The following is a 112738-nucleotide window of genomic DNA, read 5'->3' as shown; positions in this document are numbered from 1 at the left end:
GCAGATCGCCATCCTGGCGACCCCGATCCCGACGCACGCGGACCTGACGCTGGCGGCTCTGGCGGCCGGCGCGCACGTGCTGGTGGAGAAGCCGACGGCGGCCACGCTCGCCGACTTCGAGCGCATGGAGCAGGCCGCCGCCGAGGCCGGTCTCGCCTGCCAGGTGGGCTTCCAGAGCCTCGCGTCCGCGGCCCTGCCGGAGGTGCGCCGGCTGATCGCCGAGGACACGATCGGCCGCGTGACCGGCATCGGGGTGGCGGGGGCGTGGCCGCGGCCCGCCTCCTACTTCACCCGCAGCTCCTGGTCGGGGCGGCGCCGGCTCGACGGCGTGGACATCGTGGACGGCGCGCTGACCAACCCGTTCGCGCACGCCGTCGCCACCGCCCTCGCCGTGGCGGGCGCCGAGGAGCGCGGCGCGGTCACGTCGGTCGAGGCGGAGCTGTTCCACGCCAACGCCATCGAGTCGGACGACACTTCCGCCATCCGCGTCCACCTGGCGGACGGGCCGCCGATCGTGGCCGCCGTGACGCTCTGCGCCACCGGGCGCGACGAGCCGTACGTGGTCGTTCATGGCGAACGGGGCACGATCACGTTCACGTACACGGTGGACGAGGTCCGCGTCGGCGACGGCCCCGTGCGCCGCTTCCCCCGGGCCGACCTGCTGGAGAACCTCGCCGAGCACGTACGCTCCGGAGCCGAGCTGATCGTGCCGATCCACCGGACCGGGGCGTTCATGGAGGTTCTGGAGGCCATCAGGGTCGCGCCCGATCCGCTGCCGATCTCCCGGGACCACCAGGACCTGTCCGGTGAGGGGCCGGTGCTGCCCGGCATCGCCCAGGTGGTCGAGTCCTGCGCCGAGCGGCTGGAGCTCTTCTCCGAGCTGGGCGTGAGCTGGGCCGTGCCGCTGATGGTGGCCGACCAGGTGGTGGCCGAGTACGTCACGCGGCCCGACCTGCCGATCACCGCGGCCCCGCGGCCCTATCTCCACCCGGTCCGCACGCTGGGCGGCACGGTGGTGACCGAGCTGCAGCCGGCCGACCATCCGCACCACCTCGGCGCCGGGGTGGCCGTGACCGATGTCGGCGGGCGCAACTTCTGGGGCGGCCGGACGTTCGTCAGGGACCAGGGGCCTCAGTGGCTGGACGACCACGGGATCCAGCGGCATGTGTCCTTCACCGGGCGCGACTCCTCGGGCTTCGCCGAGACCCTGCTGTGGCAGCGGCCGGGCGAGGAGCCGGTGGTGCGTGAGGAGCGGACCGTGCGGGCCGTCCCGCTGTCGCGGGGCTGGGCGCTGGACTTCGGCTTCACGCTGCGCAACCTCACGGGCGCGCCACTGACGATCCAGAGCTCGGCCACCAAGGGCCGGACCGGGGCGGGCTATGGCGGCTTCTTCTGGCGGGCGCCGGCGGGGTCGCCGGGGTTGCGGGCGTTCACCTCGTCAGAGGACGGCGAGGAGCGGGTCCACGGCTCCCGGGCGCCCTGGCTGGCGCTGGCGGGCGAGGACTGGACGCTGGTGTTCGTCCGGGCGGGGGACGATCCGTGGTTCGTCAGGGTGGCGCAGTATCCCGGTGTGGGCACCGCGCTGGCCTGGGACACGCCGCTGGTCTTCGAGGACGAGCTGACCAGGGGCGTGTCCGTGGTCGTGGCCGACGGGCGCCTGTCCGCCGCCGAGGCGGCCGGGCTAGCCGCCGAGGTGGCGCTCTAGCCAGGTGAAGGCGTGCTCCTGCATGGGGACGTCGAAGGCGTGCGGGGCGTCGAAGAAGACCCCCTCGTAGCCGCCGTCCGGGTGGCGGCGCGCGATGGCCTCGTGCGCCGCGCGCATCCCGGCCGGCGGGAACAGCTGGTCCCGCTCGCCGTACATGACCAGGAGCGGTTCTGGCGCGCGGGCGGCGACCAGCGCCGGCCAGTCGCAGACGCGCGACAGTCCGGGCGGGTAGAACATCCAGGTGTGCCCGGCGACGTAGCCGTCCAGGAGCTCGCGGTAGGTGGAGACCATCGCGGCGACGGCGACCGCGTCGACGCCGGGGTCGAACGCGCCGAGCAGCGCCGCCCGCAGGCCGCCCCCTGACAGCCCCACGCAGCCCATCCGCCCGACGTCGGGGCGCGAGCGCAGGTAGGCCGCGGCGGCCAGGTCCTCGCCCGCCACCACGCCGGCCAGCGAGGTGCCGAGCAGGGTGCAGTACTTCTCCAGCACGTGCTCGTGGTGCCCGGCCGCGACGTCGTAGCGGTCGGCTTCGGACATGACGGGATCGTTCGCGTGGGCGAGCACGCGCTCGGGCATGTCCGCCGGGTCGAAGCGGCGGCTGCCCCAGCCGATCACGTCGGGGACGAGTACGGCGAAGCCCCGCCTGGCCAGCTCGCTCGCGTAGGCCCGGCCGCCGTAGATCTGCTCGCGCAGCCGCAGCACCTCGGGCGTGGCCGGCTCGGGGCCGTCCGCGATCTTCTCCTTGCCCGCCCACTTCATGCCCGCGTGGCAGTGCAGCGCGAGCACGCCGGGCAGCGGTCCTACCGCGTCGCGGGGCTTGAGCAGGTAGGCGTGGGTGCGCGGGCCGAACCCCACCGACCAGGAGAGCTCCTCACCGCTGAGGTCCCTCGTCGTCCAGGAGCGCTCGACCCGCACGTCTTGTACGGCGAGGTCGAGCGTCCCGATGGCCTCGCGGGCGGCCTTCCTGAGCGCGGGGCCGGGCGCGGCCTCGGGAAACAGGCCGTGCCGGCGCTCCGCGAGCTCGGCCAGACCGGAGAACGGCCCGAGGTGGCGCAGCTCAGGCATCGGTCAGCCCAGAGAACGGCCCGGGATGGCGCAGCTCACGCATCGGTCAGGCGCCGAGGAGGCGGGTGCCGTCGGCGGTCAGGCGGACGGGCGTGCCGGTGCTGGCCGAGCGAGTGGCGGCCACGCCGACCAGTACGCTGCGGATGCCGTCGCGGTAACCCGCCGGGCGCCCGAGCGGGTCGTCACCCGGGCCGCGGAAGACGTCGTCGAGCAGCAGCCGGTCGCCGCCGCCGTGACCGCCCTCTCCCTGCTCGATGGCGATCTCCTCCGGCTGCTGCCAGTGCCGGTGCAGGATGAGCTTCTCCCCGGCGCCGGCCATGTGCTCCTTGCCCGCGGCGCTCGGGTCGATCGCGGCGTGCGCCGGGGTCCAGGGCCGCTCAAGGACGTCCAGCTCGATCCGGCCCTCCGTGCCGTTGAAGACGACGCGGTAGCCCTCGTACGGGGCGTGCGCGGTGAGGGAGTACGTGAGCATGGCCCGGTTGGCGTAGCGGACCAGAACCGACATGTTGTCGTCGATCGTCACGCCCGGCCCGAAGACGTCCTGGTCGCGGATGTAGCCGTCCTCGTGCTCGGCGTCCAGGTAGAGGCGCTTGAGCCGCTCGTCGGTGGAGATGTCCAGGATGAACGGGTCGGTGCCGAGGCCGGGCGCGCCCTGGCCGCGGGCGGGACGCGGACCCCGGGGCAGGGCCTGACCGTAGAAGCGCAGGTCGGTCTGGGCGAAGACGAGCTCGGGCGCCGCCGCGAGCCACCAGTTGACCAGGTCGAAGTGGTGGGTGGACTTGTGGACCAGCAGGCTGCCGGAGTTGGCCTTGTCGCGGTGCCAGCGGCGGAAGTAGTCGGCGCCGTGGATGGTGTCCAGTGCCCAGTCGAAGTGGACGGAGGTGACGTCGCCGATCGCGCCTTCGCTGATCAGCTTCTTGACCGCCGAGTTGCGCGGTGAGTAGCGGTAGTTGAAGGTGACCACCAGTTTGCCCGGGTTGCGCTCGGCGGCGGCGGCGATGGCCTCGCAGCCTTCGGCGTCGATGGTGAGCGGCTTCTCCACGATGACATCGAGCCCCGCGTCGAGGGCGGCGACGACATAGCGGGCGTGCGTCACGTCCACCGTGGTCACCACGACCGCGTCGGCCAGCTCCAGCAGCTTGCCGAACTCGTCGGGGGCGAAGCACGGCACCTGCTGGCCGATGCGCTCGACGTAGTAGTTCATGCGCGTCTGGTTGACGTCGCAGAGGCCGACGATCGTACCGGTGTCCCGCCAGTCACCCAGCAGGGCGTCGACGTACATCTGGGCGCGATGGCCGAGTCCGACGAAGGCGTACCTGGTGCTCAACTTCTCTCCCCGAGTCGTGGAGTGGGGCTGGGGGCTGTCGCGCCCCCAGCCTGGATCAGACCTCAGCCGGCGATGGCCGCGTTGGCTTCGGTCAGGAACTTCTGCGCGCCGGCGTCCGGTGTCGTCTTGCCGAAGAGGACCTCTTCGCTGTTGCGCTTGAGGATGTCCTCCATCTGCAGCGCGCCCTTCGGCGGGGCGACGATCGGGCTCAGCTCGCCCTTGACGGCGTCGATGAAGGTCAGCGTCTTCTGGTCGACGGCCGGCAGCTTGCCCTTCACGGCGGCGAGCACCTTGGCGTTGGTCGGCAGGCCGCGGTCACTCAGCAGGATCGAGGCCGCGTCCGGGTCATTGACCAGGAAGTCGATGAACTTGCCGGCTTCCGCGGGGTGGTCGGACTTGGCGGAGGCCGTGTAGAACATCGACGGCTGCAGGAACATGCCGCCGGTGGTCGCGCCCGCGGTCTTGGGCATCCGCATCAGGGTCAGCTCCTGGCCCGACGCCTTGGACAGGGCGTTGAGCTGGTTGCTCCACCACATGCCCATCGCGCCCGCGTTGGTGGCCAGCAGCGACTGCTCGGGGCCCACGGAGATCAGTTCGGCGCTCTTGGCGGCGTCTGCGGAGCCCTTGGTCTGAATGAGCTGCTGGTGGATGCCCCACCACGCCTTGAGCGTTTCGGGCGTAACCCCGATCTTGTTGCCGTCGTAGAACTTCTCGCCGCGCTGGGCCGCGAAGATCTGCAGCCAGGCGGGGTTGTAGTTGTACTCGGCGCCGTTGACCCCGTTACCGGCCGCGGAGATCTGCTTGGCCAGGTTGATCCAGTCGTCCCAGGTCCAGGACTTGTCGTCGGGCAGCTTCTGCTTGGCCTTCTCCAGCGCCGACTTGTTGACGAGCATCGAGAAGGTGTTGACGCCGCTCGGGATGGCGTACTGCTTGCCGTCGACCTGGCCGCTGGTGAGCACCTGCTGGTCGAGGTCGGCGGTGTTGACCTTGCCCGCCAGGTCGGCCAGGGCGTTGCGGCCGGCGTACTCGCTCAGGCCGCGGATCTCGATGCTGATGACGTCGGGCGAGTCGTTGGCCGCCACCTTGGTGGCCAGCTTCTCGTAGTAGCTCTCCCAGTTGGAGAAGTCGCCTTCGACGTCGATGGTCGGGTTCTTCTCCTCGAACTTCTTGATCACCTGTTCGGTGAGCTTCTGCCGCGCGTCGCTGCCCCAGTAGGAGAAGCGGAGATGGATCTTGTCGCCGCTCGCCTTGTCGCCACTACCGCCGCCACAGCCGGCGGCTGCCGTCATGACGGCAGCCGACAGCAGGGCGACGGTCCACATCATCCTAGGCTTCACAGCTCTACCTCCTGGTGAAGAGTTGCGGGGGGGTGTTACTTCAGTCCGGTGGTAGCTACACCACGAATCAGATATTTCTGACCGGCAAGGAAGAAGCCGAAGATCGGCCCCAATGACACGATCGACATCGCGAACATGGGGCCCCACGACGACTCGCCACTGGAGTCTAGGAAGGAGCGGAGTGCAACGGCCACTGTGAGATTGTCCGAGTTTGTCAGGTAAAGGTTCTGACTGAAGAAGTCATTCCACGTCCAGATAAAAGTGAAGATGCCGGTCGTCGCGAGCGCCGGGGTGCAGAGCGGGAGAATCACCTGGAGGAAGACCCTCCAGTAGCCCGCGCCGTCGATGGCCGCGGCCTCGTCCAGCTCCCTCGGCAGGGTCCGGATGAACTGGACCATGAGGAAGATGAAGAACGCGTCCGTGGCCAGGAACTTGGGCACGATCAGCGGCCAGATCGTGTTGATCCAGTCCAGCTTGGAGAACACGATGTACTGCGGCACGACCGTCACGTGGTACGGCAGCATGATCGAGCCGAGCATGACCGCGAACCAGAGCTTCTTCAGCGGGAAGTCCAGCCGGGCGAAGGCGTAGGCGGCCAGCGAGCAGGCGACCAGATTCGCCACCACGGTCAAGCCCGTAAGGACGGCGGAGTTCCACAGGTAGTAGCCGAAGGAGTGCTTGAGCGCGGTCCAGCCCTCGCTGTAGTTCTCCAGCGTGAAGGTGCTCGGCCACAGGCCGGGCTCGCGGAAGATGAGCTCCTCGGGCTTGAGTGAGCTGGACACCATCCAGAGCAGCGGATAGAGCATGACCAGGCCGAAGCCGATCAGCAGGATGTGCTTGAGGACGCGGCTGCCCCGCGGAAGCGGGCGGAACAGCAGCGGCAGCGGCTTACTTCGTGTCGCCATAGAAGACCCAATACTTCGACGCGAGGAAATTCACGCCGGTCAGGCCGGCGATGATGAGCAGGAGGACCCAGGCCATGGCGGCCGCGTAGCCCATCTCGTAGCTCTTGAAGCCCTTCAGATACAGGTAGAGCGTGTAGAAGAGCGTGGAGTCGACCGGACCACCCGTGCCGCTGCTGACGATGAACGACTGGGTGAAGGACTGGAACGACTTGATCACTTCGAGTACGAGGTTGAAGAAGATGATCGGCGTGAGCAGGGGCAGCGTGATCGAGCGGAACTGCCGCAATTTGCTCGCCCCGTCGACCGCCGCCGCCTCGTAGTAGCTCTGCGGGATCTGCCGTAGCCCCGCCAGGAAGATCACCATGGGCGCGCCGAACGTCCACACATGCAGGAGGATCAGCGTCCCCAGCGCGGTGTCGGGGTCAGAGACCCAACCGGCGCCCTGGATGCCGAAGACGTCCAGCACGGCGTTGACCAGGCCGTCACTACCGAAGAGCTTGCGCCAGAGGATGGCGATCGCCACGCTGCCACCGAGCAGGGACGGCAGGTAGTAGATCGAGCGGTAGAACGACAGACCACGCAGCCCGCGGTCGAGCGCCAAGGCCAGGGCCAGCGCGAAGGCCAGCTGCAAGGGCACCGACACGACCACGTAGATCGTGGTCACCTTCAGCGAGGTGAGGAAGCGCGTGTCGACGGTGAAGAGCTTGTGGTAGTTGTCCCACCCGACCCACTTGGCCGCTTCAAGCAGGTTGTAGTCGGTGAACGACAGGTAGAGCGACGCCAGGATCGGGCCTATGGTGATGACGAACAGGCCGATGAACCATGGGGCGAGGAAGACGTAAGCCGTGCGGGCCTCACGCCGTTTGTGAGCGTTAACGGGTGAGGTGCGGCGACGCCCACCGGGCGGTTGCGCGCGTGGTGGCACGGTCGCAACCGCGCTGTCCGGGGTTACAGACATTCATGCACCCCTCGTATCAGGGCTTGCCCGGCTCGGCGGGATGGGATAGCGCCTTCCTATAGGTGTGCCAAAAGTTTCGTCAACCCTTTGCAGACGTTACATAGCTGTTATCGACATATCGTGATCTATGTTCTTCCAGTTCAATCAATGGTCGAGAGCAAAGGGTCGGATGAATGTTGGGTGGTTGAATACAACCGGTTGCACAGCGCCCTATAGGCACGTCACGCTGGCGAAACGTCCTACCACTTGCCTCCGAGGTCCTTCAGCGTGAAGACACCGCCCGCGCGGTCATGCAGCGGCTCGCTCAGATCGGGCTCGCCCTGCTCGGCGATCAGCGCGGCGGCCTGGCCCTCCGAGTCGTCCCGCGAGACGTACCCGATCGATCGGGCCTCCTCCAGCGACCACCAGCGGCGCGCGTTGTCGGAGACGCCCCAGACGACGTGGTAGCCGGGCGCGGTCAGCGCGGCCTCCACCAGGCGGGCGAGGTCGTCAGGGGAGATCCAGGTGGCCAGGCCGCGCGTGTCACCCGAAGCCTCGTTGCAGGTGCCCAGCCGGATCACGGTCACGTTCATGCCGAACCTGTCGTGGTAGAGGCTGCCGAGGGCCTCCATGACGACCTTGCTCACACCGTAGAAGGTGTCGGGCCGGGGGAAGGCGTAGTCGGGCAGCTCCGCGCCATCGGCCGGGCGGGTGTGGAAGCCGGCCGCGTGGTGGCTGCCCATCAGCACGAGGTGCTCGACGCCCTCCCGCCGGGCGGCCTCGAGCAGGACGTGCATGCCGTCCATGTTGGCCCGCACGATGTCGGCCCACGGATGCTCCCGGCTCTGACCGCCCAGATGGATCACCGCGTCGACGCCCTTCATCGCCTCGGCCATGGCCGCCTCGTCGGCGAGATCGGCCGTCACCATCTCCTCGCCAGGCGCGGTCTCCAACGGGTGGAGGTCGGATAGGCGCAGCGTACGCCCGTCACGGGCGAGGCGGGGGCGGAGCAACGTACCGACCTTGCCGGCGGCGCCGGTCATGAGAATGCGCATATGGCTCATTGTTGTACACAACTCTGGTCCAAATTCACATTCCTGAATATTGACCGTGACCTACGTCACTCGTTACGTTCACACGGACAGGCTCCACGTCTGCGACAGGTGTCCATATATGTGAACGGGAGGCGGTCTGATGTCACGCCAGCTGCTCGGGGCCGCGATTGCGACGGCCCTGGCCGTAACGCTGACAGGCTGCGGCTCCGGGGGATCAAGTTCGGACGACGCGTTGGAGATCTGGATCAGGCAGGCGCCCGATTCCGACTCCGCGAAAACGGCTGTGAAACTGGCCGACGCGTTCACGAAGGCCAGCGGTATCAAAACGAAAGTCGTCGCGCTCTTCGACGACTTCGAGACGAAGCTTCAACAGCAGGCAGCTCAGAAGAAGCTACCTGACATCGTCATCAACGACACGGCCCAACTCGGCAACATGCACACGCAGGGCTGGCTGCAGGAGGTCGACAAGGCCAAGCTGGCCGGCGGCGACAAGGTGTCGGAGCAGGCATGGAAGGCCGCTCAGGGGTCCGACGGCAAGTACTACGGCACGCCGTTCTCCGCCCAGGCATTCGCCCTGATCATCCGCAAGGACTGGCGCGAGAAGGTCGGCATGGAGCCGCCCAAGACCTGGGACGACCTGGCTAAGCTGGCCGCGGCCTTCACCGACAAGGACCCGGACGGCAACGGCCAGAAGGACACGGCCGGTTTCGTGATCCCCGCCGGCACCAAGCGCGGCTACGCCTCCTGGTACGCCTCCTCGCTGATCTACGCCAACGGCGGCGACTTCGTGAAGGCCAACGGCGGCGGCAAGTTCAGCCCCGTCGTGAGCGACCCCAAGACCGTGGAGGCGGTCCAGTACCTGCAGGACCAGTTCTGCAAGGCCAAGACCGTCAACCCGGGCGCGGTCAGCAACGACACGACTGTCACCCACGAGGTGTTCGAGAAGGGGCAGGGCGGCATCTACCTGGTCGGCCCGTACGTGCTCGCCAGGTTCGTCAAGAGCATCGGGACCGACAAGATCGAGGTCGTACCGGTGCCCAAGGGCCCGTCGGGCGGCCCCGGCACCCTCGGTGAGGGCGAGAACGTCTACATGATGGCCGGCTCCGACAACGTCGAGGGCCAGAAGAAGTTCGCCGAGTTCGCGGTCTCCCCCGACGGCCAGCGCATCGGCATGAACAAGGACGCCAACGGCGCCATCGTCCGCCTGCCGGTCAACTCCCAGGTCGACATGGCCGCCGAACGCCAGGATCCGCGCTGGAAGGTGTTCCAGGAGGCCTACGCCAACGCGGTCTACGCACCGCCGGTGCCGAACTGGGCGCCGATCCGCCAGGACTCCGCCGACTCCATCAACACGGTGTGGGCCGACTGCTCAGCCAACGTCAAGACGGCGATGGACACCCTGAGCACCAAGCTCACCCAGGAACTGCAGACCCAGAAAGCATCATGACCCCCACGCTCACCCAGGCGCGGAGCCGCACGGAGACCCCCCGCCGCCGTCCCAAGCGGATGCGGCGGCGGGGGACCCTCCTCGCGTGGGCGTTCCTGTCGCCGGCCTTGCTGCTGTTCCTGTTCTTCAAGTTCATCCCCATGTTCGAGGGCCTGCGGATGAGCTTCTTCGAGGTCCGCTACGTCGGTGATCGATGGGTGGGTTTCGCCAACTACGCCACGATCATGACCGACGACGCCTTCGTCTCGGCCATCTGGCACAGCATCGTGCTGGCCCTGGGCACGACCGCGGGCTCGCTCGTCCTCGGCCTGCTGTTCGCACTGCTCATCGAGGGGCCGGCACGCTACCTGTGGTTCATCAGGACCGCTGCGTTCCTGCCGGTGGTGACCACGATGGCGGCGGTGGCCGAGGTCTGGCGGATCATGTACCACCCCGCCGACAGCGGCATGATCAACACCATCCTCGGCTGGATCGCCCTGGACCCGCAGCCCTTCCTGGCCAGCGAGCACTCCTCGCTGCTGTCGATCATGGGCATGAGCATCTGGCGCGGCACGCCGTACGACATGATGATCTTCCTCGCCGGGCTGGTCGGCGTGGACCGCACGCTGTACGAGGCCGCCGCCGTTGACGGCGCCACCACCTGGCACCGGCTGCGGCACATCACGCTGCCCGCGCTGCGCCCGGTGTTCTGGATCCTGTTCACCCTCGCCGCCATCCGCGGCATACGCGTCTTCGTCGAGGTGTACGTGCTGACGAACGGCGGGCCGAACGGATCGACCGAAGTGCTGATGACGTTGATCTACAAGCTCGGGTTCCAGAAGGGTGACCTGGGCACCGCGTCGGCCGGCGGGATCGTGCTGTTCGCGGTGACCCTGCTGCTCACGGTGCTGACCCAGGTCATGCGCAGGAGGCAGAACGCATGATGAGATTCGACAGCGCTCTCGGCCTGGAGTCCAGGCGGGGCCCTCTTGCCACGACCCTGAAGGTGCTGGTCTACGCCTTCATGGTGATCATCTTCACCGGGCCGCTGGTCGGGCTGCTGGTCAGCGCCTTCAGCAAGACGCTCGACCCGACCAGATTCTCGCTCTGGCCCGACGACTTCACCCTGGAGAACTTCGTCCAGGCCAGCAACAAGAACGTCTACCACTACCTGTTCAACTCGTTCGTGGTGGTCGGGTTCGGGCTGCTGCTCCAGATGCTCGTCAGCGTCTTCGCCGCCTACGCGCTCGCCCGCAAGAGGTTCAGGGGCATGGCGTTCGTGATGCTGATCATGCTGGCGACGATGATGCTGCCCGAGGAGATCATCGCAATACCGCTCTCGCTGGTGCTCGCCGACATGCCCATCATCCACGCCGATCTCATCGGCACGTACGCGGGCATGATCCTTCCGGTGGGCGCCTGGGGCTTCTCCATCCTGGTCATGACCGAGTTCATGAAGGAAGTGCCGGTCGAACTGGAGGAGGCCGCGCGCATCGACGGCGCGGGCGAACTGCGCATCTTCTTCGGCATCATCCTGCCGCTGTGTCGGCCCGCGCTCGGCGTCATCGGCGTCTTCGGCTTCACCATGATCTGGGATCAGTATCTGCTCCCGCTGATCGTGGCGCCCGAGTCCAGCATGTGGACCCTGCCCATCGCGCTGCGCTCCCTGCGCTCCGACGAGGAGGTCGGCATCGGCGTACTGCTCGCGGCATCACTGCTCGCGCTGCTGCCGTCGATCATCGCTTTCTTGGCTTTCCAACGGCAGTTCATGCGCGGCCTGACCAGCGGCGCCATCAAGGGTTAGGCGTCCATGTACCTGTCCATGTATCTGGATGGAATCCCATATGCTGACACTCTGAAGCCTCTGTCAAGATGGGATGAGTATGGAGCCCCAGCTAGTCAAGTCCGCCGAGCGGACGGTCCGCATCCTCGAGACTCTGGCCGCCTCCCACGAGACCCTGACACTGTCGGAGCTCCAGCAGCACACGGGCTTTCCACGCAGCTCCCTGCACGCCCTGATGCGCACCCTGGTCGAGCTGAACTGGGTCGAGACCGACTCCGCCAGATCGGCCTTCGGCATCGGGCCGCACGCCCTGCTGACCGGCACCGCGTACCTCGACAAGGACCCCGCCCTGCCCCTGGCCCAGGAGACGCTGGAGGACCTGCGCGCGGAGACCGGCCAGACCGCACATTTCGCCCGCCGCGACGAGGCACACGTCCTCTACCTGGCGACCAGGGAGTCGCGGGAGGCACACCACGTGATCCCCAGGGTGGGCCGGCGGCTGCCCGCCCACGTCACGGCGCTCGGCCAGGTGCTGCTCGCCCAGCTCACCGACGACGAGGTGGCGGCCCTGCTGCCGGACCCGCTGACGGCGATCACCGAGCACACCTTCACCGATCCGGCCAAGCTGATCGGGGAGCTCGACCAGGTACGCACCCGGGGCTGGGCCTACGAACGCGAACAGGGCACCCCGGGCGTGGCCTGCGTGGCGGTGGCGGTCGACTATCGGATCCCGGCCACGGACGCGATCAGCTGCTCGATGCCGGCGGGCCTGGAACCGGCCGAGATCGAGAAGGTCACGGACGCGGTGACCAGACACACGCGGAAGCTGGCTGCCACGCTTCGCCGGGAGGGCATCCGCTGATCGGCTGCGGGTCATCCGCTTCCGCTGATCCGTATCCGCTCCCCCGCTCGTCCACTGCCGCTCCGAGCTCAGCCACTTCAGTTTCGGGCTCACCCGCATCCGCCGCTGACCCGTATCCATGCCCCCGTTCGTCCACTGCCGCTCCGAGCTCAGCCACTTCAGCTTCGCGCTCACCCGCATGCGCTGATCCGCATCCCCTTCCCCGCGTGTCCGCTTCAGTTTCGGGCCCACCTGGATCCGCTGACCCACGTCCACGCCCCTGCGCATCCGCATCTGCTTGGCCCCCAGCCGGATTCACTGATCCGCATCCACCCACCCGCACATCTGCTCGCCCGCACATCCGCTTCGGGCTCACACGCGCATCCGCTTCGGGCTCGCCCGCACATCCGCTTCGGGCTCATCGGCTTCCGCTTATCCGCTCATCCGCTAGGAAGGATTGTTGATGCGGCTAGATGGTGTTCTCTTCTTTCCCGTGACCCCTTATGGCGCTGACGGCGACATAGCCGAGCAGACGATGGCCGAGCACGTCGCCAATGGGGTCGCCGCCGGAGCCGGAGGAGTGTTCACCGCGTGCGGCACAGGCGAGTTCAACGCGCTCGACGTCGCCGACTACACCAAGGTCGTGGCCACGTCGGTGCGGGCCACAGGCGGCCGGGTCCCGGTCTTCTCGGGCGCGGGCGGCCCGCTGCCCACCGCCAAGGCGTTCGCCCGCGCGGCGGCGGACAACGGAGCCGACGGCCTGCTGCTGATGCCCCCCTACCTGGTGACCGCTCCCCCGGACGGCCTGGTCCGCTACGTGCGTGAGGTGGCTTCAGCCGGCGGGCTGCCCGTCATCATCTATCACCGCGCCACCGCCCGCTTCTCCCCCTCAGCGGTGGCCGAGCTGGCCCAACTGCCCGAGATCATCGGCTTCAAGGACGGACTCGGCGACTTCGACCTGCTCCAGCGCATCATCCTGACCGTACGGCGGTCTACGGACCGGGAGTTCACTTTCTTCAACGGCCTGCCCACCGCCGAACTGACCGTCCCCGCCTACCGAGGGCTGGGCGTGACGCTGTACTCCAGCGCCGTCTTCGCCTTCGCACCGGAGATCGCACTGGCCTTCCACAAGGCGGTGAGCGGGGACGACGAGGTACTGGTGCAACGACTGCTCACCGACTTCTACCTGCCGCTGGTGGAGCTACGGGACCGGGTACCGGGATACGCGGTCTCGCTGGTCAAGGCAGGGGTCCGGTTGCGTGGGTTGGCGGTCGGTGGCGTACGGGCTCCCCTGGTCGACCCCTCTGCGGAGGATTTGCGGGAGCTGGAGCGCATCCTGGCCATCGGCTTGGAGATCGCCGGGGCCTGACCGGTCTTTATGAAGGCTTTTCAAGAGTCGCGGCGCTTCCCCCAGCCCCGCGACCGGTCCTGACCTCCACCTCCACCGGCTGCCTTCACCCACCCCACAACCGATCCAGGCCTTCGCCTCACCCCACAACCGATCCAAGCCTTCGCCTCACCCTCCAACCGATCCGCCCCTCCCACCCCCTGCCTTCACCCGCCCCGCGACCAACCAGACCGTCGGCAGCGTGCTACGCCACCACCAGGGGGCGGGCTACGCCTCCATCGGCGATCGGCTTCCCCCACGGTGACCTCGGCGTCGCCGCCGTCTCGAAGCCGTCCCCCGACTGGCTCGACGCGGGCCAGCCGCCCCCGACCGTCCCGCCCACTGACGGACGTGCGCGCCAGCGACCTGCACCCACCGAGCGAACGTGCGCGCCGGCGACCTGCACCACCGATGGGACGGACGCGTTGACTGGCCGGCGGAATGATGGGACGACGGACAGCGGGACAGCGACGGACCCGCGAAAGCACACGTCATCAGCGGCGGCTACGACCCTCTCGCGACGCCGGCGAGCACCTCGCCATTCCCTCCCTGCCTGAGGCGTTCGACGTGCTCGTCCACCTGCACCGCGTGTCTCCGGCGCGGCCGCTACCCCGCAAAGCGCGTTCGCGCACCTCCTGCCGGATGCATCGAGAGGTCGCTCAACCGGTAAGGCAGACACCTTCTAAAAAAATATAGATTGGTGATAGTGTCCTGGCTTCCGGATGAAAGGAAGACGATGATCGTGATGGAGCAGGCGGCCCAGACAATGCGGGCACTGGCCCTTGATGAGGACCTCAAGGACCGAGTCGCCGCAGATCCCGCACTGCGCGAGCTGGCCTGGCGGGTGGCCGAACGGTACGTCGGCGGCCAGACAGTCGGCGAGGCGCTCGCCCGGGCCGCCCTGCTCAACGCGGAGGGCAGCGCCGTCACCCTTGACTACATGGGCGAGAGCTGCCGCGACGCCGACCTGGCCACGGCCGAGACCGAGGTGTTCCTGGACCTGTCACGGCAGGCCGCAGCGCGCGGGGTGAACTGCTCGGTATCCCTCGACCTGTCCCACATCGGCTCCGTGGTGGACCGCGAGCTGGGGTTGGCCAACGCCACCCGGCTGGCCGAGGCCACCGCCGCCGCGGGCCAGGAGATGATGATCTCGATGGAGGGAACCGATCGTACGGACCTCATCCTGTGGACTCACGAACGCCTCTGCGGGCGTTTCGACCATGTCGGCGTCACCATCCAGGCCCGCCTGCACCGCACTGACGAGGACCTGCCCCGCCTGCTGACGCGACCCGGCCGCATCCGCCTGGTGAAGGGCGCCTACCTCGAACCCGAGTCCATCGCCCACCACCGCGACAGCCGCGAGCTGCCGGCGGTCTACCTCGCGTACGCGACCCGCCTGCTGGACAGCGGCCACCTCTGCTCGATCGCCACCCACGACCTCGACCTCCTCGACGAACTGCAGCCGCACATGCGGCAGGACTCCGGCGCCTACGAGGTCGAGATGCTGCTGGGACTCGGCATCGATCAGCTGCGGACGATGCGGGATCGCGGGCATCCGGTCAGGGAGTACGTTGTGTTCGGCACCCAGTGGTGGCTGTACGTCTGCAACCGCATCGCCGAGAACCCGGCCCGCCTGTTCCAGGCTCTGGTAGACGCCACCCAGCGCACATAGACCCTTACCGGAGCAGGGAATGCCAGCCTGGCCCGCACACCGGCCGGGCCCACCTCGGCTACGACCGCGCCCTCGCCCACCTCGGACCACTGACGACGACAATTTCGCCCGCCCGGGCTCCCTATCGCCACTGGCCGTTCACTTGCTGCTCAACCCCTCACATCACCAGACAGCAACACACGCCGCTTACCCCGCCACCAACCCACACCCCCGCCACGCCACCAAGCAGCAACAAGCCGCGCCCCTCTACCCCAACGCCAAAGCCCATCTTCCCCACATCACGAGACAGCAAGACGCGCCCTCCCACCCCAACACCAGGGCGCGTCTCTGCCGCATCCCATCCCTAACTAACGCCCCAGCGCGCCATCCACCCGTCGCGGGACACCCAGCGGGTTGTCGTCCCTGAGCTCCTCCGGAAGCAGCTCACCGGGCCAGTCCTGGTACGCCGTCGGCACCAGCCACCGGTCGATGGCCGTCGCGCCGACCGACGTGTGCGCTGCCGACGTCGAAGCCGGCCACGGACCGCCGTGATGCATCGCCCAGCACACCGCCACCCCGGTGGGCCACCCGTTCCAGATCAGCCGCCCGGCCTTACGCCCGAGCACCTCGGCGACCTCACCGGCCTCGCTGGGGTCGGTGGCATGCACGGTGGCCGTCAGCGACCCTTCCAGCCGCTCCAGCACGGCCCGCAGGTCCGAAATTTCGCGATAAGTCACGACGATCGACGCCGGACCGAAGCACTCTTCGTTGATGCCCGGCAACTTCGCCGCGAACGAGTCGAGATCCGTGGTGAACACCGTGGGCGTGACGGCCAAGCTACCCTCTCCCGCCTTGCCCTCGGCCAGCACCGGCAGCTCACCAAGCCGCTGCAGCCCGCCCAGGTAGCCGTCCCTGATCCGCTCACCCAGCATCGGCCCGCCGGTGGTCCCCTCCACGGCCGCGGCCAGCGCCTTGCGCAGCTCATCGTCCTCGGGCACGAACATCAGCCCGGGATTCGTACAGAACTGCCCGACCCCCATAGTCAACGATGTAGCGAACCCGGTGGCCACCTCCGCCATGGGCGCGGACGGCAGTACGACGACCGGGTTGACGCTGCCCAGCTCCCCGAAGAACGGGATCGGCACCTCTCGCTGGTCGATCAGCCCCTGGATCGCCTTGCCGCCCGGGACCGACCCGGTGAACCCGGCCGCGACCACGCCCGGGTGCTGCACCAGGTCGGCGCCCGCCTGCATGCCCTGCACCAGTCCCAGCAGGTCGGGGTACGGCAGGGCCTTGCGGACGATGCGAGCGACCTGCTCGGAGGTGTTGGGGTGGCCCGGATGCGCCTTCACCACGACCGCGCAACCGGCGGCCAGCGCCGATGCGGTGTCGCCACCCGCCACGGAGAACGCGAACGGGAAGTTGCTCGCCGCGAACACCGCGACCACGCCGGCCAGCGGCTGCTTCATCCGGCGTACGTCGGGCCTGGGCGGGGTTGCCGAGGGGTCGGCGTGGTCGACGATGGCGTCGAGGTAGCCACCATCTCTGATCACCTGGGCGAACAGCCGGAACTGGCCGGCCGTACGAGCGACCTCGCCGCGCAGTCGTACCTCTCCCAGCGCGGTCTCACTGTCGGCGATCTGCCACAGCTCGTCCACCTTCGCGGTGAGAGCGTCGGCGACGGCCTCCAGTGCTTCGGCCCGCTCGGCGGCGGGAGTCGCCCGCCAGGCCGCACCTGCGGCGGCCGCGGCGGAAACAACCATGTCGACCCCGGCGCGGTCGGTTTCAGGCAGGGCGCTGCCCACGGTCTCGCCGGTCCTGGGGTTGTGTCCGTAGATCATCGAATGGCCCTTCGGAGTCTTGACACTTCTTCATATTGATTCTTACAGTTGCGACAACCTGTCCACAAACCTGGCACTTGTTCACATATATGGACGGCGGTCATATGATCATCAGGCAGATCCACGTCACCCCCGTAGCTTTCAAGGATCCGCCACTGTTGAACGCCGCCGGCGTACACGAACCCTGGGCGCTGCGGACGATCGTCGAGGTGGTCACCGACGAGGGGCTGAGCGGCCTCGGCGAGACGTACGGTGACCTGGGGCACCTCACCAAGGTACGCGAATGCGCCGAGGCACTGGTCGGCGTGGATGTGCATGCCACGAACGAGATGTATGTCAGGATCAGCGCGCTCGTCGGCGATGTAGTGACCGATATGCACGGCTTGACCGGGGTCGCGACCCAGGAGAAGAGCATCGATCGGGTGTTCGCGGCCTTCGAGGTGGCTTGTCTGGACATTCGCGGCAAGGCAGCCGGCGTGCCGGTCGTCGATCTGCTGGGCGGCCGGGTACGCGACGCTGTGCCGTACAGCGCCTATCTCTTCTACAAGTGGGCGGGGCATCCGGGCGGCGAGCCCGACAGGTTCGGCGCGGCGCTCGACCCGGCGGGGCTGGTCGAGCAGGCATCGATGCTGATCAAGGAGTACGGTTTCGCGTCGATCAAGCTCAAAGGCGGCGTGTTCGCACCTCAGGAAGAAGTCGAGGCGATCATAGCCCTGCGGGAGGCCTTCCCGGGCGTGCCTCTCCGTCTGGACCCGAACGCTGCTTGGACCGTCGAGACCTCGATCCAGGTAGGCCAGGCGCTCGAAGGCAGCCTGCAGTATCTGGAGGACCCCACGCCCGGAATCCCCGGAATGTCGAAGGTCGCCGGCGAAGTCCCGATGCCGCTGGCCACGAACATGTGCGTGGTGACGCCCGAGCACCTTCCGCCCGCCATCGCCACCCAGGCGATCGGAGTGCTGCTGCTCGACCACCATTACTGGGGCGGACTCGTACGTTCCTCGCATATCGCCGCACTGTGTGACACGTTCGGGCTGGAGCTGTCCATGCACTCCAACTCGCACCTTGGGATCAGCCTGGCCGCGATGACCCACCTGGCCGCCGCCACGCCGAACCTCACCCACGCCTGCGACACCCACACGCCATGGCAGAACGGGCAGGACGTAGTCGCACCGGGCGCATTGCGGTTCGTGGACGGCGCCGTACCCGTGCCGGACGGGCCCGGTCTCGGCATCGAACTGGACCGTGACGCCCTGGCCATGATGCATGAGCAATATCTCGCGTGCGGAATCACCGAGCGCGACGACACCACCTATATGCAGCGCTTCGAGCCTGCTTTCTCTGCGAGGAGACCGCGCTGGTGAACGTGGCCTACGCCTACCCCTGGGACATCGTCGGTGACCCGTCGGCCCCTTCGCGCCTCGCGGAGCTGGGCGTCGAGGCCGTCGCGTTGGCGGCCAGCTATCACTCCACCCGTGCGGCAACGCCGTATCACCCCGCCCACCGAGTGCTGGATGTCCCACAATCGGCTTTCTACCTGCCAGTTCGGCCCTCCTCCTGGGGGCGCCTGACACCGGCCTCCCCAACCTGGACACCCACGGACGCCTACCTGCAAGCCCGGGACGCCCTGAAGGCCGTCGGACTTCAGGTACACGCATGGACGGTGTTGACACACAACTCCTTCCTGGGCGGTCTGCACCCTGAACTGGTAGTACGTAACGCATTCGGTGATCCCTATCCATATGCGCTGTGTCCGGCTTTCAAGGACGTGATCGAGTACTGCGAGCGTCTGGTCAGCGAGATCCTGACCGTCGGCGAACCGGATGGCCTCATCCTCGAGGCGTGCGGCCCCATGGGCTTCGGGCACCAGAGCGTGCACGAGAAGACGGTCGGCGCCGACTGGACGTCCGTACACAGTGACCTGCTGACGCTCTGCTTCTGTACGGCCTGCGCTCCCCGTTACCCAGAGGGCACCAGAGAACACGTACGCGCGGCCATCGACGGCCCTCCCGCTAGGGCCGTAACCTCTCCCGCGACGAGCAGGAACGACCAGGCATCTCCGGCGCCGACCTCTTCCGCACCGTCTGCTTCCTCATCAGCATCTGCATCGCCGTCTGCCGCCGCGCAAGCAGCTGCGTCACGGACTTCTGCCTCATCAGCAGCCGCATCGCCAACTGCTGCCTCACCAGCGACTGCGTCGCCGGCTTCTGGCTCGCCATCATCTCCCGAGACCGTGGAAGCCGCCCTCGGTCCATTCGCCGACGATGTCCGAAACGTACGCGTAGAACTGTCGGCATCATTGCGCACTCGTCTCATCACCGTGGCCCGCAAGACAGCGCCGAACGTACCCATCACCCTGCACGCCAACCCCGACCCTTGGGCCGCCAGCTCGTTCGCCGCCCTCCCCACCGGCGAGCCCGGAGCGGAGGTGCTGGTGGGCAACTGCTGGGGCGACCCGGCCTCGGACGCCGCCCGCCTGGCCAGACTGGGCGAACTCTGCGGCCCCGGCCAGCGAGTGGGCGCATATGTCCTGGCTCTTCCTCCACGCCCCGCCGACGGCCAGGCACTCGCCGAGCAACTCAGAACGTACGCCAAGGCAGGCGCCACGGACTTCCACCTCTACCACGCCGGTCTCGCCTCCCCCCGCCGTCTGGCCGCCATGGCCGAAGCCCTACGCCTCATCCGCTGACCGCCCACCGCTCAGCTCGTCCTGCCGCAACCCTCTTGATCAAGTGAGTGGCCGCCACTCACTTGGTCAAGTCGCGTGGCCGCCACTCACTTGGTCAAGTCGCGTGGCCGCCACCCCTTGGTCAAGTCGCGTGGCCGCCACCCCTTGGTCAAGTCGCGTGGCCGCCGCCCCTTGGTCAAGTCGCGTGGCTGCCACCCTTGATCAAGCCGTGTCACTGCCACCCACTTGATCAAGCCACCTCGAATGCGCACCCCCGAACGGCCCCTGCCGTCCGCCCACTGCGCCCATCAACCACCTGGCCGTCTCCTCGGCCTGGTCGATCATCTGTTGCGGATATCCCAGCAGCACCTGGTGATCGGCGAACTCGTCCTCATCGTCCAGAATCAACCGCCCGTCACGCATCCTGATCACGTCGAGGTCGAGGTCGAGCATGGTCACCTCACCATCACGCCACTCGGGAACGGTAGTGACATCCACATACACCTCAGCCCGATGCGGCGGCGAGTTGAAGGACGCCGTCCACCACCCGTCCCGCGGGAACAACATGATGGCCGCGGTCTCCCACACAATCGGCTGCCCTTCCCCTTTACGAGCAACCGTCCCGCCCGGCACCGCGACCCACACGCCGTGCTCATCCTCGCCGAGCACCTTCGCGGAATGGTTCCAGTGCAACGCCCCGCCGTACTTCCGGAAGACAACCCTCACATCGGTCACTCCAGGGACGCTACCGGACCATCACTCAGATCCTGCGCTCCCCAAACCTCCGACCAACATCCCCCGACGCATCACGTTCCCTAACTCACCGACCAACATCCCGCTCTTTCCTCGCACCCCGACTACAGCCCCCACCCGCACCCCATTCCCTAGCCCACCAACCAACAGCCTTCACCGCACCGACCCCACCGGCCAACAGACCCCCGACCGCTCCGCATCCCAGCGCTCCATCCCCTCAACGACGGCCGAATTCTTCACGCGTCGTCGACATGCCGATCTCGCCCGCGTGCTCCCACCCACCAACGCTCCTGCCCTTCCTTAAGGCTCCGATCACAGCTCACCACTTCACCCGCACTCCCAAACCCCCCAACCACAGCCTTCACCGCACCACAGCACAGCCCTCCATCCCCAACCTCACCCACACTCCCGAACCCCCAAGCAACAGCCTTCACCGGACCGCACCCCAGCGCCCCTCCGCGACCTCACCCGGACTCCATAGCCCGCCGAGCAATACTCCCGAGCCTTCCGCCACAGCTCACCCAGCGATAGCCCCACCCCACGCACTCCCTAGCTCACCGACAACATCCAGCACCCGGCGAACCCTTCTGCGCCGTCCACTCATCGAGGCCCCAACAGCCCGATGCCACCTGTACTCCCTAGCCCGCCAACCAACACCCCCGGCCCCGTCGGCGCCCCTAACCCGCCGACCAACGAACCAACTCTCTGATCAACGAACCGCAGATACGAGCCCACTCTCGTACGCCACGATGACAAGCTGTGCCCGGTCCCGAGCATCGAGCTTGGCCAGGAGCCGCCCGATGTGGGTCTTGACCGTGGCGAGACTGAGATGAAGATGGGCGGCGATCTCGGTGTTGGAGAGACCCCGAGCGATCAGGATGAGAACCTCCCGCTCCCGCTCCGTAACGCCATGCAGCCCCTTGACCTGTAACGACGCAGGCGTGCGGGTGAACTCCTCGATCAGCCTGCGCGTCACCCTCGGAGCCAGCAACGCCTCACCAGCCGCGACCACGCGAATGGCGGCGACCAGATCGGCCGGCGGGGTGTCCTTGAGCAGGAACCCACTGGCTCCAGCACGGAGTGCGTCGTAAACGTAGGCGTCGAGGTCGAACATGGTCACGATCAGGACCCGAGCCACATCTCCTATCCGCCTAGTGGCCTCGATGCCATCCATTTCCGGCATGCGCACGTCCATGAGAACCACATCAGGCCGCTCCTCCAGAGCAACGGCCACCGCCTCGGCTCCCGTCGCGGCCTCACCTACAACGGTCAGATCGGGCTCCGAGTCGACCAATACCTTGAAGCTCCCCCTGAGCAGCGCCTGGTCATCGGCGACAAGAACACGGATCACGAAGTGCCCCCATAAGGCAACCGGGCTGACACCCGAAACCCTCGCCCAGGTAGACGCCCGGCCTCGAACACTCCGTCGTACATCATGACCCGCTCCCGCATTCCGATCAGTCCGTGTCCCGTTCCCTCCACCTGCAGTGTGCGACGGCCCGGACCGTCGTCAATCACCTCGATCCGCACCTCCATCACGTCGGCCACCACCGATATCCGGCACCGGGCCGGTGCCGCATGCTTCACCACGTTGGTGAGCGCCTCCTGGACGATCCGATAGACCGACAACTCCACACCCTCAGGCAGCCCAACCCCGAGCCGTGAGCCATCTCCTCCCTCGCGCATGCCTAGGCCGTCCTCGCCTCCGTCCCGGGCTCTCTGGCTGGCTCTGTCATGGACCCGTTGGCGTGCCCTGTCCTGGGCCTGTTGACTTGTCCCCTCTTGGGCCCGTTGAGCGGCCCCGTCCTGACTCCACTGGCCAGCCTCACCCAGGTCCCTCTGGTCGGTACCACCCCGGACCCACTGGCCGGTACCGTCCTGGGCCGTTTGACCGGTCACATCCTGGAAGCCCAGACCGGCCCCACCCCGGACCCTCTGGCCGGTACCGGCCCGGGCATCAGTCCGGCCACCAACCCACTCCTGGCCTCCCCCACCGTCCCTGGTCGCAACGTCGGCACCCTCCATAGGCGCACTGTCCCGGTTTGCACGATTGGTACTAGACCCAGCCGCGCGATTGCCCTTGTCGTCCTTGCGATCAGCCCGCGAATGCGGTGCGACATCATCTCCACGGTTCCGGCCTCCCCCGGCCGCCAACCGGAGGTCCAGCTCTACCTCCACGCCCGCCAATCTGGCCTGCTCGGCCAGCCGTGGGAGGCCGCTGAGGTCCGGTGCGGGGCCACGGTCAGGCGTCTCGTCTGAGCGGAGGACGCCGAGCAAGTGGCGCATCTCGACGAGCGCGCTCCGGCTGGCGGTCTCGATCACCCGCAACGCATCGTGTGCCTCCTCCGGTCTGGTGGCCATCACATGATTGGCCACGCCCGCCTTGACCGCGATCAATCCCACGCTGTGCGCAACGACATCGTGCAGCTCACGGGCGATGCGCAACCGCTCCTCCGCCACAGCCTGTCCAGCCAGGCGCTCGGCATCGCGCGCCGCATAGTGTCTTCGTTCTCGTACGGCTCGCCCGACCGTCCACGCGCCGCCCAGTGCGGCGATGCCGATGAGCGGCTGGTCGAGATTCGTCAGCCACGCGGGGCCCGCCGGCTGCGGCGCACCGCCGGCGACCACCATTCCGACCAGCGTGACCAGTGTGAGCACACCGATCGCCGAGGTCGGAACCCACGCACCCCGGGCATCGGCCAGGGCGACGACATAGAGCGCGTAGGCAGGCGAGATATAAGCGGATGAGACCCCTAACACCGCGGCGACCACGATGGAGACTGTCAGCACGAAGCAGAAGACGGGCAACGGCCACACTCTGCGCATCGCCAGCGGCAAACCCAGCCCCAGGATAAGAGTCAGCCTCGCCCACGGCGGCAGCGCCCACCCACTCGTCGCGGCCGTGAGGAACATGAGACAGAAGCCCAACCCTGCCAGCAGGTCCAGCCCGATCAGCTGGCGACGGCTCAAGCGAGCGGTGAAGAGGGAGGGGGATTCGTTCACGCGTTGACCGTAGTGGTTGAGGGTGGGCCTGCACGTCAGACTGGGGTCTGACCTTGAGGTTCGGACCGTGGTCCGATGTGGCGAACGCCCGCCGTACCTCATTCTTTACCGCGTGATCGAACTCAACCGCCTGACCAAACGCTACGGCGACACGCTCGCCGTCGACAATCTGTCCTTCAAGATAGAGCCCGGCCACGTGACCGGATTCCTGGGCCCCAACGGTGCCGGCAAATCCACCACGATGCGCCTGATCCTCGGCCTCGACTCCGCCACCTCGGGCCAGGCATTCATCAACGGGCGACGATACACCTCGCTGAGCAGGCCCATGCGTGAGGTGGGCGCGCTGCTGGACGCAAGCGCCGTACACGGCGGGCGCAGGGCCTACGACCATCTGTTGTGCCTGGCGCGCACCAATGACATCGGCCCGACGCGAGTGGCCGAGGTTCTCGAACAGGTGGGCCTGGCCGGGGTGGCACGCAAGAGGGTGGGCGGCTTCTCACTCGGCATGAAGCAGCGCCTCGGCATCGCGGCCGCCCTGCTCGGCGACCCGGGCACGCTGATGTTCGACGAACCGGTCAATGGACTCGATCCCGACGGGGTGCGCTGGATTCGCGAGTTAATGCGCTCCTTGGCCAAGGAGGGCAGGACCATCCTGCTCTCCAGCCACCTGATGAGCGAGATGGCGCTGACGGCCGAGCGCATCATCATCCTCGGCCGAGGCAAGCTGATCATGGAAGCCACCGTGGCGGAGCTCACTGAGCGCTACCCGTCGCTCGAAGACGCCTACCTTGCCCTGACGGCGAGCAGCGTGGAATACGGAGCCGCACGATGAGGACAATCCTGTCTTCCGAATGGTTGAAGCTGCGCTCGGTCACCTCGACCTATCATGCGCTCGGAGTGGCTGCGCTCACGGTGCTCCTCGGCATGATCTGGACTTTCTACGTCAGCGGCTTGGCGGATGAACGCGGATCACTGCGAGCGGCGGCCCCTGAACAGGGCTTCCTGCCACTGATCCAAATCAGCCTGGCTGTCCTCGGCGTGCTGGCCATCACTGCGGAGCAGGCCAGCGGCATGATCCGCACAAGTCTCACAGTCGTTCCCAAGAGAGGGACCTTACTGCTGGCCAAGGCCGGGGTGGTCGCCGCCGTTACCTTCGTCGCCGCCAACTCGATCATTATCCTCACGTACGTGACGAGCCGCCTCATAGCGGGCGAGCGCCACTTGCAGTTCAACGAGTCTTCTCTGGCCAACGACCTGCCGATGCTGCTCGCCTCCGGGCTGTCGGTGACCGTGCTCGCATTGGTGGGCCTCGGCTTGGGCGTAGCCACTCGATCCACGGCGGCGGCGATCGTTTCGGTCGTGTCGCTACTGTTCGTCCTGCCCGGCATCGCCAATTACCTGCCAGCCCCGTGGAACACCCGCGTGGCCGCCCTCATGTTGCCCAACCTCGTGCCGCAGATCGCCGACCAGCGGCTTTCCAGGCGACTGGGCGACGGTTTCCTACCTCCCTGGGCCGCGCTCGTGGTGCTCGCCACCTACGCGATCATCGCACTCGCGGCGGGGTTCTACCTGTTCAAAAGGAGAGACGCGTGAGTGTGCTGGCATCGGAGTGGCTGAAGGTCCGCACCGTTCGCTCCAGCTATCTAATGCTGGGGCTGAGCTTGGGCGGCATTCTGCTGGGCGCTGCGGTCGCCTGGGCGGCGGTCGGGACGTACGACAACGCCACCCCTGCGCAGCAGGCTCATGCCGCCATCGCGGATCTGGAGGAAGTGGTGCTGATGGTGCCACAACTCTGCATGGGCGTCCTCGGCGTCCTCACGATCACGTCCGAATACACAACAGGACTGATCAGAACAAGCCTCGCCATAGTGCCGAGACGCTGGCCGGTCCTAGCGGGAAAGTCAGTGATTGTCGGTCTACTCGGTCTGGTCACCGGTCCGATGGTGGTGTTCGGGACATACGTCGCCGCCCGTTGGATGATTGGCGACCGCTTCGGCGGTTCCTACACGATTCCCTTCCTCGACAGACTGCCAACGCTTATTACGTCGAGCCTTACGGTGGCGGTATTCGCGCTGCTCGGGCTAGGACTGGGCGCCACCTTACGCTCCACGGCGGGAGCGATCACGATCCTCGTGGGTCTCGTGTACGTGATCCCAATAATCGTGGGCAATCTGCCCGAGCCCTGGAGCGAACGCCTCGGCTCGGTGATGATCGGAGCGCTCCCGCGCGAGATCGCCGGCGACGATCTCACGCACTCGGTGTACGGCTCGCTGCTTTCTCCTGTCGCCGCGGCCATGGTGCTGATCGCCTACGCCGTGCTGCCGTTGCTCGTCGGTACATGGCTAATGCGCCGGAAAGATGCCTAAGCCGCCGACACACTCAGCGTGGATGACGTCCCTCAGAGCGGCGTAGTTTCTCATCCACTCAGCCCTGTTCGCCCACGTAGGAAACGCACAGGGAGATCGTTGATCCACCGCTGAGCGGGACACCACCTCAGTGTGCAAAGGAGATCGTGATTCACCACTGGGCGAGACACCACCTAGTGTGCAAAGAGCGCGAAGTGTCGGCAGGACGAACCGTCTTGATGGTGCCGAGAGATGTCGGCGAGGGCACAGGTGTCGCCGGGAACCCCAGCAGTCGGCGCAAGTCAACTGGACCGCCGAGTGTCCGGGGCACTGCGAATCGGCAGAGGCCACGGGACCGCCGGATGTCCGATGCACCGAGAACCGGCAGAGTCCACTGGACCGCTGAGAGTCGGTGCAACCGGGATTCGGGGCACCGGATGTCAGCAGGGGCCGCAGAGTCAGCGACAACGAGAGGTTCCGATGCGACTCCCAACAGTAGGCGGAAGTCGCAGGACCGCCGGATGTCCGAGGAACCGAGAATCGGCGGAAGTCCGTGGGACCGCCGAGTGTCGGTGCAACCGGGATTCGGGACGCCGGATGTCAGCAGAGGCCGCAGAATCAGCGACACGAGAGGCTCCGATGCGACTCCCGGAGGTACGGCAGGCGCTCATGCCTGCCGTACCCATACGGAGGTCAGACCTCGAGCACCACGGGGATGATCATCGGACGCCGGCGGTAGGTGTCGCTCACCCAGCGCCCGACCGTGCGGCGGACCACCCGGCGGATCTCCTGCATGTCGACGACCCCGTCTGCGGCCTTCTCCTCGAGTGCCTTCTCGATCTGCGGAATGAACTCCTCGAACTGCGCCGGGTCGATGCCGGAGCCACGCGCGTGGATCTCCGGCCCACCGGTGAGCTTGCCGGTGCTGGAGTCGACCACCACGACGACGGAGATGAAGCCCTCGTCGCCGAGAATCCTGCGGTCCTTCAAGGAGGTGTCGGTGATCTCGCCGACGGATGAGCCATCGACGTAGACGTACCCGGCATGGACCGCACCGACGATCTTGGCTCTGCCGTCGACCAGGTCGACCACGACGCCGTCCTCCGCGATCACGATGTGATCGTCAGGCACGCCGGTGAGCGCGGCGAGCTTGGCGTGCGCGCGCAGGTGCCGCCATTCGCCGTGGACGGGCATGAAGTTCGACGGGCGGGTCAGGTTCAGCACGTAGAGCAGTTCGCCGGCGGCCGCATGTCCGGAGACGTGCACCTTGGCGTTGCCCTTGTGCACGACTCGGGCACCCCAGCGGGTGAGGCCGTTGATCACCTTGTTGACGGCGGTCTCGTTGCCCGGCACCAGCGACGACGCCAGCAAGACGGTGTCACCCTCGGCGATGCGAATCGGGTGATCCCGGTTGGCCATCCTCGACAGCGCCGCCATCGGCTCGCCCTGCGAACCGGTGCAGACGAGCACCACGTCTTCCGGCGGCCATTCCTCGATGTCGCGCGAGTCGACGATCAGCCCCGGCGGCACCTTGAGATAGCCGAGATCGCGGGCCACGCCCATGTTGCGCAGCATCGAGCGTCCGACCATGGCGACCTTGCGATTGTGTCTGGCCGCCGCATCCATGACCTGCTGGATGCGGTGTACGTGCGACGCGAAGCTGGCCACGATGACCCGCTGCTCCGAGGTACGGATCACCTCGTCGATGACCGGGCCGATCTCCCGTTCGCTGGTGACGAACCCGGGCACTTCAGCGTTGGTCGAGTCGGACATCAGCAGGTCGACGCCCTCGGTACCAAGACGGGCGAACCCACCGAGGTCGGTGAGGCGGCCGTCGCTCGGCAACTGGTCCATGCGGAAGTCGCCGGTATGCAGCACGATGCCGGCGGGTGTCCTGATGGCCACCGCCAGCGCGTCCGGGATCGAGTGGTTGACCGCCAAGAACTCGCAGTCGAACGGCCCGAACCTGTGCCGTTCGCCCTCGACCACCTCGATCTTGGTGGGCTGGATCCGATGCTCGGTGAGCTTGGCCTCGATGAAGGCCAGCGTCAGCTTGGATCCGATGAGCGGGATGTTGCGCCGCTCACGAAGCAGATATGGCACGGCCCCGATGTGGTCTTCGTGCGCGTGGGTCAGGACCACGGCCTCGACATCGTCGAGCCGGTCCCTGATGTATTCGAAGTCAGGCAGGATCAGGTCGATGCCCGGCTGGTCCGGCTCGGGGAAAAGCACCCCGCAGTCGACGATCAGCAATCGGCCGTCGTATTCGAAGACGGCCATGTTCCTGCCGATTTCACCCAGCCCGCCCAGCGCGACAATGCGCAGGCCGCCCTCCGGCAGCGCCGGCGGGGGGCCAAGCTCCGGATGTGGATGGCTCATAGCCGGCCCCCATGGTCAAATCGTGTTCTCAAAACTCCCGGTTCCTCCCCGTTCCTATGCGTCTGTCAACTTCACCCCGCCGGCTACCAGGCAAGCACGCAGCTCGGCGATCTGCTTCTCTGTCGCGGCCACCAACGGCAGCCGCACTGGTCCGACCGGCACTCCTACCATGCCCAGTGCCGCCTTGGCCATGATCGCGCCGCCAGCGCTCATCATGATCCCTTCGACCACGGGCGCCAGTTGGCGGTGCACCGCAAGTGCTTGAACGACGTCGCCGTTCCTGTACAAGTCGATCATGCGCGCCAGGTCGGCGCCGACCACATGGCCGACAACGCTGACGAACCCGGCCGCGCCAACCGAGAGCCAGGGCAGATTGAGCAGATCATCGCCCGAATAGAAGGCGAGATCGGTCATCGCCATGATCTGGCTACCGAGGAACAGATCGCCCTTGGCGTCCTTCACGGCCACGATGCGTTCGTGCTGTGCGAGCCGGATCAGGGTTTCGATCTTGATCGGCACGCCGCTGCGCCCGGGGATGTCATAGAGCATCACCGGAAGGTCGGTTGCGTCGGCCACAGCGGCAAAGTGCTGATACAGGCCCTCTTGTGGGGGCTTGCTGTAGTACGGCGTCACTACGAGCAGCCCGTGAGCACCCGCGCGGGCCGCGGCCTTCGCGAGCGAGATGCTGTGGTGAGTGTCGTTGGTGCCCGCCCCGGCCACCACCGTTGCCCGATCACCCACCGTCTCGAGAACGGTGCGCAGAATGCGCTCCTTCTCCTCATCAGAGGTGGTGGGCGACTCGCCGGTCGTCCCGCTGACGATCAGGCCGTCGTTGCGCTGCTCGTCCACCAGATAGGTGGCCAGGCGCCGCACGGCGTCGTAATCGACCGCACCGTCAGGTGTGAACGGCGTGACCATGGCGGTCAACATACGGCCGAAGGGCGCGTCGGTGGTTCCAGTTGGCGAAGCCATAGTGCGAACGCTACCTGGATTCGCAAAAGCGGTGGACGCCGCCACCCCGCTTTGCCTGCCTGGGGCCGCGTATTGTCATGCCGTTCCCCGGCATCTCAGGGCATGTCCGGCCGCACTCGACACGTCCCTAGCGTGCCCCTCCCGCCACCGAATGGCCCTCTGAGCCGGTTCGCGGGTCCGGCACCGGATCACCGACCCGCCGCTCACAGTGATCACTGGATTCCGTGCGGAGCCACGTGCCTGCCGTACGACCGCAGCTCGACATGCCGCACACAGACACCATGACCTCTGCCGACATGTCGTACATATCCGGCAACCACCACCGACGAGGAGCACCGCCCGCGCGAGCGACTTCGCGCCGCGCATGGGAAGAGGCCGCCGATATGTGCTCGGGGGTACACACATCGACGACCTCTACCGAAGAATCGGTCACTCTTACATCGGCGTTACAGGGTTTCTTTGATAATTTTCTGCCGCCGCAAAGTTGGGGCTCCAAGTGACCTCGATGACGGTCGGTTACCTGTCGAATACGGCAACATAGGGCAACGCCTCACACGAACCCCCAGGGATGGACTAGTGGCCACCTCAGATCCGGTCTACCTGCGTGTCGTCGAAGACATTCGGCGACAGATCACCGACGGCACCCTTCCCCCCGGTGCACCCATTCCCTCACGGGCGCAACTGACCCGCAAGTACCAGGTCGGCGAAACCGCAGCCCGCCACGCCCTGCGCGTGCTGGCGAGCGAAGGTCTCATCATCGGCCGCGTGGGATCGGGTCATTACGTCAGAGAACGCCCAGACCTTTCCCCATTGCACCGATGGCGCTTCCTCGATCATCCTGCGCCGTTCGCCGCCGACCTGCAGTCCCAGGGTCGGCGTGTGACCTGGGACTGGCACAGCGAACCCGCCGAAGCCGGACCCGACATCGCCAAACGGCTGCGGCTCGACGAATCGACCACCCTGACGAGGACGCACTACGTCTTCCGCGGCGATGGCCGGCCGCTCCAGCTCGCCACCTCGTACGAGCCTCTGGAGTTCGCCGCCCACACGGAGGAGGAACGGCGCAGCTTGGTCGCCAGGGTGTACGCGCACGGGATAAAGATCACGGAGATCGTCGAAAGCGTGCACACCCGCGTACCCCGCCCCACGGAGAGCGACGCCCTCGATCTGCCGGCTGGCATCCACGTCCTGCACGTGGAACGCACCCATTGGGCAGGCGACCGCCCAGTGGAGACCAGCGACATCGTTATTCCGGGAGACCGCTTCCGGATCATGTACAGCATGCCTGTTTGACCGAATCTGAGAGCTCCGGGCCGATACCCGCCTCTTCGGCCTGGAGCTCAGCCGGATGACCACCGGGGCTCACCCTTCGTGGCGGCAGCGGCCGACCCGTCCACACAGCATCGACGGCTCACCACCGAGGGCCCGCGCTCCTGGCGCGCGGCGCGGCTGATCGCGCCCCCAAAGCGGTGGAATTCCGATGACCTCGCGAACAGCGAGGGCTTCGAGCGATGATCACCTGCTGCAGCTCGATGATCAGCTCCAGCACCGGCAACCCGATGACGCCCCACCGGTCGTGCGTCTGTGAGACGTTGGCCATCCCCGGAGTAGGCGATGAACCCCATAAGGCGATCATCGAGACCAACGGAACGTGATCTGGACGACGCCATAGATCTTCCACCCAGGGACGCAATTCCACGACGCGCTGGGACGTCCACCCGCTGGGACGTCCACCCGCTGGGACGTCCACCCGCTGGGACGTCCACGCGCTGGGACGTCATCCCGGACGGCGTTCCTCCTCGCCCGATCGGCCGCATACGGCCTGGTCAGCGGCGTTCCTCCTCCCCTGCTCGGCCCTATACGGCCTGGTCAGCGGCGTGCTACTAGATCGAGGCTCAACCACTCACGGACCACCACCCGAACCGGCGAGCGCCTTTGTCCAGCGCCGCCACATGGGCTTCGGCTCGAAACAACATCAAGCTAAGTGGCCTCGCCTGGAAGTCTCTCGGGGGTTGACTTTCGGATGTGATGCACCGACCCACTGAGGACGGCTTACTACCATGAGTGGGCATGGAGCTTACGGAGCGATTCGAGTGGCATGGGAGGAAGATCGCCTGGGGACGCGCGGGTGCCGGTCCGGCTGTGGTGTTCTGTCATGGCACGCCGTTCTCGTCAGTGTTGTGGCAGCCGTTCGCGGAGGCCTTGAGCCGCAACTTCACCGTCTACTTGTGGGACATGCCCGGATATGGCCAGTCGTCCAAGCACGCCGATCATCCCGTGGATTTCGGCGCGCAGGCCGATGCGTTCGCGGCGCTGCTCGCGCACTGGGGGCTGGACCGGCCACATGTGATCGCCCACGACTTCGGCGGCGCCGTATCCCTGCGCACGCACCTGATCCTGGGCGTCGATTACGCCTCCCTCATGCTCGTCGACGTCGTGGCCATCCCGCCCAGCGGCTCGCCTTTCTTCAAGTTCGTACAAGATCATCCTGACGTCCTGCCGCGGCTACCGGCCTACATCCATACCGCCATCGTCCGCGCCTACGTTCAGGGCGCGAGCCACCGCGGCCTGCGCGACGACGACCTCGACGCCCTGGTGCAGCCGTGGACGGGAGAGGAAGGCCAGCCCGCCTTCTACCGGCAGATCGCGCACTATGACGAACGCTTCCTCGAAGAGAACGAGGAACAGCTGGGCCGCATCAGTATCCCCGTACGAATCCTGTGGGGCACCAGCGACGCGTGGATCCCCACCGATATCGCCCGACGACTGCACGGCCTGATCCCCACGGCCGAGCTTTCGCTGATCGACGCCGCCGGTCACCTGGTCCACCATGACGCGCCCGTCCCATTCATGGACGAAATCCGCGCCTGGCTCACCCTCCGCACGCGGGCGCGATCTGGCTTGTGAAAGGGCCGGCGTACAGGTCACGACCTGGCTTGTGACGGGGCTGGCGTACGCGGTCGCGATCACCCTCACGGACTGATCGCATCGCATCCGAAAGTCGACTCCCGAGAGACTCCAGGCGAGATCGCTAAGTCAGCCCGATCGAAGCTCGAAAGACGTTCCCCGCGACATTCCAGGCGATCCCTCCTGGCCAGGCCAAGGTTGTCAGTGCTCGTTGATACAACCGTTCTGGAGGTTGCGGATGCGAGTCAAAGACCTGCCCATACGTGAGCGGCCACGCGAGCGGCTGATGGCGAGCGGGGCCACGGCCCTGGCCGACCGGGAGCTGCTGGCCGTACTCCTCGGTTCCGGTTTTCGAGGGGCGAGCGCGATGGATCTGGCGGCCCAGGTGATCGCGCACTGCGGCGATCTCGACGGGCTGGCCCGATCCGAGCCGCACCGCCTGCTCGCCGTGCCTGGCGTCGGGCCCGCCAAGGCGGCGCGGGTGGCGGCGGCTTTCCATCTTGTACGGCGAGCGCAGACAGATCCTGAGCGGACCAAGATCAGCAGCACTTCCGACCTGGCGACAGTCGTCGCTCCGCTGCTCCGCGGCCATTCCCGGGAGCGGCTGGTCGTGATGGCGTGCGACGTTCGGGGGGCCGTGTTGCGGCGTATGGTGTTGACCGAGGGTGGCTCCGACCACACGACGGTGCCGATTCGGGACATCATCACTGCGGTGCTGACGGCTGGCGGGGCGGCATTCGGGGTCGCGCACAACCATCCGAGCGGCTCTCTCGATCCAAGCGAAGCGGACCTGCTGGCCACGGCGCGTCTCGCCGAGGCTGCTAAGACGGTCGGGCTGCAATTCCTCGATCATTTGATCATCACGGAAACGGCATGGCGTCGGGTGCCCTTCTGACCGCTGCGGAGGGTGGTTCGGGACCGGGCCACTCTCCGCGCACCCTGAGGGGCACCGTCCCTGGGCCGACCCCCGTACTACCGGATCTCAAACGCGACCCGACCACCGAACCCCCAGCCAAACAACCTGGGTCGTGGTGGATCAACGATCTCGTTGTGCCTTTCCTACGTGGGCGACAGCGCTGAACAGGTGAGAAACCACATCGCTCCGCGGGACGTCATCGACCACCGAGCCCCAGGCGCGCTCCAGCCCGCCGAACCCCGACCGTCCTCGGCCCTTCCCCAAGCACCAGATCGTCGAGGCCGACCCGAGGCGAGCCCCGTCACCGCTGAAGGCCTCTCTCGCTGTTATCAGGACCGTACGGCCGGATGGCGTCCCACTGAGTGGTGGATCCACGATCTCGCTGTATGGCTCCTACGAGGGATGAACGGGGGCCGAGTGGCCGAGAAACTACACCGCTCTGCGGGACGGCATCTCTGGCGGCCGCCCTCGTCTGCGCATTCGCTCGACGCGCTCTCGCGTCTTGCCGAGCCTTTATGCGGCGTTCTGAGCACCCCTAAGGGTGCTGATCCACCGCAAGCCCAGCGAAAGGCATGTTTGCGTTGATAGCTCTGAAGGCAAGGCTTCCCTCAGCAGAGCGTGAGACGCTACCTCTGCGAGCAGGTCGACTTGACGTGAGTCGGCCAACCGCTCGCACCAGCGTGGTCCCGTGCCTCCCGGAGGGCATGGGACCACGTCTACCCGCTACTGGGTCCGTCCACTACGCGCGCCAGCGCAGTAACACCGTGGACGGTCGGACTCCCTGCGCGGTCTACCCAGTAGCGGGCGTGTGGGAAAGGCTCAGCATCCCCCACGCGGGTTCTCGGAGCGTCGGCGAACTGCGATCACCGGCGATCAGGGAACCCGTAGTGCACGAAGACTCTCTGAAATCGCAGCCGCTCGACTGTAGAGGGCGGCTGCCTCGTCGCTGGCCCCGTATCAGACGCGGGATGCGGGGCCAGCGCGACCTAGTCGATGAAGCCCCGCCGAGTGGCAGCAACGATCAGTCACTGGGGTGAGCCATCGTGTGACGGCCAAAGGGAAATGCCGGAAGCCTCCCGGAAGGACACGTTCATGATGGCTCTTTCCCAATCGGACCTAACGACCTGCTCGAGTCGCTACGGACGGCCGGCAGGGTGAAGACGGTCCGCAGGGGGCTGACGCGAATGCCGCGGGAGCCGATCGAGGCGGGGGCGACTACGGCGGTCGGCCGCGCCCTATCAGCGCACAGCGAAGTGCGGCCCGCAGCGCTACGGGCATCGCAGGCGACTACCGACCAGCGCCGTCGGCGATCTGAGTGCGGACAGCGGTATCCGCACATGCAAGGTCCCCGCATGCAAGGTCTCGCGGACCTGCGCCGACCTGAACTCCGAAACCGCGACGTTCCGCGAGCGGCCCTTCGAACAAGCCGTCTTCCGCAACTCCAGCGAAATGGCCCACCAGAAGGTCGTCGCAGGTCCCAGGCGCGGAAGGGGGACCTGCGCGAACGGGTGGGTCCCCGGCAGGACGCGGAGTTCTTGGGATGACGTCTGCCGGGAGAACGGACAGGCTGAGCGCGTCCGGTCACGGATGTCACGCAGCCGGGCGAGAAGACACCCGAGGATGCTCCGACGGCGTCTCGCGATCATCGAGCGTCTCCCCACAGCAACAGGGACCACAGGATGTCCGTTTGAGAGGCGTTCGTTCGGACGCTCTCCTCCACCACCACTCGCCCACCCTTCCTCGTCGTTCTGCGGATGTATCGCTGACCGCCTGCCTGACACAGCTCGTAAAAGACCGGCAGGCAGTCACAGGTGTGGTCCCGCACACGTATCCGCTCAGCACAAGGCCCCACTGGATCCCAGTCGATGCGTATGCAGTCGTCGTGCGCCGCCTCAACGTGACGCCCGATGCAGCCGTTGTAAAGCCTTCGCTCCGCGCGAGCCATGCCTGCATCTTACGTCTAGTTGTATCGATCTGGCTAGCTAGAGCAGTCGAGACTTCTATTTAGGCCGATGGATATGGGATAGGTCGTACCTCTTCGCCTATCTTGCGTATGTGCTCGACTACGATGGAGACACCCATCCCTACCTTCAGATCGCCGAGATCCTCCGCCAGCGGCTCTCCGGTCTCACCTCGGGGCAACCCATGCCGAGCGAGGCCGACATCCAGGCCGAGTTCGGAGTCGCCAGGACCACCGCCAGACGAGCGATTCATGTGCTCCGCGAAAAGGGTCTCATTTACACCGTCCAGGGCGAGGGAACCTTCGTCGGCGCACCGAACGAGGCGCCACGGCAGCAGCGTAAAGTCCCGCTTTATCAGCAGATAGCAGCAGACGTGACGGAACAGATAAAGGCAGGCAAGTATCTGCCGCGACGTCCAATCCCCGGCGAAACAGCGCTTCTTCAGCAGTATGACTGCGCTCGCGAAACCGTGCGGCGCGCCATGGCGCTTCTTCGCGAGCGCGGCTGGATTTACACGGTTGCCCAGCGTGGCAGTTATGTGTCGCCCAAGGAGTCCTGGCCCCAGGACTGAAACTACTCGACTGCTTGTATAGAGACATCTAGAATACAGACATGATCGATCGTGAAGGACCCATTCCGATCTACAAGCAGGTCGCCGACATCCTCCACGATCGAATTCTCAAGGGCGAGCTACTGGTCGGACAGGCTCTGCCGAGCGAAGCGGCGCTGGAGGCGGAGTTCGACATTGCCAGGACGACGGCACGCAGAGTCGCCAGAGAACTGCGCGAGCGTCAGGTGGCCCACACGGTGTCCGGCGAGGGCACATACGTGGGCGCGGTTGGAGTGCCGCGACAAAGACGAAAGACACTGGTCTTCGAAGACATCGCGGACGACATCGTTGAGCGAATTCGCCGCGGTGAGTTCCGGCCCAACCGGGCGATATTCAGCGAAAAGACGCTGATGCGGCGCCATGGGGTCGCCAAGGTCACGGCCCGAAGGGCGGTCGAGTCCCTTCGGGAGCGAGGCTGGGTATTCACCGTCCCCTATCGAGGCACATACGTGGTCGCTCAGGAAGACTGGCCGGAATAGCCGAAGAGCTCCCAGGCGATCGCTCCGACCCGCAAGCGCTTCCTAGCAATTTGGTGGCCGGCCCACGAGCACCCCGAAGAGCGCTCGCCTAGGGAGTAACAAGGCGGAAAGTCAGGCAGACGATCGTCGAGGAGTCGGTCACCTCACGCCCAAGCCCGGCCCAGTACCGTGCGTGAACCTCACGCCAGTGCTCGACAGAGCGGAACCCCTCCCCCTCCGCCTGCGCGAACTCCCAGCTCACCGCCCCGAACGGCACCTGCTCCACCCCCACCACCTCAAGCAGAGCCGCCTGTGAGCCCTCGTCGTCCACGAGCACGAGGCGCTCCCCCACGTGTTCCAGTGGCTCGTCCTCGGCCTCGTAGTCGAGCTCCAGCAGGCCCGCCGTGGCCGTCTTGGCACCGGACAGGACAAGGTCGGTCAGCCTGGTGCGTTGCTCGCCGGCCATGCCGAGTTCGAGCACGCGGAGCCCATCGATGCGTCCCCACATGCAACGGATCGTAACGGTCGCCGCAACCCGCGCCGATGATCCGGTCGACGTCCGCTGCGGTGGCGCCGTCTCCTCAGAAGACCGGGATGATCTCCTCGGGATCGATGAAGTCGACCTGTACGCCCTCCAGGTCGAGTTCGGGGATGGCGGGGAAGGCGATGCCCCAGCGTTCGACGATGGCGCGGATGCGGGCCATGGCGAGCCGCCAGTTCTCCGCCTGCTCCTCGAAGGAGAGGACGCCCAGCCCGGCCTGCCTGGCGTGGTCCATCAGGACGCGGTGATTGGCCAGGAAGTACGGCGGCAGCTCCCAGAAGCCCTCCGGCGGCTCCCAGAGGATCATGGACAGGAAGACGAAGCCGGCTCGGAGCTGGCGGGTGATGAGGGCGCGGGTCTCGTCGGTCAGGCCGGGCCACTCGTTCTCCAGAATGACCATGCAAATCTGGAGATGTCGGGACTCGTCGCGGCCGATGCGCTGGAACATCTCACCGAAGACGGGATGCTCGGTGCCCGAGGCCATGCCCCTGAACAGGGTCGAGGCGGCCATCTCGCCCATCATGAAGCTGGTGAAGAGCACGGGCAGCGTGTACTTGCCCACGGCCACGTTGTAGCCGGTCCAGTAGCGACCGCCGTTGTGATAGAGCCAGCCGATGTTGTTGTGGGCGGCCTTCTCCAGGTCGTCGGACGGGGTCCAGTCGAGGGGGCCGCCGGGCCAGAGCTTGGCGATGGTCCGCTGGCAGCATTCCTCGTGGTTCATCTCGTCGCGGGTGATCGAGAAGAAGCACTTCCGGACCGGATCCTCTTCGTGCTTCTCGAACGCCTGGATGGTGGCGCGGGCGAACACCGCCGGCCCCGAGGCGTCGAAGTTGGCCAGCACGGCGAACCAGTACATGATCCCGAGACGCTGCTCACGGGTGAAGTCGTCCGGGTTCAGCCCGTCCCAGGGCAGGTCGGCCGGGTTCCAGACCGTCCGTTTGGATTTCTCGTAGATCGCCGCGAGCTTGGCCGTCTCGACCCGCCACTCCATCGGGTAGATATTCGGCTGCGGGATCTCCGGGGCCGGCCAGAAGCCGCCTTCGGGAATGGTGAGGTCTGCCATGTGTGACACCTCCGCCTCCTATCCTGCGGGGCGGCGTCACGGCTTTCAAGTACGTCCCCCGCCTCCTGTCCTGCGGGGCAACATCATGTCTTTCCAGCCTCCCGCCTCCTGTCCTGCGGGGCAACGTCATGTCTTTCCAGCCTCCCGCCTCCTGCCCCGCGGGTGGCGCCATGCCTCTCAAGTACGGGCGCATCGCGCCGACGGTGCAGAGGCGCGCGCCCGGCCATACGCACGTCACCCGCCGTCACCTATTGGCGCGTCATGGCGACGGCCAGACACACCGCACCGCCCTCAAGTACGCGTGCGTTGCGTGACAGCCACACACACGAGTACGGCCACCGCGGCCGCCACAGTCGCCGGACCGTACCTCTCCCCCAGCAGCACCCAAGCCCAGGTGAGCGTCAACAGCGGCTGCGTGAGCTGCGTCTGCCCCGCCCTGGCGATGCCTCCCCTGGCCAAACCCGCGTACCAAGGGACGAACCCGAGGAACATCGAGATCACCCCCACATACGCGAACCCGGCGAGCGCCTGGGCCGACGGGTGGACGGGGGTGGTGAGGGCGAGTACGGCTGTCACCGGGACCGTGAGCGGCAGAGAGAGGACGAGGGCGTAGGAGATGACCTGCCAGCCGGGAGTCTCGCGGGAGAGCCGGGCGCCTTCGGTGTAGCCGACGGCCGCCGAGACCAGGGCGCCCAGCAGGAGGACGTCGGGCCAGGCGGCCGTGCCCTGCCCACGGGTGAGGGTGAAGGCGGTGATGGCGATGGCGCCTGCCGCACAGGCCAGCCAGAAGAGGGGGCGCGGGCGCTCGCCGGCGCGCACGACCGCGCAGACGGCGGTGGCGGCCGGGAGCAGGCCGATGACAACGGCGGAGTGGGCGGTGGTGGCACCGAGGTCCAGCGCCAGACCGCTGAAGACGGGGAACCCGAAGACCACACCGAGCGAGATCGCCCCGTAGGAGCGCCACTGATGGCGGGGCGGGAGCAGGGGAAGACGGGCGGCTTTGAGGCAGATGAGCGCTATGACGCCGGCGATCACGGCGCGGCCGATGGCGACCAGCCACGGGTCGAAGCCGCGCATCGCGTAGGCGGTGGCGGGAAAGGAGCCGGAAAAGGCGAGTACGCCGAGAAAGGCGAGGAGAGTGCCCTGACCTCGTGGAGCCCCCGGGGAAGCGACCACCGCTACTCTGTCGCCAACGATAGCGCTATTCTTATCCGTCATGGAACAGGATAGCAGTATCGCCCAAATCACCGCGATCCTGCGCCAAGAGCTCAGTCGGCTGCGGCCGGGAGACCGTCTCCCCTCCTCCAGAGAGCTCATGCGCCGCCACAACGTCAGCCCCGTGACGGTCTCGCGGGCCATCGGGCAACTGGCGGCCGAAGGCCGGGTGGTCACCAAGCCGGGCATCGGGGCGTTCATCGCCCAGTTGCCTGCAAAACCCAACGAGCCGCCGGACTTCTCCTGGCAGACCGTCGCCCTGGGCGATCGGGTGGTCGACGAGAGTCCGGTGACCGGGCTGCTGACCCCGCCGCCCGAGGGTGTCATCCCGCTCACCGGCGGCTACCTCAACCCCGGCCTCAGGCCCGACAAGCAGCTGGCCGCCGCGGCGGGGCGGGCGGTGCGCAGGCCGGGGGCGTGGGCGATGCCGCCGCTGAGCGGGCTGGCGGAGCTGCGCAGGTGGTTCGCGACGCAGGCCGGGGGCGACGTGACCGCGGCCGACGCGCTGATCGTCAGCGGCGGCCAGGCCGCGCTCACGCACGCCTTCAGGGCGCTGGCCGCCCCGGGGACGCCGGTCCTGGTCGAGACGCCGACCTACCCGGGCGCTCTGGCCGCGGCCAGGGCGGCGGGCCTGCGGGCGACGGCCGTGCCGATGGACCGGGACGGCGTACGGCCCGATCTGCTGGCCGAGGCGTTCGCCGTCACCGGCGCGCGGGTGTTCCTCTGCCAGCCCACCCTGCAGAACCCGACCGGCGCGACCCTCACCCGCGAACGCCGGGAACAGGTGCTCCAGGTGGCCAGGGCGGCGGGCGCGTTCGTGATCGAGGACGACTACGCGCGTTACCTCAGTGACCGGACTCCGCCGCCGATGGTGTCGATGGACGCGCACGGCACGGTCGTCTACATCTGCTCGCTCACCAAGATCCTGTCACCGAGCGCGCGGGTCGCGGCCGTCATCGCGCGCGGCCCGGCCTCCCACAGGCTGCGGGCCAGCCAGCTGGTGGAGTCGTTCTTCGTGGCGCGTCCGCTGCAGGAGACCGTGCTGGAGTTCGTCGAGTCGCCCGGCTGGCGCCGCCATCTGGCGAACGTACGGAGCGAGATCCTGGTCCGCCGCGACGCGCTCGCCACCGAGCTGGCCGCGCGGCTGCCCACCGCCGAGCTGCATCTGCTGCCGAAGGGCGGCATGCACCTGTGGGTACGGCTGCCACCGGAAACCGACGAGAACGCCTTGGTCGAGGCCGCGAAACGCAACGGTGTGCTGGTGAGCCCCGGCAGGATCCATTACCCGTCGGAGCCGCCGGGACCCCGCCTGCGCGTCACGCACATCGCGGCCGCCCATCTGGCGGAGCTGGCCGAGGGGGTGCGCCGGCTGGCTCAGGCGCTGGCGAACACCTCGTAGTGCTCCACGGTCCGCTCCCTGTCGACCAGGAACGCGTCGTCCTCCGGGTAGAAGACCGCCGCGCCCAGATCCTCGCCGGCGAACGCCCTGATCGCCTCCCACGACTCCCACAGCGAGATCAGGAAGAACTCGGTCATGTCCCCGCTGGCGCGCCTGGTGAAGTAAGCGCCGCGGTTGCCCGGCGTCTCGGTGTAGCCGGGAAATCCGGTACGCAGGAGGTAGTCCTCGTAGGCCGCGGCATCAGACTCCCGGGTCCAGCCTCGCCAGGTGCGAACGATCATGCGACCCATGATGGCGCAACCTGCTATTGCCGTACAGTGGTGACATGCTGGCGCCCGCGGAGCTCGTGCGCGACTTCGTGAACACCTACGCTCTCGATTCCGATGCCGACGAGCTGGCCTCACCCGCCGAGCTGGCCATCTGGCTCCGGGAGCGGGGTCTGATCGGCCCGCGTGACCGCGCGACCGACGAGGACCTCACCGCCGCGCTCACCCTGCGGGAAGTCCTGCGGATGGGGTTAAGACGCGAAACTCCGGAGATGCCCGGACTGCTGGCCTTTCCGCTGCTGGTACGCGTCGGCGCCACCCCGGATCTGATCCCCGTCGAGGACGGCGTCCGGGGCGGTCTGGCCAGGATCGCCGCCGCCGTGACAGATCAGTCGTGGCACCGGCTGAAGGTCTGCGCCGAGAGCATGTGCCAGTGGGCGTTCATCGACTCCTCGAAGAACCGATCACGCTCGTGGTGTTCCATGCGGGTATGCGGCAACCGCACCAAAACGCGCGCCTACCGGGCGAGGAAGCAGGGTTCGCGTCATCTCCAAGGCTCAAACACCGATACGGTGTAACTCGTGCCTTGTGGCATGGACGGCAGGCGAAGGAGCGGGCCGAGATGGCAGACGTAGGCGTCCGGGCGGCCCGGCGCGAGGATGTGCTCCAGGTTGCGAATACTCAGATCCGCGCCTGGCGCTACGGCTATCGGGAGTTCCTCCCCGAGGGGCCGCTCGAGCAGATGACGGGGGCCGCGGCGGAGAAGATGTGGCTGCGGCAGTGGGACGAGGCGATCGTCGCCCCGCCCACACCCATGCACCGGGTGCTGGTGGCGGTGGAGACCATCCTCGACACTGAGGGCTTCCCGGCTCTAGGCGTGGGCGGCAGCGCCGCCCTGGCCACGCCGCGCGGCGGTGAGCGGGTGGTCGGCCTGGCCTCACACGCCCCCGCCGAAGACCCCGACCTCGACCCGACCATCGTCGCCGAGATGCTGACCCTGCTGGTCGATCCCGACTTCGTCCGGCGCGGGCATGGCAGCCGACTGCTCAACGCCACCGTCGACCACCTGCGGGAGGACGGTTTCCGGCAGATCGTCACCTGGGTGTTCGCCGACAACTACGCGGTGCTGGGCTTCCTGGAGTCGGCCGGCTGGGGCGAGGACATGGCCGAGCGCGTGCTCGACATGGGGCGTCCCATCCGCATGGTCAGGCTCACCACCGACATCAGCTAGAGGATTCGTCGATATGGCAACCCCCGGCCAGTGGATCGCCGGCGCACGTCCCCGCACGCTGCCCAACGCCATCGTGCCCGTCATGGTCGGCACGGGCGTGGCGATCGGCGAGGACGGCTTCGTCTGGTGGCGCGCGATCGTCGCGCTGCTCGTGGCCCTGTCGCTGCAGATCGGCGTCAACTACGCCAACGACTACAGCGACGGCATCCGCGGCACCGATGACCAGCGGGTCGGCCCGATGCGCCTGGTCGGCTCGCGGGTGGCCACGCCGCCGCAGGTGCTCGCGGCCGCGCTCGGCTGCTTCGGCGTCGCCGCGGTGCTCGGGCTGATCCTGGTCCTGGCCACCCGGGCGTGGTGGGTCCTGCTCGTGGGCGCCGCCGCCATCGCCGCCGCCTGGTTCTACACCGGCGGCAAGTCTCCGTACGGCTACCGCGCGCTCGGCGAGGTGGCGGTGTTCGTCTTCTTCGGCATCGTGCCCGTGGTCGGCACCGCGTACGTGCAGACCGAGCACCTGTCCTGGGCCGCTCTGGTGGCCTCGATCCCCGTCGGGCTCCTGTCGTGCTCCATGCTCGTCGTGAACAACCTGCGCGACGTGGCCACCGACGGCGAGTCCGGCAAGCGGACGCTGGCGGTCGTCCTGGGCGCGGCGCGCACTCGTACGCTGTACGCGACGTGTTTGATCGTGCCGTTCGTGATCGCCCTGGCCATGATCGTGGTCGCCCCGCTGGCCGCGGCGGCCGTACTCGCCGCGCCGCTGGCCATCGCGCCGGTCAAGACGGTCCTGAACGGCGCCGTGGGCCCGGCGCTGATCGGCGTCCTGCAGCAGACCGGCAAGCTGCAGCTGGCGTACGGGCTGCTGTTCACCCTCGGCCTCGCGATCACCCTGTAGCCCTGTAGTCGGTCACCGCGGTAAGCGGTCACCCTGTAGGCGGTTACCCGACGTGCGGGGGCCAGCGAGGGCCCCCGCACGCGCCATCAGCCTCAGCTCGCGGTGAGTCTCAGCCGCCGGTTGTCATGGTCGACCTCGGCGATCCGTACCGAGACGCTCGACCCGACCTGTCGCTGCTCCGGCCCGACGAGCAGCCCGTGGATGCCGTCGGCGACCTCTATGAAGGCGCCGAACGGAAAGACACTGGCCACGCGCCCGTCGAGCACATCACCGACGGTGTGCCGCGTAGTGAAGCCTTCCCAAGCACTGGACATGCGATCACCTCCTTCCTCTGCGATCTCCGCTTGGGGAACGCGAGAGGCGGCGGGCCACGGGCCCGCTCGGTGATCAAGGCGTGACCGGGCGCCCCGTCTCGTCATGGCACTTGGCCGACCCGGCAGTCACGGTCGCCACCCTACTCCGCTAGGGGACGGCCGTGAACAGCTCGTAGCTGTGACCGTTGGGATCGCGCACGTAGACGCCACGGCCGCCGCCGAGGTGGTTGATCCTGCTGTCCCAGCCGTGGCCCGGGCCGGAGCCGTACGAGATCGACGGGGTCGCCTGGAGGCGGCGCAGCACCGCGTCGAAGGTGTCGTCGTCGATCAGGAACGCGTAGTGGCCCGGCTGGACCTGGTGCCGGTCGTCGAAGTCGAACGCCAGGTCGTCGTTGACCCTGACGGGCACGAACGGACCGGACGGCTCGGAGACCGGCAGCCCGAGCAGGTCGGCGAGGAACGTGGCGGCGGCCGTCTTGTCGGCCGCCGGGACGATCAGGTGGTTCAGGACGATGGACATGTCGCCTTCCCTCACGAGAGACAATATATGCGATTCGCACACACTATATGTGCATATCGCATCCATCTGGGGTACAGTGTGAACATGAACGCGCACGGCGTTACCCCCGCTGACGGCGACGGCGGTCCCGCGCTCTTCCGGCTGGTGCGCTTCTGGTCGCGCCGGTGGATCAACAGCGCCTCGGAGGAGCAGACCGGGGAGACCCGTCACGTGCAGCACATCCTGGCCGTGGAGGCCGTCGACACCGGCAACGACGCCACCGAGGAGGCCACCGTCGGCACCGTGGCCCATCAGCTCGGTCTCGACCACTCCGGGGCCAGCCGCATCGTCAAGGACGCCACCAAGGCGGGCTACCTGGCCCGCGCGTCGTCGGAATACGACCGCCGGCGCGCGTCACTGCAGCTCACCGCGCATGGCGAGAATCTCCTGGCGGGCTCGCGCCAGTGGCAGCGCCGCGCTTTCGACGAGCTCACCGTGGGGTGGGACGACTACGACCGCCGGCAGTTCGCCTCATACCTGAAGCGACTGGCCGACGAGCTCGGCGTCTAATCCGCCATCATTCGGCCTGCCACGACCATCCGCATGACCACGCGCGGCGCCACCTCGATGCCCAGCTCGCGTTCGTGCTCGACCAGCGCCCGCAGCTCCGGCCCCCACTCCGCCTCCGGCAGCACGGAGAAGCCGTGCCGCGCGTACCAGGGCGCGTTCCACGGCACGTCCCGATAGGTCGTCAGCGTCACCGCGGGCGCGCCGCTCGCGGTCGCGTGGTCGCGCACCGCCGCGACGAGCCGACCGCCGATCCCCTGCCGCATCCGCGACGGGTGTACGGCCAGCTGGTCCAGGTGCAAGTTGCCGTCGACCCAGCCGATCAGCGCGAACCCGGCGGGCGGCTCTCCTTCGACCAGCACGGCGGACGGATCCGTGACCTCTTCGATCATGGTCGTCCCCGGCGGGAAGACGATCCCCACCTGCTCGAACAGCCCGTCGGCGGCCAGCTCCACATCGACCAGTCCGGGCAGCTCCCCCGGCTCGACCCATCGCGCCATGCCGACACGGTCTCATGTTCGGCCTGCTCGCGCCCCTGGATATTAATGTGGTGGGCACAGGCTCGGCTGTGCGGAGCCGGGATCCCCTCCTCACGTCGTGCCCATGACCCGGGTCAGGTCGTGGGCATGACGTGTGTTCAGAGGTCGAGCAGCGGCTCCAGGCCGACGGTCAGACCGGGCAGCTCGCGCACCCGGCGCACACCGAGCAGCACGCCCGGGGTGAACGACGAGCGGCTCATGGTGTCGTGCCTGATCGTGAGGATCTCCCCGTCGCCGCCCAGCAGCACCTCCTGGTGGGCGATCAGCCCGCTCAGGCGTACGGCGTGGACGTGGACGCCGCCGACGTCGGCCCCGCGCGCTCCGTCGAGCTCGGCGGAGGTGGCGTCGGGCATCGGGCTCATCCCGGCCTTGGCGCGCGCTTCCGCGACCAGCTCGGCCGTGCGGCGGGCGGTGCCGGACGGCGCGTCGGCCTTGTTGGGGTGGTGCAGCTCGACGATCTCGACGGAGTCGAAGTGCTTGGCCGCCATCTGGGCGAAGTGCATCATGAGCACGGCGGCGATGCCGAAGTTGGGGGCGATCAGGCAGTTGGTGCCGGGGAACTTGGCCAGCCACCCGCGCACGGTGTCGAGCCGCTCGGCGCCGAAGCCGGTGGTGCCGACCACCGGGTGGATCCCGTGGGCAATCGCCCATTCGAGGTTGCCCATGACGACGTCGGGATGGGTGAAGTCGACGACCACTTCGGCGCCTTGGAGCCCTTCGATGGCGTCGTCCTTGTCGAGCGCCGCCACCAGCTCCAGGTCGGGGGCCGCCTCTACCGCCTTGCACACCTCGACGCCCACGCGACCGCGCGCGCCCAGCACACCTACCTTAATCACAGGTCAACCCTATACCTGCCGAAGCGCGCGGACCCTCCAGGAGGAAGGTCCACGCGCCTCGACAAGACAGTGGGGCAATATCAGGCGATGGCGCTGGAGAAGTCCTTGTCGCCGTACGGACCGATCACGGCGAGCGTGAGCGGCCGGTTGAGAACGTCGGCCGCGACCTCGGCGATCTCGTCCGGAGTGACGGCCTCGATCCTGGCCAGCACCTCGTCCACGGACAGCAACTCGTCGTAGACCAGCTCGTTCTTCCCGATCCGCGACATGCGTGAGCCGGTGTCCTCCAGGCCGAGGACCAGCCCGCCCCGCATCTGCCCCTTGCCGCGCATGATCTCGTCGGCGTCGAGGCCGTCATCGACCACCCTGACGACCTCGTCTCGGCAGATCTTGAGCACGTCGTCGATCTTCGACGGCAGGCAGCCCACGTAGATACCGAACTGGCCGGTGTCAGCGTAGGCCGAGGTGTAGCTGTAGGCGGAGTAGGCCAGCCCGCGCTTCTCCCTGATCTCCTGGAAGAGCCTGGACGACATGCCGCCACCGAGCGCCGCGTTGAGCACGCCGAGGGCGAAGCGCCGGTCGTCCGTACGGGACATGCCGGTCGTACCGAGCACCAGGTTGGCCTGTTCGGTAGGACGGTCGAGCACCTTGACTCCCGACCGCGTCCGGGCGCCCGGCCCGCTCGTGCGGGGCGGGTCGGCCTCCAGCGGTCCACCGAGCGCGCCCGCCCGCTCGTAGGCGCGCACGACCAGTTCGACGACGTCCTCGTGCCGGATGTTGCCGGCGACGGAGACGACCGTGCGGCGCGGCTCGTAGTGGTGCTGGTAGTAGTCGGCGATCCGGTCGCGGGGGAGCTCGTTGATCGACTCGACCGTGCCGAGGATGGGCCGCCCGATCGGCGAGTCTCCGTAGAGCGCCGCCGCGAACTGCTCGTGCACGACATCGGACGGGTCGTCGTCGTGCATGGCGATCTCTTCGAGGATCACCCCGCGTTCGGACTCGACGTCGTCGGGGGTGATCAGCGAGCTGGTCACCACGTCGGCGAGCACGTCAACCGCGACCGGCAGGTCCTCGTCGAGCACCCGGGCGTAGTAGCAGGTGTATTCCTTGGCGGTGAAGGCGTTGATCTCCCCGCCGATGCCCTCGATGGACGCCGAGATCTCCATGGTGTCGCGCGTGGGCGTGCCCTTGAAGAGCAGGTGTTCGAGGAAGTGGGTGGCCCCCATGTGCTGGGAGTCCTCATCACGCGAGCCGATGCCGACCCACATGCCGACCGCGACACTACGCACGGTCGGCATGGTCTCGGTCACCACGCGCAGCCCACCGGGAAGGACGGTGCGCCTTACCACCCCGGCCCCGTCACGGCCGGGGTGCAGCGTGGTGGTTCTCACGAGTTGCGGTCGTCTCCATCGGAACCGTCGGCGCGAGGCGCGCGCACCCGGGTGCGGGTACGGCGGGGACGGTCGTCGCGCGGCTTGTCGTCCGACGCGGCGGCCGGCGCCTCAGCACCATCGGCGGACTCGGCCTCGCCCTTGGCCTCCTTCTCGGCGGCCTCCTTCTCGATCACCTCGACCGGGACCAGGGACAGCTTGCCCCGGCCGTCGATCTCGGCGATCTCGACCTGGACCTTCTCGCCGACGCTCATGACGTCTTCCACGTTCTCGATGCGCTTGCCGCCGTGCAGCTTGCGGATCTGGGAGACGTGGAGCAGGCCGTCCTTGCCGGGCATCAGCGAGACGAACGCGCCGAAGGCGGCGATCTTCACGACCGTGCCCAGGTAGCGCTCGCCGACCTCCGGCATGTGCGGGTTGGCGATGCCGTTGATCACCGTACGCGCGGCCTCGGCCGACGGGCCGTCGGTGGCACCGATGTAGATGGTGCCGTCGTCCTCGATGGTGATCTCGGCGCCCGTGTCGTCCTGGATCTGGTTGATCATCTTGCCCTTCGGGCCGATGACTTCGCCGATCTTGTCCACGGGGACCTTGATGGTGATGATGCGCGGCGCGGTCGGGTTCATCTCCGCCGGAGAGTCGATCGCCTCCTGCATCACGTCGAGGATGGCCAGGCGGGCGCCCTTGGCCTGCTTCAGCGCGGCGGCCAGCACGGAGGCGGGGATGCCGTCGAGCTTGGTGTCGAGCTGGAGCGCGGTGATGACGTCCTTGGTGCCGGCGACCTTGAAGTCCATGTCGCCCATGGCGTCCTCGGCGCCGAGGATGTCGGTCAGCGTGACGTACTGGTCGCCCTCGCCGATCAGGCCCATCGCGATGCCCGCGACCATCTCGCGCAGCGGCACACCGGCGTCGAGCAGCGCCATCGTGGAGGCGCAGACCGAGCCCATCGAGGTGGAGCCGTTGGAGCTCAGCGCCTCGGAGACCTGGCGGATGGCGTAGGGGAACTCCTCGCGCGAGGGCAGGACGGGGATCAGCGCCCGCTCGGCCAGCGCGCCGTGACCGATCTCCCGGCGCTTGGGCGAGCCCACGCGGCCGGTCTCACCGGTGGAGTAAGGCGGGAAGTTGTAGTTGTGCATGTAGCGCTTGGTCCGCTCAGGGTTGAGCGTGTCGATGACCTGCTCCATGCGCAGCATGTTGAGGGTCGTGATGCCCAGGATCTGGGTCTCACCACGCTCGAACAGCGCCGAGCCGTGCACCCGCGGCACCACGTGGACCTCGGCGGACAGCGCGCGGATGTCCTTGGTGCCGCGGCCGTCGATGCGCAGGCCCTCCTTGATGACCCGCTCGCGCATGAGCTTCTTCATCACCGAGCGGAAGGCGGCGGAGATCTCCTTCTCGCGGCCCTCGAACTCGGGGAGCAGCTTCTCGACGGCCAGCGCCTTGACCTTGTCGAGCTCGGTCTCGCGCTCCTTCTTGCCGGCGATGGTCAGCGCGGCGGCGAGCTCGGTCTTGACCGCGCTCTCCAGGGCGGCGTAGACGTCCTCCTGGTAGTCGAGGAAGACGGCGTATTCGGCGGTCTCCTTCGCCGCGACCTGCGCGACCCGCGACTGCGCCTCGCACAGCACCTTGATGAACGGCTTGGCGGCCTCAAGGCCCTGCGCGATCGTCTCCTCGTTGGGCGCGACGGCGCCCTCGGCGATCAGCTTCAGCGTGTCCTTGGTGGACTCGGCCTCGACCATCATGATCGCGACGTCGCCGTCGGCGAGCACCCGCCCGGCCACGACCATGTCGAACGTGGCGCGCTCGAGCTCGTGGTGCGTCGGGAAGGCGACCCACTGGCCGTCGATCAGCGCGACGCGGACGCCGCCGATCGGGCCGGAGAACGGCAGCCCGGCGAGCTGGGTGGACAGCGAGGCGGCGTTGATGGCGACCACGTCGTAGAGGTGGTCGGGGTTGAGGGACATGACCGTGGCGACGACCTGGACCTCGTTGCGCAGCCCCTTGACGAACGACGGGCGCAGCGGCCGGTCGATCAGGCGGCAGGTGAGGATGGCGTCCTCGGAGGGACGGCCCTCACGGCGGAAGAACGAGCCGGGGATGCGTCCCGCGGCGTACATGCGCTCCTCGACGTCCACCGTCAGCGGGAAGAAGTCGAGGTTTTCCTTGGGCGACTTCGAGGCGGTGGTCGCGGACAGGACCATCGTGTCGTTGTCGAGATAGGCGACGGCGGAACCCGCCGCCTGGCGCGCCAGACGACCGGTCTCGAACCGGATCGTGCGTGTGCCGAATGAGCCGTTGTCTATGACGGCTTCAGCGGTGTGGACACCCTCCACGGGGGACCTCCTTGGTCAGTCAGTCTCCCGCGCCCTCTTTCTCACCGGCACCCTCGTTAGGTGCAGCGCCGGTCTTCGATCGAAGCGCCCGGTCAGAACTGTCACTGTTACCGGAAGCCACTACCGAGGACCGGCCCGCATGCGTCGCGGGTCGCTTGGTGCTTGTGCGGACGCGGGGGCTCTTAAGTGTGTCTCGGATATTCAGTTGTACGGCGCTCGACGCGCCGGTGGTGCAATGAGAAGGGAGCGACGCGGACGCCGCTCCCTCTCACTCTATCGGCGCAGGCCGAGGCGCTCGATGAGCGCACGGTAACGCGCGATGTCGACCTTCTGCAGGTACTTCAGCAGGCGGCGCCGACGCCCGACGAGCAGGAGCAGGCCACGACGGCTGTGGTGGTCGTGCTTGTGCGTCTTCAGGTGCTCGGTCAGCTCGCTGATGCGCTTGCTGAGCAGCGCGATCTGCACCTCGGGCGACCCGGTGTCGCCGTCGGCCGTCGCGTATTCAGCGATGATGGTCTTCTTGGCAGCGGTGTCGAGGGACACGGCTCTCCTTTGAGCTACAGGCACGCGCGAATAGATAAATGATGCGAGCGACCGTGCGTGCCTACAGTCGCCGCGGCGAAGGCCGTCAGAGCAGCGCGCAGCGCCGCCGTCACTGGACCGACATGCAAGGTTACCATCGCGGTCAAGCGCCGCGTCATCTATCCTCAGCCCGAGGTCAGCCGCCTGGCCTGGTCGACGTCGGTGTGGATCTGGGCGATGAGCTCTTCGATCGAGTCGAACCGGGTGTTTCCCCGCAGTCTCGCCGCGAAGTCTACCGCCACGTGCACGCCGTACAGCTCCAGGTCGTCGCGGTCCAGCGCGTACGCCTCGACCGTGCGCGGGACCCCCTCGAAGGTGGGGTTGGTACCGACGGAGATGGCGGCGGGCCAGCGCTCACCCGCGTAGAGGGCGGGCAGGTTGGCGACGGGCACGCACTCCAGCCAGCCCGCGTAGACCCCGTCGGCGGGGATGGCCGTGTGGGGCGGCGTCTCGACGTTGGCGGTGGGGAAGCCGAGCTGGCGGCCGCGCTGGTAGCCGCGCACGACGACGCCCTCCACCCGGTGCGGGCGGCCCAGGCCGGCCGTGGCGCCCTCGACGTCACCGGCCGTCAGCCGGCCGCGGATCTCGGTTGAGGAGACCCCGTCGAGCAGCGGGACCACCTCGACGGCGAAGTCGTACTTCTCGCCGAGCGCGACCAGGGTCTCGGTGGTGCCGGCCGCGCGGTGGCCGAAGGTGAAGTTCGCCCCCACCACGACCACGGCGGCCCGCAGCCGGTCGGCGAGGATCGACTGGGCGAACTCGCCGGGGCTCATCCTGGACAGCTCCAGCGTGAACTCCTCGACGCACACCTCGCCCACGCCGAGCCCGGTCAGCAGCTCCGACCTGCGCCTCGGCGTGGTCAGGCGGGCCGGGTGGGACCCGGGCCGGACGACCTCGGCGGGGTGCGGCTCGAAGACGACCGCGACGCCGCGCAGACCGCGCTCCCGGGCGGCGGCCACGGCCCGCTCGACCACCTGTTGGTGCCCGCGGTGCACGCCGTCGAACACGCCGATCGTGACGGCGGACCTTTCCGAACCCTGCACGCCCGGCCCCATTCGCTTGTCGCGGATCAATCCTCCACCAGCCTGCCATGCGGCGCCGCGTCAGCTCCAATCGAGGGGGTACGATCGGCCGCACCATGCCTCGATACGCACTTCTGATCCTGCCTGCCTTCAACCGTGTCTACGGTGAGAGCGCGGTCCGCCTGACCCTCGCCGAGCTGGCCTTCTTCGGCCGGCGGGCCCTGGAGACCGAGGTGTCGGACCTCGGGGAGAGCGTGATCGGCGGCCTGCCGTACGTGACCTTCGAGACGGCCGCGCCGCTCGGCGCCGGTGACGTCGCGCTGCTGTCCAACCTCTCCTCGGTCTACGCGCTCTACGGGATCGAGGGCGAGCTGCTGCGGCCGCTCACCGTGTCGCCGCTCGACCGGCTCAGCAGCGATCTGATCACGATCCAGAAATACGCCGGCAAGACGAACGAGCACTTCACCAAGCTGCTGCTGAACGTCACGGTGCTGGCCAGCGACCGGCGGCTGGACGAGCGGTTGTCGGTGTTCGATCCGCTGTGCGGGCGTGGCACCACGCTCAACCAGGCCCTTATGTACGGATATGACGCCTATGGGGCTGATGTCGACAGCAAGGACTTCGAGGCGTATACCGGTTTCCTCAAGACCTGGCTGAAGAACAAGCGGTTCAAGCACACTGCCGAGACCGTGCCCGTACGCCGTGAGCGGGCGCTGGTCGGCCGGCGACTGAACATCTCCTTCAGCCGGTCGAAGGAGGAGTTCAAGTCCGGCGACACGCAGCGCGTCTCCGTGGTCAACGCGGACACCCTGCGCAGCCGCGAGTTCTTCAAGCCGCGCTCCTTCGACGTCCTGGTGACCGACGCCCCCTATGGCGTGCAGCACGGCAGCAGGGGCGGCGGCGGTGGGCTGTCGCGCAGCCCCCTGGAGCTCATCAGGAAGGCCGCGCCCGTCTGGGCGGAGCTGCTGCGGCCCGGCGGCGCCCTCGGCATCTCGTGGAACACCTATGGCGGCACCCGCGACGACCTGGCCGAGATTCTCGCCAAGGCGGGGCTCGACGTGGTCGATCTGCCGGACTTCGAGCACTGGGTCGATCAGGCGATCGTCCGCGACATCATGGTGGCCCGCAAGCCATAAGAGGTCGGATCTCTCCCCCGCTTCCGACAGCTCGCATCACAACTCTTGACGAGGAGAGTGGTGAGTGATCCTATGAATCCTGATAGGAAAGTTTCCTAATCGGGAGGAACGATGCGATTAGTCACCACGGGCGCGTTAGCGATCGGATTACTCGTCCCAGCCCTGCCCGCCGCGGCCGACCCTGTGGAGTCGGGACCTTGGACCTCGTACGAGCCGACGTTCACCGTCCAGGAGCGGGGTTGCGGTGACGTCAACGACCTGACCTTCAAGCTGAGCTGCTCCACCGGCAGCGGCGACCAGCGGGCCGAGCGGCGCTACGCCACCTACTCCAGCGGCACCCGCCAGTTCGAGGGCTACTTCAAGATCACCAGTCTGGAAGGCACCCGCATCAGCCTGAAGCAGACCTTCAAGACGACCGGCCCGTTCTTCATGCTCGCCGTCGAACGCGGCGGCCGGCTCTACTCCGTGCACGGCGGCGACACGATCGCCACCGGCGCCACGATCGGCACAACGGTCCGCGTCAACACCGTTCACGTGGTCGGCAGCACCCATCGGACCTACATCAACGGGTCGCTGAAGCACACCGTGTCGAGTGAGAGCGGCAGCTTCTACGACAAGTTCGGCGCCTATCGGACGGGCAGCGGCAAGGGTCCCGCCACGGTCGAGTGGAGCGGCATACAGTTCTGGCGCAAGTAGCGGCGATGAGAGCAGCTCTGGTGGCGTTGCTCCTGCTGACGGCCGCCTGCTCGAGGCCGCCGCAGACGCCGATCCACCTGACGGCCACCCTCGTGTCACCGACCGACATCACGCTGCGCTGGGAGGGCCGCGAGCCGGACGCCTCCGGGCACGTCCTGGAGTTCGCCACCGAGCCACAGGGGCCGTACACCATCCTGGGGTTCCTGCCGCCGGAGCAGAGCACGTACACGCATCCCGATCTGATCCCGCGCACGCCGTTCTACTATCGGTTGCGGCCCTACTACGGCCAGGCCTCCGCGCCGGTGGACGTGGCGCTGGGCGGCGGCCCGTACGCCAAGCCGCAGCCCGGCTGGTCGGAGCCGCGGACGATCCCCGGCGGCCCGAAAGGGGCGCGGCCGGTCAGGAGCGAGGGGGCGGCGCCGTCGGATCTGCGGGCCATCGTGACGCAGGCCGACGGCGTGGCGTTCCGGTGGACCGACCGGACCTCCGACGAGGAGGGCTTCCTGCTGGAGGACCGCCCGTCGGGCCGGCCGGACTTCCGGGTCGTCGCCGCCCTCGATCCGGACGTCAACGCCTTCGGCCTGGTCACGCTGCCCGAGGAGAGCCGCGCGTCCTACCGGGTACGCGCCTTCCGCTACGGGCCGCCGTCGAACGTCGCCCACCAGACGACCGGCGGTTCTTAGGAAATGACGTCTAGGAAATGAACACGGCCAGGGGCTTGGCGATGCGGCCCTGCTCCTCCACCAGCGCGAGCAACTCGCCCTCCGGCCCGAACACGCCGATCGGGCCCTTGCCGTGCCCCGCGGCGGGCAACCGTCCGCCGTGGCTGACGACCCTGGCCTCCTCGGCGGTGAGGTCCCAGCGCGGGAACGCCGCCGACACCGCCTCCCCGATGGGCAGGACCACGCACTCCTCGGCCAGCCGGTCGATGGTCCTGGCCCGCGACAGGTCGTACGGGCCGACCCGGGTGCGGCGCAGCGCCGTCAGGTGCCCGCCGACGCCGAGCCCGGCTCCCAGGTCACGGGCCAGGGCCCGGATGTAGGTGCCGCTGGAGCAGGTCACCACCGCGTCGATGTCCATCACGTCGTCGTGCGCCCTGATGTCCAGCACGGAGAACTCGCTCACGGTGACCGGCCGCGCGGCCAGCTCGACGTCCTCGCCCGCCCTGGCCAGCTTGTACGCCCGCTGCCCCCCGACCTTGATCGCGCTGACCTGCGGCGGGATCTGCATGATCTCGCCGGTGAGCGCCGCGATGCCCTTCTCGACCTCGGCGGGGCGCACCTCGGCCGCCGGGGCCGTCGAGATGACCTCGCCCTCGGCGTCGTCGGTGTTGGTGGTCACTCCGAGCCGGATCGTGGCCTCGTAGACCTTCTCCGTCAGCGCCAGGTGCCCGAGCAGCCGGGTCGCCTTCTCCACGCCGACCACGAGCACGCCCGTCGCCATGGGGTCGAGGGTGCCCGCGTGGCCCACCCGCCGGGTGCCGGCCAGCCGCCGCATCTTGGCCACCACGTCGTGGGACGTCCACTCGGCCGGCTTGTCCACGATGATCAAGCCGCTCTCGGCCATCAAGTCTCTCCGTCTCGACTCGGCAGCAGCGCCCGGAACGCCGCGATGGTGTCCTCGACGCTGAGGTGCGAGGTGAATCCGGCCGCGTTGTGATGACCGCCGCCGCCCAGCACGGCGCAGATCGCGCCGACGTCGACCGTGCCCTTGGACCGGCTCGACACCTGCCAGGCTCCCTGGTCGTCCTCCTTGAGCACCACCGCCACCTCGGCCTCGTCCGTGCGCCGCACGATGTCGATGAGGCCCTCCAGCTCGGTGTACGGCAGGCCGTACGCAACCCGGTCGACCCGTGGCACGTACGTCCAGACCAGGCCGTCCTCCAGCGACACCCGCTCGAGCGCGGCGGCCAGCACCTTGAGGTAGCCGAACGGAGACCGGTCCCACAGCTCGCGGGCGATCTCGTCGGTACGCAGCCCGGTGGCGACCAGCCGGGCGGCCATCTGGTGCACCTCTGGCGTGGTCGAGGCGTGGCGGAACGAACCGGTGTCGGTCACCAGCCCGGCGTACAGGCAGGTGGCGATGTCACGGTCCAGGCTGCCGCCGAGCCGGTAGATCAGCTGCTCGGCCAGCACGGCCGTCGCGGCCACGTGCGGGTCGATGAGGCTGAGCGTGCCGAACCCGGTGTTGGACAGGTGATGATCGACCACGATGACCTCGTGGGCCTTGGCCGTGTTGGGGCCCAGCAGGCCCAGCCGGTCGGGCGTCGAGGAGTCGAAGGTGATCATCAGCTCCGGCTCCGCCGGAAAGTCCGCCGGCGGCACGAGCAGGTCCTGGCCGGGCAGGAAGCGCAGCAGGCGCGGCACGTCGAACTGCCGGTCACCGAAGGAGGCGACGACCCGCTTGCCCTGGGCCCGCAGGACGGAGCCGGTGGCCAGCATCGAGCCGAGCGCGTCGCCGTCGGGTGACACGTGGCAGGCCAGCGCGATCTCGTCGGCCTTGCCGATCAGATCGAGCGCGCGCCGCCAGGCGGGCTCGGGGATCACCGAGCCGGACGGCGGCAGCGCGCCGTCCGCGCCGGTGAGCGGCAGAGCCTGAACACGACCCTGCCCCGACGTGCCCTCAGCCGATGTGCCCGGACCCGGGTGGGGCGGGCGATCGGTTCTGTCGCGCACGTCGGGCGTCACGTCGCCGGCTGCCCGTCCTCGTCAGGCTTGCCGAGGAGGTCCGGCTCGTCGTCCTCCTCCGGCTTGCGGTAGGGATCGGGGTCACCGGCATAGGTCGCGCCCTCGGCCTTGCGCGCCACCTCGGCGTCCCTCGCCTTGGCGGCGTTGATCAGATCGTCGAGCTGGCGCGCGCTGTCGGGCAGCGGGTCGTGCTTGAACTCCAGCGTCGGAGTGAAGCGGACACCGGTCTGGCGGCCCACCTCGGAGCGGATGATGCCTCTCGCGCTATCGAGGGCGGCCGCAGTGTCGGCCCGCTCGGCATCGGAGCCGAACACCGTGTAGAAGACCGTGGCCTCACGCAGGTCGGCGGTGATGCGCGTGTCGGTCACGGTGACGAAGCCCAGGCGCGGGTCCTTGATCCGGCGCTCCAGCATCTCGGCGACGATCTGCTGGATGCGGTCGGCGAGCTTGCGCGCTCGTGCTGCATCCACCATGTTCGCTCCCCCTCACGCACGGCCCGGAGGCCGTGCAGTCGTTCAGTCTTCGTCGTTGTAGAGCCGATGTCTCGCCGACAGCAGCTCGATCTCAGGGCGGAAGGCCACCATGCGCTCGCAGGCGTCCAATACCTCTTGGCAGTTGCCCGCCGAGCCCGAGACTACGGCGATGCCGACCTCCGCCCGGCGGTGCAGGTCGAGGTGACCGGTCTCGGCCACCGCGACACCGGGAAAACGCCTGTGCAGCTCGGCGACCAGCGGTCGCACGACGGAACGCTTCTGCTTCAGCGAATGTACGTCGCCGAGCAGGATGTCCAGGGTCAGAGCACCCACATACATCGTTGGCAACCACCGCTTGTCCTGGTGTGTGAAGGCACCCCGGCCCCGCTGCAGTGGAAAGCGGGCCCAGGCGTGCGAGAGGCGCCCGGCGGATGGTCCGCCGGGCGCCCGGCCGCGTGTTACGCGCGCGGCTTCTCCCGCATCTCGAACGTCTCGATGACGTCGTCGATCCGGATGTCGTTGTAGCCGACCCCGATACCGCACTCGAAGCCCTCGCGGACCTCGGTCGCGTCGTCCTTGAAGCGACGCAGCGACGAGACGGTCAGGTTGTCGGCGATGACGACGCCATCGCGGATGATCCGGGCCTTGCTGTTGCGCACGATCGTGCCGGAGCGGACCAGCGAACCGGCGACGTTGCCGATCCTCGGCACCTTGAAGACCTCGCGGACTTCGGCGGTGCCCATCTGGACCTCTTCGAACTCGGGCTTGAGCATGCCCTTGAGCGCCGCTTCGATCTCCTCGATCGCCTGGTAGATGACCGAGTAGTAGCGGATGTCGACGCCCTCGCGCTCGGCCAGGTCGCGCGCCCGGGGCTCAGGCCGGACGTTGAAGCCGATGATGACCGCGTTGTCGTCGGCGACGGCCAGGTTGACGTCGTACTCGGTGATCGCACCGACGGCGCGGTGCAGGACACGGAGCCTGACCTCGTCGCCGACATCGATCTTGAGCAGGGCGTCTTCCAGGGCCTCCACCGAACCGGACACGTCACCCTTGATGATGAGCTTGAGCTCGTCGACGCGACCCTTCTCGAGGTTGCTGAACAGCTCCTCGAGGGTCAGGCGACGGCTCGACCTCGCCATGTCGGCGCTGCGCTTGCGCGCCGCGCGCTGCTGGGCGATCTGACGGGCCATCCGGTCGTCGGTGACGACGATGAAGTTGTCACCCGCGCCCGGCACCGCCGTCAGACCCATGACCAGGACCGGACGGGACGGCGTGGCCTCTTCGACCAGGTCGCCGTTGTCGTCGAGCATCGCCCGGACGCGGCCGTAGGCCTCGCCACAGACGATGGAGTCGCCGACGCGCAGCGTGCCGCGCTGGACCAGGACGGTCGCGGTCGGGCCACGGCCCTTGTCGAGGTGCGCCTCGATCGCGATGCCCTGAGCGTCCATCGCCGGGTTGGCGCGCAGGTCGAGCTCGGCGTCCGCGGTGAGCAGGATGGCCTCGAGCAGCTGCTCGATGCCGGTCCCGTTCTTGGCGGAGATGTCGACGAACAGCGTCGAGCCACCGAACTCCTCCGCCACCAGGCCGTACTCGGTGAGCTGGGCACGGACCTTGTTGGGGTCGGCGCCCTCCTTGTCGACCTTGTTGACCGCGACCACGATCGGCACGTCGGCCGCCTGGGCGTGGTTGAGCGCCTCGATCGTCTGCGGCTTGACGCCGTCGTCGGCCGCGACCACCAGCACCGCGATGTCGGTCGCCTTGGCACCACGGGCACGCATGGCGGTGAACGCCTCGTGACCCGGGGTGTCGATGAAGGTGACCTTGCGCTCTTCGCCCTCGTGCTCGGTGGCGACCTGGTAAGCGCCGATGTGCTGGGTGATGCCACCCGCCTCGCGCGCCACCACGTTGGTCTTGCGGATGGCGTCGAGCAGCTTGGTCTTACCGTGGTCGACGTGACCCATGACGGTCACGACCGGCGGACGCGCGGCCAGGTCGGCCTCGTCGCCCTCGTCCTCGCCGAACTCGATGTCGAAGGCCTCGAGAAGCTCGCGGTCCTCCTCCTCCGGGCTGACGACCTGGATGTTGTAGTCGAGCTCGGAGCCGAGCAGCTGCAGCGTCTCCTCGTTGACCGACTGGGTGGCGGTCACCATCTCGCCGAGGTGCAGCATGATCTGCACCAGCGAGGCGGGATTGGCACCGATCCGGTCGGCGAAGTCGGAGAGCGAAGCGCCGCGCGGAAGGCGGATCGTCGCACCGTTGCCGCGCGCGACCTGCACGCCGCCGATCGCCGGGGCCGACATGTTGTCGAACTCCTGGCGCCTCTGGCGCTTGGACTTGCGGCCACGCGTGGGACGGCCACCGGGACGCCCGAACGCGCCCGCCGTGCCGCCACCGCGGCCACGGCCGCCGCCACCGGGACGACCGGCGAAACCGCCGCCGCCACCGGGACCACCGGTGCTCGTGCCCGGACGACCGGCGCCACCGCCGCCACCGGGGCGACCGGCGAAACCGCCGCCACCACCGGGACGACCGCCGCCGCCACCGCCACCGGGACGGCCACCGCCGCCACCGCCGCCGGGACGACCGCCGCCACCACCGGGACGGCCACCGCCGCCGCCACCGCCGGGACCGGCGGGACGACCCTGGGGCATCATCATCGGGTTGGGACGCGGACCGCCGGGACGGGGACCGCCCGCACCGGGACCGGGACGCGGGCCGGCCGCACCGGGCGGACCAGGACGCGGACCGGCCGCACCGGGCCTGCCGTCGCCGCCACGACCCTGCGGGGGACGCGGGGCCGCGCCGTCGCGCGGCGGACCGTCACGACGCTCGCGCTGGCCGGGACCGGTGCCGCCACCATCGCGGTTGGCACCGGGACGCGGCGGCCGGGACTGGCCCATGCCGCTGGCGTTGGACGAGAACGGGTTGTTGCCCGGACGCGGGCCGCGCGGACCCGGCTTGGGACCGGGACCCGGACGAGGACCGCCACCGGAGGGGGAACGGTCGGACGGGCCACGATCGGACGGACCACGGTCGGGACGCGGAGCCGCCGGGCCGCCGCCACCGGAGGGCGCGCCGGGACGCGCCGCGGGGCCGGGCTTGGGACCCGGACGGGCGGCGGGACCGGGACGCGGGCCCGGAGTGGGGGCGCCCGCAGCGGGCGCGGGACGGGTGCCGCTGTCGAAACGCGCCTGCGGAGCGCCGGAGGTGTCGGCACGCTCGGGCTCAGGCTGCGGCTGGTGCGGCATCGGCACCGGCGGGCGCGGCTGACCGCCGCCCGCGGGACCTGCCGGACCCGGACGCGGACCGGGCCTGGGGCCCGGACCAGGACGCGGAGCTGATGTTGGGGTCGGCGCCTCCGCGACGCCGTTACCGGCCAGGCTGTCCGCCGGCCGGGGAGCAGCCCTTGGCGGCTGCGGCTTGGACGACGAACCGCCGCCCCTCGAGGACCCACCCTTGGATGCGCCCAATGCTTCGGTGAGCCTGCGGACCACCGGCGCCTCGATGGTGGAGGACGCCGAACGGACGAACTCCCCCATCTCCTGGAGCTTGGCCATGACGACCTTGCTCTCTACGCCGAACTCCTTAGCGAGCTCGTATACCCGGACCTTCGCCACTGCACTCCCTTACTCGGCCCGGGAGGCTGGCTGTGCCGTCCGGACCGTCGCTACCTTGACATCTTCATCGCCGCGTGCTCATCAGGCGCTCATAGCAATCTGACTCCGCCCATCAACTCGGCGTCCTACATGACATTTCTTGGTTCCCCTTCTCCAGGTGCACCCGCACGCGCGAGACGTCAAGCGGCCCCGGCACGCGGAACGCGCGCGGAAACGCTCGGCGACGCTCGGCAAGCTCCAGACACTTCTCGGACGGATGCAGTGACGCACCTCGACCAGGAAGCCGTCCTCGCAGGTCAGGGATCACGTGATCCTCGACCCGCACCAAGCGGAGCAGGTCGGACTTAGCCGTACGGACCCTGCAGCCCACACAGGTGCGCTGTGGAGCCGCGTGGCCACCATATTCCAGCTTACCGTGTTGACGCATCTACGGAACCGGCAGCATCCTCGGCCTGGGTGTCAGGCCTGATGTCAATCCGCCATCCAGTGAGCCTCGCGGCAAGCCGGGCGTTCTGTCCCTCTTTGCCGATGGCCAGGGAGAGCTGGTAGTCGGGCACGGTCACCCGCGCGACCCGGCCTTCGAGATCGAGGACCTCAACGTGGGAAACGCGGGCCGGCGACAGGGCATTCCCCACGAACTCGCCGGGGTCCTCGGACCAGTCGATGATGTCGATCTTCTCGCCGTGCAGCTCGGTCATCACGTTGCGCACGCGCGAGCCCATCGGGCCGATGCACGCGCCCTTGGCGTTGACGCCCTGCCTGCGCGACCTGACCGCGATCTTCGTGCGGTGACCGGCCTCGCGGGCCACGGCGGCGATCTCCACCGTGCCGTCGGCGATCTCCGGCACCTCCAGCGCGAACAGCTTCTTGACCAGGCCCGGATGGGTACGCGACAGCGTGACCGAAGGGCCCTTGTGGCCCTTCTTCACCTGCACCACATAGGCGCGGATGCGCTCGCCGTGCACGTAGTCCTCGCCGGGCACCTGCTCGTTGTGCGGCAGGACGGCCTCGATCTTGCCGAGGTCGACCAGCACCACGCGCGGGTCCTTGCCCTGCTGGATCACACCGGAGACCAGCTCACCCTCGCGGCTGGCGAACTCGCCGAAGTTGATCTCGTCCTCGGCGTCGCGCAGCTGCTGCAGGATGACCTGCTTGGCGGTGGTCGCCGCGATTCTGCTGAAGTTGCCCGGCGTATCGTCGAACTCCCTGACGATCTCGCCCTCGTCGTCGATCTCGGCGGCGAAGATGGTCACGTGCCCGCTCGTCCTGTCGAGCTCCGCGCGCGCCTTGGGCGCGGCACCCTCGGTGCGGAAGTAGGCGATCAGCAGCGCGTCTTCGATCGCCTTGACGACCAGGTCGAAGGAGATGTCCTTCTCCCGCTCCAGGCTGCGCAGGACGCTCATGTCGATGTCCACGAGGCTTTCCCCTTAGCCTTCGTCGCCGTCGACGTCTTCGTCGTCGAACCGGCGGAACTCCACCTGCACCCGTCCGCGGGCCAGGTCCTGATAGTCGAATCGGCGCCCGGCGCCGTCGACGTCGAGCTCGACGCCGCTCTCGTCCGCGGAGCGCACGCGGCCCTCCACCACGGAACCATCTCTCATCTCGGCCTTCACCAGCCGCTTGGCCGCGCGCCGCCAGTGACGCGGCTCGGTCAGCGGGCGGTCGACGCCCGGCGAGGAGACCTCCAGCGTGTAGGCCGACTGGCCCATCGCGTCGGCGTCGTCGAGCGCCGCGGAGACGGCCTGGCTGACGTCGGCCACGTCGTCGAGGCTCACGCCGCCGTCGCGGTCGACGATCACACGCAGCAGCCGGCGCTTGCCGGCCTGGGTGACCGTGACGTCCTCCAGATCGAGGCCCTCCGCGCCGACGACGGGCTCAAGGAGCTTCATCAGGTGGTCGCGGGGTGATGCGCTGCCCATATCGACCTCCCTATTGTCATGTCTCAGCCGGGCGGACCTCGCCTCTGGCTCTCAAGTCGCCTGGCCGCTCAGCCAGCTACGACAGTTGACACCCTATCTGTACGAGGGCACGAAGAGAGCGCCACTCGGCACGTGCGAATGGCGAGCGTCGCCTGACACGGGGAGCGAGCGCAAGACCGTACGATGCTATCTGCGTTCCGTTTACAGGAGGTCCCTGCCCGTGCGCCCGCGTTCTCTGTCACGGCGAGCCGTGCTGGCGGGCGGAGCGGCCGCCGCGGCCCTGTCGGGATGCGACGCGTCCGACACCCCCCAGCCGTCGCCCACTCCGTCGGAAGATCCTGAGCGGGTGCTGCTGCGGCAGCTGATCGCCGACAAGGAACACACGATCGCCCTCTACTCCGCGCTGATCGCGGGCGGCGCGACCAAGCTGACCCCGTTCCGCGACCGCCATCAGGCTCACCTCGACGAGTTGCGCAAACGCCTGCCCGGCGAGCCCACGCCATCCCCTTCCTCCCCCGCGCCTCAGACGCCCGCTCCCGTGCCGAAGACGTCGGTGTCGCGGCTGCGTGAGGCCGAGCGCCGGGCGGCGGCGCTCCGCGTCCGCCAGCTCGCCGGCGTCTCGCCGCAGCTGGCCCAGCTCATCGCCGCCATCGGCGCCTGCGAGGCCGCCCACGCCCTGGCCCTGCCGAGGTCGACGTGACACCGGCCGATGTGGAGAGGCTGCGCAAGGCGCTGTCGGCCGAGCATGCCGCCGTCTTCGCGTACGGGCTGATCGGCGCGCGCACCACGGGCTCGCTGCGGTCGCGGGTCACGACCGCGTTCGACGCTCATCGAGCCAGACGCGACCAGTTGCGCACCGCCATCACCACCCGGGGCGGCACGCCGACCGAGCCCGAGGGGGGCTACGCCCTGCCGATCGTGCCGTCCACGGCGGCGCAGGCGGTTCAGCTCGCGGTCCACGTGGAGGGCGGCATCACGGCCGCCTACCTGGAGCTGGTGGCGTCGGACGACGCGTCGCTGCGCCGGTACGCGGCGCTGGCCATGCAGGAGTCGGTGGCCCGCTCCTACTCCTTCCGTCCCGCGATCACCACGGCCTTTCCCGGCATGTCGGGGCCTACCGGCTGAGAGCGGCTCACCGTCCACACGACCGTCTCAGTCTCTGTGACGGTCTGTTGTGGCTGGGGTCCTTGTGGAGATACCCCCTTCGGGGGAGCGAAAGAAGGCCGTCCGTCGTGGCTGGGGTCCCTGGGAAGGGCATCCCCTCCGGGGGCGAGGAAGAAGACCGTCCATCGTGGCAGAGGCCTCCAAGGAGGGGAGTCCCCTCCGGGGAGCGGGAGTGATCGGATGCGAGCGGTTCAGCGGTAGAGCACCGTCAGTAGGTCGCTGCCCAGGCGTTCGATTGCCTCGGCGTCGAGTTGGTAGTAGACCACCGAGCCGCGCCGGTGCACGTGCACCAGCGCTGCCTCCCTCAGGTGGCGTAGGTGTCTTGAGACCTGGGGGGCGGTCATGCCCAGTTGGTTGGCGAGCTCCGAGGTGGCCACCGGATTGCGCAGGATGGCGTAGCAGAGCTTGAGACGGGTCGGGTGCTGGAGGACGGCCAGCCGTTGCCGGGCGGTCTCCAGGGAGACCCCGGCGGAGGTGCCCACGCCGTACTGGATGACCACGGGGTAGCCCGGATAGTGCTTGACCACGAAGTGCGGGCGGCCGTACAGGCTGGGGACGAGCAGGCAGGGCCGGTCGGCGCCGATGTGGGCGGTGGCGTTGTAGAGCTTGTCCAGGACGATTCGACGCCCGCCCTCGACGGCCGTGGCGGTGGGGAAGTCGGCCAGCGCCATGGGGCCGTGCACCGCGATCGTCCGCTCGCGCACCGCGGCCTCGGCGGCCAGCGCCGTACGCAGGCCCGGCCAGTCCGCCTCGAAGGCCGCGGCGGCGAAGTCGGCCAGGAAGCCGGTCAGTTCGCGCCTGAAGCCCCAGGGGTCGTTCTGCACTCGGGTGCCCAGCTCCACCCGGCTGGAGGAGATCAGTCTGAGGCGCTGGAGCACGTCGCCGCCGACGCCGGCGCTGTTCTTGCCGATGAGCGCCTGGAGGGTCATGGCGGTGAAGTCGCCGATCGGCAGCGCCTCGATCTCGGCCAGCTCGTCTTCGAGCGTCCTGGACCGGCCGGCGGACAGCGGCAGCAGGTAGCGGGCCCGGAAGGCGCTCCACAGGGGCGCCCACGCCGTCGCCCTGGCCAGCAGGTCCTCGTCGGCCTCCGTGTGGACCCTGGCCACCCAGCGGGCCGCCGCGGGGTGGTGTCCGGGCTCGTCGAGCGCGTGCAGGCAGGCGCAGAGCTCGGCCAGCGGGGAGACGCCCATGGTGATCGAGGCCGGGTCGGTGGAGGACAGGAGGAGCGTGACGGGCACGTTGCACATTACCGCGTTGGCGGCAATCTCCTTGTCCGAAACTGGATATATGTCCAGGCTGTGGCGCCATGGCCAAGGCACCACTACACGAAAACGGCGGCGCGGTTAAGCACCCTCGGGAGTATTACTTCAGCGGGTCCACCACCATCTTCGCCTCCCGATACGACCAGCGCTTCTCCTACTGCCTCTACGTGCCGACGGCCCACTCGCCCGACGGCCCGCCGGTCCCGATCGCCGTCATGCAGCACGGGACGGGACGGCGCGGGCCGCAGTACCGCGACAACCTCGCCGAATGGGGTGAGCAGCAGGGCTGCCTGGTCCTGGCACCGCTGTTCCCCGCGGGCATCGAGGACGCGGACGACCTGCACGGCTTCAAGTTCATCAACTACCGCGGCATCCGCTTCGACCACGTGCTGCTGGCGATGGTCGAGGAGGTCGGCGAGCGTTTCAACGTCGACACCGAGCGGTTCCTCCTGCACGGCTTCTCCGGCGGCGGCCAGTTCGCCCATCGGTTCGCCTACCTGCATCCGGACCGGTTGGCCGGAGTGTCAATTGGTGCACCAGGGCGGATATCGTACATCGACTGGGACAGCCCGTGGTGGATCGGGCTCAAGGGGTTCGAGGAGGAGTTCGGCCAGCCGCCCAGGATCGAGGAGCTCGGGGCGGTGCCGGTACAGATGGTCGTGGGTGCCGAGGACGTCGAGACCTGGGAGATCAACAACCAGGGCGACGCCAACTGGATGGACGGCGCCGACGCCTACGGAACCACCCGTGTCGAACGGCTGGCGGCGCTGCGTGACAACTTCGCCGCGCACGGCATCAACGTCAGGTTCGACGTCGTGCCCGGCGTGGCGCACCAGCCGATGAGCGTGCTGGAGCCGGTCAAGGACTTCTTCACCTCGATTCTCACCCCCCGGGAGACCTCATGAAGATCATTGTTGCCGCCGCCGTCCTGACGGTTCTGGCCACCGGTTGCGCGGTCGGCGAGAGCGCCGAGGCGGGCGCCGAATACCCGAGCAAGCCTCTGACGATCATGGCGCCGGGCAGCCCCGGCGGCGGCTGGGACACCCGTGCCCGCGGCATCGCCGGCGCGCTCAGCCAGTGCAAGATCACCACCGCGAAGGCCACGGTCATCAACGTCCCCGGCGCGGGCGGCACGATCGGGCTGGCCCAGTTCGCCAAGAGCAAGGGCGACCCCTACCAGCTCATGGTCATGGACAGCGCGACCATGCTCGGTGGCATCGTGAACAACCACTCGCCCGTCGACTTGACCACGCTCACCCCGATCGCCGGGCTGAGCAGGGGTCCGAGCGCGATCGTGGTGCCGAAGAACGCGCCGTACGCGGACCTGAAGTCGCTGCTGGCCGCGATGAAGAAGAACCCGCACGGCATCAAGTGGACCGGCGGCTCGCTCGGCGGCCCCGGGCAGATGACGGTCGCGGGACTGGCCAAGGGCCAGGGCATCGACGCCAAGCAGGTCAACTACGTGCCCACGGCGGGCGGCGGCGAGTCGATGAACCTGCTGCTCAGCGGCGCCGCCACCGCGGGCATCGACACCGTCGCCGAGCTTCGCGCGCAGCTCCAGGCCGGAGAGCTCAAGGCCCTCGCGGTGGACGGCGACAAGCGGATCGAGGGCATCGACGCGCCGACGCTGAAGGAACTGGGGCTGTCGGACCAGGCCATCTCCACGATGGCCGGCGTGCTCGCCCCGGCGGGGCTGTCGGCCGAGCAGCAGCAGGACGTCGTCAAGATGATCGACAAGATGCGGCAGACGTCGTGCTGGCAGCAGGTCCTCAAGCAGAACAACTGGGTCGACGCCTGGACCCCGGGCGACTCGTTCAAGCAGGTGCTCACCGAGCAGCGCGGGCAGATCACCACAATCCTCGGCGAGTTGGGACTGGGCAAGTGACCACCCGGCTCGTCTCGGCGGGGTTCCTGGCTGTCGCGCTGGTCGTACTGGCGCAGGCGTTCATGATCCCTGACGGCGGCGGTTACCAGGCCGTCGGGCCACGGGCCTTCCCGCTCCTGGTCGGCATCGGCATGGCGGTGGTGGCCGTGATCGGGGTGGTGCAGGCGTTCCGCGCTCCGGTGACCCGCGAGGGCGGCGAGGACGAGGGCGTGCACTGGCGTCCCGTGCTGCTCCTCATCGGCGCGCTCGCTCTGTACGCGGTCCTGCTCGCGCCCGTGGGCTACTGGCAGGCGACCACGCTGTTCTTCGTCGCGGTGGCCCGCGTGCTCGGCAGCCGCAAGCTGGTGCGCGACCTGGTCGTGGGCCTGCTGCTGGCGCTGGCCACGTATGTGCTGTTCGACCGGGTGCTGGGCATCACGCTGCCTCCGGGCCTGATCAGATTGGCGATCTGAGATGAGCGTACTGGGCCACCTGCTCGACGGCTTCGCGCACGCGCTCACCCTGCAGAACCTGCTGCTCGGCCTGCTCGGCGTCACCGTCGGCACGCTCGTCGGCGTGCTGCCGGGCCTCGGCCCGGCCACGACGATCGCGCTGCTGCTGCCCCTGACGATGGTGTTCGACCCGGTGGGCGCGTTCGTGATGTTCGCCGGGATCTACTACGGCGGCATGTACGGCGGCAGCACCACCGCGATCCTGCTCAACATCCCCGGCGAGACGGCGTCGATCCCCACCACGCTCGAGGGCTACCCGATGGCGCGGAAGGGCCGGGCCGGGGCCGCGCTGGCCACGGCGGCCATCGGCTCGTTCGTGGCGGGCACGATCTCCACCGTCGTGATCACGTTCCTGGCGCCCGGAATGTCGGCCATCGCCAAGTCGATCCAGCCCGCCGAGTACTTCTCGATCATGGTGCTCGCCTTCGTCACCGTCACCTCGCTCATGGGCGACTCGATCGTGCGCGGCCTGTCCAGCCTCTTCCTCGGGCTGGCGATCGGCATGGTGGGCATCGACCAGATGACCGGTCAGCCGCGCCTGGCCTTCGGCGTACCCGACCTGTACGAGGGGCTGCCGGTCGTGGCGCTGGCCGTCGGCCTGTTCGCCGTGGCCGAGGCGGTCGCCACCGCGGCCCAGCGGAACCGGCAGGAGCAGCCGCCGGTGAAGGTGACCGGGCGCATCGGCATGACCCGCGACGACTGGCGCAGATCCTGGCGGCCGTGGCTGCGGGGCACCGCGTTCGGCCTGCCGATCGGCTCGCTGCCCGCGGGCGGCGCCGAGTTGCCCACCTTCCTCAGCTACAACGTCGAGAAGCGGCTGGCCAAGGACCCCGAGGAGTTCGGCCATGGCGCCATCGAGGGCGTGGCGGGGCCCGAGGCGGCCAACAACGCGGCGTTCTCCGGCGTGCTGGTGCCGCTGCTCACGCTCGGCATCCCCACCTCGGCCACGGCCAGCATGCTGCTGATCGCCTTCCAGATCTACAACGTGCAGCCGGGACCGCAGCTGTTCGATCAGCAACCGGTGCTCGTGTGGACGCTGATCGCCAGCCTCTACATCGGCAACGTGATGCTGCTGGTGCTGAACCTGCCGCTGATCCGGCTGTGGGTGAAGCTGCTGAGCGTGCCGGCCGCGCTGCTGACGGCGGCGATCCTGACGTTCGCGACGCTGGGTGTCTACGCCACCTCGCAGAGCGTGTTCGAGATCCTGGTGGCGTACGGGTTCGGGCTGGTGGGGTTCGTCCTGCGGCGGGCCGGCTATCCGGTGGCGCCGCTGATCCTCGGGGCGGTGCTCGGGCCGCTGATGGAGGTGCAGTTCAGGCGGGCCCTGGCGTTCAGTGAGGGGGACCCGGCGGTGTTCTTCACCCGGCCCGTGTCGCTGGCCATCCTGGTGATCGCCGCCGCCTGCCTGATCGGGCCCGTGGTGCTCCGCCGCCGCGGCAAGATCTCCATGCCCGCGGCCATGGACTGACGGCTCCCCCTGGCAGAGCAGCACGGCTCCCCCTTGACCGAAGGGGGAGCCGTGCTTCGCGTTACGAGCAGGCGGCCAGCACGCGGTCGGCGGCCGTGTCGAGCGGGATCTCCTCCTTGGCGCCGGTGACCCGGTCGCGGAGCTCGACCACACCCTGAGCCAGACCGCGGCCCACGACCACGATCGTGGGCAGGCCGAGCAGCTCGGCGTCCTTGAACTTGACGCCGGGCGAGACCCCGGACCGGTCGTCGACGAGCACCCGCAGCCCGCGGGACTCCAGCTCGGCGGCCAGCTGGAGGGCCACCTCGATCTGGTTGTCCTTGCCCGTGCCCACGATGTGCACGTCGGCGGGCGCGATCTCGCGCGGCCACACCAGCCCGAGCTCGTCGTGGGCCTGCTCGGCGATGACCGCCACGGCGCGCGAGACGCCGATGCCGTAGGAGCCCATCGTGATGCGGATCGGCTTGCCGTCGGGGCCCAGGGCGTCGAGCCCGGCCGCGTCGGCGTATTTGCGGCCGAGCTGGAAGATGTGCCCGATCTCGATGCCGCGGTCGATGGACAGCGGCGAGCCGCAGCGGGGGCACGGGTCTCCGGCGCGCACCTCGGCGGCCTCGATCGTGCCGTCGGGGACGAAGTCACGGCCCGCGACCACGTGGGCGGCGTGCTTGCCGCGTTCGTTGGCGCCGGTCACCCAGGAGGTGCCGGTGACCACGCGGGGGTCGACGAGGTAGCGGATGCCGAGGTCGCGCAGGACCTGCGGGCCGATGTAGCCGCGGATCAGGCCGGGGTGCTTGGCAAAGTCCTCGGCCTCGAAGATGGCGGGCTCGCCGGGGGCCAGCGCGGCCTCCAGGCGCTTGAAGTCGACCTCGCGGTCGCCGGGCACGCCGACGATCAGCGTCTCGACCTTGTCGGAGCCGGGCGTGGTGACCTTGACGACGACGTTCTTCAGGGTCTCGGCGGCGGTGATCGACAGGCCGTGGTGCTCGTTGACGTAGGACACCAGCGACTCGATGGTCGGGGTGTCGGGGGTGTCGAGGACGCGCTGCGGCTCCAGCCCGTCGAGGGCGCGGGCCGGGGGCGCGGTCGTGGTGACGGCCTCGGCGTTGGCCGCGTAGCCGCAGGAGCGGCAGGCCACGAAGGTGTCCTCGCCGGTGGGCGTGGGCGCCAGGAACTCCTCGGAGGCCGAGCCGCCCATCGCGCCCGACGTGGCGAACACGATCTTGTAATCGATGCCGAGCCGGTCGAACGTCCGGATGTAGGTCTCGCGGTGCTGCTCGTAGGAGTGCTTGAGTCCTTCGTCGTCGAGGTCGAAGGAGTAGGCGTCCTTCATCAGGAACTCGCGACCGCGCAGGATGCCCGCGCGGGGCCTGGCCTCGTCGCGGTACTTCGTCTGGATCTGGTAGAGCGTGACCGGATAGTCCTTGTACGAGGAGTATTCGCCCTTGACCATGTCGGCGAAGAGCTCCTCGTGCGTGGGGCCGAGCAGGTAGTCGACGCCCTTGCGGTCCTTGAGCCGGAAAAGCGTGTCACCGTATTCGGTCCAGCGACCGGTGGCCTCGTAGTATTCGCGCGGCAGCAGGGCGGGGAAGAGCACCTCCTGGCCGCCCATCCGGTTCATCTCCTCGCGGACGACCTTGGCGACGTTTTCCAGCACCATCTTGCCGAGGGGCAGCCACGAGTAGATGCCGGGCGCCACCCGCCGGACATAACCGGCGCGGACCAGGAGCTTGTGGCTCGGCACTTCCGCGTCTGCCGGGTCGTCCCGCAGGGTGCGAAGAAACAACGACGACATGCGCAGCGACACGGCTACTCCTTGTTCGGCCTGGATATGAGGACTACAGGCTATCGACTAGGAGCGACTCGCCGCGCGGCCTTATCCCGCGATGGGAACCCAGCCGCCCAGCGAACCGGCCACCGCGACCGCGAACAGGCCGACAAGGACCGCCGTCAGCGCCAGCGCGCGCACCCGGCCCGCCTTGCCGCGGCGCAACGCCATCACCAGCACGACGGACAGGGCGCCGAGCACGGGCGCGGGGCCGGGCCAGAACGCGGGGTCGCTGTGGATGAAGCCGGGCGTCGCGCGGTCGATCACGTCGGCGAGCAGCAGGGCGCCGATGAGGCCCGCGGCCAGGTCGCCCCAGACATCCGGCCGCCTCGTCACGTAGGCGAGCAGGCCCAGCCCGACCAGCAGGCAGAGCGTCCAGTTCAGCCCGGCCGCGGAGCCGCCGACACCCACGCCGCCGATGTCGGGCCCGCCGCGCACCATGCTGCCGCCCAGGGTCACGACGATCATGGACAGGGAGGCCAGGAACGTGGTGAGCAACGCCCACCCGAAGCCCGCCGCGCTCGCCCCGACGAGCAGAGCCAGACCCAGATACATGTACGGGTCATAGACCTGGCCGAGCCATTGGGGACCGCGACCGTCGGCGAGTATGCCCACGAGCCCGACGACCAGCCCGCCGAGGAAGGCCCCCAGCACATGGCGTTCGATGCAGCGCTGGTCACGGTCGTACGCGGCGAACTCCGCGTAGTCGATCGTGCTCTCTTTTACGTCCATTGCCTGGTCAACCCTCCCTTCGCAACTCGTCGCAATACCACAACCAGATTATGTGGCCGTCCAGAAAAGGCAAATTTCGACCAACCGAATGCAACGAAGCAATCGCTTGGTTAAACTGGCTCGGTGACCGTCACAGACGAGCTGCGCTCCGTCGTCCGCGCCTATCTCACCGACCGCCCCGCCGCGCCCTGGGCGGCGTTCGCGCGCGAGCTGGGCACCGCAGGGCTCGCCGTCCCGGAGGAGTACGGCGGAGCGGGCTGCGGCCCGGCCGAGATCGCGGTGGTGGCGGGAGAGCTGGGCAGGACCCTGTCCCCATACCCCTTCCTGCAGAGCGCCGTCCTGGCCGTTGAGGCGCTCAAGGCGGGCGGCGACGAGGCGGCGATGGGCCGGCTGCTGCCCGCGCTGGCCGACGGCTCGGTGACGGCGACCGTCGTCCTACCCGGCGACGGCGACCTGACCCTCCGGGACGGCCTGCTCACGGGCGTCGTCCCGTACGCGCTGGAGGGCGATGTGGTGCTCGCCTACGCCGACGGGCTCCTGGTCGAGGCAGTGCCGACGCGGCGCGTGGCGTACCCGACCATGGACGAGAGCCGGCCCCTGGCCGAGTTGTCCTTCGACCACGCTCCGGCGCGGCCGGCCGGCGACGGCGCGACGTGGAGCCGGGTGCGCGACCTCGGCATCGCGGCGCTGGCGGCCGAGCAGGTGGGCGGGGCCGAGCGCTGCCTGGAGATGGCCACGGAGCACGCCAAACTGCGCCATCAGTTCGGCAGGCCGATCGGCTCCTTCCAGGCGATCAAGCACAAGCTGGCCGACCTGCTGCTGCTCGTGGAGTCGGCCAGATCGGCGGCGCTGGCGGCGGCCGGGTCGGAGTCCCTCGCGGCGATCGCCGGGTCCTACTGCACTGAGGCGTATCTCACGGCGGCGGGCGAGAACATCCAGGTCCACGGCGGGATCGGCGTGACCTGGGAGCATCCGGCCCATCGCTACCTCAAGCGGGCCACCTCCGACGCCCAACTCTTCGGCCCGCCGCAGGCGCACCGCGAGCGCCTGGGCGCGCACGTCTTTCAGGCCGGGCTAGCCGCCCAGTAGCGTTTCCCAGGGGCGCGGGGCGTTCGTGGCGCGGGTGGTGTCGAGCGCCTCGGCCAGCCGCCAGAAGCCCGGCTTGTCGCGTACGCGCTCGCGGCCCAGCGGATCGATGGCCCGCAACTCGAAGCGGACGCCCATCACGTCGAGCACCGCCGACCGGCTGTCACCCGGCCCGGCGGGCGCGCCGAGCTCGTCCTCGTACGCGGGAGCGCGCACCTGCTCGGCCAGCAGCGCCGCCACCTCTGAGGCGTACGGGCCGTCGCGCCACTCGATGTGCCAGCTGTGGTCGGCGCCCCGCCACCAGGTCAGATCCCGGCAGGACTCGATGAACTCGGCCTCCGTGGCGAGAGCGGCCATCACCCGGCCGAACGCCTCGTAACCGCGCCCGCTCGTGAGGGAGAAATCATCGGCCCCCATATCGGGGAGCGTGCCATCTTTCGGCCGCCTTAGCGCGTGCTTTCGCCTCACGTGCATCACTCTGATCGCGAACGCGCCCTTCCCGCAAGTCTTTGGTGCTGATAGTCTCTACCAAGCGAGCGCTTGGTTTACTACTTTCGCCGGAGGCGCGATGACGTCCCTACGGATCAGCCTGGGCTACGAGCTGGAGGTGCGCGGGCGCTCCCGCGAGGTCGAGCAACAGGCGTTCCAGAACGTGATCGACCAGGTCGTGCTCGGTGATCGGCTCGGTTTCGACACCGCCTGGTTCGTCGAGCACCACTTCACGCGGGGGTTCTCCCACTCCTCCGCGCCCGATCTCGTGCTGGCCGCGATCTCCCAGCGGACCGAGCGGATCCATCTCGGGCTGGGCGTGGTGCTGCTGCCGTTCCAGTCGCCGATCCGCACCGCGGAGCGCGTGGCCACCCTCGACGTGCTGAGCGGCGGCCGGGTGGAGTTCGGCACCGGGCGGGGGGCCTCGCCCCTGGAGTACCAGGCCTTCCAGCGGCCCTTCGAGAAGTCCCGGCAGATCTGGGAGGACTCGCTGGACGCGACACTGGCCATCTGGCGGGCCGACGGGGAGCCGGTCAGCCGATCGAACGAGTACTTCGAGATCCCGGACGTGGCGGTCTACCCGCGTCCCGTGCAACAGCCGCATCCGCCGGTCTGGGTGGCCTCGACGTCGCTGGAGGGCTATCTGGCGGCGGCCGACCACGGCTACAACCTGCTCGGCATGACCATGGTCAAGGGCATCGACGACGTGGCGGACGACATCGCCCAATACCGCGAGCGTCTGGCCGCCGCCGGGTTCGACCCCGACTCCCGCCGGGTCGCGCTGATGATCCCCTGGTTCGTCGCGCCCACCCGCGACCAGGCCAACGAGACGGCCGCCGACGCCGTCCTCTGGTACATCCGCCGGCAGGTCAACCTCGTCACCCCGCCGGACTACTACGACGCCCGGCACGCCACCCATCGCGTCCTCGGCCAGCTCGCGGCCGGGATGCCGCCGGATGAGGCGATGGCGACGCTGCGGGAGCACCTGATGGTCGTGGTGGACGACGTGGCGGGTTCGCGCAAGGCGCTGGCCAGGATCGCGGAGGCCGGGGCGACGGATCTGATCATCCAGGCGCAGGTGGGCGGGCTGGCGCACGAACGGGTCTGCGAGGCGATGAAGCTGTTCATGACCGAGGTGACCAAGTGACCAGCCCGGACCCTGGCCCCTTGAGCGGCTCCGGGTCCGCGAGCGACCGGGACGCGTCGGCGGAGGCCGCCGGCGCGCGGTGGCTGACGCGGGACGACCTCCGTACGGGCGCGCGGTCCGCCACAGGGCTGCTGCAGGTCGCCCCCGACGCCTCCAGCGCCTTCCCGCTGGCGCCCGGCGACCGCGCGGCGGCGCAGGAGCTGACCGGGGCGGCGCTGCGGGCGGCCGGAGTGGGCGACCGCGACCGGGTCGTGGTCGCGCTGGCCGAACCGGCGGGCGCGCTCTGGGCCGCCGCCGCGGCGGACGTGGCGTCGGCGGCCGCCTCGGTGGGCCCGCGAGGCCGCATGCGGTTGATCCACACGCTGTCCACCCTGGGCGCCACCACGCTGGTCGCCACCCCCACGGGCGCGATGGATCTGCTGGCCAGGCTGCACCTGGAGTTCCTGCTGGACCCCCTTGACCTGGGGCTGCGGCACATCGTCCTGACCGGGGAGATCGCCTCGAAGCGGACACTCAGCCACCTGGCGGGCGAGTTCGACGCCCACGTGACCGAGGTGTACGCCGACCCGTTCGGCGGTGGCGCCCTGGCCTGGCGGGCGGCGGAGGGCGCCCCGCTCACCCCGCTGACGGACGGCCTGCTGCATCTGGCCTCGCTGACCAAGGACGTGCTGCGGCCGTCGGAGCCGTCAGGGGTGGCCGAGCTGGTGATCACGCCCCACGGCCACTCGTCGCTCGGCGACGCCGTCCTGCGTACGGGCCAGGTGGTGCGTACCGACTCGGCCGCGGCCGATCCCGGACTGCCCGCTCCCGTCCACACGGTCGGCGAGCACGTGCTGGTGCGGGGCGTGTGGCTGTCGCTGCCGCGGATCGACAAGGCCCTGGCCAAGATCGACGGCGTGTCCAGGTGGGAGCTGGCGATCAGCAGGCAGGGCACGCTCGACGCGGCGGTGCTCACCGTCACGTTCGGGAGGGAGAGCCTTGTGCGCAACCCGATGTGGCGCAACCGGATCCAGCAGGCGATCCAGGGGCTCACCCCGATCTCGCTCGGCGTGGAGATCGCGCCGGAGATCGCCGAGACGCCGAGCCCCGGCGTGCTGACCGACCTGCGCGGCCACCACCTGGGCCGCGACCGGGCGCTCATCGTGTAGCCGAGGTCTGTACAACAGCCGGGCGCTCGGCCTGTGGAGCAGGAGGCGCGAACCGATGGGACCGATGCCGGACTGGGGAACGCTCCCCCGCATGCTCCGTGACCAGGCGGACCGCCATCCGGACGCGGTGGTGATCGTCGACGGCGACACGCGCGTCACCATGGCGGAGCTCCGCGCCGGAGCCGCTCGCGTGGCGCACGAGCTGATCGAGCTCGGCGTCCGGCCGGGCGACCGGGTGGCCCTGTGGGGCGTGAACGACCCGTACTGGGTCACGCACGCCTTCGGCGTCTGGGACGCCGGCGCGGTGATCGTGCCGCTCTCCTCGCGCGCCAAGGGCCTGGAGGCGGCGGCGATGATCGAGAAGACCGGCGCCGAGGTGCTGGTCACGGGCGAGGGCCCGCCCGGTGTGGTGCTCGCCGATCTCCTGCCGCCCGGCGCCGCCCCGCGCCACGTCCTGAGCCCCGGGCGAAGTCTCCGCATGGAGCCGTCGGACGTCGAGGAGCGGGCGCTGGCCGTACGGCCCGGCGATCTGTGCGAGATCATGTCCACCTCCGGCACCACCGGCACCCCCAAGGGCGTGATGCTGGACCACGCCCAGGTCCTGCGCGGCTACTGGGACTGGTCCGAGATCGTCACCCTGGACGAGCACGACCGCTACCCGGTGATCGCCCCGTTCAGCCACGGCTTCGGCCTCAACGCCGGGATGATCGCCTGTGTGCTCCGCCGGGCGACCATGATGCCGATCAGGGTCTTCACCCCCGACGCCCTGATGTCCCTGATCTCGGCCGGCCGGGTGAGCATCCTGGCGGGCCCGCCCACGCTGTTCCACCGGCTGCTGGACGAGCTGGACCGCGCCGACTGGGACGTCTCGTCGCTGCGCGTGGCCATCTGCGGGGCCGCCGCCGTGCCCGCCGCGCTGATCACCCGCCTGGTCGAACGGGTGGGGCTGGAGCGGATGATCAACGCGTACGGCCTGATGGAGGGCACGGTCGTCTCCATGACCAGGGCCGGCGACCCGATCGAGGTCATCGCCGCGACGACCGGCCGGGCGGTGCCGGGCATCGAGGTGCGGATCGTCGACGACGACGGCAAGGAGGTGGCCGCCGGGGAACGCGGGGAGATTCTGCAGCGCGGGTACGGGGTCATGCGCGGCTACTGGGACGAACCCGGCAAGACCGCCGAGGTGGTCGATCGGGACGGCTGGCTGCACACGGGCGACATCGGCGTGCTCGACCCGGCGGGCAATCTGGCCATCGTCGATCGCAAGAAGGAGCTCTACATCGTCAACGGCTTCAACGTCTCGCCCGCCGAGGTGGAGTCGCTGCTGTTACGTGAGGGCTCGCTGGCGCAGGCGGCCGTGATCGGCGTGCCCGATCCGGTCTCCGGCGAGGCCGGCTGGGCGTACGTGGTGCCCAGAGCGGGGATGACGGTCGATCCGGGCACGCTGCTCACCTGGGCGAAGGACAATATGTCCAACTACAAGGTGCCGAAGCGGGTCATCGTGGTCGAAGCTCTGCCGGCCAACGCCAACGGCAAGATCGACAAGATGGCCCTCCGCGCCCGCGCGTCCGCCTCCTGAAGGCGCTGCCGCCCCATTCGCGAAAGATGGGTTCATTCGTACCGGCGATCGGGGATACATCGATCACAGTGCCGGGTTGCACTGGTGGGACGCATGCCCCGTGTAACAGAATCGCCCACATAGAGGAGGCAGCGTGACGTTGCGCGTGGCGGTCATCGGGTCGGGCCCTGCCGGTATCTACACGGCCGAGGCCCTGGTCAAACAGGCGCAGGAGGACGTCCAGGTCGACGTCATCGAGCGGTTGCCCACTCCCTACGGGCTCGTCCGATACGGCGTCGCGCCCGACCACACGTCGATCAAGTCGATCGCCAACTACCTGCGCCGGGTGCTCGAACTCCCCGAGGTCCGCTTCCTCGGCGGCGTCACGCTCGGCGAGCATCTGTCGGTCGAGGACCTGCTGGCCAGCTATGACGCGGTCGTCTACGCCACGGGCGCGATGGTCGACAGGAAGCTCGGCATCCCGGGCGAGGACCTGCCGGGCAGCGTGGCCGCCACCGACTTCGTCAACTGGTACTGCGGCCACCCCGACGTCTCCGCCTCCATGTTCACCCTCGACAGCCCCGAGGTCGCGGTCATCGGTGTCGGGAACGTGGCCGTCGACGTGGTCCGCGTCCTGGCCAAGACCGCCGAGGAGCTCAGCTCCACGGACGTACCGCACGACGTGCTCGAACGACTCGGGGAAAGCCAGGTCAAGGCGATCCACATGATCGGCCGCCGGGGTCCCGAGCACGCCAAGTTCACGCTGAAGGAGCTGCGGGAGCTCGGCGAGCTGGCGAACGCCGACGTCTGCGTACGCGAGGACGAGGCCGTGGTGCTGGGCGGCGACTTCCCCCGGCAGATCCGCGGCAACATCGATGTCCTTCAGTCGTGGGCGGGCCGCGATCCCGTCGGCCGCCCGCGCCGCCTCGATGTGCGCTTCTGGCTGCGCCCGGTGGAGATCCTCGGCACCGACCGGGTGGAGGGGCTCAGGCTCGAGCGCACCCGGCTGTCCGAGGAGGGCCGGGTGGTCGGGACGGGCGAGTTCGAGACGATCCCGGTCGGCATGGTGCTGCGCTCGGTCGGATACCAGAGCGTCCCCCTTCCCGGGGTGCCGTTCGACGAGCGGTCGATGACCGTGCCCAACGAGGCCGGCCGGATCCGCGAGCGCGAGTACGTGGCGGGCTGGCTCAAGCGCGGTCCCACCGGCGTGATCGGCACCAACAAGTCGGACGCGGCGGAGACCGTCCGCACCCTGCTGTCCGACCTGTCCGACCCGACCGGCCACGATCGGCTACGGTCGGCGCCCATCGACGCGCTGCTGCACGAAAGAGGCGTAAGGCCGGTGACGTACGACGAGTGGCTGGCCATCGAGGCGGCCGAAGGCGCTCTGGCCAAGTCGCTGGGCCGCGGCGAACGGGTCAAGCTCGCCGGCCTGGAGGCCATGCTGCGGGCCTGCCGGCCCTGACGGCATGCGTGTCACCGTGACGGACCAGTCCCTGCCAGGCTTCGCGGAGGCCCACCGGATCCAGCGGGCCCGCTATCCGGCCGCCGAGCCCGGTTGGCAGCCCGTGCACACCGTCTATGTCCCGGCCGACCGGGTGTCGCCGAGCACGGTCGCGGGGTGGGGCGCGCAGGCGCTCGACCTGGTCAAGGAGCATCTGAGCGGCCCGGCCGAACTGGCCGACGTGTTCGGGCTGCCGGACGCGCCGGCGCGGGACGTACACGAAAGGGTGCTGCGCAAGCTCGCCCGCGAGCCGGTCGAGGACCTGCGGATCGACTTCGAGGACGGCTACGGCGGGCGGCCCGGCGACGAGGACGGCCACGTCGAGCAGGCCGTCGTGGCCGTGGCCGTGATGCACGCGGCCGGAGCGCTGCCGCGCCGGTGGGGGCTGCGGGTCAAGTCGTTCGCCGACGGGGATCCCGGGCGGTCGGGGCGGACGCTCGACGGGTTCGTCACCGGGGTCGTCGAACGGGTGGGCGAGTTGCCGCCGGGGTTCGTGGTCACCTTTCCGAAGGTGCTGATGGAGTCGTATTTGGGCCAGTTCTGCGCCTTTCTGGAGCGGCTCGAACGGGAGCTGGACGTCCGGCTGAGGTTCGAGATCCAGGTCGAGGCGCCGCAGACCGTGCTGTTCCTGCGCGGCGAACTGGCCGAGTCGTTCGGGGGGCGGCTGGCGGCCGCGCACTTCGGGGTGTTCGACTACACGGCCGCTCTCGGGCTGCCGCCGCACGAGCAGCGGCTCGACCATCCGGCCTGTGACCACGCCCGGCACGTGATGCAGACGGCGTTCGCGGGCACGGGGGTCGAGCTCTCCGACGGCTCGCTGGCCGCCTCTCCCGCCTCCGGGTCGGCCGCGGACGTGCACGCGCTGTGGCGGCGGCACGCCGAGCTCGTCCGGCACTCGCTGGGACACGGCTTCTACCAGGGCTGGGACATGCACCCCTCACACCTGGTGAGCCGGTTCGCCACGGTCTATGCCTTCCATCTGGCGCGCTACGACTCCTACCGGGATCGGGTGCGGTCCTGGGAGGAGCGGCGCGCGGCCGGGGGCGGCGTCATGGACGAGCCCGCGACGATCAAGACCCTGGTAGCCGCACTCCGCCGCGCCGACGCGGCGCTCGCCCTCCCGGACTGAAGCCGCTCGGACTCAGGCCGCTTGGTGGCCCTTGGGTCAGTCGCGGTCGACCAGGCTGCGCCACTGACGGACGCGCCGCTGGTCAACCGGCAGCGACCAGCTCTCCCGTACGGCCGAGCCCACGTGGAACGCCCGGATGCCATAGTCCAGCAGCGACGGCACATAGGCCGGTTTGAGCCCGCCGCCCGCCAGGATGATCGAGCCGTCGCCCGCGTCGGCCCGGCTCTTGAGCATCGGCAGCCCGTACCGCACGCCGGCGGGCGAGCCCGCCGTGAGCACCGTGGCCAGGTTGGGCAGCAGCCGCACCGCCCGCCACGACGCCTGTACGTCCGCCGCGTGGTCGACGGCCCGGTGGAAGGTCCACGGCAGCGGTGACACGGCGTGGATCAGCGCCTCGGTGGCCGCCAGGTCCACGACGCCCGCCTCGTCGAGGAAGCCGAACACGAACCCCGCGGCGCCCGCCTGGGCCAGCGCCTTGACGTCGAGACGGAGCCGGTCGAGCACCTCGGGGTCGGCGGTGAAGTTCGCGGCGCAGCGCAGCATCACCATCTGGGGCAGCGGGCACTCCGCGGCGATCGCGGCGACCGTCTCCGGAGCGGGGGTGAGCCCGTCGGCACCCATGTCGGCGACGACCTCCAGACGGTCGGCTCCGCCCTGCTCCGCGGCGACGGCGTCGCGCACGTTCAGCGCGATCACCTCAAGGAGGGATCCGGTCATGCTGGAGAGGTTATATGGTGCTGTGTCCCTTTGTGCCGGAAAGCGCCAGGTCACCTGGGCGGGAACGCGACTGCGGGCCGTGCCCCGCCGGGGAGCAGGGCACGGCCGTACCGGCCGGGGCCGGTCAGGGCGTCAGACGCCGATCAGCTCGGCGACGGTGAGGTCGCGGAAGGCCGTCGTGGCGGCCTCCTCCGCGGGCCGCTCGAACAGGGCGCCCGAGGAGCGGTGCGGCAGATCGACCGTCCGCACGTGCCGGAAGCCGCGGCGCCGGTAGTACTCCTGCAGCCGCGGGTTGTTCTTGGCGCAGTCGAGCCGGAGCTTGCTCAGCCCGGAGGCGTGCGCCGCGGAGCCCGCCCAGTCCAGCAGGGCGTCTCCGAGGCCGAAGCCCGCCCAGGGCCGGGCGACGGCGAGCTTGTGCACGTACATGGCGGCGCCCGGGTCGTCGGACCGGCGCCAGAACTCCGGGTCGGCGTGATCGTCGAGAGCGATCGTGGCGACGGGCGGGGCCTCGTCATCCAGTTCGAGGTACCGGAGCTCGTCGTCCACGAGGTAGAGCACCCGCTCGGCGATGAGAGGCTCGATCCGCTCGGGCCCGAAGCCGCCGCGCGGCCACTGCCGCACGCCCTGGGAGTACAGCCATTCGGCCGTGTCGGCGAGCAGGGTCAGAACGCCCGGGAGATCGGAGGCGTCGGCCCGGCGGAGAGCGAGCGGGTGGAGCAGGGTGTTGGAAAGCACGGTTCAGCCCTTCATTACATCGGGTGTCCATGCAGCCACAGAACGTAATGGTTGGAGCGCGCGCTGGGTCGCATGGGGGGTTTGAGGCGACATCTATCGATAAATCGCGCATGAAGGGAGTGCGCAGGACTCCCTCTGCCCAGCGAGGCGGGAGGCTCGTCTTAGGCGGCCGGTGGGATCACCCCCAACCGAGCTCGCTCAGCGGCGATCGAGCTCGTATCTGATCAAGTGCTTGTCGGCGGGGAGCACCGACACCGCGACACGCACTGGCATGTCGCCGTTGTCGTAACCAACGCGGACGTAGACCACGACCGGGGTGCCGAGCTCCAACTGGAGACGCTCGACCTCTTCCTGGTTGGGCATCCGCGCCCAGATGTCATCCACCACCCGCACCTGCTCGTGACCGAGCTCTTCCAGGACCCGGTTCGCCCCCCGCGGAATGTCGCCCGGCCGGGCGATCTCCGTGCTGGCCACCAGGTCACGTGGAAAATAGGAATCGTTGGTGTTGTACGGCTGCCCGTCGACGAACCGCAGACGCCGTCGTACGACGGCCAGTTCGCCTTCGGCCAGCTCGAGTCGGCTGGCGATCTCCTCGACCGGTGAGACGGTCAAGACCTCTATGTACTGGCTGGGGGCACGACCTTCCTGCGTCACGGCGAAGGCGAACGCCTCTCGCAGCTCGCCGGATGGTTGTGGCTCCAGCTCTCGCTGCGGGTAGATCAGCAGCGGCCGGCGGTCCCGGACGACCGTGCCACGCCGTGGGGTTCGCGTGACCAACCCTTCGTTGACCAGCTCCCCTAGGGCGAGTCGGACGGTGTTGCGGCTCACCCCATGGTCTTCCATGAGCTGCGCCTCGGTCGGCAGCTGCGCCCCGGGGCCGAGTACACCGGAGTAGATGGCTCTCCTCAGCTCTGAGGCCACCAGCTGGTACAGGACCGACCTTGCCACTTTCACCCCTTTTGTTCCAACAATTTAGACGATCTGGTTCTAACAGGCCACAACCCCTTGACCGATGGCCATTGACAGCCGCATCATCCAATCGTTGGTACAAATCCATCGAAAGGCCGGTGAGGGGGTGAGGGCCCGGTGTTACCGGTCCACGCGGGTACGCCATACCTGCCCTGGCAAGACCCTTGTGAAGCAACACGTTTACTGCGTTACGCGTTGCCTCGCCAGGGACTCAGCAACACCTACCAGAGCAACGGCAGTGGCATGTCCGTTTTATCCGTGTTGACCGAGGTAACTGTGTGGAGCAAAGACGGTTCCTTCATCTGGAATGAGGAGGGTGCCACCGTCTCACATCCCATCGATGACCCCCTCGGTGCGGCCCAACGCATCGCAGACCACTACCGACATCCGGAGTCCTCGCAAGAGGGTCGCTCCCCCATGAACTCCGTGTGCGAACACTCGACCTAGGACTCCATCCCTCGCCGGAGTCCTGGCGTCGCCGCACACGGGGCAGGAAGCGCGTCCTGGCGGGTCCCCCACGCCCGCCAGGGCGCGCGTTCCTCCTTTTTCTCATGATTTACGGCACTTCGCGCCTTTTACCACCATTTTTCGTGCCAAGTCATACCCGCGCCGTAGACCGTCCCCGGTCGAACCCCGCCCAAGGGACAGGCGTCCGGCGGGCGTGGCCGGCTGCAGGGATGAGGCGGCCGGACCGGGATTGGCCTTCAGGCCCATTGGTACCTATCGTTCCCGACTTGGTGCCGCCGCGAAGGATTTCACGGGGATGCGTGCCACTCAGTCGGCCGCCAATTGAGCAGTGCCAGGTCATCGCCCATGTCCTCGTACACGCCTTCGACCGCCTGACCGTACTCGGGCTCGCGCTCGCCGTCCCACCCGCCGTGGATCAGGCAGCCGGGCACGGCGGCGAGCCGGACCAGCACCACGACGTACGGCTCGCTCGCTCCGGGCATGAACGGCCGGCGGTTGACGATCCAGCTCTCCACCGTGCCGGCCGGCTCGACGGCCTCCCAGTGCCAGTCCTCGGTACGGCAGGCCGGGCAGAAGGCCCTGGGCGGGAAGCGGGCCGTGTGGCAGGTGTCACAGCGCTGGACCGCGAACTCGTGGCCGCCCAGCCGGGCCCACCAGTCCTTGGAGTCGCGATCAGGCGTCGGCCGCACGCCTTGGGGCGGCCTGCCGTACCGGTCGGGCATGGATCAGCCCCTTTCTGAGGTCACGCATGGGTGGTCAGCCCCTTCTGAGCAGGAGAGCCGAAGTGGCGGGGAGGATGTAGCCGGGCTGGGCGGTGGACAGGGCCACTTCGGCGCCCGCGACCTGCCGGTCACCGGCGTCCCCGCGTAGCTGGGAGACGGCCTCCGCTATGTGGTTGACGCCGTGGACGTAGCCCTCCGACAGGAAGCCGCCGTGCGTGTTGACCGGGAGGGCTCCGTCGAGGGCCGTGGCGCCCGAGGCGACGTACGGGCCGCCCTCACCCTTGGCGCAGAAGCCGTAGTCCTCCAGCTGGACAATCACCGAGTAGGTGAAGCAGTCGTACAGCTGCGCCACGTCGATGTCGGCCGGGCCGATTCCGGCCTGGGCGTACAGGCGCGGGGCCAGCGCGGCGGCGGCCGTGGTGGTGGGGTCGGCCCGGCCGCCGGACAGGTGCGAGTCGCCACCGCCCCAGGCCGCGCCGGAGATCAGCACCGGCGGGTGGCGCAGGGAGCGGGCGCGCTCGGCGGTGGTGATGACCAGGGCGCAGGCGCCGTCGGTCTCCAGGCAGCAGTCGAGCAGGCGGAACGGCTCGGCGATCCACCTGCTGTCCAGGTAGTCGTCGAGAGTGATGGGCGTACGCATGAGGGCGCGGGGGTTCTTGACGGCGTTCGCCCGCTGGGTGACGGCCAGCTGCCCGAAATGCTCCGCCTTCGTGCCATATTTCTGCATGTGGGCGCGGGCGTACATCGCGTACTGCTGGGGCGGCGCGAAATAGCCATAGGGCGCTTGATACTGCACCTCGGGACTCACCGGAAGGCCACGGCCGGTGCCGCCCATGCGGAACTCCGACCGGGCGTTGATCGCGCGGTAGCAGACGACGGTCTCCGCCACACCGGCCGCCACGGCCAGCGCCGCCTGGGCCACGACCGCGTGCGAGACGCTGCCGCCGCCGAACTGGTCGAGGTACCAGGTCGGGTCTGCCAGACCGAGCGCGGGCCCCACCAGGGACGGGGCCGCCGAGTCGCCCACGCGATGAGTCGCTATGCCCTCGACGTCGCCGGGGCCGAGGCCGGCGTCGTCGAGGGCGGCCAGGATGGCGCGACAGGCCAAGGTGAGTGTGCTGACCCCCGAGTCCTTGGTGAAGGGCGTGTACCCGACGCCCACCACAGCCGTACGGTCCCGGAACTCAAGCAAGCGCTTGGCCATCCTGAAACGCTAGATCGGACCGTCCACATATGTCAACCGGGGGGTACGCCCCGGCATTTCGCTTGACACCTTTTCCGTCGCACGCCTACCGTCCAAGCAAGCGCTTGGTAAGATACGATGCAGACGGCGAGGAGGAGGAGACCATGAGCACACACGCTGCCCGGCTGATCACGCCGGACGGCTGTGGCGGCCCCCCGGTGCCGTACCAGCGCAGGACTCTCAACGGAGCCTCGATGCCGAACGGCCAGTCCCACGCGAGCGGCAACGGCCAGCTCGACAGCCGGAGGTTCAGGTCGGTGCTGGGCAGGTTCGCCACCGGCGTGGTGGCGATCACCGCCCTCGACCCGGCCAGCAGCGAGCCATGCGGCCTGGCGGCCAACTCCTTCACCTCGGTGTCGCTGGACCCGCCGCTGGTGGCGTTCTGCGTGGCGCACACGAGCACGAGCTGGCCCAAGGTGCGCGGCGCCAAGGTCATCACCGTGAACGTGCTCGCCGAGCACCAGCAGCACGTCTGCGTCCAGCTCGCGAGCCGGGGCGGCGACAAGTTCGCCGGGCTGCGGTGGACCGGCTCGCCCGGCGGCAACCCGGTGCTCGAAGGTACCCTGGCCTGGCTCGACTGCGCGGTCGAGGCCGAGCACATCGCGGGCGACCACGTGATCGTGGTGGCCCGGGTGCTCCAGCTCGACACGCACGCGGACGGTGGCCCGCTGCTGTTCTTCCGCGGCGGTTACGGCGGCTTCGTTGAGCCCCAGTGACGGAGCTCGCGTTGAGCCTGCGTGAGGAGGCGCGCGCCTGGCTGGCCGCGAACCTCACCGGAGACTTCGCGCACGCCCGCGGCCTGGGCGGCCCCGGGCGCGAGCACGAAGGTCACGAGGTCCGGCTGGCCTGGGAGCGCCATCTCGGCAAGGCGGGCTGGACCTGCCTGGGCTGGCCCGTCGAATACGGCGGACGCGACGCCTCGCTCGCCGACCAGGTCGCCTTCCACGAGGAGTACGCCCTCGCGGACGCCCCCGCCCGCGTGGGCCACATCGGCGAGGGGCTCATCGGGCCGACGATCCTGGAGTTCGGCACCGAGGCGCAGAAAGCCCGTTTCCTGCCCCCGATCCAGCGGGGCGACGAGCTGTGGTGCCAGGGCTACTCCGAGCCGGAGGCGGGCTCCGATCTGGCCAACGTCCAGACAAAGGCGCACCTGGCGGGCGACGAATGGGTCATCACCGGGCAGAAGGTGTGGACGTCACTGGCCCACGTGTCCGACTGGTGCTTCGTGCTCTGCCGTACGGAAGCGGGCTCCCAGCGCCACCGTGGGCTGTCGTACCTGCTCGTGCCCATGGACCAGCCCGGCGTCGAGGTACGGCCGATCGTGCAGCTGACTGGGACGTCCGAGTTCAACGAGGTGTTCTTCGACGGGGCCAGGACCGCGGCCGAAAACGTGCTCGGCGCGCCCGGCGACGGGTGGCGCGTCGCGATGGCCACGCTCGGCTACGAGCGCGGCGTCTCCACGCTGGGGCAGCAGATCGGGTTCCGGCGGGAGCTGGCCCGGGTGATCGAGGTCGCCGAGCGAACGGGCGCGGCTTACGACCCGGTGCTGCGTGACCGGCTGGTGCGGTCGTGGCTGGAGCTGGAGATCATGCGGCTCAACGCGCTGCGGGCCGATCCGGGGCCGGTGGCGTCGATCGCCAAACTGTACTGGTCGGAGTGGCATCGCCGGCTGGGCGAGCTGGCCCAGGCCGTACAGCTCAAGTCCGGACTTGTCGCCCGCGACGGCGAGCTCAACGACCTCCAGCGGCTGTATCTGTTCAGCCGGGCGGACACGATCTATGCCGGTTCCAGCGAAATCCAGCGGAACATCATCGCCGAGCGCACCCTGGGACTCCCCCGCTGACGGACCTCTCTGATCGGAGCACTATGGCACCGCCGTACCCCAGAGCGCACGGGCTGCTCGACGGCAAGGTCACGCTGGTCACGGCCGCGGCGGGGGCCGGGATCGGCTACGCGACGGCCAAGCGCTGCGCCGAGGAGGGGGCCACGATCGTCGTCTCCGACCGGCACGAGCGCCGCCTGTCCGCCGCCGCCGACTCGCTGACCGAGCTCACCGGCGTCAAACCGCTGGCGGTGCCGTGCGACGTGACGTCGGAGGCCCAGGTGCTGGCACTGTTCGACGCGGTGGTGGAGGCGCACGGGCGGCTGGACGTGGTGGTCAACAACGCCGGGCTCGGTGGTACGGCGTCACTGGCCGAGATGACCGACGAGCAGTGGCACACCGTCATCGACGTCACCCTGAACGGCACCATGCGCTGCACCAGGGCCGCGCTGAAGCAGATGATCGCCCAGGGCTCCGGGGTGATCGTGAACAACGCCTCGGTGATCGGCTGGCGGGCGCAGCGGGGGCAGTCGCACTATGCGGCGGCCAAGGCCGGGGTGATGGCGCTGACCAGGTGCGTCGCCCTGGAGGCCGCCGAGCACGGCGTCCGGGTGAACGCGGTGGCGCCTTCGCTGGCCGTCCACCCGTTCCTGGCGAAGGTGACCAGCGAGGAGCTGCTGGCGGAGCTGGCGGCCGCCGAGGCGTTCGGGCGTTCGGCGGAGCCCTGGGAGGTGGCGAACGTGATCGTCTTCCTGGCCAGCGACTACTCCTCGTACATGACGGGCGAGGTCGTCTCCGTCTCCTCTCAACACCCGTGACTATATCCTGAGCAACAGGATATGGTGGGTGAGTGAATATAACGGAGCCCATGTTCCTGGCGCTCACCGCGCTGGTGGACGAGCCGCGGCACGGCTACGGCATCGTCCAGGAGGTCGATCGGCTGTCCGGGGGGCGGGTGCAGCTCAAGATCGGCTCCCTCTACGGCGTGCTGGACCGGCTGGCCGGGGAGGGGCTGGTGGCGCTCGACCGGGAGGAAGTGGCACAGGGGCGGCTACGCCGCTACTACCGGCTGACCGACTCGGGGGCGGGGGCCCTGGAGGAGGAAGCGGCCCGGCTGGCGGACAACGCCCGCGCGGCGACCACCCGCCTCCGGGACCGGAACGCCCGCCTGCTCCCCGGAACGGCCACCGCGCTCGCCGGAGGTGCCTGGTGAACGAGTTACTCGAACGGCGCTACCGCACCGTCCTGCGACTGCTCCCCCGCTCCTACCGGGCCGAGCGGGAGGAGGAGATGGTGACCGCGTTCATGGAGTTCTCCGGCGACGCGCCGGATGAGGAGAACCCCTACCCGCGCTGGGGCGAGATCGCCAGCGTGCTCGCCCTCTCGATGCGCGTACGGGTCGGCGGAGCGGGCGCGACACCCCGGTTCGTCGCCTGGGGCGCGGCTGTCAGGCTGGTGGCGACACTGGGGCTCGCCTTCCACGCGGCGGCCGGCATCTTCACCCTCGCCTCCCTCGCTTTCATGACGCCCGACTCGATGACGCGGCCACTCGGTGTACTCGCGGCGGCCCTCTGGGTGCCGGCGTTCGTCCTGCTGATGCGCGGTCACGTCCGGACGGCCAAGCCGGTGGCGCTCGCGGCCGGCTCGGCAGCCCTGGCAGAGCTCGCCGTCTGGCAGAACTTGGCCAGCCAGTTCGTGCCTCTGGACGCGGTGCCACCGGCACTGAACGTCGTGGTCCCGCTGGCGGCCCTGCTCATCGGCTTCCACGACGGCGTCGCGCCGGTGCGGCGAGCGTGGCGGCCGACCGTCCTGCCGCTGGCCGCCGGGCTGCTGTTGCGGGCCGTCATCCTTGCCCTGCTGACGCCGTTGGGGAAGGTGCCGCTGTTGTGGCCGTGGGTGGACCTGATGGGTCTGGCCACGGCGGTGCTCTTGGTGGCCGGGATCGTCTGCCTCGCGCGCGACCTGCCCGCGTACGTGCCGCTCGCCCTGGCGATCCTCGGGGCATTGCTGCTGCCGTCGCGACTGTCGGTGATGGACAACAGCTACCTGAGCTTAGGACCGGGAGCGCTGTGGGTGTCCAGCGTGAGCCAGTGCGTGGCGCTGGTCGTCATGGTGACGGTCCTCGCGGTGGCGGGCTTCCGCGGTTTGCCGTCCGTACGACAGGGGCGGGCTGTGGTCTAGGGTCAGGTCTCCTCCCAGTGGGGGGTGTGCGATTCGATGTCCTCCGGCAGGCCGATGCGTCCGTTCAGCAGAATGAGCGGGGTGATCTGAACGCTGGTGCTGAAGCGGATGTAGCCGACGAAGAACTCGATCCCGGCGGCCTGCGCGTTGACCGAGCGCGGGCCGAGCCACTCCAGCAGCGCCCGGACCTGGTAGAACTCGTCGGGGTGGAGTTCTTGGCGTACCGTCAGCGCCCAGCCCTCCGCCTGCTTCCGCTCGAGCAGCTCCGCGACGAGTGCCCCGCCCACGCGCATGGCGGGGAAGCGCCGCGCGAACACGGGCTCCGGATCGACGGTCTCCCACTCGCAGTCGGGGTCGTCGGGGTCACCGAGTGGATAGGTCTCCAGGTAGTCGCCGGTGCCGATCGGCAGCCGCTCAGGTCGCGGCCCTTGCCCCACATGCCACCGCAGCTCGGCGAGCTCGTCGTCGCCGAGGTCGGCGCGAAGGTCCATGGTCAGCACGAGCTCGTAGATGTCTCCCACCGGCCGCAGCCTATCGATCATCGGCCGGCCACCCTGACAGGGAAAGACCAGGGTAGGCGCGCGAGCTGGGACGACTTAAGGTCCGAGACATGGGCACACGCGCTTCCCACCTGCTAGATGTCCTCATGACGGAGTTCGGCGAGTCGATCAAGCGAGACCCTGCGGCATTCAGGCGGAAATTTCGGAAAATGGCGGCCTCCCCTTTTGCGTTCTACCGGGGCAGCGCCTGCCTGTTCTACGCGGACCTCACCGAAGGGTTCGCGGACTCCTCATACCTTGACGAACCGACCAGCCGGGTGTGGATCCACGGCGACCTGCACGCCGAGAACTTCGGCACCTACATGAACGCCTCGGGCGTGCTGGTCTTCAACGTCAACGACTTCGACGAGGCGTACGTGGGACCGTACGTCTGGGACCTCAAGCGGTTCGCCGCCAGCGTGGCGCTGATCGGGTACGCCAAGGCCCTGTCGGACGAGGCGATCAGCGGGCTCGTGAGCGACTTCGCCGGCGCGTACCTGGCCGAGCTGGGCGGCATCGCGCGCGGCGGGGACGACGCCATCGGGTCACTCACCCTCGACACCACCACCGGCGTGCTGCACCGGGTGCTCCAGACGGCCAGGCTGAGCACGCGCGTGGCGATGCTGGACGTCGAGACCTTGATCGACGACTACGACCGGCGGTTCGCGATCATGGACGGGCGCGAACCCGTCGACGCGGCGACCCGTGACTCCGTGACGGCCGCCTTCGCGGACTACCTGACGACGCTGCCCACGCAGTCGAACCCGGTCGAGCACGTGATCAAGGACGTGGCGCTGCGCAAGGGCGTGGGGATCGGGTCGGCGGGGCTGCCGTCGTACAACCTGCTGCTGGAGGGGCGGTCGCAGGCGCTGGAGAACGACGTCATCCTCTACATGAAGCAGGCGCAGGTGCCGGCGGTGGCCCGGCACGTCCCCGACGAGAAGGTCGCCCGTTACTTCCGCCACCAGGGCCATCGGACCGCGGAGTCGCAGCGGGCACTGCAGGCGTACGCCGATCCGTGGCTGGGCTACACGACGCTGAACGGCGTGGGGCAGTTGGTGGCGGAGGTCTCGCCCTACTCCGCCGACCTGGACTGGGACGACGTCAATGAGCCGGCGGAACTGCGGTCGATCATGCGGGATCTGGGGCGGGCGGTGGCGCGCATGCACTCGGTGGCGGACGACGAGTCCAGCCACGACCTGGTGAACTTCTCGACGGAGGAGTCCATCATGGCCGTGGTCAACGGCGACAGGCCCGGATTTATCGGGATGTTGGTGGATTTTGCGCACCGTTATGGGGCACAGGCCCGGGAAGACCACCAACGGTTCGTCGACCTCTTCCGCAACGGCCGCCTTCCGGGGGTGTGACCGCCCCGGCCCGTTCGGGTGTGGCCACCTCGTTCTGGTGCGGGTGTGGCCACCTCGCCCTGGTGCGGGTGTGGGCGCCTCGCCCGGGCGGGTGTATCCGCCTCGCCCCGTGGGTGTGGCCGCCGACTCTCCCGGCACGGTCCTGAGCGCATGGCCCGGTCGTTCGGACGTGGTTCGAGCACACGTGGGCTGAGACGTGGGCTGAGACGTGGGCTGAGACGTGGGCAGGGACATGGAGGGAGCATCGTGAGGCGTCTGGTGGGGTTGCTGCTGGGGACGGAAGAGGACTGGCCGTCGGCGTTCGAGACGGTGCTGAGGCGGTTGGGGCCGGTCAAGGGGGTCGGCGAGTTCGACGTGGAGCGCATCACGATCGAGCCGTTCGACCTGCGCGACCGGCCCCGGCACGATCTGGTGATCGACCGGCTGGCGTACTGGTACTACCACCCACGCGAGTGGCTCAAGAAGGTCGCCATGATGGACGACGTCTATCTGCTGAACAGCCCGTTCACCTTCCAGTCGATGGAGAAACACGCCGCCTACTGCGCCATGATGCGCCTCGGGCTGAAGGTCCCGAAGACCGTGCTCGTGCCATACAAGAACCCGCCCGACAACACCAAATACGCCTACACGGCCTCCCGCTACAACCAGCCGTTCGACCTTGACGCGGTCGCGGAGGGGATCGGGTATCCGCTGTTCATGAAGCCGTACGACGGCGGCGCATGGCGCGGGGTGTCGCTGGTACGGGACCCCGACGAGCTCCATCGGGCCTACGACCAGAGCGGCGAGATGCTCATGCATCTGCAGAAGGCGGTCGAGGGCTACGACGCGTTCGCCCGTTCGCTGTCGATCGGGGCGGAGACGATGGTGATGCGGTTCCGGCCCGAGGAGCCGATGCACGCCCGGTACGTCGTGGACCACGAGTTCCTCGCCCCGAGCGTGGGCGACGAGGTGGTCACGATCGGTCGGCTGGTGAACGCGTTTTTCCGGTGGGAGTTCAACTCCTGCGAAACCCTGGTCAAGGGTGCGGATGTGCACCCGATCGACTACGCCAACGCCTGCCCGGACGTGGCGCTGACGAGCCTGCACTACTACTTCCCCTGGGCGATCAAGGCGCTGGTCCGGTGGAGCGTGTTCTGCGTGGGCACCGGGCGGCGGCCGCGGCTCGATCTGGACACGCGGGAGTACTTCGCGGTCACCGGGTCGTACGAGGAGCGGCTGGCGGCCTATCGGCAGCTGGCCGACGCCTACTTCGAGACCGACCGTTACCAGGACTTCTGCGACAGTCGGCTGCGCCACCTCGACGAGATCGTCCTGGACTGGGTGGCCGGGCCGGACTTCGACCGGCTGCTGGTCGACACGGTGACGGCCACGTATCCCGCGCATGAGAGGGACCGCTTCGTGGAGCACTTCCGCGGCCTGCTGGGGATGTGGGTGAAGGACTCCGGCTGAGCGCCGCGCCTTCGGAGGCTGGCTTGCGATGCCAGCTGGCCTGCGCCCTACGGGCGAGCTCGGGAAGCCAGCTGGCCCGCGCCTACGGGGCGAGCTCGGGAAGCCAGTCGGCCCGCGCCTTCAGGGTGGGCGAGCAAGGCCAGTCGGCTGGCTACCGACCAGTCGGTATGGCATGCTTCCGGAACATGACGCTGTTCTCGGTGGAAGGCAAGACCGTCGTCGTCACTGGCGGATCCCGTGGCATCGGACGCATGATCGCGACCGGGTTCGTCGAGGCCGGGGCGACCGTGTACATCTCCGCGCGCAAGGTCGCCGAAGTGGAGCAGACCGCCAAGGAGCTGGGCTGCGTGGCCGTGCCGGCCGATCTGTCCACACCCGAGGGGGTGGGCGCGCTGGTGGAAGCGGTGGACGGGCCGCTGGACGTGCTGGTGAACAACGCGGGCGCGGCGTGGGGCGCGCCGCTGGAGGACTATCCGGAGCACGCCTTCGACAAACTCTGGAACATCAACGTCAAAGGGGTCTTCTTCCTGACCCAGCGCTTCCTGCCGCAACTGCGGGCGGCGGCCAGCGCGGAGGATCCGGCACGGGTGATCAACATCGGGTCCATCGACGGGATCCGGGTGCCGTCCGTGGAGAACTTCGCCTACTCCGCGTCGAAGTCCGGTGTGCACATGCTGACCCGGCACCTGGCCAGGCAGCTGGCGCCTGAGCACATCACCGTGAACGCCATCGCGCCGGGGCCGTTCGACTCGAAGATGATGGCGTTCGCCCTGGATGATCCGGCCATTCGGGAGAGCATCGCGGCGAGTGTGCCGATGGGCCGGATCGGCCACCCCGACGACATGGCCGGGGCGGCGATCTACCTGTCCTCACGTGCCGGGGCCTACCTCACGGGCACGGTCATTCCGGTCGACGGCGGCATCTCCTGCTAATCCCGATCCTGCCCGGCGCGAATCCTGCCGGGCGCGAATCCTGCCGGGCGCGAATCCTGCCGGGCGCGAATCCTGCCGGGCGCGGATCCTGCCGGGCGGGCGAATCTCAGAGGCGCTCGCGGAGCGCGGTGGCGAGATTCGCCGCCGCGCGGGGCTCGTAGCGCAGGCACAGGTACGGCTCGGTGAGCTCGATCTCGATCACCACCGGGGTGCCGTCGGGGAGCCGGACCAGGTCGATCCTGGCGTACAGAAGGGCCTGGGGGATGGCGGCAAGCACCTTCTCAGCGAGTTCGACCTGGTCCGGGGCCGGTGTGCGCGGTTCGGCCCGAGCCTGGTCCGCGCCCGTCTTTCCCGGAGACAGCATGGGGGTGCGCCGGACGGCATGGCTGAACCGGCGATTGAAGTGCAGCAACCAGGTCTCGCCCTCCGACTCGACCAGGTCGAGGTAGGGCTGGACCATGGGGAGTGCGACCGCTGCCACGATGGACCATCTTCTTCGCCTTCCCCCGAAGCGGGATTCCTCCGCCAGGGCCCCAGCCACGACAGACCGTCACATGGATCGAGACGGTCGCGTGACGGACCATCCGAGGAACCATGGTGGTCACCGCACTAGTTGGAAGTGGTGCTCACACCCACGCCACTACGGTGCGTGGCCGTGGCGGCGTTGCCATTGATGTTGTTGACGTTGGTGCTGGAGCCGGCGCCTCTGTTGCTGGCCTGGACGTTGCCGAAGGTGTTGCCCGACTGCGCGGACGCGGAGTTGGTGCTGGAGCTGCTGTTGCTGGTGTCGGTGTCGGCATGGGCCGGAGCGGCCAGCAGGGCCGTGCCCGCGGCGATGGCGGCGATGGCCGTGATGCCAAGCTTCTTGATCATGTCGATGTCCTTCCAGAGGATTTCTCATGGACTTCGGACCCCGCCGGACGGCGGCCCGGGGTGCGAGGAAGGGGGATCGGGGTCAGTAGAAGATGTAGGTCACCGTGGTGCTGCCGTTGGTAGCGGTGGCGGCTATGCCGTTGATGTTGTTGACGTTGGTCGACCGACCGGCACCCTCGTTGACCGCTGCGATGTCGGCGAGACTGTTTCCGGACTGGGAGGAGTAGGTGTTGCCGCTCCAGGCGTCGGTCCAGGTGTCAGCGTGAGCGGGTGTGGCCAGCAGGATGGCGCCGGCGGACGCTGCCACGACGGCACCGGTGACACACAGCTTCTCGATCACTTCAGCTCCTTCGCCGGTGGGCGTCTCGCATGAGACAGCACCGGCCCAAGAGCACACCGCCATCCCCGTTGACCTTCTTTGACCTTTGAGGATCAAAGCCAAAGCGATCATATAACCAAGCGTAGTGATCGTGTTACTCTTAGCGATCAGAACATTCTTCTAGGACCGCATCGCTGACAGGCGGTGTCAGTGGTCGGCTCGTAGCATCCGCGCATGATTTACGAGTTGCGAAACTACACGCTGCATCCCGGCCAGCGGGACACACTGATCGAGTTATTCGAGCGTGAGTTCATCGAAGGGCAGGAGGCGGCCGGGATCGGGGTGGTCGGCCACTTCCGGGACCTGGACGAGCCAAATATGTACCCGTGGATGCGGAAATTTCCGGATATGGAGGCTCGGCGGGCGGCCCTCACGGCCTTCTACGGCGGCCCGATCTGGAAGGCCAACCGGGACGCGGCCAACGCGACGATGATCGACTCCGACAACGTACTGCTGCTGCGCCCAGTGCCCGTTCCCTCCGCCGACGTGCCGCACGGGTCCGCTCCCCGCCACTCCGACCTCTCGCGCGGGACTACTACTTCCGGTCTCCTGAGCGGGTCCACTCCCGGCCTCCCGCGCGGATCCACTCCCGACCTCCCGAGCGGATCCGCTCCCGACCTCTCCTCCGAGTCCGGTCCTGGCCCCACTCTCCAGTCCTCTTCCAGTTCCTCTTTCGATCCCTTTTCCGGTACGGCCCGGCCGCCTGTCGGCGCCACCGTTCTGCCCGAGTCGCTGTACGTCGCGATGATCTACCACGTCGACGACGGGTTCGCCGAGTTCTTCGCTCGGGAGGCCGTACCCGTGCTCAGGGAAGCCGGGGTGCCGCCGGTGGCGTGCTTCGAGACCGAGGCCGCCGAGAACACCTTTCCCGCCCTGCCCGTACGTACAGGCGAGCAGGTGTTCGTGTGGTTCGCCCGGTTCGATCGGCCCTCGGACGAGCGTGAGGTGGCGCTGCCCGGGCTGGAGTCCCGGTTGACCTCTCCCCCGCAGCGTCTCCGCCTGGCTCCCACGGCTCGATCAGCGCTTCGCTGAGGCTCCGGGCCCCACGGGTTGGTCCGGGTGTTGGGTCAACGCGCGGACAATGGTGGGCATGGAGGTAGTGATAGTGTCCGGGCCGCCGGGGGCGGGGAAGTCGACCGTGGCCCGGCTGCTGGCCGATGCCGTCACGCCTAGCGTGCATCTGCATACGGATGACTTCTGGGCGTTCATCCGGCGAGGGGCCATCGCGCCGTACCTGGCGGAATCTCGCCATCAGAACGAGACCGTCATGAGCGTGCTGGCGAACGCGGCGTTCGGGTACGCCGACGGCGGCTATCACGTGATGGTGGATGGCGTCGTCGGGCCGTGGTTCGTCGGCGCCTTCGCCAAGGTACGGCGCGCTCCGCTGCACTATGTGGTGCTCCGGCCCGACCGGGAGACGACCCTGGTCAGGGCGACGGGGCGAGGGCTTGACGCGCTCACGGATCCGGAGCCGGTGCTGCAGATGTACCAGCAGTTCGTCGACCTGGGTGAGCTGGAGCCGCACGCCTTCGACTCCAGCGGCCTGACCGCCGAGCAGACGGCCGCCGAGATCCGCACCCGACTGTCCGAGGGCGCCTACCTGCTCAAGACGCCGTAGCCGCTTCCAGAGCCCGCCTCGGACCATGGACGGGCCTCACGACGGAGGCGGGCCTGCGCCGTAGGCGGGCAGTGGGTCGGGGGCGTCTTTGAGGAGTTTCGCGACTGCGTCGCCCACCTCCCCCGGGGACCAGCGGGCGCCGCGGTCCGCGCGTGGGCCGTGGGTCCAGCCCGTGGCCAGGGAGATCACGCCGCCCTCCACCTCGAACACCCGGCCCGTCACCGCCTCCGATGCCGCCGAGCCGAGCCAGACGACGAGCGGTGACACGTTCGCCGGGTGCATGGTGTCGAAGCCGGAATCGGGCGCGGCCATGGTCTCGGCGAAGACCTCCTCGGTCATGCGGGTGCGGGCGGCGGGGGCGATGGCGTTCACCGTCACGCCGTACCGGCCCAGTTCGGCGGCGGCCACCTGGGTCAGTGCGACGATCCCGGCCTTGGCGGCGGAGTAGTTGGACTGGCCGACGCTGCCGAGCAGGCCCGCGCCCGACGAGGTGTTGATCACGCGGGCGGCCGCGGGTGCGCCGGACTTGGCTCGTTCGCGCCAGTACGCGGCGGCGTGCCGCATCGTCAAGAAGTGGCCCTTGAGGTGGACCCGGATGACCTCGTCCCAGTCGTCTTCGCCCATGGAGACCAGCATGCGGTCGCGGACGAATCCGGCGTTGTTCACCAGCACGTCGAGCCCGTCGTACGCGGTGACGGCGGTCTTCACCAGCCGGGCCGCGCCGTTCCAGTCGGCCACGTCGTCGCTGCTGGCCACCGCCTGACCGCCGAGCGCGCGGATCTCCTCGGCCACGGCCAGCGCGGGCCCGCCGGAGCTGCCGTCGCCGCCGAGGCCGGTGCCCAGGTCGTTGACCACGACGCGGGCGCCCTGCCTGGCGAACTCCAGCGCGTGCTCCCTCCCGATGCCCCGCCCGGCTCCGGTCACGATCACGACGCGGCCGTCACAGATTCCCACACGGACCTCCCAGGAAGATCAGGCAGAGATATCAGGAAATATCTTTTGAAGCCAGGTTTTGCCAGGCGGGAATCTCGCCGCCTCCGTGCACGTGTACCTGCGCCCCTGTCACATAACCGGGCGCGGCCAGCCACAGGCAGACCGAGGCCACGTCGGCGGGCGTCGCCATCCGCCCGGCCGGGATGGCGGTCCCCACGTCCTTACCGCCGTAGTGGTCGGCGGAGTCCTCCGTGGCGGCCAGTCCGACGACGACCGTGTTGACGCGTACGTCAGGAGCCCATTCGGCGGCCAGGCAGTTCGCCAGGTGATGCAGCCCCGCCTTGGCCGCGCCGTACGCCGAGGTGCCCGGCGAGGGCCGCACGCCACTGGAGCTGCCGATCATCACGACGGAGCCGCCCGAGGCGGCGAGCAGCGGGTAGGCGCGCTGCGCGACGAGCATCGGGGCGATCAGATTGAGCTCGACGACACGCGCGTGCAGGCGTGGAGAGGTGCCCTCCAGCGGTGCGTACGGCGAGCCGCCCGCGTTGTTGACCACCACGTCCAGGCGGTCGAGCCCGGAGAACAGCCGCTCGAGGTCGTCGGCGTCCCGCACATCGGCCCGCACGAACCGCACCCCTTCGACCGGCGCCGCATCCACGGCCGAAGGCCCCAGCGAAGGCGTGCCCAGGGGCGCAGGTGGCGGGTCGTGGCGGGCGCAGACGATCACTTCGGCGCCGGCCGTCGCGAAGGCGGTGGCGATGCCCGCGCCGATCCCCCGAGTCCCACCGGTCACCAGGACGACCTTGCCCGTGTAGTCGTAAGTCACCGTCACGGGTGCTACCGTACCAAGCAAGCGTTAGGTGCAACCAGGGAGCGGGATGGGAATCACGCTGCGGGACGGCCCGATCGCCGAGGTCGTCGTCGACGTCCCACCGGTGAACGCGCTGCCGGCGCGAGCCTGGCACGAGCTGGCCGGCGCCGTGACGGCCGCCGGGCAGGACGAAGAGACCAGGGTCGTCGTACTACGAGCCGAGGGCCGGGGCTTCAACGCCGGCGTGGACATCAAGGAGATGCAGGCCACCGAGGGCCACACCGCCCTGATAAACGCGAACAGGGGGTGCTTCGCGGCGTTCGCGGCCGTGTACGACTGCCCGGTGCCCGTGATCGTCGCCGTGCACGGCCACTGCGTCGGCGGCGGCGTGGGCCTGGTGGGCAACGCGGACATCGTGCTGGCCAGCGAGGACGCCTACTTCGGCCTGCCCGAGGTGGACAGGGGCGCGCTCGGCGCCGCCACCCACCTGTCCCGGCTGGTGCCGCAGCACCTCATGCGCGCCATGGTCTACACGTGCCGGAACGTGACGGCGGCCGAGCTGCACGCGTTCGGCTCGGTGCTGGAGGTGGTGCCGCGGGACAAGCTGCGGGACGCGGCGCTGGAGGTGGCGGGCCAGATCGCGGACAAGGACCCGTACGTGATCCGCCGCGCCAAGGAGTCGCTCAACGGCATCGACCCGGTGGACGTGAAGCGCTCCTACCGCTTCGAGCAGGGCTTCACGTTCGAGCTGAACCTGATGGGCGCGGGCGACAGGCACCGGGACCGCTTCGTGGAGGGCTCGTGAGCAAGGTCATGTCCGTCGAGGAGGTCGCGGCCCAGGTCGAGAGCGGCATGACGGTCGGCATCGGCGGCTGGGGATCGCGCCGCAAGCCGATGGCGCTGGTCGCCGGCCTGCTGCGGTCGGACGTCCGGGATCTCACCCTCATCTCCTACGGCGGCCCGGACGTCGGCATGCTCTGCGCCGCCGGGAAGGTGCGCAGGGTGGTGGCCCCGTTCGTGACGCTGGACTCCATCCCGCTCGAACCGCACTTCAGGCGGGCCAGGCAGGGCGGCACGGTCGAGTTCACCGAGTATGACGAGGGCATGTTCATGTTCGGGTTGCTGGCGGCGGCGCACCGGCTGCCGTTCCTGCCCACGCGGGCCGGTCTCGGCTCCGACGTCATGCGGGTCAACCCCGATCTGCGCACCGTCCGCTCGCCGTACGAGGACGGGGAGGAGCTGGTCGCCGTGCCCGCGCTGACCATGGACGTCGCGCTGGTGCACCTCAACCGGGCGGACCGGCGCGGCAACGCGCAGTACCTGGGCCCGGATCCGTACTTCGACGACCTCTACGCCAAAGCGGCGGCCCGGTGCTTCGTGTCGTGCGAGCGGCTGGTGGACACCGCCGACCTGCTGAAGGAGGGGCCGGTGCAGTCGCTGCTGATCAGCCGGTCGATGGTGAGCGGCGTGGTCGAGACGCCGGGCGGCGCGGGGTTCACCGCGTGCGAGCCCGACTACGGCCGCGACGAGCAGGAGCAGCGGCGCTACGTGGACACGCCATGGGAGGAGTTCCGTGAGCAGGGCTGATGTGTGCGTGGTCGCCTGCGCGGAGGCGTTCAGAGGCGATGGGGAGATCCTCGCGGCCGGGATCGGCGGGGCGATCACCGTGCTGGCGGCCCGGCTGGCCAGGCTGACGTTCGAGCCCGACCTGCTCACGCATGACGGTGTCTGCCTGCTGACGGGCGACGTACCGGCGCTGGGTGAGCGGCCCGAGGTGGTGGAGGGCTGGCTGCCGTTCCGCGATCACCTGTGGCTGGTGCTGAACGGCCGGCGGCACGTGATGCTCGGCGCGAGCCAGATCGACCGCTTCGGCAACACGAACATCTCCTGCATCGGCGACTGGGCGCGGCCCAAGGCGCAGCTCCTCGGCGTACGCGGCGCGCCGGGCAACACGCGCTGCGGCCCGACGAGCTACTGGATCCCCCGGCACTCCCCCAAGGTGTTCGTGCCGCGAGTGGACGTGGTCAGCGGTCTCGGGACCGACAAGGGTGCCTTCGACCTGCGGCGGGTGGTGACGAACCTGGCCGTGCTCGACTTCCGCACGCCGGACGGGTCGATGCGGCTGGCCTCGGTGCATCCGGGGGTGAGTGTCGCGGAGGTGGTCGCGGCGACGGGGTTCGAGTTGACGGTCCCTGAGGACGTACCCGAGACCCGGGAACCGACCGCCGAGGAGAGCAGGCTGCTGAAGGAGGTGCTCGACCCGCGCGGGTCCCGCGAGCGCGAGGTGGCCGCATGAGGAAAGCGTGCGACCGCCTGGAGGGGGCGGCGTGAGAACCGCGCTGACCGACCTCGTGGGGTGCCGGTATCCGATCGTGCAGACCGGGATGGGGTACGTCGCCGGCGCGCGGCTCGCCGCGGCCACCTCGGAGGCGGGCGGGCTCGGGATCATCGCGGCCGCCACGATGTCCGTCGGCGAGATGACCGAGGCGATCAACGGTGTGCGGGAGCGGACGGACGCCCCGTTCGGGGTGAACATCCGCTCCGACGCCGACGACGCGGCCGAACGGGTGGAGGTGATGATCCGGGAGGGCGTGCGCGTGGCGTCGTTCGCGCTGGCCCCGCGGCGGGAGCTGATCGAGCGGCTGAAGGGCGCGGGCGTGGTGACGATCCCGTCCGTGGGCGCGCGGCGGCACGCCGAGAAGGTGGCCGCCTGGGGCGTGGACGCGGTGATCGTGCAGGGCGGCGAGGGCGGCGGCCACACCGGGCCGGTCGCGACGACGCTGCTGCTCCCCCAGGTGGTGGACGCGGTGGACATCCCGGTGATCGCGGCGGGCGGGTTCTTCGACGGGCGCGGGCTGGTGGCGGCGCTGGCGTACGGGGCGTGCGGCATCGCGATGGGCACCCGGTTCCTGCTGACGAGCGACTCATCGGTGCCGGACGAGGTGAAGAAGGTCTACCTGGCGGCGGCCGACACGCTGGTCACCACCCGGGTCGACGGTGTGCCGCATCGGGTGCTCAGGACGCCGTTCGTGGAGTCGCTGGAGCGCTCCCGGCTGCTCAGGGCCGTGGTCAACGGTGCCAGGTTCAAGCGGCTGTCGGGGCTGACGTGGGCCCAGATGATCCGTGAGGGGCGCCGGATGCGGCACGGCCGCGAGCTGACCTGGGCGCAGGTGCTGCAGGCGGCCAACACGCCGGTGCTGCTGCGGGCCGCGATGGTCGAGGGGCGGGCCGACCTGGGGGTGATGGCCTCCGGGCAGGTGGTCGGGGTGCTCGACGACCTGCCGTCCTGCCGGGAGCTGATCGAGCGAGTCATGTCCGAGGCGGAGACAGTGATGGAGCGGTTCAGAGCACCGTGATGCCGCGGGCGGCCAGGATGGCCGCCGCCTGGGTGGGGTTGATCGTCGCCCCCTGGAAGGCCCGCAGCTTGGTGTCGTCGGGCTCGCCCAGGTCGGCGCCGCGCAGGTCGGCCTTGGTGAAAACGGTCTTGAGCAACTTGGTGCCGCGCAACCGGCAGTCGCTGAACGTCGCCTCGGTGAAGTCGCAGCCCGACAGGTCGGCGTCGTCGAAGCGGACGCCCTCGATGAGCTCCCCGCGCAGCGAGCAGCCGCCGAGGTTGGCCATGGTCAGGTTGGACCGGGAGACCTTGAAGCCGGTGCCGCGCGCCGCGGTGAGCGACGCGCCGATCATGCGGCACCCGGTGAAGGTCACGTCCGTCACCAGCGCCCCGCCGAACTGGGCGGAGGACAGGTCCACGTCGGTGAACGTCACGTCGATGAGCTCGGCGTCGTTGAACCTGATCCGCATCCCGCCGCCGCCCGTGAACACCGCGCCGTCGAGGTCGGCCCGCCGGAAGTCGGTCTGTTCGAGCACACACGACTCGAAGCGGGCGCCGGCCAGCGGGGCCCGCCGGAGGTCGGCCTCGGTCAGGTCGCAGTCGCGGAAGACGTGGGTCTCGTCCGGCGCGAGCCGGTCGGTGAGCGTGGTCTGGGAGAGGTCCTCGCCGTCGAAGTTCACGGTGTCAAAGGGTACCGGTGATCAGTTCGGCGGCGGCCTGGCCGCAGACCCTGGCCGAGCCGTACGTGGCGATGTGCACGGCACCCAGGTCGGACCTGGCGGGCAGGCCCATCTCGACCACCACGGCGTCGGGGCGGGCGCTGAGCAGGTGCCGCAGTGCCTCGCTCTGCCAGGGGTGGCGGTGCGCGTCGCGGACCACGACGACGAGGGGGTGCCCGGCCGCGGCGGCGATGAGCCGTTCCAGCACGGCCCCGGTCGCCTCGCCGGCCGCGAGCCGGGTCACGGTGGTGCCGGGCAGCAGTCTGCCCAGGGGTTCACCGACGCCCCACGGCGTGTTCTTGTCGATGGCCAGGTTCATCTCGGGGGCCAGCTCCACCACGTGCGCCGCGGAGGTGAGCGGCAGGACGGGGTCGCTCGTGCGGCGGGTGATCCTGAGCGCGCGGCGGGCTGCGACCAGGCCGAGGTAGCCGTCCTCGGGATCCGGGATGCCCGAGGCGGCGGTCCAGGCGGCCAGCTCGCCGACCCGGCGCGCGGCGTCGGCCAGGCGCTCCTCCGGCAGCAGGCCGTCGCGCACGGCTTCGGCTATCGCGTCGCGCACCTCGACGGCGGTCGCCTCGCCTGAGTGCTCGCCGCCGACGCAGATGGCGTCGGCCCCGGCGGCGATGGCGCGGGCGGCGGCGCCCCCGATCCCGTACGGCCCGGAGACGGCGGCCATCTCGATGCCGTCGGTGATGATCAGGCCGTCGAAGCCCAGTTCCTCGCGGAGCAGCCCGGTGAGCACCTTGGGGCTGAGCGTGGCGGGCAGGACGGCGTCGTACGCGGGCACCAGCAGGTGACCGGTCATGACGGCCTTGACGCCTTCCTGGATCGCGGCGCGGAAGGGGCCGAGCGCGTCCTCGATCCCGTCGGTGGCGACCACGGGCACGCCGTGGTGGGAGTCGATCGAGGTGTCACCGTGGCCGGGGAAGTGCTTGGCGCAGGCGGCCACCCCGGCGGACTGCAGGCCGCGGACGAACGCCCTGGTGTGCCGGGAGACCAGCGCGGCGTCGGCGCCGAAGGAGCGCAGGCCGATGACCGGGTTGTCGGGGTTGGAGTTCACGTCGGCCGAGGGGGCGAAGTCGATCGTGATGCCCGCGGCCGCCAGGTCCGCCCCGAGGTTCCTGGCCACGGCCTCGGTCAGCGTCACGTCGTCCACGACGCCGAGCGCGTAGCCGCCGGGACGGCTGCTGCCGGTGGCGACCTCCAGCCGGGTCACCTCGCCCGACTCCTCGTCGATGCCGATCATGACGGCGGGGTTCTCCGCGCGCAGGGCGGCGGTCAGTTCGGCCACCTGGGCCGCTCCCGTGATGTTGCGGGTGAACAGCACCACCCCGGCCAGCCCCTCCCCCAGGCGGCGGCGGAGCCAGTCGGGCGGGGTCGTTCCCCCGAACCCGGGCAGGATTACGGCATCGGCAAGGCACAGCAGGTCACCGCTCTTGAGCATGACCCGCAATCTAATAGGAAAGTTTCCTATTTGCTAGTGGCATCGCCGGACGTCATAGGCGTTCGATGATGGTGACGTTCGCCTGGCCACCTCCTTCGCACATCGTCTGCAGGCCGTACCGGCCGCCGGTCCGCTCCAGCTCGTGCAGCAGCTTCACGGCCAGGACCGCGCCGGTCGCGCCGAGCGGGTGGCCGAGCGCGATCGCGCCGCCGTTCGGGTTGACCCTGGCGGGGTCGGCGCCGCTCTCCTTCAGCCAGGCGAGCACGACCGAGGCGAACGCCTCGTTGATCTCCACCGCGTCGATGTCGCCGATCGTCATCCCGGTCTTGCGCAGCGCGTGCTCCGTGGCCTGGATCGGCGCCGCGAGCATCATGATGGGGTCACCGCCGCGCACCGACAGGTGGTGCACGCGGGCGCGCGGGCGCAGTCCGTGCTCCCGTACGGCCCGCGGCGACGCGATGAGCAGGGCGGCGGCGCCGTCGGAGATCTGCGAGGCCAGGGCGGCGGTGAGGCGCCCGTCCTCGACCAGGGGCTGGAGCCCGGCCATCTTGGCGGGAGTGGTGTCGCGGCGCGGACCCTCGTCGGCGGTGACGCCCTCGTAGGGGGTGATCTGGCCCGCGAAGCGGCCGGTGTCGATGGCGGCGATGGCCCGGCGGTGCGACTCGTAGGCGAACGCCTCCATGTCCTCTCGGGAGATGTCCCACTTGACGGCGATCTGTTCGGCTCCGGTGAACTGGGAGACCTCCTGCGTGCCGTACCGGGAGAGCCAGCCCTTGGAGCCGCCGAAGGGGGTGTCGTGCCCGAGAGGCCGGCCGGCGAGCATCGCCGAGGAGATGGGGATCATGCTCATGTTCTGTACGCCGCCGGCCACCACGAGGTCGCTGGTGCCCGAGAGCACGGCCTGGGCGGCGAAGTGCAGTGCCTGCTGCGAGGAGCCGCACTGGCGGTCGACCGTGACGCCGGGCACCTCCTCCGGCAGCCCCGCGGCGAGCCAGCAGGTGCGGGCGATGTCGCCGGCCTGCGGTCCGATGGTGTCCACGCAGCCGAACACCACGTCCTCCACGGCCGCCGGATCGGCGCCCGTGCGGGTCATCAGCTCTTGGAGTACGTGCGCGCCGAGGTCGGCGGGGTGGGCGCCGGCGAGGCCGCCGTTCCTGCGCCCGACCGGGGTCCTGACCGCGCCGACGATGTATGCCTCGTTCACTCCCGCATCGTAGCAAGCGCTTGGTCGCGTGCGGAATGCCGGGTGAGCTGGGCGGGTTCGGTGAACAAGCGATTGTCTGAGGGCTCATAATGGGAGGCGTGACAACGCGAAAGAACTCCGGGCAGAGCGCGGCCGCCCCGGCGAAGCGCCAGCGCGCGACCTCGTCCGGGCCGGCGTCGGAGCGCCGTGACCACCTCGTCAAGCTCGCCGCGGAGCTCTTCGCCCGCAAGGGCTTCCAGGCCACGACCGTACGCGAGATCGCCGACGAGGCGGGCATCCTCTCGGGAAGTCTCTATCACCATTTCGATTCCAAGGAGACCATCGTCGACGAGGTGCTCTCCACCTTCCTCGACGACCTGGTCGCCCGCTACCGCACGGCGATCGCCTCGGGCTCCGACCCGCGCACGATCCTGTCGGAGATGGTGCGCATCGGCTTCGGCACGCTGGAGCCGCACCGGGCCGCGATCACCGTCATGCAGAACGACTGGAACTATCTGCGGCAGTTCGAGCGGTTCAACTACCTGGTCAAGGCCGAGGACGAGGTCGAGCAGATCTGGGTCGCGCAGATCAAGGCGGGCCAGGCGGCCGGGCAGTTCCGCGCCGACGTGGACCCGAAGCTCACCTACCGGATGATCCGCGACACGATCTGGGTGGCGGTGCGCTGGTTCCGTCCCGGCGGGCGGCTCAACACGACGGGTCTGGCCGAGCACTACATCACCGTGCTCTTCGACGGCCTGGCCACGGGTGAGCGGACCAGCCAGCAGGCATGACGCTTGGTAAGGCGGTGCGTCAGGCACTGCGGGAGGCGGCGGAGCCCGAGAAGGCCGCCACGATGCGCGCGTACATGAAGTCCGACATGCCCTTCCTCGGTGTCCAGGCGGTGCGGAGGCGGGCCGTGCTGCGGCGGGTCTTCTCGGCCCACCGCATCGGCACGGCGCCGGAGTGGCGCCGGGCGGTGCTCGGCCTGTGGCGCGAGGCCGAATACCGCGAGGAGCGCTACGCGGCGATCGATCTGACCGGCTATCACCACTACCGGGAGTTCCAGACCCTCTACACGGTGCCGATGTACGAGGAGATGATCGTCAGCGGGGCCTGGTGGGACCTGGTCGACGAGCTGGCCACGCACCGGATCGGCGGCCTGCTGACCGCCTTCCCCGACTCGATGCGCCCGCTCATGCTGGACTGGGCGCGCGACGGCGACCTGTGGAAGCGCCGCACCGCGATCCTGAGCCAGAACCGGTTCAAGGCCCGCACCGACACGGCCCTGCTCTACGCCTGCATCGAGCCGAGCCTGTCGGACAACGACTTCTTCGCCCGCAAGGCGATCGGCTGGGCGCTGCGCGAGTACGCCAAGACCAACCCGGCCGAGGTCATCCGCTATGTACGCGCCAAGGGCATCTCCGGTCTGAGCCGCCGCGAGGCCCTGCGCAACTTACCGACTACCTAGTCCACAAGGCATCCTGTACGGCCTGCACCAGGGCCATCAGCTCGGGCGTGACCCGCTCCCTGGCCCAGGCCAGCGCGTACGTGATGCGCAGCTCGCCCGCGTCGAGCGGGACGAACCTCAGGTCGTCGCGGCGGATGGTCCTGGCCAGCAGCTGCGGGATCGGCAGCACCCCGGCACCCGCCGCGACCAGGTCGAGCGCGGCGGCGAAGTCGTCGTCGGCCACCATGCGCGAACGCCCCGGCAGCCCGGCCCACGCCCGGCTGCCGGGGGTCAGCAGCACCTGCCCGGCCAGGTCCCCGGCGCCGACCTTGGCCCTCGGCGCCAGCGCGTGCCCCAGCGGCACCGCGAGCTGGTCCACCGAGACGTGGAACCTGGCGGCGGTGACGAACCGCGCGGGCGCGGGGGTGGCCAGGATCGCCGCCGACACCTCACCCCGCTCCAGCGCGTCGGCGGCCGCCCCACGACCGGCGACCGTGAGCTCCACGCCGATGGCCGGGGTGCGGGCCGCCAACCGGCGGGCTACCCGGGCGGCCAGCGCGCCGACAAGCGGTGGATAAGCAAGATGAATGGTCGGCCGGGCCAGCCGGGCGGCTTCGGCCGCGAACGCGGCAGCGGCGGTCAGCAGCTCGTCGGCGTGCGGAAGCAGCGCCCTGCCCTCGGCGGTCAGCCGCACCGCGCGGGCGGACCGGTCGAACAACCTGGTCCCGGCCGCGCGCTCCAGCCTGGTGATGGCCTGGCTCATGGCGGGCTGGGACATTCCCAGGTCGGCGGCGGCGATCGAGAAGCTGAGCCGGGCCGCCACGCGGGCGAAGCACTGGACCTCCTTGAGCATAAGCAGCACGAATACAGGATGCATCAGACGGGGCCGCTGTGGTGGATTCTCCGCGTTCGATCTAGTCAACGCAGGGAGCAAGTCAATGTCGTCATTTCCCCGGTCCACCGTGCTCGGATATCCGAGGATCGGCCCGCGAAGGGAGCTGAAGCGGGCCCTGGAGTCCTACTGGGACGGCCGCTCGACCCGGGCGGAGCTGGAGGAGACGGGCGCCGAGATCCGGGAACGGACCTGGCGGCGGCTCGACGAGCTGGGCCTGGCCGGACTGCCGTCCAACACCTTCTCCCTCTATGACCAGGTGCTCGACACGGCCGTGCTGCTCGGCGCGGTGCCACGGCGCTACCTCGAAGCGGAGGACCCCTACTTCGCGATGGCCAGAGGCACCGCCGGGCTGGCGCCGCTGCGGATGACGAAGTGGTTCGACACGAACTACCACTACATCGTCCCGGAGATCGACGCCGAGACCGTGTTCAAGCTCGACCCGGCCAAGCCGCTCGCCGAGCTGCGGCAGGCACGGGAGCTGGGCTTCGAGACGCGGCCCGTGGTGGTGGGGCCGGTGACGTTCCTGCTGCTGGCCGGGGCGCTGGAGCGGCTGGACGAGGTGCTGGGCTGCTACGAGGAGCTGCTGGCGATCCTGGCGGCCGAGGGCGTGGAGTGGGTGCAGCTCGACGAGCCCGCGCTGGTTGCCGACCGGACGTCCGAGGAACTGGCCGCCGTCACGGCCGCCTACGAGCGGCTGGGGGCCGCGCCTTCGCGTCCCGGGCTGTTCGTCGCCTCCTACTTCGGTGATCTGGGCGAGGCGCTGCCCGTCCTGGCCGCGACGCCGGTGGAGGCGATCGGGGTGGACCTGGTGCGCGGCGGCCTGGACCGGCTGCCGGCGCTGGCGGGCAAGACCGTGGTGGCGGGTGTGGTGTCCGGGCGGGACGTGTGGCGTACCGCTCCCGGGCGGGCCCTGAGCCTGCTGCGGGCGGTGCGGGAGCACGCGGCGGACGTGGTGGTCAGCACCTCGTGCTCGCTCCTGCACGTGCCCTACGACGTGGCGGGGGAAGAAGGGCTCGACCCGGCGCTGCGGGCGCGGCTGGCCTTCGCCGAGCAGAAGGTGGCGGAGGTGGTCGAACTGGCGCGCACCGACTTCCGGGGCGCCGAGGCGCCGGCCGCGTCGGTGGCGCTGGCGGACCCGATCGTGTTCGAGGGGCGCGGACCGTACGCGGAGCGCGCCGCGGCCCAGGCCGCGCACCTGCGGCTGCCGGTGCTGCCGAGCACCACGATCGGGTCGTTCCCGCAGACCGGCGAGCTGCGCGCGGCCCGCGCGGCCGTGGTGGCGGGCACGCTGCCGGAGGCCGACTACGAGCGGCGGGTCGAGGCGGAGATCGAGCGGGTCATCCGGCTGCAGGAACGGCTCGGCCTCGACGTCCTCGTGCACGGCGAGCCGGAGCGCAACGACATGGTCCAGTACTTCGCCGAGCACCTCGACGGCTTCGCGGTGACCGCCAACGGCTGGGTCCAGTCCTACGGCTCCCGGTGCACCAGGCCGCCGATCCTGCACGGCGACGTCGGGCGGGCCGCGCCGATCACCGTACGGTGGGCGCGCCACGCGCAGTCGCTGACGGACAAGCCGGTCAAGGGCATGCTCACCGGTCCCGTCACGATCGTCGCCTGGTCGTTCGTCCGCGACGACCTGCCGCTGCGCGACGTGGTGTTCCAGGTGGCCGACGCGGTCCGGGACGAGGTACGCGACCTGGAGGCGGCGGGTGTGTCGATCATCCAGGTGGACGAGCCCGCGCTGCGCGAGCTGCTGCCCCTCAGGCGGGCCTCGCAGGCCGACTACCTGGAGTGGGCCGTGGCCGCGTACCGGCGGGCCACCTCGGGGGCCAGCGACCGCATTCAGATCCACACGCACCTGTGTTATTCGGACGCCGACCAGATCCTCGCGGCGATCGACGGCCTGGACGCCGACGTCACCACGATCGAGTCGGCCCGCTCCGGGGCCCGGATCCTGGGGGCCGTGGGCTCCTTCGGGCGGGGGCTCGGGCCGGGCGTCTACGACATCCACTCGCCTAGAGTGCCGAGCCAGGCCGAGGTTGAGGAGTTGTTGCGGGAGACGCTGAAGGTGCTGCCCGCCGAGCGGGTCTGGGTGAATCCGGACTGCGGGCTGAAGACCCGTACCTATGAGCAGGTGGAGGCGGCGCTGGCGAACGTGGTCGGCGCGACCGAGCGGCTGCGCGACGAGCTCAGCGCTAGGTGATCAGCTGAAGGTCCACTCGAGGTGGGCCAGGGCGGCGTCGGCGTAGTGGCGGGGGCCGGTGCTCAGGCCGTAGGCGAGGTCCTCGATGAGCGCGCACCTGGCGTAGAAGACGACCCTGTCCCGGTCGCGCTCGTCGAAGTCGCGGTCGTAGTGCGCCAGGGTCCGCTCGAAGACCTCGGGGCCCAGGTCGCGGTAGATGAGCGCGAAGTCGTGCGCCGGGTCGGTGAGAGCGGCGTCCGTCCAGTCGATGACGCCCGTCAGCGTGCTGGTCGCGGCGTCGGCCAGGAGGTGCTCGCTGCCCAGGTCGTTGTGGCAGAAGCGCAGGTCACGCGGCTCGTCGGGCGGTGTGTCGCGTAAGAACCGCTCCACCAGCGGGCGCCGCTCCGCCGGCACGTGCCCCTCGACGTCGCGGTAGTCGAGCCCGGCGTCCACCAGCAGGGTGGGCGCCGGGTAGAGGTCGGGCGGCGCCAGCGCGCGCAGGTCATCGACCGGGGCACTGTGCAGGGCGCTCAGCAGGCGGCCGAGCGGGGCGGCCAGCGCCGCGGGGTCCGGCACCGGGTGCTGGTTGAGCGGCTCGCCCGGCAGCTTGCGGTAGGCGATCACGCCCTGCTCGTAGTCGGCGAAGACCACCTCGGGCACCGCCACGGTGGCCAGCTCGCGGACCGCGGCCAGCAGCTCGACCTCGCGGCGGGTGGCCACCGGATCGGTGGCCTTGCCGCCCCGGACGATCAACTCACCGTTGACCTCGTAGACCTCGTGGTCCAGGCCCTGCCCGGACTCGGTCAGAGAGCGCACCTCGACGTCGGGGAGGTGGCGGGCCAGCAACGCGCGGATGTCGCCGATCACACCAGCAGCCTAGGCCCGGCGGGTCGGGTGCGCGAGAGGATAATTACTTGAGCGCCCCCGCGGTCAGCCCCGACTGGATCTGGCGCTGGAAGACCGTGTAGACGACCAGCATGGGCAGGATGGCCAGCGTCAGGGCGGCGAACAGGGCCGACCAGTCCTGGTCATAGCCCGCGGCCGTCGAGATGTCGGCGATGCCCTGCGTGAGCACCCACTTGTCGCGCTCCTGCAGCAGCACCAGCGGCAGCTGGTACTGGTTCCACTGGCCGAGGATGTTGAAGATCGTGATGCTGACCAGGCCCGGTCTGGCCATGGGCAGCATGATCTGGAAGAACACCCGGGTGTGCGAGGCGCCGTCGACCATGGCCGCCTCCGCCACGGCCGTGGGCAGCGTACGGAAGAAGGCCGACAGGAAGAACACCGTGAACGGCATCGAGTAGGCGATGTAGACCAGCACGAGGCCGGCGTGGGTGTTCAGGCCGATGAACGGGCCGATCAGCGGGACGTTACCCATGTTCTGCACGACGAAGAACAGCGGCGACAGCGCCAGGTAGACCGGGAAGGCCAGGCCCGACACGAACAGCAGGTAGACGGCCCGGTTACCGCGGAAGGGGTAGCGCGACAGCACGTACGCGGCCATCGAGCCGAGCAGCATCGTGCCGAACACGCTGAAGGCGACCACGATGACGCTGTTGAGCATGTACTGGCCGATGTGCGCCTGCTCCCAGGCCCTGGCGAAGTTGTCCCAGCGCAGGCTGGCCGGCAGGGACCAGGCGTCGCCGAAGATCTCGTCCTCGCTCTTGACCGACGCCAGGAACGTCCACAGGATCGGCACCACCGTGAGCACGGTCCACAGCAGCAGCGCGACGTGCGACAGGATCGCCATCGGCCCGAGCCGTTTCCGGCTCTCCTGGCGGGCCAGCTTGCGGGAGTTCGCCACCGTCCACGAGGTCGTCGTCATCAGTACTCGATTCGTTCGCGCCGCGTCAGACGCAGCGAAAGGATCGCGAACCCGACGGTGAAGAAGAACATCACGACGCCCAGGGCCGAGGCGTATCCGAAGCGGAAGTATTGGAAGGCGTTGCGGTAGACCTCGGCCGCCATGACCGTGGTCGACCAGTCGGGGCCGCCGTGCTGGTCGGTCATCACCCACACGATCGCGAACACGTCGAGGGCGATGATGCCGAGGTAGACCCAGGCCACCTGGATGGTGTCCCAGAGCAGCGGCAGGGTGATGCGGAAGAACAGGCTCAGCCGCCCGGCGCCGTCGATCTGCGCCGCCTCGAACATGTCCTTCGGGATGGAGGCGAGTCCGGCGGAGAAGAGCACCACGTAGAACCCGACCGCCTGCCAGACCATGACGCCGAGCACCGACCAGAACGCGACACCCGGGTCCGACAGGAAGCCGATCGGCTTGCCGCCCAGCGCCATCAGCGGCGCGTTCAGCATCCCGCTGCCGTCCGGCCGGAACACCTGCTGGAACAGCACCGCCACCACCGCGACGGCCAGCACCTGCGGGAAGAAGAACACCACGCGGTAGAACTTGGAGCCCCTGATCCCGCCCACGGCCCGCCCGCCGCCGCCCACGTTGAGGAGGAAGGAGAAGAACAGGGCGATGATGATCGTGATCAGGGGCAGCAGGACGAGCAGCCCAGCATTGTGCGTGACCGCTTTCCAGAACGTCCCGTCTTCGAGGAGCCGGCGGAAGTTCTCCAGCCCGATGAAGGCCGGCGTGGCCGAGACGCCGCGCCAGTCCGTCATCGAGATGTAGAACGCCTGGATGTATGGAGAGATCACATAGATCAGGTAAAGGGTCACCGGGGCTGCCAGGAACGCGGTGATGAACAGCCCTCGGCGATACCTGTTGAACAACATCAGCGCTTGTACTTCTTGATCGAGGAGTCCTTCTTGATCTCGTCGGACTTCTTCTGGATGCGCTCCAGATACTTGTCCGGCGTGAGGCCGCCGGTCATGAGCTCACCGGTGGCGGCGACGGCCTCGTCCTTGAGCTGGAGGTACCACGTCTGCCAGCGGTAGTAGACGATGTTCGCGCCGGCCTCGGTGTAGGCCTTGGTCGCGCTCGCGGCGCCCGGGGACAACTGGCGGCCCTCACCCGCGCCCTTGACCGTCGAGACGGTCTTGACCATCTCGCTGAACTCGCCGGCCGCCTTCTTCGACAGCATGGCCCGCAGGTACTCCATGCCGCCCTGCGGGTTGGCGCCCTTGGCGGGGACGATGAAGTTCTCGCTCGGCTGGCTGTGCAGCGTGCCGTAGGGCATCTTGTCGGAGCTGGTGAAGTCGGGGACGGGGAACATGCCGTACTCGAAGTCGGCCGGAGTGGTGGTCTTCTGCTCGTTCTCCAGCCAGGAGCCGGAGGGCAGCATGGCCACCTTGTACTTGTTCTGGGCGGTCTGGGTCTGCACGTGGTCGAGGCCGGCGGTGCCCTCCAGGAGGTACTTGGCACCGATCTCGGCCCAGGCCGTGGCGGAGGTCTTCATGGCCTCCGTGGTCCAGGCGCCGTCCTCGAGGTTGTCGATGTTGACGAGGACCTCGGGGCCGCCGATCTTCGCGGCCATGGTGAGCAGCACTTCGTACAGATATTGCGGGAATTTTCCGGCGTAGGTGAAGGGGGCCATCTTGCCGGACTTTTTGATCGTTTCGTTGAGCTTGAGGAACTCGTCCCACGTCTTGGGGGGCGCCCAGCCGTTGTCCTTGAACGCCTTCTGCGAATACCAGATGCCGAAGATGTAGTTGACGTAGCCGAGCACGCTGAACGTGCCGTCCATGGTGCCGATGTCGATGACGGCCGGGTCGATGGTGTCCCTGACCTTAATGCTCGGGTCGTCCCACGAAGGCGCGTCGAGCAGCGGGGTGAGGTCCTGGAGCTGGCCGTCCTGGGCGAGCGCGCCGAAGTCCATGGCGTTGGCACCCGAGTTGTCGATCACGTCGGGCGGGTTGCCGCCGGCGAACCTCGGCTGGAGGACCTTGGTGATCTCCTTGGTGGCGTTGTGCTTGATCTCCACCTTCGGATACTTCGACTTGAACAGCGGCTGGTGGATGTTCTTGGCGTAGTCCTGGCCGAAACCGCCGTCGAAGATCCACACCTCAAGCGGCTTGCTGTCCGAGACCCCGAAGGGGTTGGCCGCGCTGGTCGCGACCGGGGCGGCCGACGACGAGGCCGACGGCTTCGCGGCCGGGGTCGCGCACGCGGCGAGCGCGCCCGCCACGGGGACCAGCGCGGCGCTCCGGAGAAGCTCGCGCCTGGTGAAACGGGGGGTGTCCGGCATATTTCTACTCCTGACTAGTCATGCTCCACGTCGGATCCGCCCTGCGTAGCGGCTCTCCAGGGCCTTGTTGTGCTCGTCGCCACCGGCCACGTTGACCGACAGGTAGATGGGCGGCGTCTCGCCGAGCGCCACGAGCTCGGCCACCGCCTCGGTGACCACCATCTGCGCGAGCAACGCCGAGGTGACGGTCGAGATCGCGCCGTAACCGCCGCCGCCCGGCAGTTCGAGGATCGCGTCCCCGTACGGCGCGCCGTTGTCCAGCACGACGTCGGCCAGGTCGAGCAGCTTGCGGCCCGACGGGTGGCGCGAGGTCATCTGGCTGCTGTGCTGGACCGAGGTCAGCGCGATCAGGGGATGGCCGCGGTCCTTGACGATCGTGGCCAGCTCGACCACGGCTCCGTTGATGCCCGAGCTGGAGATCAGCACGAACACGTCCTGCGGCGCGACGGGCGCCAGTTCGTAGATCCGGTGGGCGATCTCCGGATCGCGTTCGAGCTCGGGAGTGAGCACGCTCGGCGGCTGGCCGCCGTACAGGACGAGGTCACGCGGGGTGAGCCGGTTGCTGGGGACCAGTCCCCCGGCCCGTCCGGCGATCTCCATCGCGATCGACTCGGAATGTCCGGATCCGAACGCGTTGACCACGCCGCCCGCCCGCAGCGACGCGACGAGCAGCGCGGCGGCGCGGCGTACCGGCTCCGCCTGTGTCTCCACGACCTGGTGTGCCAGCTCCAGGGCCTTCGTTGCGAACGTCATTCAGCCTCTCTCCACCCGATGGCTCTCCACGGCGCTGATCGTGAGCCCGAACGCCTGGTTGGTGCGCTCGTAAGTGCGCTGGGCCACCGCCACGTAGACGGCGTCGAGCACGAACAGCTGCGAGTGGACGGCCGCCAGCCCGCCGAGCCGGAAGGTGGTCTCCCTGCTGGCGGTGGTGAGCACCAGGTCGGCCAGCTCGGCGAGCGGCGAGCGGGCGAACGAGGTGACCGCGACCGTGGTGGCCTCGTGACTGCCGGCCTCGGCCAGGGCCTCCATGACCTCGCGGGTCCGGCCCCGATGGCTGATGCCGATCGCGACGTCGCCCGCGCCGAGCAGCGCGGCGTCCGACAGCGCGACGTGCGCGTCGCCCGCGCTCCAGCCCGGGATGCCGATGCGGCGCAGCCGGCCCTCGAACATGGTGGCGACGTTCCCGCTGGTGGAGACGCCGACGAGCAGGACCCGCCGCGCGGCGACGATGGCGTCGGCCACCTGGGCGACGATCTCCGAGTCGAGCTGGGCGGCGGTGTCCTGGATGAGCCG

111 protein-coding genes (2 of these 111 only partly in view) are annotated in these 112738 nt (G+C 69.0%); 54 read left to right on the top strand and 57 right to left on the bottom strand.

The window, feature by feature from the left end:
- A protein-coding gene (locus tag AB0C30_RS22310; RefSeq protein WP_357946913.1) for a DUF6807 family protein crosses the window boundary here: on the top strand, positions 1–1705 show its 3' portion. The gene continues 188 nt to the left of window position 1, outside the view; only the last 1705 of its 1893 coding nucleotides appear in the window; its start codon lies off the left edge, out of view; the stop codon is at positions 1703–1705.
- Here the strand turns inward: AB0C30_RS22310 and AB0C30_RS22305 are convergent.
- The 6 genes from AB0C30_RS22305 to AB0C30_RS22280 form a co-directional block, all read right to left on the bottom strand.
- Positions 1682–2770 carry a dienelactone hydrolase family protein gene (locus tag AB0C30_RS22305; RefSeq protein WP_357946910.1) on the bottom strand — a complete coding sequence of 363 codons (1089 nt, stop codon included), beginning with the start codon at positions 2768–2770 and terminating at the stop codon, positions 1682–1684. The two genes, AB0C30_RS22310 and AB0C30_RS22305, sit on opposite strands and share 24 nt — an antisense overlap.
- 46 nt (positions 2771–2816) lie before the next feature.
- The gene (locus tag AB0C30_RS22300) at positions 2817–4097 is read right to left on the bottom strand and encodes a Gfo/Idh/MocA family oxidoreductase (RefSeq protein WP_357946907.1); all 1281 of its coding nucleotides are present in this window, start codon (positions 4095–4097) and stop codon (positions 2817–2819) included.
- A 62-nt stretch (positions 4098–4159) separates the two neighbouring features.
- Positions 4160–5434, bottom strand: a complete 1275-nt coding sequence (locus AB0C30_RS22295; protein ID WP_357946904.1) for an extracellular solute-binding protein — start codon at positions 5432–5434, stop codon at positions 4160–4162.
- Between the two features lie 35 nt (positions 5435–5469).
- On the bottom strand, positions 5470–6339 hold the full coding sequence (locus tag AB0C30_RS22290) for a carbohydrate ABC transporter permease (RefSeq protein ID WP_357946902.1): 870 nt from the start codon (positions 6337–6339) through the stop codon (positions 5470–5472).
- Positions 6323–7297 carry a sugar ABC transporter permease gene (locus AB0C30_RS22285; protein WP_357946899.1) on the bottom strand — a complete coding sequence of 325 codons (975 nt, stop codon included), beginning with the start codon at positions 7295–7297 and terminating at the stop codon, positions 6323–6325. Before AB0C30_RS22285 ends, AB0C30_RS22290 begins: the two co-directional genes overlap by 17 nt.
- Positions 7298–7536: 239 nt before the next feature.
- Positions 7537–8331 (bottom strand): NAD(P)-dependent oxidoreductase, encoded by a 795-nt coding sequence (locus AB0C30_RS22280; RefSeq protein WP_357946896.1) that lies wholly within the window; start codon positions 8329–8331, stop codon positions 7537–7539.
- Between the two features lie 139 nt (positions 8332–8470).
- Between AB0C30_RS22280 and AB0C30_RS22275 the strand changes: the two genes are divergently transcribed.
- The 6 genes from AB0C30_RS22275 (at position 8471) to AB0C30_RS22250 (ending at position 15440) form a co-directional block, all read left to right on the top strand.
- Positions 8471–9778, top strand: a complete 1308-nt coding sequence (locus tag AB0C30_RS22275; protein ID WP_357946893.1) for a sugar ABC transporter substrate-binding protein — start codon at positions 8471–8473, stop codon at positions 9776–9778.
- Complete coding sequence (locus AB0C30_RS22270) at positions 9775–10701, top strand: sugar ABC transporter permease (protein ID WP_357946891.1); 927 nt, start codon at positions 9775–9777, stop codon at positions 10699–10701. Before AB0C30_RS22275 ends, AB0C30_RS22270 begins: the two co-directional genes overlap by 4 nt.
- Positions 10698–11561, top strand: coding sequence for a carbohydrate ABC transporter permease (locus AB0C30_RS22265; protein ID WP_357946888.1), 864 nt, complete (start codon positions 10698–10700; stop codon positions 11559–11561). The genes AB0C30_RS22270 and AB0C30_RS22265 overlap by 4 nt, the downstream gene beginning before the upstream one ends.
- Positions 11562–11640: 79 nt before the next feature.
- On the top strand, positions 11641–12402 hold the full coding sequence (locus tag AB0C30_RS22260; RefSeq protein ID WP_357946885.1) for an IclR family transcriptional regulator: 762 nt from the start codon (positions 11641–11643) through the stop codon (positions 12400–12402).
- Positions 12403–12844: 442 nt separating this feature from the next.
- Complete coding sequence (locus tag AB0C30_RS22255) at positions 12845–13750, top strand: 5-dehydro-4-deoxyglucarate dehydratase (protein WP_357946882.1); 906 nt, start codon at positions 12845–12847, stop codon at positions 13748–13750.
- Between the two features lie 754 nt (positions 13751–14504).
- On the top strand, positions 14505–15440 hold the full coding sequence (locus AB0C30_RS22250) for a proline dehydrogenase family protein (protein WP_357946879.1): 936 nt from the start codon (positions 14505–14507) through the stop codon (positions 15438–15440).
- Positions 15441–15787: 347 nt separating this feature from the next.
- Here AB0C30_RS22250 and AB0C30_RS22245 read toward each other — a convergent pair whose 3' ends face one another.
- Complete coding sequence (locus AB0C30_RS22245; RefSeq protein ID WP_357946876.1) at positions 15788–17260, bottom strand: aldehyde dehydrogenase (NADP(+)); 1473 nt, start codon at positions 17258–17260, stop codon at positions 15788–15790.
- 104 nt (positions 17261–17364) lie between these two features.
- Here AB0C30_RS22245 and AB0C30_RS22240 point away from each other — a divergent pair, with 104 nt between their 5' ends.
- Both AB0C30_RS22240 and AB0C30_RS22235 read left to right on the top strand, forming a co-directional pair.
- Positions 17365–18621, top strand: a complete 1257-nt coding sequence (locus AB0C30_RS22240; protein ID WP_357946874.1) for a glucarate dehydratase family protein — start codon at positions 17365–17367, stop codon at positions 18619–18621.
- 956 nt (positions 18622–19577) lie between these two features.
- Positions 19578–19946: a hypothetical protein gene (locus AB0C30_RS22235; RefSeq protein WP_357946872.1), complete on the top strand. Its 369-nt coding sequence runs from the start codon at positions 19578–19580 to the stop codon at positions 19944–19946.
- Between the two features lie 201 nt (positions 19947–20147).
- On the opposite strand, the gene AB0C30_RS22230 is transcribed toward AB0C30_RS22235, so the two are convergent.
- From AB0C30_RS22230 to AB0C30_RS22220, 3 genes are all read right to left on the bottom strand, one after another.
- A complete protein-coding gene (locus tag AB0C30_RS22230; RefSeq protein WP_357946869.1) occupies positions 20148–20660 on the bottom strand; it encodes a DUF402 domain-containing protein in 513 nt (170 codons plus the stop codon).
- Between the two features lie 727 nt (positions 20661–21387).
- Positions 21388–22029 carry a response regulator transcription factor gene (locus tag AB0C30_RS22225; RefSeq protein ID WP_357946867.1) on the bottom strand — a complete coding sequence of 214 codons (642 nt, stop codon included), beginning with the start codon at positions 22027–22029 and terminating at the stop codon, positions 21388–21390.
- Positions 22026–23681 (bottom strand): histidine kinase, encoded by a 1656-nt coding sequence (locus AB0C30_RS22220; protein WP_357946864.1) that lies wholly within the window; start codon positions 23679–23681, stop codon positions 22026–22028. Before AB0C30_RS22220 ends, AB0C30_RS22225 begins: the two co-directional genes overlap by 4 nt.
- 112 nt (positions 23682–23793) lie before the next feature.
- Here AB0C30_RS22220 and AB0C30_RS22215 point away from each other — a divergent pair, with 112 nt between their 5' ends.
- Genes AB0C30_RS22215 through AB0C30_RS22205 form a run of 3 tightly spaced genes read left to right on the top strand, consistent with a single transcriptional unit; the run spans position 23794 to position 26047 of the window.
- Positions 23794–24513, top strand: a complete 720-nt coding sequence (locus AB0C30_RS22215; RefSeq protein WP_357946861.1) for an ATP-binding cassette domain-containing protein — start codon at positions 23794–23796, stop codon at positions 24511–24513.
- Positions 24510–25274 carry an ABC transporter permease subunit gene (locus tag AB0C30_RS22210; protein ID WP_357946859.1) on the top strand — a complete coding sequence of 255 codons (765 nt, stop codon included), beginning with the start codon at positions 24510–24512 and terminating at the stop codon, positions 25272–25274. Before AB0C30_RS22215 ends, AB0C30_RS22210 begins: the two co-directional genes overlap by 4 nt.
- The gene (locus AB0C30_RS22205) at positions 25271–26047 is read left to right on the top strand and encodes an ABC transporter permease subunit (RefSeq protein WP_357946857.1); all 777 of its coding nucleotides are present in this window, start codon (positions 25271–25273) and stop codon (positions 26045–26047) included. The genes AB0C30_RS22210 and AB0C30_RS22205 overlap by 4 nt, the downstream gene beginning before the upstream one ends.
- Positions 26048–26719: 672 nt before the next feature.
- Here the strand turns inward: AB0C30_RS22205 and AB0C30_RS22200 are convergent.
- Positions 26720–28405: a ribonuclease J gene (locus AB0C30_RS22200; protein WP_357946854.1), complete on the bottom strand. Its 1686-nt coding sequence runs from the start codon at positions 28403–28405 to the stop codon at positions 26720–26722.
- A gap of 54 nt (positions 28406–28459) precedes the next feature.
- Complete coding sequence (gene dapA / locus AB0C30_RS22195; RefSeq protein ID WP_357946851.1) at positions 28460–29377, bottom strand: 4-hydroxy-tetrahydrodipicolinate synthase; 918 nt, start codon at positions 29375–29377, stop codon at positions 28460–28462.
- Positions 29378–29953: 576 nt separating this feature from the next.
- Here dapA and AB0C30_RS22190 point away from each other — a divergent pair.
- The 5 genes from AB0C30_RS22190 (at position 29954) to AB0C30_RS22170 (ending at position 36250) form a co-directional block, all read left to right on the top strand.
- Complete coding sequence (locus AB0C30_RS22190) at positions 29954–30670, top strand: GntR family transcriptional regulator (RefSeq protein WP_357946848.1); 717 nt, start codon at positions 29954–29956, stop codon at positions 30668–30670.
- Between the two features lie 777 nt (positions 30671–31447).
- Positions 31448–32284 (top strand): alpha/beta hydrolase, encoded by an 837-nt coding sequence (locus tag AB0C30_RS22185; protein ID WP_357946845.1) that lies wholly within the window; start codon positions 31448–31450, stop codon positions 32282–32284.
- Positions 32285–32522: 238 nt separating this feature from the next.
- Entirely contained in the window at positions 32523–33179 is a 657-nt protein-coding gene (gene radC / locus AB0C30_RS22180; RefSeq protein ID WP_357946842.1) for a DNA repair protein RadC, read from the top strand.
- A gap of 2076 nt (positions 33180–35255) precedes the next feature.
- On the top strand, positions 35256–35732 hold the full coding sequence (locus AB0C30_RS22175; RefSeq protein WP_357946838.1) for a GntR family transcriptional regulator: 477 nt from the start codon (positions 35256–35258) through the stop codon (positions 35730–35732).
- 41 nt (positions 35733–35773) lie between these two features.
- The gene (locus tag AB0C30_RS22170; RefSeq protein WP_357946824.1) at positions 35774–36250 is read left to right on the top strand and encodes a GntR family transcriptional regulator; all 477 of its coding nucleotides are present in this window, start codon (positions 35774–35776) and stop codon (positions 36248–36250) included.
- An 88-nt stretch (positions 36251–36338) separates the two neighbouring features.
- Here the strand turns inward: AB0C30_RS22170 and AB0C30_RS22165 are convergent, their stop codons facing one another.
- From AB0C30_RS22165 to AB0C30_RS22155, 3 genes are all read right to left on the bottom strand, one after another.
- The gene (locus AB0C30_RS22165) at positions 36339–36737 is read right to left on the bottom strand and encodes an ASCH domain-containing protein (protein WP_357946821.1); all 399 of its coding nucleotides are present in this window, start codon (positions 36735–36737) and stop codon (positions 36339–36341) included.
- Positions 36738–36810: 73 nt separating this feature from the next.
- A complete protein-coding gene (locus AB0C30_RS22160; RefSeq protein ID WP_357946820.1) occupies positions 36811–37833 on the bottom strand; it encodes a hypothetical protein in 1023 nt (340 codons plus the stop codon).
- Positions 37834–38124: 291 nt separating this feature from the next.
- Entirely contained in the window at positions 38125–39009 is an 885-nt protein-coding gene (locus AB0C30_RS22155) for a DMT family transporter (RefSeq protein WP_357946817.1), read from the bottom strand.
- Between the two features lie 40 nt (positions 39010–39049).
- Here AB0C30_RS22155 and AB0C30_RS22150 point away from each other — a divergent pair, with 40 nt between their 5' ends.
- The gene (locus AB0C30_RS22150) at positions 39050–40447 is read left to right on the top strand and encodes a PLP-dependent aminotransferase family protein (protein WP_357946816.1); all 1398 of its coding nucleotides are present in this window, start codon (positions 39050–39052) and stop codon (positions 40445–40447) included.
- Here AB0C30_RS22150 and AB0C30_RS22145 read toward each other — a convergent pair.
- Positions 40423–40728, bottom strand: a complete 306-nt coding sequence (locus AB0C30_RS22145; protein WP_357946813.1) for a hypothetical protein — start codon at positions 40726–40728, stop codon at positions 40423–40425. The two genes, AB0C30_RS22150 and AB0C30_RS22145, sit on opposite strands and share 25 nt — an antisense overlap.
- Before the next feature lie 44 nt (positions 40729–40772).
- On the opposite strand from AB0C30_RS22145, the gene AB0C30_RS22140 reads away from it, so the two are divergent.
- From AB0C30_RS22140 to AB0C30_RS22130, 3 genes are read left to right on the top strand one after another with little or no spacing between them, the layout of a single operon-like run.
- Positions 40773–41291: a CGNR zinc finger domain-containing protein gene (locus tag AB0C30_RS22140; protein ID WP_357946810.1), complete on the top strand. Its 519-nt coding sequence runs from the start codon at positions 40773–40775 to the stop codon at positions 41289–41291.
- A 44-nt stretch (positions 41292–41335) separates the two neighbouring features.
- Entirely contained in the window at positions 41336–41944 is a 609-nt protein-coding gene (locus AB0C30_RS22135; protein ID WP_357946807.1) for a GNAT family N-acetyltransferase, read from the top strand.
- 13 nt (positions 41945–41957) lie between these two features.
- Entirely contained in the window at positions 41958–42833 is an 876-nt protein-coding gene (locus AB0C30_RS22130) for a 1,4-dihydroxy-2-naphthoate polyprenyltransferase (RefSeq protein ID WP_357946804.1), read from the top strand.
- A 92-nt stretch (positions 42834–42925) separates the two neighbouring features.
- Here AB0C30_RS22130 and AB0C30_RS22125 read toward each other — a convergent pair whose 3' ends face one another.
- Together AB0C30_RS22125 and AB0C30_RS22120 are read right to left on the bottom strand one after the other, a co-directional pair.
- Positions 42926–43147, bottom strand: coding sequence for a S1 RNA-binding domain-containing protein (locus tag AB0C30_RS22125; RefSeq protein ID WP_357946801.1), 222 nt, complete (start codon positions 43145–43147; stop codon positions 42926–42928).
- 148 nt (positions 43148–43295) lie between these two features.
- Positions 43296–43667 carry a VOC family protein gene (locus AB0C30_RS22120; RefSeq protein WP_357946799.1) on the bottom strand — a complete coding sequence of 124 codons (372 nt, stop codon included), beginning with the start codon at positions 43665–43667 and terminating at the stop codon, positions 43296–43298.
- Positions 43668–43751: 84 nt separating this feature from the next.
- Here AB0C30_RS22120 and AB0C30_RS22115 point away from each other — a divergent pair, with 84 nt between their 5' ends.
- A complete protein-coding gene (locus AB0C30_RS22115; RefSeq protein WP_357946797.1) occupies positions 43752–44216 on the top strand; it encodes a MarR family winged helix-turn-helix transcriptional regulator in 465 nt (154 codons plus the stop codon).
- Here the strand turns inward: AB0C30_RS22115 and AB0C30_RS22110 are convergent.
- The 6 genes from AB0C30_RS22110 to AB0C30_RS22085 form a co-directional block, all read right to left on the bottom strand.
- Positions 44213–44713 (bottom strand): GNAT family N-acetyltransferase, encoded by a 501-nt coding sequence (locus tag AB0C30_RS22110; protein ID WP_357946794.1) that lies wholly within the window; start codon positions 44711–44713, stop codon positions 44213–44215. The genes AB0C30_RS22115 and AB0C30_RS22110 overlap by 4 nt on opposite strands.
- A gap of 137 nt (positions 44714–44850) precedes the next feature.
- Positions 44851–45588 (bottom strand): 4-hydroxy-tetrahydrodipicolinate reductase, encoded by a 738-nt coding sequence (gene dapB / locus AB0C30_RS22105; RefSeq protein ID WP_357946791.1) that lies wholly within the window; start codon positions 45586–45588, stop codon positions 44851–44853.
- Between the two features lie 80 nt (positions 45589–45668).
- Positions 45669–46979 (bottom strand): pitrilysin family protein, encoded by a 1311-nt coding sequence (locus AB0C30_RS22100; protein WP_357946789.1) that lies wholly within the window; start codon positions 46977–46979, stop codon positions 45669–45671.
- A complete protein-coding gene (locus tag AB0C30_RS22095; protein WP_357946786.1) occupies positions 46976–49312 on the bottom strand; it encodes a polyribonucleotide nucleotidyltransferase in 2337 nt (778 codons plus the stop codon). Before AB0C30_RS22095 ends, AB0C30_RS22100 begins: the two co-directional genes overlap by 4 nt.
- 273 nt (positions 49313–49585) lie before the next feature.
- Positions 49586–49855, bottom strand: coding sequence for a 30S ribosomal protein S15 (rpsO, locus tag AB0C30_RS22090; protein ID WP_214642971.1), 270 nt, complete (start codon positions 49853–49855; stop codon positions 49586–49588).
- A gap of 164 nt (positions 49856–50019) precedes the next feature.
- Positions 50020–50949 carry a bifunctional riboflavin kinase/FAD synthetase gene (locus AB0C30_RS22085; RefSeq protein ID WP_357948116.1) on the bottom strand — a complete coding sequence of 310 codons (930 nt, stop codon included), beginning with the start codon at positions 50947–50949 and terminating at the stop codon, positions 50020–50022.
- A gap of 83 nt (positions 50950–51032) precedes the next feature.
- Between AB0C30_RS22085 and AB0C30_RS22080 the strand changes: the two genes are divergently transcribed.
- The 3 genes from AB0C30_RS22080 to AB0C30_RS22070 all read left to right on the top strand — a co-directional run bounded on the left by AB0C30_RS22080 (position 51033) and on the right by AB0C30_RS22070 (position 53431).
- On the top strand, positions 51033–52052 hold the full coding sequence (locus AB0C30_RS22080; RefSeq protein WP_357946784.1) for an SAM-dependent methyltransferase: 1020 nt from the start codon (positions 51033–51035) through the stop codon (positions 52050–52052).
- Between the two features lie 111 nt (positions 52053–52163).
- On the top strand, positions 52164–52748 hold the full coding sequence (locus AB0C30_RS22075; protein ID WP_357946781.1) for a hypothetical protein: 585 nt from the start codon (positions 52164–52166) through the stop codon (positions 52746–52748).
- Positions 52749–52753: 5 nt separating this feature from the next.
- Positions 52754–53431 carry a fibronectin type III domain-containing protein gene (locus tag AB0C30_RS22070; RefSeq protein WP_357946779.1) on the top strand — a complete coding sequence of 226 codons (678 nt, stop codon included), beginning with the start codon at positions 52754–52756 and terminating at the stop codon, positions 53429–53431.
- Between the two features lie 10 nt (positions 53432–53441).
- Here the strand turns inward: AB0C30_RS22070 and truB are convergent, their stop codons facing one another.
- The 8 genes from truB to rimP form a co-directional block, all read right to left on the bottom strand.
- Positions 53442–54314: a tRNA pseudouridine(55) synthase TruB gene (gene truB / locus AB0C30_RS22065; RefSeq protein WP_357946776.1), complete on the bottom strand. Its 873-nt coding sequence runs from the start codon at positions 54312–54314 to the stop codon at positions 53442–53444.
- Positions 54314–55423, bottom strand: coding sequence for a bifunctional oligoribonuclease/PAP phosphatase NrnA (locus AB0C30_RS22060; protein ID WP_357946774.1), 1110 nt, complete (start codon positions 55421–55423; stop codon positions 54314–54316). The genes truB and AB0C30_RS22060 overlap by 1 nt, the downstream gene beginning before the upstream one ends.
- Before the next feature lie 8 nt (positions 55424–55431).
- Positions 55432–55908, bottom strand: a complete 477-nt coding sequence (gene rbfA / locus AB0C30_RS22055; protein WP_357946772.1) for a 30S ribosome-binding factor RbfA — start codon at positions 55906–55908, stop codon at positions 55432–55434.
- Between the two features lie 42 nt (positions 55909–55950).
- Complete coding sequence (locus tag AB0C30_RS22050) at positions 55951–56247, bottom strand: DUF503 domain-containing protein (RefSeq protein ID WP_225299410.1); 297 nt, start codon at positions 56245–56247, stop codon at positions 55951–55953.
- Between the two features lie 119 nt (positions 56248–56366).
- Positions 56367–59525: a translation initiation factor IF-2 gene (gene infB, locus AB0C30_RS22045; RefSeq protein ID WP_357946769.1), complete on the bottom strand. Its 3159-nt coding sequence runs from the start codon at positions 59523–59525 to the stop codon at positions 56367–56369.
- Positions 59526–59637: 112 nt separating this feature from the next.
- Positions 59638–59952: a YlxR family protein gene (locus AB0C30_RS22040; protein WP_357946766.1), complete on the bottom strand. Its 315-nt coding sequence runs from the start codon at positions 59950–59952 to the stop codon at positions 59638–59640.
- Positions 59936–60940, bottom strand: coding sequence for a transcription termination factor NusA (gene nusA / locus AB0C30_RS22035; protein ID WP_357654416.1), 1005 nt, complete (start codon positions 60938–60940; stop codon positions 59936–59938). The genes AB0C30_RS22040 and nusA overlap by 17 nt, the downstream gene beginning before the upstream one ends.
- Positions 60941–60952: 12 nt before the next feature.
- Positions 60953–61444, bottom strand: coding sequence for a ribosome maturation factor RimP (gene rimP / locus AB0C30_RS22030; protein WP_225299403.1), 492 nt, complete (start codon positions 61442–61444; stop codon positions 60953–60955).
- A gap of 220 nt (positions 61445–61664) precedes the next feature.
- On the opposite strand from rimP, the gene AB0C30_RS22025 reads away from it, so the two are divergent.
- Together AB0C30_RS22025 and AB0C30_RS22020 are read left to right on the top strand one after the other, a co-directional pair.
- Entirely contained in the window at positions 61665–62144 is a 480-nt protein-coding gene (locus tag AB0C30_RS22025) for a hypothetical protein (protein ID WP_357946763.1), read from the top strand.
- Complete coding sequence (locus AB0C30_RS22020; protein ID WP_357946761.1) at positions 62141–62569, top strand: ferritin-like domain-containing protein; 429 nt, start codon at positions 62141–62143, stop codon at positions 62567–62569. The genes AB0C30_RS22025 and AB0C30_RS22020 overlap by 4 nt, the downstream gene beginning before the upstream one ends.
- Before the next feature lie 230 nt (positions 62570–62799).
- Here AB0C30_RS22020 and AB0C30_RS22015 read toward each other — a convergent pair whose 3' ends face one another.
- Positions 62800–63846, bottom strand: a complete 1047-nt coding sequence (locus AB0C30_RS22015) for a DUF5937 family protein (RefSeq protein ID WP_357946758.1) — start codon at positions 63844–63846, stop codon at positions 62800–62802.
- A 68-nt stretch (positions 63847–63914) separates the two neighbouring features.
- Here AB0C30_RS22015 and AB0C30_RS22010 point away from each other — a divergent pair, with 68 nt between their 5' ends.
- The 4 genes from AB0C30_RS22010 to AB0C30_RS21995 are packed head-to-tail and all read left to right on the top strand — an operon-like array spanning position 63915 to position 67714.
- Complete coding sequence (locus AB0C30_RS22010; protein ID WP_357946755.1) at positions 63915–64775, top strand: PHB depolymerase family esterase; 861 nt, start codon at positions 63915–63917, stop codon at positions 64773–64775.
- On the top strand, positions 64772–65755 hold the full coding sequence (locus AB0C30_RS22005) for a tripartite tricarboxylate transporter substrate binding protein (protein WP_357946753.1): 984 nt from the start codon (positions 64772–64774) through the stop codon (positions 65753–65755). The genes AB0C30_RS22010 and AB0C30_RS22005 overlap by 4 nt, the downstream gene beginning before the upstream one ends.
- Positions 65752–66207, top strand: coding sequence for a tripartite tricarboxylate transporter TctB family protein (locus AB0C30_RS22000; RefSeq protein WP_357946750.1), 456 nt, complete (start codon positions 65752–65754; stop codon positions 66205–66207). The genes AB0C30_RS22005 and AB0C30_RS22000 overlap by 4 nt, the downstream gene beginning before the upstream one ends.
- A 1-nt stretch (position 66208) precedes the next feature.
- Positions 66209–67714 (top strand): tripartite tricarboxylate transporter permease, encoded by a 1506-nt coding sequence (locus AB0C30_RS21995; protein WP_357946748.1) that lies wholly within the window; start codon positions 66209–66211, stop codon positions 67712–67714.
- Between the two features lie 61 nt (positions 67715–67775).
- Here AB0C30_RS21995 and AB0C30_RS21990 read toward each other — a convergent pair whose 3' ends face one another.
- Both AB0C30_RS21990 and AB0C30_RS21985 read right to left on the bottom strand, forming a co-directional pair.
- Positions 67776–69518, bottom strand: a complete 1743-nt coding sequence (locus tag AB0C30_RS21990; RefSeq protein WP_357946746.1) for a proline--tRNA ligase — start codon at positions 69516–69518, stop codon at positions 67776–67778.
- A gap of 69 nt (positions 69519–69587) precedes the next feature.
- Entirely contained in the window at positions 69588–70271 is a 684-nt protein-coding gene (locus AB0C30_RS21985) for a hypothetical protein (RefSeq protein WP_357946744.1), read from the bottom strand.
- A gap of 123 nt (positions 70272–70394) precedes the next feature.
- Here AB0C30_RS21985 and AB0C30_RS21980 point away from each other — a divergent pair, with 123 nt between their 5' ends.
- Positions 70395–71360: an acyl-CoA dehydrogenase family protein gene (locus AB0C30_RS21980; protein ID WP_357946741.1), complete on the top strand. Its 966-nt coding sequence runs from the start codon at positions 70395–70397 to the stop codon at positions 71358–71360.
- On the opposite strand, the gene AB0C30_RS21975 is transcribed toward AB0C30_RS21980, so the two are convergent.
- On the bottom strand, positions 71346–71774 hold the full coding sequence (locus AB0C30_RS21975; protein ID WP_357946738.1) for a hypothetical protein: 429 nt from the start codon (positions 71772–71774) through the stop codon (positions 71346–71348). The two genes, AB0C30_RS21980 and AB0C30_RS21975, sit on opposite strands and share 15 nt — an antisense overlap.
- Before the next feature lie 151 nt (positions 71775–71925).
- Here AB0C30_RS21975 and AB0C30_RS21970 point away from each other — a divergent pair, with 151 nt between their 5' ends.
- The 5 genes from AB0C30_RS21970 (at position 71926) to AB0C30_RS21950 (ending at position 78332) form a co-directional block, all read left to right on the top strand.
- A complete protein-coding gene (locus tag AB0C30_RS21970; RefSeq protein WP_357946736.1) occupies positions 71926–72993 on the top strand; it encodes an LLM class flavin-dependent oxidoreductase in 1068 nt (355 codons plus the stop codon).
- A complete protein-coding gene (locus AB0C30_RS21965; protein WP_357946734.1) occupies positions 72990–74141 on the top strand; it encodes a hypothetical protein in 1152 nt (383 codons plus the stop codon). Before AB0C30_RS21970 ends, AB0C30_RS21965 begins: the two co-directional genes overlap by 4 nt.
- Before the next feature lie 91 nt (positions 74142–74232).
- Positions 74233–75720: an AMP-binding protein gene (locus tag AB0C30_RS21960; protein ID WP_357946732.1), complete on the top strand. Its 1488-nt coding sequence runs from the start codon at positions 74233–74235 to the stop codon at positions 75718–75720.
- 133 nt (positions 75721–75853) lie between these two features.
- Positions 75854–77164, top strand: a complete 1311-nt coding sequence (locus AB0C30_RS21955) for an FAD-dependent oxidoreductase (RefSeq protein WP_357946730.1) — start codon at positions 75854–75856, stop codon at positions 77162–77164.
- A 4-nt stretch (positions 77165–77168) separates the two neighbouring features.
- Positions 77169–78332: an aldolase gene (locus AB0C30_RS21950; RefSeq protein ID WP_357946727.1), complete on the top strand. Its 1164-nt coding sequence runs from the start codon at positions 77169–77171 to the stop codon at positions 78330–78332.
- A 36-nt stretch (positions 78333–78368) separates the two neighbouring features.
- Here AB0C30_RS21950 and AB0C30_RS21945 read toward each other — a convergent pair whose 3' ends face one another.
- The 5 genes from AB0C30_RS21945 to AB0C30_RS21925 form a co-directional block, all read right to left on the bottom strand.
- On the bottom strand, positions 78369–79049 hold the full coding sequence (locus AB0C30_RS21945; RefSeq protein ID WP_357946725.1) for a copper homeostasis protein CutC: 681 nt from the start codon (positions 79047–79049) through the stop codon (positions 78369–78371).
- 132 nt (positions 79050–79181) lie between these two features.
- Positions 79182–79784 (bottom strand): GNAT family N-acetyltransferase, encoded by a 603-nt coding sequence (locus AB0C30_RS21940; RefSeq protein WP_357946722.1) that lies wholly within the window; start codon positions 79782–79784, stop codon positions 79182–79184.
- A gap of 198 nt (positions 79785–79982) precedes the next feature.
- The gene (locus AB0C30_RS21935) at positions 79983–80732 is read right to left on the bottom strand and encodes a GntR family transcriptional regulator (protein WP_225299366.1); all 750 of its coding nucleotides are present in this window, start codon (positions 80730–80732) and stop codon (positions 79983–79985) included.
- Positions 80733–81508: 776 nt separating this feature from the next.
- Entirely contained in the window at positions 81509–81943 is a 435-nt protein-coding gene (locus tag AB0C30_RS21930) for an OB-fold domain-containing protein (protein WP_357946719.1), read from the bottom strand.
- Positions 81944–81977: 34 nt separating this feature from the next.
- The gene (locus AB0C30_RS21925) at positions 81978–83147 is read right to left on the bottom strand and encodes an acetyl-CoA acetyltransferase (RefSeq protein WP_357946717.1); all 1170 of its coding nucleotides are present in this window, start codon (positions 83145–83147) and stop codon (positions 81978–81980) included.
- A 233-nt stretch (positions 83148–83380) separates the two neighbouring features.
- Here AB0C30_RS21925 and AB0C30_RS21920 point away from each other — a divergent pair, with 233 nt between their 5' ends.
- The 5 genes from AB0C30_RS21920 to AB0C30_RS21900 are packed head-to-tail and all read left to right on the top strand — an operon-like array spanning position 83381 to position 87189.
- Positions 83381–83902 (top strand): flavin reductase family protein, encoded by a 522-nt coding sequence (locus AB0C30_RS21920; protein WP_357948113.1) that lies wholly within the window; start codon positions 83381–83383, stop codon positions 83900–83902.
- A gap of 11 nt (positions 83903–83913) precedes the next feature.
- Positions 83914–85029 (top strand): acyl-CoA dehydrogenase family protein, encoded by a 1116-nt coding sequence (locus AB0C30_RS21915; protein ID WP_357946714.1) that lies wholly within the window; start codon positions 83914–83916, stop codon positions 85027–85029.
- 23 nt (positions 85030–85052) lie between these two features.
- Positions 85053–85826: an SDR family oxidoreductase gene (locus AB0C30_RS21910; RefSeq protein WP_225299357.1), complete on the top strand. Its 774-nt coding sequence runs from the start codon at positions 85053–85055 to the stop codon at positions 85824–85826.
- A gap of 32 nt (positions 85827–85858) precedes the next feature.
- The gene (locus AB0C30_RS21905) at positions 85859–86221 is read left to right on the top strand and encodes a PadR family transcriptional regulator (protein ID WP_357946711.1); all 363 of its coding nucleotides are present in this window, start codon (positions 85859–85861) and stop codon (positions 86219–86221) included.
- A complete protein-coding gene (locus AB0C30_RS21900; protein ID WP_357946708.1) occupies positions 86218–87189 on the top strand; it encodes a hypothetical protein in 972 nt (323 codons plus the stop codon). Before AB0C30_RS21905 ends, AB0C30_RS21900 begins: the two co-directional genes overlap by 4 nt.
- 2 nt (positions 87190–87191) lie before the next feature.
- Here AB0C30_RS21900 and AB0C30_RS21895 read toward each other — a convergent pair whose 3' ends face one another.
- Positions 87192–87731 (bottom strand): hypothetical protein, encoded by a 540-nt coding sequence (locus AB0C30_RS21895; protein WP_357946705.1) that lies wholly within the window; start codon positions 87729–87731, stop codon positions 87192–87194.
- 68 nt (positions 87732–87799) lie between these two features.
- On the opposite strand from AB0C30_RS21895, the gene AB0C30_RS21890 reads away from it, so the two are divergent.
- From AB0C30_RS21890 to AB0C30_RS21880, 3 genes are all read left to right on the top strand, one after another.
- On the top strand, positions 87800–89095 hold the full coding sequence (locus AB0C30_RS21890) for a DUF2252 domain-containing protein (RefSeq protein WP_357946702.1): 1296 nt from the start codon (positions 87800–87802) through the stop codon (positions 89093–89095).
- Between the two features lie 246 nt (positions 89096–89341).
- On the top strand, positions 89342–90544 hold the full coding sequence (locus AB0C30_RS21885; RefSeq protein WP_357946699.1) for a hypothetical protein: 1203 nt from the start codon (positions 89342–89344) through the stop codon (positions 90542–90544).
- A 185-nt stretch (positions 90545–90729) separates the two neighbouring features.
- A complete protein-coding gene (locus AB0C30_RS21880; RefSeq protein ID WP_357946696.1) occupies positions 90730–91476 on the top strand; it encodes an SDR family oxidoreductase in 747 nt (248 codons plus the stop codon).
- A 106-nt stretch (positions 91477–91582) separates the two neighbouring features.
- Here the strand turns inward: AB0C30_RS21880 and AB0C30_RS21875 are convergent, their stop codons facing one another.
- The 3 genes from AB0C30_RS21875 to AB0C30_RS21865 form a co-directional block, all read right to left on the bottom strand.
- Complete coding sequence (locus AB0C30_RS21875; RefSeq protein WP_357946693.1) at positions 91583–91957, bottom strand: hypothetical protein; 375 nt, start codon at positions 91955–91957, stop codon at positions 91583–91585.
- Between the two features lie 128 nt (positions 91958–92085).
- Entirely contained in the window at positions 92086–92349 is a 264-nt protein-coding gene (locus tag AB0C30_RS21870; RefSeq protein ID WP_357946690.1) for a hypothetical protein, read from the bottom strand.
- 82 nt (positions 92350–92431) lie between these two features.
- Complete coding sequence (locus tag AB0C30_RS21865; RefSeq protein ID WP_357946688.1) at positions 92432–92689, bottom strand: hypothetical protein; 258 nt, start codon at positions 92687–92689, stop codon at positions 92432–92434.
- 213 nt (positions 92690–92902) lie between these two features.
- On the opposite strand from AB0C30_RS21865, the gene AB0C30_RS21860 reads away from it, so the two are divergent.
- Together AB0C30_RS21860 and AB0C30_RS21855 are read left to right on the top strand one after the other, a co-directional pair.
- Entirely contained in the window at positions 92903–93760 is an 858-nt protein-coding gene (locus tag AB0C30_RS21860) for an NIPSNAP family protein (RefSeq protein WP_357946685.1), read from the top strand.
- A 58-nt stretch (positions 93761–93818) separates the two neighbouring features.
- Positions 93819–94346 (top strand): AAA family ATPase, encoded by a 528-nt coding sequence (locus AB0C30_RS21855; protein ID WP_357946684.1) that lies wholly within the window; start codon positions 93819–93821, stop codon positions 94344–94346.
- A gap of 36 nt (positions 94347–94382) precedes the next feature.
- On the opposite strand, the gene AB0C30_RS21850 is transcribed toward AB0C30_RS21855, so the two are convergent.
- Both AB0C30_RS21850 and AB0C30_RS21845 read right to left on the bottom strand, forming a co-directional pair.
- A complete protein-coding gene (locus AB0C30_RS21850) occupies positions 94383–95300 on the bottom strand; it encodes an SDR family oxidoreductase (RefSeq protein WP_357946681.1) in 918 nt (305 codons plus the stop codon).
- Between the two features lie 31 nt (positions 95301–95331).
- Positions 95332–96111, bottom strand: a complete 780-nt coding sequence (locus AB0C30_RS21845) for an SDR family oxidoreductase (protein ID WP_357946679.1) — start codon at positions 96109–96111, stop codon at positions 95332–95334.
- 46 nt (positions 96112–96157) lie between these two features.
- On the opposite strand from AB0C30_RS21845, the gene AB0C30_RS21840 reads away from it, so the two are divergent.
- Genes AB0C30_RS21840 through AB0C30_RS21825 form a run of 4 tightly spaced genes read left to right on the top strand, consistent with a single transcriptional unit; the run spans position 96158 to position 99446 of the window.
- Entirely contained in the window at positions 96158–96895 is a 738-nt protein-coding gene (locus AB0C30_RS21840; protein WP_357946677.1) for an enoyl-CoA hydratase family protein, read from the top strand.
- A gap of 8 nt (positions 96896–96903) precedes the next feature.
- The gene (locus AB0C30_RS21835) at positions 96904–97677 is read left to right on the top strand and encodes a CoA-transferase (RefSeq protein ID WP_357948111.1); all 774 of its coding nucleotides are present in this window, start codon (positions 96904–96906) and stop codon (positions 97675–97677) included.
- Positions 97664–98386 carry a CoA-transferase gene (locus tag AB0C30_RS21830; RefSeq protein ID WP_357946674.1) on the top strand — a complete coding sequence of 241 codons (723 nt, stop codon included), beginning with the start codon at positions 97664–97666 and terminating at the stop codon, positions 98384–98386. Before AB0C30_RS21835 ends, AB0C30_RS21830 begins: the two co-directional genes overlap by 14 nt.
- A gap of 31 nt (positions 98387–98417) precedes the next feature.
- On the top strand, positions 98418–99446 hold the full coding sequence (locus AB0C30_RS21825; RefSeq protein WP_357946671.1) for a nitronate monooxygenase: 1029 nt from the start codon (positions 98418–98420) through the stop codon (positions 99444–99446).
- Here AB0C30_RS21825 and AB0C30_RS21820 read toward each other — a convergent pair.
- Genes AB0C30_RS21820 through AB0C30_RS21810 form a run of 3 tightly spaced genes read right to left on the bottom strand, consistent with a single transcriptional unit; the run spans position 99433 to position 102791 of the window.
- Positions 99433–100104 (bottom strand): pentapeptide repeat-containing protein, encoded by a 672-nt coding sequence (locus tag AB0C30_RS21820; RefSeq protein ID WP_357946668.1) that lies wholly within the window; start codon positions 100102–100104, stop codon positions 99433–99435. The two genes, AB0C30_RS21825 and AB0C30_RS21820, sit on opposite strands and share 14 nt — an antisense overlap.
- A 4-nt stretch (positions 100105–100108) precedes the next feature.
- Complete coding sequence (locus AB0C30_RS21815) at positions 100109–101587, bottom strand: glycoside hydrolase family 3 N-terminal domain-containing protein (RefSeq protein ID WP_357946666.1); 1479 nt, start codon at positions 101585–101587, stop codon at positions 100109–100111.
- Positions 101588–101639: 52 nt separating this feature from the next.
- Positions 101640–102791 carry an acetyl-CoA C-acetyltransferase gene (locus AB0C30_RS21810; RefSeq protein WP_357946663.1) on the bottom strand — a complete coding sequence of 384 codons (1152 nt, stop codon included), beginning with the start codon at positions 102789–102791 and terminating at the stop codon, positions 101640–101642.
- 98 nt (positions 102792–102889) lie between these two features.
- Between AB0C30_RS21810 and AB0C30_RS21805 the strand changes: the two genes are divergently transcribed.
- Together AB0C30_RS21805 and AB0C30_RS21800 are read left to right on the top strand one after the other, a co-directional pair.
- Positions 102890–103561 (top strand): TetR/AcrR family transcriptional regulator, encoded by a 672-nt coding sequence (locus AB0C30_RS21805; RefSeq protein ID WP_225299318.1) that lies wholly within the window; start codon positions 102890–102892, stop codon positions 103559–103561.
- On the top strand, positions 103558–104238 hold the full coding sequence (locus tag AB0C30_RS21800) for a DNA alkylation repair protein (protein WP_357946660.1): 681 nt from the start codon (positions 103558–103560) through the stop codon (positions 104236–104238). Before AB0C30_RS21805 ends, AB0C30_RS21800 begins: the two co-directional genes overlap by 4 nt.
- Here AB0C30_RS21800 and AB0C30_RS21795 read toward each other — a convergent pair.
- A complete protein-coding gene (locus tag AB0C30_RS21795; RefSeq protein ID WP_357948108.1) occupies positions 104231–105070 on the bottom strand; it encodes a LysR family transcriptional regulator in 840 nt (279 codons plus the stop codon). The genes AB0C30_RS21800 and AB0C30_RS21795 overlap by 8 nt on opposite strands.
- Before the next feature lie 85 nt (positions 105071–105155).
- Between AB0C30_RS21795 and metE the strand changes: the two genes are divergently transcribed.
- Positions 105156–107315 (top strand): 5-methyltetrahydropteroyltriglutamate--homocysteine S-methyltransferase, encoded by a 2160-nt coding sequence (metE, locus tag AB0C30_RS21790; RefSeq protein ID WP_357946657.1) that lies wholly within the window; start codon positions 105156–105158, stop codon positions 107313–107315.
- On the opposite strand, the gene AB0C30_RS21785 is transcribed toward metE, so the two are convergent.
- The 6 genes in view from AB0C30_RS21785 to AB0C30_RS21760 are tightly spaced (at most 43 nt apart) and all read right to left on the bottom strand, a layout consistent with a single transcriptional unit that may run on beyond the window.
- Positions 107316–108161 carry a phosphotransferase gene (locus AB0C30_RS21785; RefSeq protein WP_357946655.1) on the bottom strand — a complete coding sequence of 282 codons (846 nt, stop codon included), beginning with the start codon at positions 108159–108161 and terminating at the stop codon, positions 107316–107318.
- A 43-nt stretch (positions 108162–108204) separates the two neighbouring features.
- The gene (locus AB0C30_RS21780; protein ID WP_357946652.1) at positions 108205–109119 is read right to left on the bottom strand and encodes a carbohydrate ABC transporter permease; all 915 of its coding nucleotides are present in this window, start codon (positions 109117–109119) and stop codon (positions 108205–108207) included.
- Positions 109119–110033, bottom strand: a complete 915-nt coding sequence (locus AB0C30_RS21775; protein ID WP_357946649.1) for a sugar ABC transporter permease — start codon at positions 110031–110033, stop codon at positions 109119–109121. Before AB0C30_RS21775 ends, AB0C30_RS21780 begins: the two co-directional genes overlap by 1 nt.
- A complete protein-coding gene (gene ngcE, locus AB0C30_RS21770; RefSeq protein WP_357946646.1) occupies positions 110033–111445 on the bottom strand; it encodes an N-acetylglucosamine/diacetylchitobiose ABC transporter substrate-binding protein in 1413 nt (470 codons plus the stop codon). Before ngcE ends, AB0C30_RS21775 begins: the two co-directional genes overlap by 1 nt.
- Positions 111446–111463: 18 nt before the next feature.
- On the bottom strand, positions 111464–112198 hold the full coding sequence (locus AB0C30_RS21765; RefSeq protein WP_357946644.1) for an SIS domain-containing protein: 735 nt from the start codon (positions 112196–112198) through the stop codon (positions 111464–111466).
- Positions 112199–112738, bottom strand: the 3' portion of a protein-coding gene (locus AB0C30_RS21760) for a MurR/RpiR family transcriptional regulator (RefSeq protein WP_357946641.1). The gene runs 330 nt beyond the window's last position; only the last 540 of its 870 coding nucleotides appear in the window; its start codon lies beyond the right edge, outside the window; the stop codon is at positions 112199–112201.

The organism is Nonomuraea sp. NPDC048901, assembly GCF_040649695.1.
GTDB lineage: Bacteria > Actinomycetota > Actinomycetes > Streptosporangiales > Streptosporangiaceae > Nonomuraea.
Note: the sequence above shows the minus strand (reverse complement) of the source record. Positions and strands in the feature narration are given on the sequence as shown.

Bases quoted from the DNA above. Each gene is read 5' to 3' on its own strand.
- AB0C30_RS22010 (WP_357946755.1), top strand. From the start codon at position 63,915: ATGGCCAAGGCACCACTACACGAAAACGGCGGCGCGGTTAAGCACCCT.
- AB0C30_RS21970 (WP_357946736.1), top strand. From the start codon at position 71,926: ATGACGTCCCTACGGATCAGCCTGGGCTACGAGCTGGAGGTGCGCGGG.
- AB0C30_RS21855 (WP_357946684.1), top strand. From the start codon at position 93,819: ATGGAGGTAGTGATAGTGTCCGGGCCGCCGGGGGCGGGGAAGTCGACC.
- AB0C30_RS21860 (WP_357946685.1), top strand. From the start codon at position 92,903: ATGATTTACGAGTTGCGAAACTACACGCTGCATCCCGGCCAGCGGGAC.
- AB0C30_RS21985 (WP_357946744.1), bottom strand. From the start codon at position 70,271: ATGGACGTAAAAGAGAGCACGATCGACTACGCGGAGTTCGCCGCGTAC.
- AB0C30_RS22110 (WP_357946794.1), bottom strand. From the start codon at position 44,713: ATGGCGCGATGGGTCGAGCCGGGGGAGCTGCCCGGACTGGTCGATGTG.
- AB0C30_RS22200 (WP_357946854.1), bottom strand. From the start codon at position 28,405: ATGAGCCATCCACATCCGGAGCTTGGCCCCCCGCCGGCGCTGCCGGAG.
- AB0C30_RS21960 (WP_357946732.1), top strand. From the start codon at position 74,233: ATGCTCCGTGACCAGGCGGACCGCCATCCGGACGCGGTGGTGATCGTC.
- AB0C30_RS22115 (WP_357946797.1), top strand. From the start codon at position 43,752: ATGAACGCGCACGGCGTTACCCCCGCTGACGGCGACGGCGGTCCCGCG.
- rimP (WP_225299403.1), bottom strand. From the start codon at position 61,444: ATGGGCAGCGCATCACCCCGCGACCACCTGATGAAGCTCCTTGAGCCC.
- AB0C30_RS22170 (WP_357946824.1), top strand. From the start codon at position 35,774: ATGATCGATCGTGAAGGACCCATTCCGATCTACAAGCAGGTCGCCGAC.
- AB0C30_RS22005 (WP_357946753.1), top strand. From the start codon at position 64,772: ATGAAGATCATTGTTGCCGCCGCCGTCCTGACGGTTCTGGCCACCGGT.
- ngcE (WP_357946646.1), bottom strand. From the start codon at position 111,445: ATGCCGGACACCCCCCGTTTCACCAGGCGCGAGCTTCTCCGGAGCGCC.
- AB0C30_RS22040 (WP_357946766.1), bottom strand. From the start codon at position 59,952: ATGCGTCAACACGGTAAGCTGGAATATGGTGGCCACGCGGCTCCACAG.
- AB0C30_RS21995 (WP_357946748.1), top strand. From the start codon at position 66,209: ATGAGCGTACTGGGCCACCTGCTCGACGGCTTCGCGCACGCGCTCACC.
- AB0C30_RS21975 (WP_357946738.1), bottom strand. From the start codon at position 71,774: ATGGGGGCCGATGATTTCTCCCTCACGAGCGGGCGCGGTTACGAGGCG.
- AB0C30_RS22280 (WP_357946896.1), bottom strand. From the start codon at position 8,331: ATGCGCATTCTCATGACCGGCGCCGCCGGCAAGGTCGGTACGTTGCTC.
- AB0C30_RS22075 (WP_357946781.1), top strand. From the start codon at position 52,164: ATGCGATTAGTCACCACGGGCGCGTTAGCGATCGGATTACTCGTCCCA.
- AB0C30_RS21925 (WP_357946717.1), bottom strand. From the start codon at position 83,147: ATGGCCAAGCGCTTGCTTGAGTTCCGGGACCGTACGGCTGTGGTGGGC.
- AB0C30_RS21880 (WP_357946696.1), top strand. From the start codon at position 90,730: ATGACGCTGTTCTCGGTGGAAGGCAAGACCGTCGTCGTCACTGGCGGA.
- AB0C30_RS21920 (WP_357948113.1), top strand. From the start codon at position 83,381: ATGCCGAACGGCCAGTCCCACGCGAGCGGCAACGGCCAGCTCGACAGC.
- AB0C30_RS22250 (WP_357946879.1), top strand. From the start codon at position 14,505: ATGATCGTGATGGAGCAGGCGGCCCAGACAATGCGGGCACTGGCCCTT.
- AB0C30_RS22185 (WP_357946845.1), top strand. From the start codon at position 31,448: ATGGAGCTTACGGAGCGATTCGAGTGGCATGGGAGGAAGATCGCCTGG.
- AB0C30_RS22080 (WP_357946784.1), top strand. From the start codon at position 51,033: ATGCCTCGATACGCACTTCTGATCCTGCCTGCCTTCAACCGTGTCTAC.
- AB0C30_RS21930 (WP_357946719.1), bottom strand. From the start codon at position 81,943: ATGCCCGACCGGTACGGCAGGCCGCCCCAAGGCGTGCGGCCGACGCCT.
- AB0C30_RS21890 (WP_357946702.1), top strand. From the start codon at position 87,800: ATGGGCACACGCGCTTCCCACCTGCTAGATGTCCTCATGACGGAGTTC.
- AB0C30_RS21945 (WP_357946725.1), bottom strand. From the start codon at position 79,049: ATGACCGGATCCCTCCTTGAGGTGATCGCGCTGAACGTGCGCGACGCC.
- AB0C30_RS22255 (WP_357946882.1), top strand. From the start codon at position 12,845: ATGCGGCTAGATGGTGTTCTCTTCTTTCCCGTGACCCCTTATGGCGCT.
- AB0C30_RS22160 (WP_357946820.1), bottom strand. From the start codon at position 37,833: ATGGCAGACCTCACCATTCCCGAAGGCGGCTTCTGGCCGGCCCCGGAG.
- AB0C30_RS21800 (WP_357946660.1), top strand. From the start codon at position 103,558: ATGACGCTTGGTAAGGCGGTGCGTCAGGCACTGCGGGAGGCGGCGGAG.
- AB0C30_RS22120 (WP_357946799.1), bottom strand. From the start codon at position 43,667: ATGTCCATCGTCCTGAACCACCTGATCGTCCCGGCGGCCGACAAGACG.
- AB0C30_RS21765 (WP_357946644.1), bottom strand. From the start codon at position 112,198: ATGACGTTCGCAACGAAGGCCCTGGAGCTGGCACACCAGGTCGTGGAG.
- AB0C30_RS21780 (WP_357946652.1), bottom strand. From the start codon at position 109,119: ATGACGACGACCTCGTGGACGGTGGCGAACTCCCGCAAGCTGGCCCGC.
- AB0C30_RS22240 (WP_357946874.1), top strand. From the start codon at position 17,365: ATGATCATCAGGCAGATCCACGTCACCCCCGTAGCTTTCAAGGATCCG.
- AB0C30_RS21815 (WP_357946666.1), bottom strand. From the start codon at position 101,587: ATGCTCAAGAGCGGTGACCTGCTGTGCCTTGCCGATGCCGTAATCCTG.
- AB0C30_RS21840 (WP_357946677.1), top strand. From the start codon at position 96,158: ATGGGAATCACGCTGCGGGACGGCCCGATCGCCGAGGTCGTCGTCGAC.
- AB0C30_RS22150 (WP_357946816.1), top strand. From the start codon at position 39,050: ATGGAACAGGATAGCAGTATCGCCCAAATCACCGCGATCCTGCGCCAA.
- AB0C30_RS22145 (WP_357946813.1), bottom strand. From the start codon at position 40,728: ATGATCGTTCGCACCTGGCGAGGCTGGACCCGGGAGTCTGATGCCGCG.
- metE (WP_357946657.1), top strand. From the start codon at position 105,156: ATGTCGTCATTTCCCCGGTCCACCGTGCTCGGATATCCGAGGATCGGC.
- AB0C30_RS22050 (WP_225299410.1), bottom strand. From the start codon at position 56,247: ATGTATGTGGGTGCTCTGACCCTGGACATCCTGCTCGGCGACGTACAT.
- AB0C30_RS22210 (WP_357946859.1), top strand. From the start codon at position 24,510: ATGAGGACAATCCTGTCTTCCGAATGGTTGAAGCTGCGCTCGGTCACC.
- AB0C30_RS21775 (WP_357946649.1), bottom strand. From the start codon at position 110,033: ATGTTGTTCAACAGGTATCGCCGAGGGCTGTTCATCACCGCGTTCCTG.
- AB0C30_RS22070 (WP_357946779.1), top strand. From the start codon at position 52,754: ATGAGAGCAGCTCTGGTGGCGTTGCTCCTGCTGACGGCCGCCTGCTCG.
- AB0C30_RS22290 (WP_357946902.1), bottom strand. From the start codon at position 6,339: ATGGCGACACGAAGTAAGCCGCTGCCGCTGCTGTTCCGCCCGCTTCCG.
- AB0C30_RS22260 (WP_357946885.1), top strand. From the start codon at position 11,641: ATGGAGCCCCAGCTAGTCAAGTCCGCCGAGCGGACGGTCCGCATCCTC.
- AB0C30_RS22165 (WP_357946821.1), bottom strand. From the start codon at position 36,737: ATGTGGGGACGCATCGATGGGCTCCGCGTGCTCGAACTCGGCATGGCC.
- AB0C30_RS22140 (WP_357946810.1), top strand. From the start codon at position 40,773: ATGCTGGCGCCCGCGGAGCTCGTGCGCGACTTCGTGAACACCTACGCT.
- AB0C30_RS22125 (WP_357946801.1), bottom strand. From the start codon at position 43,147: ATGTCCAGTGCTTGGGAAGGCTTCACTACGCGGCACACCGTCGGTGAT.
- AB0C30_RS22130 (WP_357946804.1), top strand. From the start codon at position 41,958: ATGGCAACCCCCGGCCAGTGGATCGCCGGCGCACGTCCCCGCACGCTG.
- dapA (WP_357946851.1), bottom strand. From the start codon at position 29,377: ATGGCTTCGCCAACTGGAACCACCGACGCGCCCTTCGGCCGTATGTTG.
- AB0C30_RS22265 (WP_357946888.1), top strand. From the start codon at position 10,698: ATGATGAGATTCGACAGCGCTCTCGGCCTGGAGTCCAGGCGGGGCCCT.
- rbfA (WP_357946772.1), bottom strand. From the start codon at position 55,908: ATGGTGGATGCAGCACGAGCGCGCAAGCTCGCCGACCGCATCCAGCAG.
- AB0C30_RS22135 (WP_357946807.1), top strand. From the start codon at position 41,336: ATGGCAGACGTAGGCGTCCGGGCGGCCCGGCGCGAGGATGTGCTCCAG.
- AB0C30_RS22245 (WP_357946876.1), bottom strand. From the start codon at position 17,260: ATGATCTACGGACACAACCCCAGGACCGGCGAGACCGTGGGCAGCGCC.
- radC (WP_357946842.1), top strand. From the start codon at position 32,523: ATGCGAGTCAAAGACCTGCCCATACGTGAGCGGCCACGCGAGCGGCTG.
- AB0C30_RS21950 (WP_357946727.1), top strand. From the start codon at position 77,169: ATGCGTGTCACCGTGACGGACCAGTCCCTGCCAGGCTTCGCGGAGGCC.
- AB0C30_RS22085 (WP_357948116.1), bottom strand. From the start codon at position 50,949: ATGGGGCCGGGCGTGCAGGGTTCGGAAAGGTCCGCCGTCACGATCGGC.
- AB0C30_RS21870 (WP_357946690.1), bottom strand. From the start codon at position 92,349: ATGATCAAGAAGCTTGGCATCACGGCCATCGCCGCCATCGCCGCGGGC.
- truB (WP_357946776.1), bottom strand. From the start codon at position 54,314: ATGGCCGAGAGCGGCTTGATCATCGTGGACAAGCCGGCCGAGTGGACG.
- AB0C30_RS21910 (WP_225299357.1), top strand. From the start codon at position 85,053: ATGGCACCGCCGTACCCCAGAGCGCACGGGCTGCTCGACGGCAAGGTC.
- AB0C30_RS22285 (WP_357946899.1), bottom strand. From the start codon at position 7,297: ATGTCTGTAACCCCGGACAGCGCGGTTGCGACCGTGCCACCACGCGCG.
- AB0C30_RS22275 (WP_357946893.1), top strand. From the start codon at position 8,471: ATGTCACGCCAGCTGCTCGGGGCCGCGATTGCGACGGCCCTGGCCGTA.
- AB0C30_RS21895 (WP_357946705.1), bottom strand. From the start codon at position 87,731: ATGATCGATAGGCTGCGGCCGGTGGGAGACATCTACGAGCTCGTGCTG.
- AB0C30_RS21795 (WP_357948108.1), bottom strand. From the start codon at position 105,070: ATGCTCAAGGAGGTCCAGTGCTTCGCCCGCGTGGCGGCCCGGCTCAGC.
- AB0C30_RS22305 (WP_357946910.1), bottom strand. From the start codon at position 2,770: ATGCCTGAGCTGCGCCACCTCGGGCCGTTCTCCGGTCTGGCCGAGCTC.
- AB0C30_RS21835 (WP_357948111.1), top strand. From the start codon at position 96,904: ATGTCCGTCGAGGAGGTCGCGGCCCAGGTCGAGAGCGGCATGACGGTC.
- AB0C30_RS22270 (WP_357946891.1), top strand. From the start codon at position 9,775: ATGACCCCCACGCTCACCCAGGCGCGGAGCCGCACGGAGACCCCCCGC.